Source organism: Actinoallomurus rhizosphaericola (assembly GCF_024055675.1).
Taxonomy (GTDB): domain Bacteria; phylum Actinomycetota; class Actinomycetes; order Streptosporangiales; family Streptosporangiaceae; genus Actinoallomurus; species Actinoallomurus soli.
Window position 1 is genome coordinate 1 of the sequence record NZ_JAMXMW010000024.1, and the last position, 113,761, is coordinate 113,761.

The following is a 113,761-nucleotide window of genomic DNA, read 5'->3' on the forward strand; positions in this document are numbered from 1 at the left end:
GGGGGGGGGGGGGGGGGGGGGGGGGCCCGGCGCCCACGGAACTCCCTTCCGGCATCGACTGATGGCGTCGAACGCGATTTCTTGCCTCTGTCCTCATTCTTTCGCCGCAATTCATCGGTGCACGCCACAAAAAGGTGGGTGTGCGGCGCTTCGCTCTGCTCGGATGTGCACTTTCGGTCGCCGCGACCTTCGCGGCCACGAGCGCGCCCGCCGCCATGGGCGAGCCGTCCGCCCCGGCCGGGGCGGACGGCGGGCGCGCGGCATGGACCACCGAGACGCCGCCTCCGGTAGGTAGCTGAATCATCACCTTTCGTGGCTATCGCGGCGAGGGGAACGCTGGATACCGTCCGCGCATGTCCTTAGAGACCGCCGGCACCTGGCCCGCTCCCGGGCCGTCCGCATGCGACATGGCCCACCGGGTCACTTCGGAGGACGTGGCCGAGATCGCGGCCATCGCCGACCCCGTGCTCCGCAACCTGCGCATCACCCAGGCGTACCACGATCTGTCGATCGGGATGGCGGCGCTGCTGGGACCGGAGAACGTCAGCTGGTGCTGCTTCGGCACCTGGGCCTCGCGCACGGCCGGCCGGTTCATCCGCGGGGAGGGCATCCCGCGGATGGTCCGCCTCATGAAGGCCTTCGCCCAGCGTGTCCCCGCGCGTATCCAGGTGGTCGCTCCCGACCTGGTCTTTCGCGCCGTACGGCAGGTCGGCGACAATGTCGCGATCGGCAACCGCATGGTGTTCGAGGACCTGGGGCTGCTGTACGCCCGGATGATCCAGGAGTACACCGGCGCCACCGACGCCGCCGCCCGAGACCGCGCGCTCGAACGCTGCGTGGCCGCGCTACGCCCCGGGGCGGCCGAACACGGCGGCCAGGACCTGCTCATCGCCGCTGTGCACGGCTATCACGCCGCCATGCGCGCCCGCGACGCCGCCGAGCGCGCCGAGCACATCCTGCTGGCCAATCTGCGGATCGGCCTGCACGAGCAGATCCGCCTGCAGGAGCCCATCGCCCAGGCGCTGGTTCCGGTGCAGGTCTCCCCGTTCACTCCGCCGCCGCTGCGCAGGCGCCTGGTACGGCTGTGGCGGGCCATGGCCACCGCCCACCTGATGGACGTCCGGATGCCCGCCCCCGACTTCCAGCAGACCCGCCGCCTCATCGTTCAGCGCCTGGGGGCCGACGTCGGCCGCGCCGCCCCCGCAGGGATCTTCCCGCCCGACCTGGCCCACCTGTCCAACATCGAGCTCAAGGCATTGCTGTACGACATCGACCGCACGCCCAACGCCGTGCTGGGCAGCGCCGCCGATGACTGGGCCGAACTGGGCAACCGGATGAACTTCGTGGCCGACCTGTTCCGCGTCTGGCAGCAGACCGAGGACCTGTTCCAACCCCCGTTCAGCCGGGACCAGGCCGAGGCGATTCGCGCCGGATCCCTTCCGGCGCCCACCCCACCGCTGTGAACCCGACGTCGAACGCGACGAATTGACGCCCCCGCCCGCCGTACGCCCCTGCCCGCCGTACGCGCCTGGTGGCGGGCACGCCGAGCGGGGCTCAGAAGCGGGCCGGGGCGCCGAGCTCGGCGAGCGCGTGGTCGAGCAGGTCCTCCAGGGCCGGGATGTCGCGGGCGGCGATCGTCCGGTCGGGCTGCTCGGGCAGCAGGTCGAGGACCGTGCGCAGGTCCCAGTACGGATCGTGCCGGTAGCCGCCGGACACCTGGTCGAAGGAGGCCGAGAAGCGGTCGGCGACCGTGATGTCATAGCGGAGGGCGAGCGCGCGGCGCATGTGGGCGATGTCGATGGCCACCGGGCCGTACGACGCGTTGGACCAGTCGACGATGCCGGTCAGGCGGCCGCCGGCCCACAGCGTGTTGTCCGGGTGGTAGTCGCGGTGGATGAAGTGCGCCGCGGCGCCGGGAGTGGGGCCGGCGGCGACGTCCAGCGCGTGCTCCCACAGCGCCGGCCGCCGGGCGTGCCGTGGCGCGAGCCGGATCTCCAGGCGGTTGTACGGGCGGTAGGGCGGCATGGTCGACGCCCCGGCGACCGCGTGGACGGGCAGCAGCGCGGCGGCCAGCTGGATGAGGTACTCGGGCAGCTCCGCGCAGGCGGGGCGGGGCGGGTGGCCCGGCAACCGGCTGATCAGCAGCGCGGGGACGTCGCAGTGCGCGCCGGAGGGGTCGGCGGCGACCAGCGCGGGGGTGGGGATGGCGCACGCGGTGAGCAGGGTCAGCGCCGCGATCTCCAGCTCGGGGGAGAAGTCGATGTCGAGGACGGGCCAGCCGGACGACGCCCAGCGGCGCAGGACCAGGCGATGCACGGTGCCCGAGCGGCTCTCGGCGAGGATCGCATGGTTGACATGGGCCAGCCCGCCGATCATGGGCCGGACCATCTTCACCTCACTGCCGGGCCCCAGGCATTTTTCGATCCAGCGCAGCGTGGCAGCGCTCGGCGGATCGGAGAGCGTGGGGAAGGTCACGGCCTCCATGAAAACGGATTCGGCCGAGGATCGGTAGTGTTTTTGTCGGTAGAAGGCAGACCGAACGGCATGTCATTGCGGGCGCGGCAGGTAAATCGCCGTAAATAGAGCGATAAAATGGAAGTGGCCGCTCTGGGGTGATTTGCGAGCGGCCACCCCCTTAATCCTTGCCGTCGCGGCGCGGCCGCAGCAGCGCCTCCGCCAGCGCCAGCATCGTCTCCTCCAGCGTGACGAGCCGTTTCATCAGGTCCTCATGGACGGTCGTCACCTGCTTGGTCATGTCGTGCTGCGCGCCGACGACCCGCTGGGAGACGTCGTCGTGCACCCCGACCACCTGGCGCAGGAGGTCTTCGCGGAGGATCTCCATGTGCTTGGTCAGGTCGACGCGGGACGCCTCAATGATCTTCGACAGCGTCTCCTCGGTCTCGTCCCGGTCGGGGCGCGCCCGCAGCTCGTCGAGGAGCGGGTCGACCGCCTCGGACAGTCGCTTCTCCAACGCGTCGAACCGGTCGGTGGGGTCGATGAACGGCCGATCGCCGATCGCGGCGACCTTGCGGTGCAGCTCGTTGATCTCCAGTGTCACGGGCAGCCGGGCGATCTGCTGGTCGACGCCCTCGACACGGTCGCACGCCCCGTCCACCTTGGCCTCCAGCGCCGGAAAATGCCCTTCGACCCCACGGATCTTCCCGGACAGGCCCTCCAGGCGGCCGTCGATGCCGTCGAGGCGCCCGCCGACCCCCTCGACCCGGCCGTTGACGGCCTCCAGGCCCTGCTCGACCCGCTCGGCCATGTCGTGCAGTGACTGGTCGACCTTGCCGGCCACCCCGTTGATCTCGTGCTCGAGCTTCTCGGACCGGTGCCCGAGGTCGGCGAGCGTCTTGTCCAGCCGGTTGAACCGGACCGACGCGGCCTCCATCGTGCCGGCGAGCCGGTCGAGCCGCTTGGTCAGGTCGTCCATCTGCTGGGCGGCCTGCAGGGTCGCCTCGGTGATGCTGCGGCTGGAGTCCAGCACGGCCTGGATGCGGGAGAGGCCCTCGTCGACGTTCTCGGCGATGACGCCCACGTCGGCCCACAGGGAGGGCAGCTCGGCGACCGGCTTGACCTTCTCACCCACCGACTCGATGTGCTCGGCCAGCCCTTCCGCCCACTCCGGGGGCTTGCCGCACAGCTCGTCGACCTGCCCGCGGACGGTGTCGAGCTGGGTCGTCAGCCCGGTGAGCTCACGCTCCCGTACCTCGCGGAGCAGCCACTCTATTCCCTCCAGTCGCTGATGAATCTCGTCCAGGAGCTGGCCCGTCGAGCGCTGCTCATAAACATGATCTTGCGCTGCGCGGGCTAGCAATTCTCGCATTCGGTCCGAGACCGGCTGACCCCCTGTCTGCAGGAAGTTGTGATTGGTGTCCACCCGGGTGCTCCTTCGTTTGCCGGTACCGGAAATGGTCGGCGGCGTGGATCGCGAGGAGACACTCTATTGAGCGGACCAAGGTCATCGAGCCGGAGAATAGAAATTTAGGGAAAAGAGATTATGCCCAGCACGGCAAAGCGCCCTTTTCAGACGCGGCGGTGCCGGCCCTCGTACGAGATCCCCGTCGAGGGGCCGCAGACGGCGGTGGCGGTGTGGGGCGTGCCGCGCCAGATCAGGCGGTCGAGTTCGCCGCGTCCGAGGAAGACCCCGCGGCAGCGGGAGCACTCCTCGAACACGATGCCGCCCCGCTGGAAGGTCACCATTCCGGCACCGCACTTCGGGCACCGCAGTACGGCGTCGGCCATCGTCGCCCCCCGTCCTCGCCGCGCCCCGGATCGCGGGCGCCCCTGATCACGCCCCGGCGGGGCCTGCCGGTCGCCAAGAGTAGTCAGCCGGACACGGTCACCACCGTGGTCTTTGCCGGACTCTGGCGTGTCGCCCACACCGCGGGTCGTGCGGGCCGTGCGGTCACCCGACCCCGCGCCGGCTCAGGTGACCATGGTCCGGTCGGCCGGAGCCCCGGGCGGTCGCCCGCGCCCGGGCGGGCTCAAGGGGTGCGGCAGATCAGCGCGGTCGGGGCGTCGCCGACGCGGGTGAGGACGAGGACGCGCGCCTCGGGGCCGTCGGTGCGCAGGTCGCGGCGCAGCCGGTCCACGTCCCCCGCGAAGCCGCGCTTCATGATCGTCAGGGTGCCCGCCTTCTGGGCGCGCAGCGCCGCGCGTACCCGCTTCACGCCGAACGGCAGCACCTCCAGGATCTCGTACGGCCGCGCGAACGGCGTCGCGCGCAGCACGTCCGAGGTGATGTAGGCGATCCGCGGGTCGGCCAGCGCCCCGTCGATCAGGGCCGCGGCCTCGGCGACGAGATGGGCCCGGACCACGGCGCCGTCCGGTTCGTACAGATAGCGGCGCCACCCGGCCACGGGCGGCGGCCCGAGAGCGGGGTCGGCCGCCAGGGTCGCCGGCTCCCGGTCCTGCCGCAGGAGCGTCGCCCGGCGCGGCGTGCCGCCCGCCAGCTCACCGAGCCACAGCGCCGCCTCCTTCACCTCCCCGCCGTCGGAGATCCACTCCGCCTCCGCGCCCGGCGGGACCGCCTCGTGCGGGATCCCCGGCGCGACCTTGACGCAGGCGCCGGGCACCCGGCCGGCGAGGTCCAGGACCGTGCCGAGCGGCGGCAGGTACGCGTCCGGGTCGAACACCCGGCCACGGGACGTACGGCGGCCGGGGTCGGCGAAGACGGCGGCGTACCCGCCGGTGTCCTGCGCGGTGGCGTCGCCGCAGTGGACGTCCGCCAGTTCCGCGACGCCGAAGGCGTGAAGATTGGCCCGCGCGACCTCGGCGGTGAGGGGGTCGAGCTCGACGCCGAGGCCGCCGACGCCCGTACGGGCGCGGGCGAGCAGGTCGCCGCCGATGCCGCAGCCGAGGTCGAGCACCCGGCCCCCGGCCGGGAGCCGGTCGGCGAACCGCCGCGCCCGGTGCCGGGCGACGCTGGCCCGGGTGGCCTGTTCGAGGCCCTGGGGGGTGAAGTACATGCGGTCCGCGTCGGCGCCGAACTTGGCCCGGCCGCGCTCGCGGAGGCGGGCCTGTGTCAGGGCCGCGCCGACGAGGTCGGCTGGATGACGGGCGCGCAGGCGGGAGACCATGGCCGGCAGGGTCCGCTCGTCGGCGCCGGCGACGCCGATCTCGCCGAGCAGCTCCTGGCCTTCGGGGGTGAGAAGCTCTCGGAACGCGGCGGTGTCCACCCGATGACGGTAGTCCCCGGCGGCACTCGGAACGCACCTGACCACCAGCGAAACCCCGCAAACGCCGCATATAACGACAGGTGGGCGGCGCGCGGGGGCCCGTGTTGACGGGTTCCCGGACCCCGGCATAATCTCCAACTGGCACTCTCCCCATGAGAGTGCCAATCAAGCGACAGGTCGGTCTGGCACCCGCGACGGCAGGCCACCGTGGTCGCGTCTCCAACATGCGGCTGGCCGATCTGGTCGGCCGAGGATACGCAATCGAAGGGGAAGGTCAGATCGTGTCGACCGCCACCAAGGTTGTTCTCAAGCCGCTCGAGGACCGCATCGTCGTCCAGCCTCTCGAGGCCGAGCAGACCACCGCGTCGGGTCTTGTCATCCCCGACACGGCCAAGGAGAAGCCCCAGGAGGGCACCGTCCTCGCCGTCGGGCCGGGTCGCTTCGACGACAAGGGCGAGAAGCGCGTCCCGCTCGACGTCAAGGTCGGGGACGTCGTCCTCTACAGCAAGTACGGCGGCACCGAGGTCAAGTACAACAACGAGGAGTACCTCGTTCTGTCGGCCCGCGACGTGCTCGCCGTCGTCGAGAAGTAAGACCCGAACAGATGCGCCGCCCCGGTTCTGCCCAATGAGGGCGGCCGGGGCTGTGCACGTCCACGGACATTCCTACTTGGAGCTTCCCAATGCCGAAGATCCTGGAGTTCGACGAGGGAGCGCGCCGCGCCCTTGAGCGTGGCGTCAACGCCCTCGCGGACGCCGTCAAGGTGACGATCGGCCCCCGTGGCCGCAACGTCGTCATCGACAAGAAGTGGGGCGCCCCCACCATCACGAACGACGGTGTCACCATCGCGCGTGAGGTGGAGCTCGACGACCCGTACGAGAACCTCGGCGCTCAGCTCGCCAAGGAGGTCGCCACCAAGACCAACGACATCGCGGGTGACGGCACCACCACCGCGACGGTCCTGGCCCAGGCGCTCGTCCGCGAGGGGCTGCGCAACGTCGCCGCCGGCGCGTCGCCGATCAGCCTCAAGCGGGGCATCGACGCCGCCGCCGGCCACATCTCCGAGCAGCTGCTCAAGTCGGCCCGCGAGGTCACCGACAAGGAGTCGATCGCGCACGTCGCGACCATCTCCGCCCAGGACGCCAAGATCGGTGAGCTCATCGCCGAGGCTTTCGACAAGGTGGGCAAGGACGGTGTCATCACCGTCGAGGAGGCCCACACGATGGGCCTGGAGCTGGAGTTCACCGAGGGCCTCCAGTTCGACAAGGGCTACCTGTCGCCGTACATGGTGACCGACCCGGAGCGGATGGAGGCGGTCCTCGAGGACGCCTACGTCCTCATCTACGACGGCAAGATCTCCAACGTCACCGAGTTCCTGCCGCTGGCCGAGAAGGTCGCGCAGACCCGTAAGCCGCTGCTGGTCGTCGCCGAGGACGTCGAGGGCGAGGCCCTGGCGCTGCTCGTGCAGAACAAGATCCGCGGCACGTTCGTCAGCGTCGCGGTGAAGGCGCCGGGCTTCGGCGACCGCCGCAAGGCGATGCTGGAGGACATGGCCATCCAGACCGGCGGCCAGGTCGTCACCGAGGCCGTCGGCCTCAAGCTCGACACCGTCGACCTCGACGTGCTGGGCCGCGCCCGGCGGGTGACCGTCACCAAGGACGCCACCACCGTCGTCGACGGCGCGGGCGAGTCGGCCGCGATCGAGGACCGGATCCGCCAGATCCGCCGCGAGATCGAGGGCAGCGACTCCGACTGGGACCGCGAGAAGCTCCAGGAGCGCCTCGCCAAGCTGGCCGGGGGCGTCTGCGTCCTGCGCGTCGGCGCCGCCACCGAGGTGGAGCTGAAGGAGAAGAAGCACCGCCTCGAGGACGCCATCTCCGCCACCCGCGCGGCGATCGAGGAGGGCATCGTCTCCGGCGGCGGCAGCGCGCTGGTGCACGTCGCCAAGGAGGGCTTCGACGCCCTCGGTCTGTCCGGTGACGAGGCCACCGGCGCCGAGGCGGTCCGCCGCGCCCTGGTCGAGCCGCAGCGCTGGATCGCCGAGAACGGCGGCTGGGAAGGCTACGTCGTCGTCGCCAAGGTCGAGACGCTGCCGGTCGGCTCCGGCTTCAACGCCGCCACCGGCGAGTACGGCGACCTGATCGCCCAGGGCGTCATCGACCCGGTCAAGGTGACCCGCTCCGCGGTCAGCAACGCCGCGTCGATCGCCGGCATGCTGCTCACCACCGAGGCCCTCGTCGCCGACAAGCCCGAGGAGGAGCCGGACGCCGCCGCGGGCGGCCACGGCCACGGCCACGGTCACTGATCAGCGACCGGCCGCCGCACGCGGCCGACGGATCACAACGGATGCCCTCGTCACGCGCCTGGCGAGGGCATCCGTCGTTCTCGGGGACGTTCGGTGACAACGATCATGGCGATGGTCACGCTCAGCGATTGCAATCCCGTTGGGATCAGCACTGTGACCATTCCGTTGTCGTCAACGATGCAGACAGGCGCGATCTCGATGGGCATCATGCTTTCGTGACCGAGGGAGCGATCGCCGGGGCCGCGGTTCGGGGTGCTACCGCCGAACTACGGGGGAGAAGACCGGCTAAGGCGGACGACAACGACCTCAGGGAACTCACGAGCCTTGCCGTTCAAGGAGACCCGGAAGCAGTCGAGTCCCTCATCGGGCGGGTCCGCCCGATGGTGGTGCGCTACTGCCGGGCGCGGCTGGGCCGGGTTTCGGGGCAGTACCACATCGCGGACGACGTCGCCCAGGAGGTGTGCATCGCGGTCCTGGGCGCGCTACCGCGCTACCGGGACATGGGGCGGCCCTTCGCGTCCTTCGTCTTCGGCATCGCGTCGCACAAGATCGCCGACGCGCTGCGCAGCGCGATCCGGGCCGCCGTGCCGACCGAGGACCTGCCCGACGGCCCCGACGAGGGCCCGGGCCCCGAGGAGACGGTCGTCCGCTACATCGAGGCCGAGCGTGCGCGGGATCTTCTCGACCGCTTGCCGGATCATCAGAAGGAATTGGTCCTCCTGCGGGTGGTGGCGGGTCTGTCCGCCGAGGAGACCGGTAATGTACTGGGCATGTCAGCCGGGGCCGTACGCGTCGCCCAGCACCGGGCTCTCGCCCGTCTTCGAGCGATGGCGAGTGAGGAGTCGATCGCTTGACCGGTGGGGGTACCGCCACTCCCGAGCCGCTCGACCTCAGTGAGATCACCCGCAGCGGCGATCTGTTCGACGCCTTGGCCGCGCGCCGCGTCTCCACCGATCCGGGTTCAGGATCCGCCGTTCACGACGATCCCGCCGCACGCCTGCTGGCCGCGCTGGTCGCCGACGTCGATGTGGACGCGCCGCCGTTGTCGGCGCCCGCGCCCGCCCGTGTCCCGTGCCCGGCGCCCAAGTCCTCGGGACGCCCCGTCATCCGGGCGTTCGTCACCTTCGGCGCGATCACGGTCATGCTGACGACGGCCGGCGCCGCCGTCGCGGGCGGCGGGGGCGGCGGGCCGAAGCCCCGCACCCCGTCGGCACGCTCCCAGATCACGGAACGCTCCAGGGCCCGTGTTCAGTCGATCGGCCGGAACCTCCCCGGCGGGCCCCGCCCCACGTCGACCCCCACCGGCGGCAAGGCCGACCCCACGCCGAGCGCGTCCCCGTCGAAGGGGCATGGGCCGCACGCTCCGGCCAAGAAGGATCACGTCCCCGCCTTCGTGGGATCTCATCCGTCGTCCCGGCCGTCCGGACCGGGCGGCCCCTCCGGCAGCCCCTCGCCGACCCCGACCCCGAGCCCGTCACCGGGCACGCCGACCGACTCGCCCTCGCCGGTCTCGACCTCCTCGTCGGCCACCCCGCAACCCGAGGGGAGCACCGCCCGTCCGAACCGGCTGCGGCGTCAGAGCACCTCGTCGGACACGAATGCGTCGCGGCGACCCGCCCGCGACACGCGCCGCTGAGACCCCGCATCGATCAGCGGGTTCGCCCAGGTCGGCCGTCCGTCCGCAGAGGTCAGTGGCCCGCGGAGGTCAGCTGGACTGGCCTTCTTCGCTGTCGATGACGCCGTCGACGTAGCCGCGGGCGTACTCCCAGCTGACGTAGTCCTCCGGGGCGGCGGCGATGGCCGGCTCGTGGACCCGGGGCAGCCCCTCGTCGAGCAGGTGACGGAGGTTGCCGTGCAGGAGGTCCCAGTCGATGTGGTGGGCCCGGCCGCAGTCGCCGCAGTCGACGGTCAGGCCCTTGATGCCGAGGGGTTCCAGCAGGGCGCGGAACACCTCCAGGTCGGCGAGGTCGGCCAGCACGTCCTCCCGCTCCGTCGTGCTCAGTGGAGCGGACTCGTCACTCGGGTCCCCGAGCGCGGCCGCCGGGTCCTCGGGATCGTTCGCGAACGGATCGAGCGGAGCGTCATCGTGCACAAACCCACGCTACCCGAGTATGGGCCGCCGATTCGTGCCTTGTCGCCGTGCTTGGCCGGGCGTTCGACAACCCCGACTAGGATGAGAGGAACGCTCCGCTGATCAGGCCCGACGCCGCGACCCCTTCCGGATGATGCCCATGACTTTCGCGCCCGAGCCCGCCAAGTTCGCCCCGCAGGGGCTCACGTACGACGACGTGCTGCTCGTGCCCTCGTACTCCGAACTCGTGCCGGGCGAAGCCGACACGACGACCCGCCTGTCGCGGTCTATCACGCTGCGGATCCCGCTCGTGTCCGCCGCCATGGACACCGTCACCGAGGCGCGGATGGCCGTCGCGATGGCCCGGCAGGGCGGGCTCGGCGTGCTGCACCGCAACCTGCCGATCGACGAGCAGGCCCAGCAGGTCGACCTCGTCAAGCGCTCCGAGGCCGGCATGGTCAACAACCCGGTGACCTGCTCGCCGGACGACACCCTCGCCGACGTCGAGGCGCTGTGCGCCCACTACCGGATCTCCGGCGTCCCGGTCACCGACGCCGACGGCGTGCTCGTCGGCATCGTGACCAACCGCGACATGCGGTTCGAGACCGACGCCACGCGCCCGGTGCGCGAGGTCATGACCCGGATGCCGCTGGTGACGGCGCCGGTCGGGGTCTCCCGGGACGAGGCGTTCGCGCTGCTGCGCGCGAACAAGGTGGAGAAGCTCCCGCTCGTCGACGGCACCGGCCGCCTGCGCGGCCTGATCACGGTCAAGGACTTCACCAAGAGCGAGCAGTATCCCTTCGCCACCAAGGACTCCGACGGGCGGCTCGTGGTCGGCGCGGGCGTCGGCGTCGGCGCGGAGGCCGAGCTGCGCGCGAAGGCGCTGATCGAGGCCGGCGTCGACGCGCTGTTCGTGGACGTCGCGCACGGTCACTCCCGCGGCATGCTCGAGATGGTCGCCAAGCTCAAGGCCAACAGCACCGCCGACGTCATCGCGGGCAACATCGCGACGCGGGCCGGCGCGCAGGCGCTGGTCGACGCCGGAGCGGACGCGGTGAAGGTCGGGGTCGGTCCGGGCTCGATCTGCACGACCCGCGTGGTCGCCGGTGTCGGCGCGCCGCAGGTCACCGCGATCTACGAGGCCGCGCTGGCGTGCCGGGCGGCGGGCGTCCCGGTCATCGGCGACGGCGGCCTGCAGTACTCCGGCGACATCGCCAAGGCGATCGCCGCGGGCGCGGACACGGTGATGCTCGGGTCGCTGCTCGCGGGCTGCGAGGAGAGCCCCGGCGAGCTGATCTTCATCAACGGCAAGCAGTACAAGACCTATCGGGGCATGGGCTCGCTCGGCGCGATGAAGAACCGCGAGCGCGGCGGGTCGTTCAGCAAGGACCGGTACTCCCAGGAGGACGTGGCCGGCGAGGACAAGCTGATCCCCGAGGGCATCGAGGGCCAGGTGCCCTACCGCGGCCCGGTCGCCGCCGTCGCCCACCAGCTGGTCGGCGGCCTGCGGCAGGCGATGTGGTACACCGGCTCGCGCACCATCGGCGACCTGCAGGAGAACGGCATGCTGATGCCGATCACCGGGGCGGGCCTGCGGGAGAGCCACCCGCACGACATCCAGATGACCGTCGAAGCGCCCAACTACCAGGTTCGCTGAGAGTTTCCTCCGGCCGTGGCCCGCTGCGGTCACGGCCGGCTGCATGGAGAGGACGTACATGGCTGAGGTCGAGATCGGGCGGGGCAAGAGCGGCCGCCGGGCGTACGCGCTCGACGAGATCGGCATCGTCCCGTCGCGGCGCACCCGCGACCCGGAGGAGGTGAGCGTCGCCTGGCAGATCGACGCGTACCGCTTCGAGATGCCGCTGGTCGTCGCGCCGATGGACAGCGTGGTCAGCCCGGCCACGGCGATCGCCATCGGGCGCCTCGGCGGCCTGGGCGTGCTCGACCTCGAAGGCCTGTGGACGCGGTACGAGAACCCCGACTCGCTGCTGGCGGAGATCGCCTCGCTCGACGACGCCACGGCGACGCGGCGTCTGCAGGAGCTGTACGCCGAGCCGATCAAGGAGGAGCTGATCGGGCGGCGCATCAAGGAGATCCGGGACGCGGGCGTGACGGTGGCGGCGCGGCTGTCGCCGCAGCGCACGGCGCAGTACCACAAGGCGGTCATCGACGCCGGGGTCGACCTGTTCGTCATCCGCGGCACGACGGTCAGCGCCGAGCACGTCTCCGGGCGGGCCGAGCCGCTGAACCTCAAGCAGTTCATCTACGACCTCGACGTTCCGGTGATCGTCGGCGGCTGCGCGACGTACACCGCGGCGCTGCACCTCATGCGCACGGGCGCGGCCGGGGTCCTCGTCGGGTTCGGCGGCGGCTCGGGTCACACGACTCGTACGGTCCTCGGCGTCGCGGTGCCGATGGCGACGGCCGTCTCCGACGTCGCGGCGGCCCGGCGCGACTACCTCGACGAGTCCGGCGGCCGGTACGTCCACGTGATCGCCGACGGCGGCATGCGTCAGTCCGGCGACATCGCCAAGGCCCTCGCGGTGGGCGCGGACGCGGTGATGGTCGGCTCGCCGTTCGCGCGGTCGACGGAGGCGCCGGGCCGCGGCTACCACTGGGGCAGCGAGGCGCACCACGAGGAGCTGCCGCGCGGCAAGCGCGTGGAGCTGGGGTCGATCGGCACGCTGGAGCAGATCCTGTACGGCCCGTCGAACGTCGCCGACGGCTCGATGAACCTCATCGGCGCGCTGCGGCGTGCCATGGCGACCGCGGGCTACTCGGACCTGAAGGAGTTCCAGCGGGTCCAGGTCGTGGTGGCGCCGCACTGATCCTTTCGCACTGAGGCGTGCCCAAGCTCACATCCGTCCCTTTGACGCAGTGCGTCGGCCGGTAAGTGTTTTGTGACGACCCGGGGTACGGACGTAGCGTGGGCACGCGGACGTCGAGGGAGTACGGCATGGCGGTTGAGGAGTCCGAGAACGACGGGAACCGGTCGCGGCTCGGCCCGGCCGAGCGCGCAGCGGCACTGGACCGGATGGGCGGGGGCGAGGAGTTCGACGTCGTCGTGGTGGGCGGCGGGATCGTCGGCGCGGGCGTGGCCCTGGACGCCGCGACCCGCGGCCTGACCGTCGCCCTCGTCGAGGCGCGTGACTTCGCCGCCGGCACCTCCTCCCGGTCGTCCAAGCTGATCCACGGTGGGCTGCGCTATCTCGAGCAGCGCGACTTCGAGCTGGTCCGCGAGGCGCTCACCGAGCGCGGGCTGCTGCTCGGCCGGATCGCGCCGCACCTCGTACGCCCCGTTCCGTTCCTGTTCCCGATGACCCACCACGTGTGGGAGCGCGCCTACATCGGGGCCGGTGTGGCCCTGTACGACGCGCTGTCCATCTCGATGGGGCAGGACCGCGGGGTGCCGCACCACCGGCACCTGACGCGTACGCAGGCGCTGCGCATCGCCCCGTCGCTGCGCCGTGACGCGTTCGTCGGCGCGATCCAGTACTGGGACGCCCAGGTGGACGACGCCCGCTACGTGATGATGGCGCTGCGCACGGCGGCGGCGTACGGCGCGCAGGTCGCGTCCCGTACGCAGGCCGTCGGCTTCCTGCGCGAGGGCGAGCGCGTGACCGGCGTACGCGTGCGGGACCTGGAGTCGGACCGGCAGCTGGAGGTGCGCGCCAAGCAGGTCGTCAACGCGACCGGGGTGTGGACCGACGACATTCAGGAGCTCGTCGGCGGGCGGGGTCAGATCCACGTCCGCGCGTCCAAGGGCGTGCACCTGGTGGTGCCACGGGACCGCATCCACTCCTCCAGCGGGGTCATCCTGCGCACCGAGAAGTCGGTGCTGTTCGTCATCCCGTGGGGCCGGCACTGGATCATCGGCACCACCGACACGGCCTGGGACCTGAACAAGGACCACCCGGCCGCGTCCAAGGCCGACATCGACTACGTCCTCGAACACGTCAACGCCGTCCTGAACACGCCCCTCACCCACGATGACGTCGAGGGGGTGTACGCCGGGCTGCGCCCGCTGCTGTCGGGTGAGTCGGAGGAGACCTCGAAGCTGTCCCGCGAGCACGTGGTCGCCCACCCCGTGCCGGGTCTGGTCGTGATCGCGGGCGGCAAGTACACCACGTACCGGGTGATGGCCAAGGACGCCGTGGACGCGGTCGCGCACGGGCTGGACGGCAAGGTCCCGGAGTCCTGCACCGACCAGATCGCGTTGGTGGGCGGCAACGGGTTCCAGGCGGTGTGGAACTCCCGCCACCGCCTGGCCGAGTCCTCGGGGCTGCACGTCGCGCGCGTCGAGCACCTGCTGCGGCGCTACGGCACGCTGACCGCGGACCTGCTCGCCCTCATCGAGGAGCGCCCGGACCTCGGCAAGCCGCTCGACGGCGCCGACGACTACCTGCGCGCCGAGGTCGTGTACGCCGCGACCCACGAGGGCGCCCGGCATCTCAACGACGTGCTGACCCGTCGGACGCGCATCGCGATCGAGACGTGGGACCGGGGGATCGGCGCGGCGCGTGAGGCGGCCGAGCTGCTCGCGCCCGAGCTCGGCTGGTCGACGGAGCAGACCGAGCGGGAGATCGAGTACTACCACAAGCGCGTCGAGGCGGAGCGCGACTCCCAGGCGCAGGTGGACGACCAGGACGCGGACGCGACCCGCCGGGGAGCGCCCGACATCGTCCCGATCGCCACTCCGTAGGCGCTGATCCTTCGACGGCCGGAACCGGCCGCGAAGTGTTTCCCTAATACCGGCATATGTCGGCTTTTGTCACTGTGAACTCCTGTAGGGTTCTCGGGCCAATGGGGCTAATGCCCGAAAAATCCGGCTCAAACGGGGGTTCGTGTGGCGAGGTCGCTGACGCGTGCGCTTGCAGTAGTGGGGACCGGCCTGCTGGCCACCGGAGTCGCGGCCCAGGGTGGCGTCGCGTCCGCCGCGTCCCCCGCACACGCGGGCGCCGCCGCCTCCGAACGGGCGGCCGGGTACCACATCGACGCCCAGGCGCTCATCAAGACCGGACTGCTCGATGTTCAGGCCGCCAAGAAGAAAAAGAAGAAGCCGAGCGTACGGCTCGGTCCGATCTTCAACACCCCGACGGGTTCCAAATCCAAGCAGGGCGCGATCGACAGCCAGATCACCCACCTGATCGCCGGTGCGCCCAAGGGCGCGGCCATCTACGTCGCGATGTACCACTTCTATACCAAGAGCCTGGCCACGCAGCTCATCAACGCGAAGAAGCGCAAGGTCAACGTGCGAGTGGTCCTGGATCACGACTCGGCGGGCTCTGCGGCGTACAAGACGCTGAAGAAGTCGCTGGGTTCCAACCGCAAGAAGTCCTCATGGGTGACCCTGTGCGCCAAGGACCGGGGCTGCATCGCCTCGCAGTTCAACCACAACAAGTTCTTCCTCTTCTCCACCACGCTCGGGTCGAAGAACGTCGTGCTGCAGACCTCCGCCAACGCCACGGATGTGGCGCGCGAGCAGCAGTGGAACGACGCGCTGACGCTGAAGAGCGCGAGCGTGTACGCGGCGTACCGGCATTACTTCTACGACCTGGCGAAGCAGCATCACACCGGCAACTACCACCGGATCGTGCATGCCGGGAAGTACCGCGTGGACTTCTTCCCCTGGGCGGCGGACGACCCGATCAGCCAGGATCTGGACAAGGTGTCATGCACCGGCGGCACTCATATCCGGATCGTCATGGGCTTCTTCTTCTGGAAGCCGATCGCGCAGCGCCTCTGGAAGCTCGATGACGAGGGGTGCCGGGTCCAGGTCGTCGTCGGGAGCGTCGGCAAGTCGGCCCTGCGGGAGCTGACGAGGCCCGGCGGCCGGCACGGCGGTCCCGAGGTGAGGTACCTGCCGGAGGGCGGCCAAGCGTACGAGCACTCGAAGTATCTGCTGCTCGACGGCCGTTACCAGGGAAAGAACCAGAAGGTCGTCATCACCGGCAGTGTCAATTACACCAACGTCGCCTTCCACGCCCACGACGAAGCGATGATCACCATCGCCGACGCGGGTCTGGAGAAGAGCTACGTGACGAACTTCGCCACGGTCTTCGGGCGCGGCAAGGCCCTCACGTACGCCGACGCCGGCGCCAAGCTCGCGGCGACCGGCGTCGTGCGGTCCGACAACGCCGACGAATCCGCCGCGGCCGACGACTGACGACGACTTCCCGGGCCGTAGGCGGTCACACCGTCGAGCGCCTACGGCTCGGAGCGCACGTCAGTCTGAAGACGGGCCCAGGAGCAGGCCGACGCCGGAGCCGTACAGCTCGGCCGGCACCCGCTCCGGGTCGAGCAGGTGCTGCAGCGCCAGCCCGAACTCGATCGCCATGGCGAGCGAGGCCCGGTCCTCCGGGGACATCTCCGACCGGCCGCCGGACAGGCCGGCGGCGAGCTCCTCGCGGCGGGCGTGGTACCAGTCGGCGATCCGCCAGCCCGCCGAGAAGTCGCGCATCCCGAACAGCCACAGCTCGACCAGCAGGAGCGCCCGCATCCGGGTCTCCTCGTCCGACAGCCGCTCGGCGTAGTGCCGTCCGACGTCGGCGCAGCGCTCCTCCTGCGGGCGCTCGGAGTCCCGCAGGGCGGGGCAGGCGCCGAGGCCGGGCTCGGCCTGCGTGTAGCGCTCCAGCAGGGCGAGGACCAGGTCCGACTTGCTAGCGAAGTTGGAGTAGACCGCGCCCTTCGTGAGCCCCGCCCGGGAGGCGATCTCGTCGAGTGAGGCGCCGCGGATCCCGCGTTCCGCCCAGAGCTTCTCGGCCGCGTCCAGGAGCGCGGCCCGTGTTTGGGCCCGCCGCTCCTGCCGGGGTGTGCGGCCTTCTTCGTTGCCGGCGGACCGGTCCGGGCCGGAGATCATTCTGCCCCCTCGTCTCGACGGTTCCTCGCCTCCTTCTCCGGAATACACCGTGCGGCGCAATCCGAGCCAGCAAATGCAGAACAAGGTGGCTCCGGAGCGGACCGAAATGGCATTGAGGACGGGCGATGTGGCGCTGACCACGCAAGCGAATGATTACCGGGCAGTAGCCATGAGGAGGACTCACGTCTTAGAGTTCCCTGCATGAAGGCACCCGCAGCGGCCTCGACCGGGGTACCCGTCACCGCTCCCGACCTCCCCGCGGAGGTGGTCGAGCGGCTCACCGCACGCGTCGCCTCCAGCGGCGAGACCGTCCGGATCGCCGCGCCGTTCACCGGCGAGCCGGTCGCCACGCTTCCCGTCTCGACCGGGGCGGACGTCACCGCCGCGTACGAGCGGGCCCGCGCCGCGCAGGAGTCGTGGGCGCGGCTGTCCCCGGCCCGGCGCGCCGAGCCGTTCCTGCGGTTCCACGACGCGATCCTCGACCGGCGCGCGGAGGTCCTCGACCTCGTCCAGCTGGAGACCGGCAAGGCCCGCCGGCACGCCTTCGAGGAGGTCCTCGACGCCGCGGGCTGCACGCTGTACCACGCGCGCCGCGCGCCGGGCCTGCTGCGGCCGCGCCGCCGCCAGGGCATCATGCCCGCCGCGACCCGCGTCATCGAGCTGCGCCACCCCAAGGGCGTCGTCGGGGTCATCTCGCCGTGGAACTACCCCCTCGCGCTCGGCCTGACCGACGCCGTGCCCGCCCTGCTCGCCGGCAACGCGGTCGTGCACAAGCCGGACACCCAGACCGCGCTGTCCACCCTGTGGGCGCTCGACCTGCTCGTCGAGTGCGGACTGCCCGAGGACCTGTGGCAGGTCGTGATCGGCGATCCCGCGCGGATCGGCGACCCGCTGATCGAGGGCGCCGACTACGTCGCCTTCACCGGCTCGACCCGTGGCGGCCGGGTCATCGCCGACAAGGCCGCGGGCCGGCTGATCGGCTACTCGCTCGAACTCGGCGGCAAGAACCCCATGATCGTGCTGGACGACGCCGACGTCGAGCGGGCCGCGCAGGGCGCCATCCGCGCCTGCTTCACCAACGCCGGCCAGCTGTGCATCTCGATCGAACGCCTCTACGTCGACGAGAAGATCTACGACCGGTTCGCCGAGCGCTTCGTCCACCGGGTCAAGAACATGCGGCTGGGCGCCGGGTACGACGCCGACATGGGCTCGCTCACCTCCCAGCGCCAGCTCGACACCGTCACCCGGCACGTGGAGGACGCCGTGGCCAAGGGCGCCCGGCTCCTCGCCGGCGGGCGGCCGCGTCCCGGCGTCGGGCCGTACTTCTTCGAGCCGACCGTCCTGGAGGACGTCACGCCGGAGATGGAGCTGTGCGCGGGCGAGACGTTCGGCCCGGTCGTCGCGCTGTACCCGTTCTCCTCCGACGCCGAGGCCGTACGCCTGGCCAACGGCACGCCGTACGGGCTCAACGCCAGCGTGTGGACCGGCGACGTCGCGCGGGGCCGCAGGCTCGCCGCCCGGATCAAGGCCGGCACCGTCAACATCAACGAGGGGTACGCCTCCGCGTACGGCTCCTACGACGCGCCCATGGGCGGGATGAAGGAGTCCGGGGTGGGCCGCCGGCACGGCGCCGAGGGACTCCTCCGCTACACCGAGGCCCAGACGGTCGCCAGCCAGCACGGGTTCGGCTTCGAACCGATCCTCGGCATGTCCTACGAGACGTACGCCGCCCTGATCACGAACGGTCAGAAACTGCTGAAACGCCTTCGCCTCAGGTAGGAGCGCACGGATGGACTACGACGTCCTGGTCATCGGGTCGGGCTTCGGCGGCAGCGTCACCGCGCTCCGGCTCACCGAGAAGGGGTACCGCGTCGGCGTGCTGGAGGCCGGGCGCCGCTTCGACGACCCCGACGGCGCGCCCGGCCGTCGCCACCAGGACCTGCCGAAGACCTCCTGGCGCACGCGTCGCTACCTCTGGGCGCCCGGCCTCGGCATGACCGGCATCCAGCGCATCCACCTGCTGCGCGGCGAGCGGGGCTCCCGCGTCCTCGTGCTCGCCGGAGCGGGGGTCGGCGGCGGCTCGCTCGTCTACGCGAACACCCTGTACGAGCCGCCGCAGCCGTTCTTCGACGACCCGCAGTGGCGGCACATCACCGACTGGAAGGCCGAGCTCCGGCCGTACTACGACCAGGCCCGGCGGATGCTGGGCGTCCGCACCAACCCGACCATGACCCCGGCCGACCGGGCGATCAAACGGGTCGCCGACCGCATGGGGCGCGGCGACACGTTCCACCTCACCCCGGTGGGCGTGCTGTTCGGCGACAAGCCGGGCGCGCCGGTCGACGACCCGTACTTCGGCGGCGCCGGACCCCGCCGCGTGACCTGCACCGAGTGCGGCTCCTGCATGACCGGCTGCCGCGTCGGCGCCAAGAACATGCTCACCGAGAACTACCTCTACCTCGCCGAGCACGCCGGCGCGAAGGTCATCTCGATGGCGACCGTCACCGCCGTGCGGCCGCGCCCCGGCGGCGGGTACGAGGTCGAGATCACGCGGACCGGACGGCGCGGCGCCCGCTGGCGGCGCACGCTCACCGCCGAACAGGTCGTCCTCTCCGCCGGCACGTACGGCACCCAGCGCCTGCTGCACCGGATGAAGGCCACCGGCGCGCTGCCCCACCTGTCCGACCGCCTCGGCGTACGGACCCGGACCAACTCCGAGGCGATCCTCGGCGTCGAGCGGTTCCGCGCCAGGGGAGAGGACCACTCGCGCGGGCTGGCCATCACCTCGTCGTTCCACCCGGACGAGCACACCCACATCGAGCCCACCCGGTACGGCCCCGGCTCGAACGCCATGGGCGGCCTCCGCTCCCTGCTCATCGACGGCGGCGGGCGCGTGCCCCGCTGGGCCAGGTTCCTCGGGCAGCTGGTCACGCACCCGTGGGACCTCGTGCGCCTGCCCAACCTGCGCAACTGGTCCCGGCGCACGATCATCGCGCTGGTCATGCAGACCAACGACAACTCGATCACCGTCGAGCCCTCGCCGTCCGGCCGCGGGCTGCGCGCCCGCCGCGGCCACGGCGAGCCGAACCCGACCTGGATCCCCCAGGCGCACCGCGCGGTCCGCATGCTGGCCGAGGAGATCGGCGGCTTCCCGGGCGGCACGTGGCTCGACCTGTTCAACATCCCGACGACCGCGCACTTCATCGGCGGCTGCACGATCGGGAACTCGCCCGAGGAGGGCGTCATCGACCCGTACCACCGCGTGTACGGCCACCCGGGCCTGCACGTCGTGGACGGCTCCACCGTCTCGGCCAACCTCGGCGTGAACCCCTCCCTGACCATCACCGCCCAGGCCGAACGCGCCATGGCCTTCTGGCCCAACCGCGGCGAACCGGACTCCCGCCCGGACCTCGGCACGCCCTACACGCGCCTCACCCCCGTGGCCCCGAAGAACCCGGCCGTCCCCGCCGACGCCCCCGCCGCCCTCCACCTCCCCACCACCCCCGCCTGACGACGGCGACGACCGGGGCCGAGCCGTCAGTTCGGATAGTGGTGGATCTCGGCCAGGTGACCCGCCGCGGCGGCGAACTTCGCGTCATCGGTGAGCAGCGGCAGGCCCAGTGCTTCGGCCAGCGCGACGTACATCGCGTCGTAAGCCGTCAGGTTGTGCCGGAGTTCCAGGACACGCGGCTGGAGCGGTTGCATCGGATAGCGGGTGATGCTCAGGTCGGAGTAGTCCATGAGCATCTGCTCGGCACGCTCCACACTGATACGGACCGCGGGCTTGGACGTGATCGTGAAGCCGCGCACGACGCTGGAGACTTCGGCGTCGATGAGGGTGGGCGCGTGTACTCGCCGGGCGAGCCGTCGACGCAAGAGCTCGTCGCCCTCCAGATTGGCCAGTAGCCGGATGATGATCGAACAACCGACGACGAAGGTCATCGGCGACCGTCGTTCATGAACTCGCGTACGTCGTCCAGGCTGTACGTGATCGGCGCGCGGGTCGCGATCCGGTCCATGACCTCTTCGACCGACGGGTTGGCGGCTGCTTCGGTCATGAGGTCACGCAGGTAGGCGGCGAGAGACTGGCCCCGTGACTCCGCTCGCTGCTTCAGCTTGGCGATGACGTCGTCAGGGACGTCACGCACCTGCACTACGGTTCCCATGTTCTTAGCGTAGCCGTTCTGCATGCACGAAGCATGCAAACGTTCGGGGTCTGGGCGCCGACCATATGTGCGGGGGATGCCCAATAAGGATCTTCTCGGTGGGGCGTGCCCGAATGACACCTCTGGGGAAGGTTGCGTACTGCGATGTGATGAGCACGCAGAGTAGCCGACTCTCGATGGAGGTGCATGTAACGATGGCGATTTCGGCCGACATGAACAAGGTGCTGGACCGGGGCTACGAGGACATGGACATGAAGAGGCTGGTCGACGCCCCGGTGGAGGCCCTGGCCGGTGTCAGCGAGAACGACGCGGAGATGCTGAAGAAGGCGTTCGGCATCAAGACGATCGGTGACATGGGCCGCAACAAGTACATGCAGGCCGCCTATGCGATCGTCCGCCTCTCGGAGGCCTGCAAGTAGCCGTCAGCCCTGCCGCTTCGCCGTCGCCGTGGACTCCTGATCGCCCTGAATGCCGTCAACGGCGGCGGCGAAGATCTATCCGAGCAACTCGCGGTGCTCGGCGGGAAGGTGGCGTACGGCCTCCCGCAGGGTGACGCCGGAGATCCGGTCTCGGCGGGGACGGAGCCAGGCGGTGACCCAGTCGGGGTCCCGCTTGGACAGCTCGCGCAGGACCCAGCCGAGCGCCTTGCGGATGAAGAACTCCTGCTCCTCGATGAGCGCGTCCCCGTACTCCGACAGGCGGGTGAGATCGCCCTCACCGAGGCGGATGCCCCGGATCAGGGCGAGGAGCGCGGTGCGCCGGATCCAGAGGTTCTCATCGCCCGACCACAGATCGAGCGTCATGGCCAGCCGCGGGTACCGCCAGAGGAGGGCGCCGACGACCTTGATGGCGAGGACGTCGACGTACGCCCAGGTGTGCGACTCACGGATCATCCGCTCGATGATCGGCAGATCCCTCGCCTTCAGCAGCGCCCAGTTGCGGACCAGGACCTCGACGGCGGTCATCCGGGCCTCGTGGACGGGCTCCTGCCAGAGGTCGCGGGCGAGGGCCAGGGTCTGTTCGCGAGATCTTCCGGCGGCGGCGCGGACGGCGATCTTGCGGATGGCGGGCACGGGCACCCCGAGGTGCAGCAGGTCGCTCTTCAGGTAGCGCTTCTCGCGCTCGGCGCGGGCGGGGTCCCCGAGGGCGCGCAGCTCGGTGACGACGGTGTCGAGAGGGTCCACGCGGTCAGTATGAGCCGCTCGTACGACGGTGGCGGCGTTCGCGCAGGCAGCGGGCCCCTAGACTGGGAACGATCCCGACCTCCCGAAAGGCGTTCTCGGTGTCCGTCGAGTCAGTCGAGCAGTCCTTCGACACGGTCCTCGTTGTCGACTTCGGCGCGCAGTACGCGCAGCTCATCGCCCGTCGCGTGCGCGAGTGCCACGTGTTCAGCGAGATCGTGCCCTCGACCATGCCGGTCGAGGAGATGCTGGCCAAGCGGCCAAAGGCGATCATCTTGTCCGGTGGCCCCGCGTCGGTGTACGAGCCGGGCGCGCCCGCCGTGCCCACCGGCCTGTTCGAGGCCGGCGTGCCCACCCTGGGCATCTGCTACGGGTTCCAGGCGATGGCCAAGGAGCTCGGCGGCACGGTCGCCAACTCCGACATCGCCGAGTACGGCGCGACGCCGCTCACGGTGCTCGACCAGGGCCGGCTCCTGGCGGGGCTGCCCGCGGAGCAGTCGGTGTGGATGTCGCACCGCGTCACGTGCAGCGCCGCCCCGGCCGGCTTCATCGTGACCGCCAGCACCGCCAGCGCGCCGGTCGCCGCGATGGAGGACGCCGCCCGCGGGCTCTACGGCGTGCAGTTCCACCCCGAGGTGATGCACACCGAGCACGGCCTGGAGGTCCTGAAGCACTTCCTGGAGGCGGCGGGCTGCCGGCCGTCCTGGACGATGGTCAACATCGTCGAGGAGTCGATCGAGGCCGTACGCGCCCAGGTCGGCGACAAGCGGGCGATCTGCGGGCTGTCCGGCGGCGTCGACTCCGCCGTGGCCGCCGCGCTCGTGCAGCGGGCCATCGGCTCGCGCCTCACCTGCGTGTTCGTCGACCACGGGTTGCTGCGCAAGGGCGAGGCCGAGCAGGTCGAGAAGGACTTCGTGGCCGCCACCGGGGTCGACCTGAAGGTCGTCGACGCGGCCGACCGGTTCCTCGGGGCTCTTGAGGGCGTCACGGACCCGGAGACCAAGCGCAAGATCATCGGCCGGGAGTTCATCCGGGTCTTCGAGCAGGCGGCCCGCGAGATCGTCGGGGAGCACGGCGAGGCCGTCGAGTTCCTCGTGCAGGGCACGCTCTACCCGGACGTCGTCGAGTCCGGCGGCGGCACCGGCGCGGCCAACATCAAGTCCCACCACAACGTCGGCGGGCTGCCCGAGGATCTCCAGTTCTCGCTGGTCGAGCCGCTGCGCACGCTGTTCAAGGACGAGGTGCGCCGGCTCGGCGAGGAGCTCGGCCTGCCGGCCGAGATCGTGTGGCGGCAGCCGTTCCCCGGCCCCGGCCTGGGCATCCGGATCATCGGCGCCGTGACCCGCGACCGCCTCGAGGTGCTCCGCGAGGCCGACGCGATCGCCCGCGAGGAGCTCACCCGCGCCGGCCTCGACCGCGACATCTGGCAGTTCCCGGTCGTGCTGCTCGCCGACGTCCGCTCGGTCGGGGTGCAGGGCGACGGCCGCACGTACGGCCACCCCGTCGTGCTGCGCCCCGTGACCAGCGAGGACGCCATGACCGCCGACTGGGCGCGGCTGCCGTACGACCTGCTGCAGCGGATCTCCACGCGGATCACGAACGAGGTCGCGGAGGTCAACCGCGTGGTCGTCGACATCACCAGCAAGCCGCCGGGCACCATCGAGTGGGAGTGACGCCCCGGTCGGATCCCCGGCCCGGGAGAGCCGCGCCCGGCGCCTGCCGGCCGGCCGCCGGGCCGCGGCCGGCCGTGGGTCACGCCGGGGTGAGCACGCCCTCGGCGTCGAGGGTGGCGGCGACCCCGTTCACGACGGCGGCGATGCGCAGGCCCTCCTGCACCAGCTCCCGCGAGAAGCCCTGCTCGCGCAGCGTCTTCTCGTGGGAGTCCAGGCAGCGGCCGCAGCCGTTGATCGCCGAGACCGCGAGGCACCACAGCTCGAAGTCGGCCTTCTCGACGCCAGGGTTCCCGATCACGCTCATCCGCAGCTTCGCCGGCAGCGTGGCGTACGTCTCGTCCTCGATCAGGTGGGTCGAGCGGTAGTAGACGTTGTTCATCGCCATGATGGCCGCGGCGGCCTTGGCCGCCTGGAACGCCTCCGCGGACAGGTGCTCGGCGGCGTCCTCCGCCAACGCCGCGATCACCTGCGGGCTGCGGGTCGCCATCGCGCTGGCCAGGACCGCGCCCCACAGCTGCTGCTCCGACAGCTGCGACGTGGACGTCACCGACCCGAGGTTCAGCTTGAGGTCCTTGGCGTACGCCGGAAGGGCGCTCTTCAGGGTGTCGACACCACTCATGTCATCCTCCAAATGCTCCGAAGACGGGCTGACGGGGCTCGCCCCCGCAAGCCCCGTCAAGACGACGGCCGGCCGCTGACGTCGCGGCCGGCCGGCCGGTGGATCAGACGCCCGCCATCAGCTTCTTGGCGTCGAGCGTGGACTCGCCCTTGTTCCAGTTGCAGGGACAGAGCTCGTCGGACTGCAGCGCGTCGAGGACCCGCAGGACCTCCTTGACGTTGCGGCCGACCGAGCCCGCGGTCACCATCGTGAACTGGATCTCGTTGTTCGGGTCGACGATGAAGGTCGCGCGCTGGGCCACGCCCTCGTCGGTGAGGATGCCGAGCTCCGAGGTCAGCTCGCGCTTGACGTCCGACAGCATCGGGAACGGCAGCTCGCGCAGGTCCGGGTGGTCCTTGCGCCAGGCGTGGTGGACGTACTCCGAGTCGATGGACACGCCGAGCACCTGCGCGTCCCGGTCCGCGAAGTCCTCGTTCAGCCGGCCGAACTCCGCGATCTCCGTCGGGCAGACGAAGGTGAAGTCCTTGGGCCAGAAGAACACGACGCGCCACTTGCCGTCGTAGGACTTGTGGTTGATCCGCTCGAACGCGTTCTCCGGGTCGAGCGAGACGCATGCGGTGAGGTCGTACTCCGGGAACTGGTCACCGACCGTGAGCACTCGTAGGCCTCCTTGCCAGACGGGTGTTGGATGACTCCCAGGGTGCCTTAGGTATCGTTGATCTGCGAAATCGGCTCCCCCGAAGGATTTCGATAGGAGATTACTATCAGCCGTCCGACCGTCGCCCAGCTTCGCGCGTTTCTCGCCCTCGCGGAGCACCTGCACTTCCGGGAGGCCGCGGCGGCGCTCCGGTTGAGCCAGCCCGCGCTGTCCGGCGCGGTCGCCGCCCTCGAGGAGACGCTGAACGCCCGCCTGGTCGAGCGGACGACCCGGCGCGTGCTGCTCACCCCCGAGGGCGAGCGCGTCGCCCGCCGCGCCGAGCGGGTCCTGGCCGAGCTCGACGGCCTGGTCGAGGAGGTGTCCGCGCCGCGCCGCCCGTTGAGCGGCCCGCTGAACCTCGGGGTCATCCCCACCGTCGCGCCGTACCTCCTGCCGGTCGTGCTGCCCGGCCTCGCGCGCGACTATCCCGCCCTGCGGCTCGCCGTACGTGAACAGCAGACACGCGACCTGGTGGAGGAGTTGCGGGCCGGCCGGCTCGAGGTCGCGATCCTGGCGCTCCCGGCCGACGAGGGGTTCGCCGAACTCCTGCTGTACGAGGAGGACTTCGTCCTGCTCGCGCCCGAGTCGTACGGGCTCGGCGCCGGTCCGGTGAGCCGGGACGTCGTCCGCGACCTCGACGTGCTGCTGCTGAACGAGGGCCACTGCCTGCGGGACCAGGCCCTGGAGATCTGCCGGGAGGCCGGCGCGAAGCCCGGCGACGCGACGTACGCCACGAGCCTCGCCACGCTGGTGCAGCTGGTGTCCGGCGGGCTCGGCGTGACGCTGGTGCCCGAGTCGGCGCTGCCGGTCGAGACGCGCCGCGGGGAGCGCCTCTCCGTCACCCGGTTCGACGATCCCGCGCCGTACCGCCGGATAGGGATCATCTATCGGCGTACGAGCCCGCGCGCCGACGACTTCGCGTTGCTCGCCGAGGCGATCCGCGCGTCCGTCCACGCCCGCCGCTGGCGAGTCCGGTTGCCCACCGTGACCGCCACAGGCGACCGCTAGCCCATCCATCCCGGCGCCGCCACGGCGGCGGTGCCGGGCGGCTTCGCCGCGAACGGCAGGCGTGAACGAGTGCCGAGGATCCTGTGGGTCAGAGCCGCCGAAATCCTCGGCGGAAGCTCGAGGCGGGGTCAGCGGCGGCGCCGCTTGAGGCGCCAGAACGCCCACACCAGTGCGACACCGGCGGCCACCGGGGCGGCCCGCTTGAGGACGGCCGGGCCGGCCACCTGCAGCAGGTCGATGGGCTCCGCCTCTCGTCGAGCCGGTGCCGCCTGCCGCCCGGCGGGTGCTGCGTCGCGTCCGGCGGGTACTGCCTCTTGGCGGGTCGGTGGCTCGGCGGGTTGGGCGGCCGTCGCCGGCTCTGGGGTGGTCTTCGCCACTTCGGCCACTTCGGCCGCCTCGGCCGAGGACGCGGTGTCGTGCTCCTCCGCAGCCGCGGGGGCGGTCCGGTCGCTGACGGCCTCTTCGGAGGTGGCCGGCCTGGCGACCTCCTCCTCGACCCGGGCTTCCGTGGGCGCGCCGATGCCTGTTTCGGCGGGTGCGCCGGCTCCGGGGCCCTCCGCCTGCTCCGTCTCCTCGGGCCCGGCGGCCAGTTCGGCGGCGAGGTTGTCGGCGAACCGGCCGATCAGCCGCCCGCCGACCTCGGCCAGGATGCCCCGGCCGAACTGCGCGGGCCGGCCGGTGACGTTCAGCTTGGTGTGCACGGTGACGCGCGTCCGGCCGTCGTCCTCGTGCAGCTGTGCCTGGACCGTGGCGGAGGCGGTGCCCGGTCCCCGGGCCTCCTTGCCGGACGCCTCGATCACCACGGTGCGGGCCTCCTCGTCGCGGGAGGCGATGCGGGCCGTGCCCCGGTAGGTCACGGTCATCGCGCCGAGACGCACTTTCAGCCGCCCGGTGAACTCGTCGGTCTCGGCCGCGTCCAGCGTCGCCCCCGGCATGCAGGGCGCGATCCGCTCGACGTCGAGCAGGACCCGCCACGCCTGGTCCACCGGCACCGGAACGGTGAACTCGTGGTCGAGTTCCATGCGCTGCCTCCTCGTGTTCGGCGGTCTGCGGTGACATTACGACCGAGTTCACCGCGTACGCCACTAAAAACGGCGTGATGGTGCGGTCCGTCGCCTCGCCCGCCTCAGGCGCAGTGCGGTGCATACCCGAGGCGGGCGGGGCGACACGGTCGTGTCAGGCGCCCGCGGCGGCCGCGAGGGCACGGGCCGTCAGCACCTGGGCGAGGTGCCGCCGGTACTCCGCCGATCCGTGCAGGTCGCTCGGCGGGCTGGTGCCGTCCGGGGCGTCGTGCGCCGCCGCCTGGAACGCCTCGCGGGACGCCGGCCCGTCGGCGACGGCCGTCTCGACGGCGTAGGCCCGGACGGGCGTCGGGCCCATGTTGGTCAGGCCGATGCGTGCCTCGGCGATCTCACCGTTCACACGCCGGACGAGGCACGCGACGCCGACGATCGCCCACGCCTGCGCCGTACGGTGGAACTTCTCGTAGTGGTGACCCCAGCCGGTGTACGCCTTCGGCAGGCGTACGCCCAGGAGGATCTCGTCCGGCTCCAGCGCCGACGTCAGGTAGTCGGTGAAGAAGTCGCGGACCGGGATCTCCCGCGCCGACGTCACGGCCACGCCGTCCATCGCCAGCACCACGGCGGGCAGGTCACCGGCCGGGTCGGCGTGCGCGAGCGAGCCGCCGAGCGTGCCCCGATGGCGGACCGCCGGGTCGGCGACCGTGGCGGTGGCCGCGGCGAGCAGCGGCGCGTGCGCCTGGACCAGCGGGTCGCGGATCACCTCGTAGTGGGTGGTCATCGCCCCGATGAGCAGGGAGTCCCCCTCGTCGCGCACGCCGCGCAGCTCCGGCAGGCCGGAGACGTCGACGAGGACCTCGGGGTAGGCCAGCCGGAGCCGGAGCAGCGGCATCAGGCTCTGCCCGCCCGCGATGACCTTGCCCTCCTCGTCCGCCTCGCGCAGGGCGGCGACCGCGTCGCTCAGCGAGGACGGCCGTACGTAGTCGAAGGTCGCCGGAATCATGCCGCACCTCCCGCGGAGCCGAGGCCGCCGCCCGCGCCGGGTTCGGGGGAGCCTCCGGGCGGCGCCGAGCCGTGCCGGGCCTCGGTCAGCGCCCGCCAGACCCGTTCGGGCGTGCACGGCATGGGCACGTCGTCGACCCCGTACGGGCGCAGGGCGTCGACGATCGCGTTCACGACCGCCGGCGTCGAGGCGATCGTGCCCGCCTCGCCGACGCCCTTGACGCCCAGTGGGTTCGTGGTCGCCGGGGTCTCCGTTCGGTCGGTCGTGAACGTCGGCAGGTCCGCGGCCGAGGGCACCAGGTAGTCGGCCATCGTGGTCGTCGTCAGGTTCCCGTCGTCGTCGTACACCGCCTCCTCGTACAGCGCCTGCGCGATGCCCTGTGCCAGCCCGCCGTGCACCTGGCCCTCGACGATCAGCGGGTTGACGACCTTCCCGACGTCGTCGACGGCGACGTACGAGCGGAGCCTCACGAACCCGGTCTCGGTGTCGACCTCGGCGGCGCACAGGTGCGTGCCGTGCGGGAACGAGAAGTTCTCCGGGTCGTGGGTGGCCTCGGAGTCCAGGGACGGCTCGAACCCCTCGGGCAGGTCGTGCGCCGCGAACGCGGCCAGCGCCACCTCCTGGAGCGTACGGGCCTGGCCCGGCACGCCCTTCACCGCGAACGACCCGCCGGAGAACTCGATGTCGCCCTCGTCGGCCTCCAGCAGGTGCGCGGCCATCCGACGCGCCTTGTCGATCACCTTGTCGCAGGCGTTGAACAGCGCGACCCCGCCGACGGCGAGGGACCGCGAGCCGTACGTGTCCATGCCCTTCGGCGAGACGCCGGTGTCGCCGTGCAGCACCCGGACGTCCTCGAACGGCACGCCGAGCCGGTCGGCGGCGATCTGCGCCCACGCGGTCTCGTGCCCCTGCCCGTGCGCGGAGGACCCGGTGACGACCTCGACCTTGCCGGACGGCAGCACCCGTACGGAGGCGTGCTCCCAGCCGCCCGCGCCGTACGACAGGGAGCCCAGGACCCGCGACGGCGCCAGCCCGCACATCTCGGTGAACGTCGACACGCCGATGCCCAGCTGGACGGGGTCGCCGCGGTCCCGCCGGTCGGCCTGTTCGGCGCGCAGCTTGTCGTACTCGAACAACCGCAGGGCCTTCTCGGTGGCGGCCTCGTAGTTGCCGGAGTCGTACGTCAGCCCGGCGATCGTGTCGTACGGGAACTCCTCGTGCCGGATCCAGTTGCGCCGGCGCACGTCGAGGGGGTCCAGGCCCAGCTCGTTCGCGAGCTCGTCCATCAGCCGCTCGATGGCGAACGTCGCCTCCGGCCGGCCCGCGCCCCGGTACGCGTCGGTCGGCGTCTTGTTCGTGAACACGCCGGTGCAGGTGAAGGAGTAGGCGTCCATCTTGTAGATGCCGTTGAACATGAACGCGCCGAGCAGCGGGACGCCGGGCGTGACCAGCATGAGGTAGGCGCCCATGTCGGCGAGCAGGTCGACCTTCAGCCCGCGGATCCGGCCGTCGCGGTCGGCGGCGAGCGAGAGCCGCTGGATCTGGTCGCGGCCGTGGTGCACGGCCATGTTCCCCTCGCTGCGGGACTCGGTCCACTTCACCGGGCGGCCGAGACGCCGGGCCAGCAGCAGGCAGACGACCTCCTCGCCGTACACCTGCAGCTTCGAGCCGAACCCGCCGCCGACGTCGGGCGCGACGACCCGCAGCCTGTGCTCGGGGATGCCGGTGACCGTGGCGAGCATCAGCCGCAGGATGTGCGGGATCTGCGTCGCCGACCACAGGGTGTACTCGTCGCCGACCGCCGAGCAGACCACCGCGCGGGGCTCCATCGCGGTCGGGATCAGCCGCTGCTGGACGTACCGGCGCTCGATCACCACGGGCGCGTCCCGGAACGCCGCGTCCAGTTCGCCCGCCTCGAAGACCCAGGTGTAGCTCTTGTTGGTGCCCTTATCGGCGTGGACGAGGTCGGCGCCCTCCTCGACCGCCCGCTCCATGTCGACGACGGCGGGCAGCGGCTCGTAGTCGACGTCGACGGCCTCCAGCGCGTCCACCGCGGCGTACCGGTCCCGGGCCACGACGACGGCCACCGGCTCGCCGACGTAGCGCACCTCGTCGACCGCGATCGGCGGGTGGTCGGGCAGGATCATGTCCTCGGTGACCGGCCACGCGCACGGCAGGCTGCCCTGCTCGTCGGCGAGGTCGGCCCCGGTGAAGACGGCGATCACACCGGGCCGGGCGCGGGCGGCCTCCGCGTCGATCCGGCCGATCCGGGCGTGGCTGATCGGGCTGCGCAGGAACGCGACGTGCAGCAGACCGGGCAGCTGGATGTTGTCGGTCCAGGTGGTGCGCCCGGTGATCAGCCGGGCGTCCTCCGTACGCCGGCGGGCGCGGCCCACCTCCGACTTCGCCTCGGGCGTGCCCGGGGTGACCTGCTCGGCGACGGCCTCCGGGGCGATCTCGCTCACGAGGCCTCCTTCGTCGGAGGAGTGACCATGCGCGCTGTGCCTCCGATTCGCTCCCTCCGCTCGCTCATGAGCGTGCCTCCTCGGTCTGGTCGCTCTGGCGCATGTCGTCCGCGGCCCGGCGGACGGCGCGGACGATGTTCTGGTAGCCGGTGCAGCGGCACAGGTTGCCCTCGAGCCCGGCCCGGATCTCCTCGTCGGAGGGGTCGGCGTTCTCGCGCAGCAGGTCGAGCGAGGCCATGATCATCCCGGGGGTGCAGTAGCCGCACTGCAGGGCGTGCTCCTCGTGGAACGCGCGCTGCATCGGGTGCAGGTTCCGCCCGTCGCCCAGGCCCTCGATGGTGGTGATCTCGTGTCCGTCCGCCTGGACGGCGAGGACGGAGCAGCTCTTGACGCTGAGGCCGTCCATCAGGACGGTGCAGGCGCCGCAGTTCGACGTGTCGCAGCCGATCGGGGTGCCCACCTTGCCCAGCCGGTCGCGAAGATAGTGGGCGAGCAAGAGGCGTGGCTCGACGTCGTCGTCGTATCTCACGTCGTCGACCTCCACCGACACGCGCGGCATACGTTCCTCCCGGGGGTGCGTACTCGGATATCGGGCAGGCCGTGCCCGGGAGGCCGTACGGGCGTGCCGGAGCGGTGCCCCGCAGGAGCCGGAGCGACGGCCCTGCGGGCGTACCGAGACGGCACCCGGCCGCGTACGCGCGATGGAACCGCGGACACCGGCCGCGCGCCGGCTCCCGGTGCACGGAGTGGTGCTCGGGCGTCAGCCCTGGTTGAACTGGTGGTGCGTGTTCACCTTGTGGCCGCGCCGGGCGCCTTCGCGGTGCTTGCGGCGGATCTTGGCGGCAGATCGTCTGGTGCGCTGCGTACGGCTTCGCGACATCGCTTGCTCCAGTGGCAGGAGGCGTTGCGTGTTGTCAACGTAAGCCCGGAATGCCAGGAAGGCCAGAGGCGAAACGAAACCTGGCCATTGGTTGACCCGGCCTCGGCCGTACGGTGAACGCCGGGAACCCGCCCACCGCAGCCGGGGAGCCGCTCACCGCACGGCCGGGGACCCGCTCACCGCACGGCCGGGGACGCGCGGCTCGTCGCCGTGCGGCGTCCTGCCGGACTACTGCACGCTGCGAACGGTTCCGCCGTCGACCCGGAGGGTCGCTCCGCTGATGTAATCGGCCAAGGGGCTCGCGAGGAAGGCGACGGCCGCGGCGATTTCGTCCGGCCGGCCCATGCGCCCGGTGTCGTTGGGCACGAGTTGCTCGCTCGCCGCTCGTTCGATGTCCTCCCAGTCCTCGCCCCAGCCGCGTTCCGGCGCGGTCCGGATGAGCAGGTTCTTCACGGCCTCGACCAGGATCGCTCCCGGGCTGACCACGTTGGAGGTCACGCCGGTGCCCTTCAGCTCACGGGCGAGCGATACCGCGAGGTTGTGGCGTGCGGCCAGGGTGGCGTTGTACTGCGGGTGGGTGTTCATCGGCTGGGTCGCCAGGCCGCCGCCGATCGTGATCACTCGTCCCCAGCCGCGCTCCCGCATCCGGGGCACCAGGCGCTGGATCATCCGGACCCCGGAGATGACGTTCGCCTCGTAGGTCTCGCGCCAGTCCTCGGGAGTCGCGTCCGTCCACGACAGATGCGCATAGGACCCGGCGTTGTTGACCAGGACGTCGATCGGGCCGCCCTCCAGGGCCGCACCGGCCACCGCGTCGGCGCCCGCGTCCGTGGTGAGGTCGCCGATGGCGTACCCGGCCTTGCCACCCGCTTCGACGATCGCCGCGGCGACGGACTTCGCGCGCGTCCCGTCCCGTCCATGCACGACCACCTCGGCGCCCTCCGCGCCGAGCAGCAGGGCCATCGCCTCGCCGAGACCGGAGCTGGATCCGGTGATCAGCGCACGCTTGCCGGACAGTTTCAAATCCATGGGTTCACCCGCTTTTCGCAGAGTCGTGGACATCGGTCCCGCGACCGATGTCTACGACTGTAGACCTCCTACGGAGTACATGTCTACAGGCGTATACAATCGCCCTGTGAACGAGCAGAGGCAGCCGGATCCCACCGGCCCCAAGCGACAGCGCAACGCCGCCGCCACGCGGAACGCGATCCTCGACTCGGCGATCAGGGCGTTCACCCGACACGGCTACGACGGCGTCGGGGTCCGCGAGATCGCCCGCGACGCGGGAGTGACGGCGATGCTGGTCAATCGCTACTTCGGCTCGAAGGAGAAACTCTTCGCCGAGGCCGTCGACGCCTCATTCGCCCCGGCGACCGTGATCTCGGAGGACTCCGCATCCCTTGCGGCGACCCTCGCCCGGCGGCTGGTGGAACGAACGGATCCGGACGCCGAGACCCTCGATCCGTTCCTGCTCCTGCTGCGCTCGGCGCCCAATCCGCGGGCTGCGGAGATCATGAGAGCCGGCACGGAACGACACGCCGGGCACCGCCTCGCCGAGCTCCTCGACGGGCCGGACCCCGAGCGACGCGCGGCACTCGCGAACTCGCTGATCGCCGGATTCTGGCTGATGCGCGCCGTCATTCAGAGCACCGCGCTCACCGAGACCGATCCCGCGGACCTCACGGCTCGCCTCGAACGCGCCTTCGACGCGCTGCTCTCGCCGCCCGGGGCCTGACCGGGTCGACGCCCGCGCGGAATTCGGGTGGATCGGCGAGGAGGATGCGAAGATGCGAAATGGGATCGACGAGCTCTGGCGGGCGGTCGGTCCGGAGGACCGCGAAAGCTACTGATCGCATCCTGCCCGTCGACCGGGTCCTCACCGGCCCGCCGCGTGAGACGTGAGAGGCGCTGACCAGGCTTTCGCCACGAATTTTCCGACAAATTGATCAAAGCGGTGGGATCGTGGTGTTCCGTCACGTTTGAACGGAGGGGGCCGTGACGAGTCTCGAGGAACGCGTCGCCGATGATCCTGGCCCGGTGGTGGCGGACGGGGAGGCTCCCGGCCGCCTGAGCCGTGGCCTGGCGTTCGCCCGTCGGCACCGCGTCATCCTCGCCGTCCTCGCGCCGGCCATCGCGCTCCGCCTGATCACGATGCTCGGCTACCGGGGCGCGATGTGGTTCCCCGACTCGTACGACTACGTCAGCGGGGCGCTGACCCTCACGCCGAACCTCATCCGGCCCAGCGGGTACTCCCTGTTCCTCTGGCTGCTGTCCCCGTTCCACAGCCTGACCCTCGTCGTCCTCGTCCAGCACGCCATGGGCGTCACCGTGGGGGTGCTGGTGTACGCGCTGCTGCGGCACCGGTTCGGACTGCCCGGCTGGGCGGCGTCCGTGGCGGCGGTGCCCGCGCTGTTCGACGCCTTCGGCGTCCAGCTCGAACACCTGATCATGTCCGACACGCTGTTCACCTTCCTGCTGACGCTGGCGGTGACCCTCGCGCTGTGGGACAAGGCGCCGAGCACCCGGCGGCTGGCCGTGGTCTGCCTGCTCGTCGGCCTCGCGACGGTCACCCGCTCGGTGGGCCTCCCGATCCTCGTCCTCACCCTCGCCTGGCTGGCCGTACGCCGGGCGGGGCGCCGCGCCATCGCCGCCGGCCTCGTCGCCGGGCTGCTGCCGGTCGTGCTGTACGCAGGGTGGTTCTCCTCCCGCACGCACCGGTTCGCGCTGACGTACAGCACGGGGATCTTCCTCTACAGCAGGACGATGTCGTTCGCCGACTGCCGCAAGATCAAGCCGCCGGTCGACGAACTGCCGCTGTGCATCAGCACGCCGCCCGCCAAGCGGGAACGGTCGCAGTTCTACATCTGGGGACGCATCTCGCCGTTCCACCGGCTCGGGGAGCGCAAGTTCACCCCCGACGTCGAGGGCCGGGCGGGCGACTTCGCCCAGCGGGCGATCCTGGCCCAGCCCGGCGACTACGCCGAGACCGTGACCTCGGACCTGCTGCGGACGTTCCGGTGGCACCACCCGCCGTTCCCGGACCCCGACACGTACGACTACTACCTCTTCCAAGCCCACCCGCCGCAGCCGTCGGCCACGGCGGCGGCGCGGATGCGCGCGTACGCCCCGGGGCACCTGAACACGCACGTCGTCCGGCCGTACGCCTCGATCATGCAGGTCTACCAGCGTTACTTCTTCGTGCGCGGCGCGATGTTCGGCGTGATCCTGCTGGCGGGGCTGGTCGCGCTGCTGCGCCGCCGCTGGGCGGCGCTGCTGCCGTGGGCGGTGGCGGTGGCCGCCATCGTGGTGCCGCCGACCACCGCCGAGTTCGACTACCGCTACGTCATCCCCGCGCTCCCCGTCGCCTGCGTCGCCGCCGCCCTCGCCTTCCGCCGCGACCCCGCGCTCACCGCGGAGTGATCACCCGCTCCGGGTAATCGCGTCGAGGGCCGCGTGGAGGGCGTCGATCGAGCGCATGAGCTCGTCCGGCGAGGTCATGGCCGTGGGGGAAGGGGCACGGAGACGACCTTCTTGATCAGCTCGACGGCCTTGTCGATCTCCTCCGCGCCGCAGATGGGCTTGTCCCAGCTCCACCACCAGCAGAGGCGCTCGTTCTCGTCCGGCTTGGCCGTGATGATCTCGGCGAGGTGGTTGCTGGTCCCCGGGGCGTGGACGTAGATCCGGGTGGGGCCCTGCTGCTGGGCGTCGAGGCCGGCCTTCTGGCAGGCGATGGTCAGTTTTCCGGCGAGCTCGTGAACGTCGTCGGTCGGATTGATGGTCATGGTCACTCCCTGTCGTCTCCTGACTACAAAGATTGACTCAAACGCCGTACGCTGGGAGCCCCCAATGGCCGGAGCGTGAACGCACAAGAGGCACGCCCCCCGTTCGTGCGGAAGGTGTCACGAAGATGTCGGAGAACCGTATGACCGCGCGGAAGTTCGTCGGCAAGGAGATTCGCCGCGCCCGCGAATCCAAGCAGCTTACCCGCGCCGAGCTGGCCAAGACCTTCCCGGTGTCCGAATCCCTCGTTGCCTCGTGGGAAATTGGACGACTCATCCCGAAACCGGAATACCTGCCTCACCTAACGGACATTCTCGGTCTCCCGGATGTAATCCTGCGTATACTCGACGACCTGGTCAGCAGGGAGGTCGCGCCCGAGTGGCTTGGCAAATGGACGGAAGCGGAGGCTGATTCGTCGGCCCTGCTCGCGTTCGCGCCGCTCGTGGTGCCCGGTCTCCTGCAGACGGAGGACTACGCCCGCGCGGTCCTTCGCCTCGGGAAGCCGGCTCCCCTTGATCTCGAGGGGCAGGTGAGCGCGCGACTGGCGAGACAGAAGGTGCTGACCCGCGAGGACCCTCCGCTCTACCACGCCGTGCTCGACGAAGCGGTGATCTGCCGCCCGGTCGGCGGCCCGAAGGTCATGAGTGATCAATTAATGCGCCTGGTGGAGCTCTCGCAGTGCGATCACGTCATCGTTCAGGTGATCCCGTTCGGCGTGGGGGAACACGCCGGATTCGCCGGTGGCCCGATCGTGCTGGCGAGCATCGACGGTACGGACGTCGCGTACGTCGATAATGCCCTTCGCGGGGACGTGGTAGAAAAAACGGAAGACGTGGCGGCGATCCGGCGGCTCTGGCAGATGCTGAGCGCCAAGGCGCTGCACGAACAGGCATCGATCGAGCTCATCACGAAGGCAGCGAAAGCATGGGAAACCTGAGCTGGCGTAAGTCGGCGCGCAGCACGAACAACGGCGGCGACTGCGTCGAGGTCGCCGTTGTCGAGGAGAGCGGGAAGTGACGTGAGCGGCGCCGGATAGGCGTCGTTTCCCCCGGCGTCCCCCGCCCTTGCTTACCGGAGCCAAGGGCGGGGGATTTCCCATGTCCGGCGGAATCAACGCTTGCGGACCAGGAGGGGCTGATTCACGTCACCGAGGTGGCCGTCAAGGTCGGACAGGGTGGCGTGGGTGAGGCCAAGGCCGTCGTCGGCCAGGTGGGTCCGGCAGTCCATGTGCACCCAATCGCCGTCGGGGTGGCGCAGCAGCGTGGTGGTCATGGTGGGCGGGATGGACAGCCACTCCTGGATGGGCAGCGTCGCCGACAGCCCGTTGGCGGCGTCGGCGACGATCAGCGCGCGGGCCAGGCCGGTGAGCTTCTGGCCTGCGATCAACGGGATGCGCACGCGGGTCCAGACCTCGGCGAGACCGAGCGGCTCGCGGCCGCCGCGAATGAACCGCCACTCGATGGCCTGGCCATAGCCCCAGTCGGGCAGATTGAGCAGCGAGTGCCAGTCGTCCGGGTCCTGGGGGATCGGAGGCGGCGCGACCCGTTCGGTCTTCACCGGGGGAGTCGGGCCCGTCGCGATGTGCCAGGTGCGGGCGGTCACCGCCACTTTGCCGTCGACGATGAGGTGCGCCTCGGTGAGACGGATCTGCCGGCCGGGCCGCAGCGTGGTGACCTCGACGCGGGCCGGGCGGCGGGGGATGGGGCCGAGGAAGTCCACCGAGATCCGTGCCAGGCGCATGCCGGGTCCGACGGCGGCGTCGATGACGTGGGCCAGCAGCGCGGTCGGGGGCCCGCCGTGCTGCGCGGCGCTGTCCCAGGGGCTCTCGGTGGCGCCTGTCGGCTCGTAGACGTCGTCGCCGGCAGGCAGGTAGAAGGCATCGGGCTGATCGCTCATGGACCAATATTCGGACAAAGAACCCTCGGCGCACGCGCCCGGGCACGGTTCGGCCGGCGGAGCCGTACGAAACGCTCGGTGAAAGGCGGGCCCGCCCGGTGCTCTGAGCCGCTTCGGGGCCGTTCGGCTCCGTGATCACCGAGCGTTCGGCACGCGCCCCGCGCTGTGCCGGCACATCCTGCGTCAAATCGGGCACAGGGGTAGGTGGTCGTCTTCTCGGCGTGTCCCGCCGGCGGCCACTTCGTCCCTCCTGCGGGGACGGCCTCCAACACGACGGGCCACCCCCGGAGGGAGGTGAGCGTGCAGCGACGACGACGAGCCACTGCCGGCCCGCGTGCACCGCCGCGGGCGTGAACGGTCACCGCGATCGAGACGACCCGGCCGCCACACTCCAGTGACACGGCGCACCATCGGGCCGAGCCGGAGTCGCCGTTCTGTTCCCCTGAGGCGGTCGCCCCAGCCCCCCTGACTCCGCAGAACCTTTGCTCTGCTCACCCCGGGTGAGCACTGGACCGTACCAGGTGCATACCCGGGGTGAGCAGAGCAAAGATTTCCCGAAGGGGTGGGGTGGGGGGAGGGCCGCGCGGGCCGGCGAGGGGACAGGACCGCCCGGCCCGGAGCCGTTCATCACCAGGATCGAGCCAGAACTCCAGGTCGGATTCCCGCCAGCGGTCGCGGACGAGAGAGGGCAGGCTCGTCCACGGTCGATCATCGCGATGACGTGAGGACGGGGAGCATGCACCAGGTGGCCGAGTTGAAAGTGCTGTACTTCGGGACGCCGGTGGTCCTGATCGGCTCGCGGAACGAGGACGGGTCGCCGAACCTCGCGCCGATGTCGTCCGCCTGGTGGCTGGGCGACCGCTGCATGTTGGGCCTCGGCAACAGCGGCCAGACCACGGCGAACCTGCGCCGGGAACGCGAGTGCGTGCTGAACCTGGTCCCTTCCTCGATGGTCGACGCCGTCGACCGGATCGCGCTGCTCACGGGCGCGCCCGAGATCACGGAGTTCAAGCGGGAACGCGGCTACCGGTCCGAGCGGGACAAGTTCGGAGCGGCCGGGCTCACCGAGCAGCCCGCCGATCTGGTGCGCGCGCCGCGCGTCCAGGAGTGCCCGATCCAGCTGGAGTGCGAGGTCGAGGCGATCCACCCGTTGGAGGGGCCCGACCTGCGGGCGACGGCCTTCCAGGTGCGGGTCCTCCGCGCCCACGTCGAGGACGAGCTGATCATTCCGGGGACGCACTACGTCGATCCGCTGCGGTGGGACCCGCTGATCATGAAGTTCTGCGAGTTCTTCGGCGGCGGGGAGAACATCCACCCCTCACGGCTCGCCGAAGGCTGGAAGATGCCGCACCGGCTCGAACACGCGCTCGGCTGAGACCGGGCCGCCTTCATCGAGGGTTCCGCGGCGGCTCAGAGGATGATGGCTCATCGGTGTGGGCGCTCGGCGACGAAACGCCGGTCTCACCTGGGACGCAGCCGTACGGGCCGCGCGGCGTTTGACGCGGAACGCCGGTGACCTGCACACTTGATGCCATGCCAGCGCGCCGGATGACGACCGCCCACGTGGCCTCTCGCCACGCGGTCGCCGCGCTGTGTCCTTCGTGTTGTTGTCGCTGACCCCGTTCCAGCCGACCGTCAGCCTGCGGCACGCCGCCGCGCCACCGAAGGACTTCCCGGTGAACCTTTCCGTCATCCCGGATCTGACCATGCAGGGCGCCGACAGCCCGTTCTCCACCCGCCCGACCGTCACGGTCGGCCGCCTGGCCGGGCTCGTCCGTGAGCTCGCCGCCAGTCCCGGCGACTGGTGGCACCTCGCCCGCTTCGACGGCGTGCCCGTGCGGCTGCTCGGCGAGGCGGAGGTCTGGCTGTCCGCGTGGCCGCCCGGCCACCGCGCCGCCCCCGTCGCCGACGTGCTGGCGGTGCTCGCAGGGGAACTGTCGGAACGCACGATCACCGATCACGGGGTCGCAGAGCGCGCCGTACGGGCGAACCGGATCCGCGTGTACGGCGCGGGGCATCCGCGTGAGCTCGTGAACCCCGGCCCGGCGTACGCCGTCAGCCTCCACGCGACCGTCTAGACCGGCGTACGCGGCGGTCCGGCCCGGCGCTCGTGATCGGTCGGGTACGCGCCCGTCGACGGGCGTACGCGGCGGCGGTCCGGCGCTCGCGAGCGGCCTTCGCACGGCCGTCCGGTTCACGCGGTCGGCGCGCACGCGACCCTCAGATGAGCGTTCGGTGAACACCGTCTCCGACCCGCTGCAACTCCGATATTCCGCCCTTACGGTCATGTCACATGTCCCGCGTCTTTTCCTGGGTGATGCTGGGGGTGAGCATCGTCGCGATGGGCGCGGCGATGGTGCTCGGCACCTCGGCGGCCGTGCCGTACTTCGGACCGACCTGGCCGTTCCTGACCTTCGGCGGAACCCCGTCCTCGGGGACGGTCACGACCCTGACGTGGATCGCGGCGGTGACCGCGGGCGCCGGAGTGCTGGCCGGGCTGTACGCGCTGCGCGGGGGCGCGTGGGTGAGCCCCCGGCGGCTGCTGATCGCCGGTGCCGTCGTCGCCTGCGTGTACGCGATGCTGCCGCCCGCCGGCTCCGTCGACATGATGAACTACGCGATCTACGGGCGGATCGCCGACCTGGGCCGGGACCCGTACGTCACGACCCCGCTGCGGCTGGCGCACACCGGTGACCCGGTCGGCCTGCTGATGCCCAGCGGCTGGCAGCGGGTTCCCACGGTGTACGGGCCGATCATGACGTTCATCCAGTGGCTCGCCGCGCACTTCGGCGGGAACTCGATGGCGCGGATCATCTTCCTGCTCAAGTGGGCCAACGCGGCCGCGTTCGTCGGCACCGGGGTGATCCTGCACCGGATGACCGGCCCCGACCCGGTACGCCGGCTCCGGGCCTGCCTCCTGTGGACGGCGAACCCGCTGATCCTGTTTTGGATGGTGGGCAGCGGGCACGCGGACGCCTTCGCGGTGTTCTTCCTGGTCGCCGCCCTGTACGCGGCGCGGCGCTCGGCGTTCGCGGGCGGGGTGCTGGGCGGGGCGGCGGTCGCCGTCAAGGCGTCGTTCCTGTTCCCCGCGGTCGGGCTGGTCGTCGCCGCGTGGCTGTCGCCGGCGCGGTTCCGGCGCGCGGCGGCCAGTGCCGTGGGTCTCCTGCTGGTCGCCGGCGGCGGCTACCTGCTCGCCGGGCCGGCCGCGCTGAACTCGCTGAACGCCCGGCTCGGCCGCAAGAAGGACCGGTACCTGCCGGTCCCGGAGTACATCCTGACCCACCACGGCCTGTACACGCTGTGGATGGGGGCGCTCGCGGTCGCGCTGACGGCCTTCCTGTGGTGGCGGTCCGGCCTGCCGTTCGCGCTGTGGCGGCGGCCGTCCGACGAGACGCGGCGGCTTCCGCTCGACGTGCTGCCCGTGGCGGTGCTGGCGTTCGGCACCACCCTGGTCTCGCCGCTGCAGTACCCCTGGTACGACGCCATGCTGCTGCCGATCCTGGCGCTGCTGTCCTACCGCCGCCTGGACTGGATGCTGATCCTCCGGGGCGTCATGCTCGGGGTGTTCACGCTGCCCGGCGTGCGCGTGAACGGCTACCAGCACTTCTACGTGCGCTGGGCCAACCTGGTCTGGCTGATCGTCTTCATCGTCGTCGTGTGGTGGGGGACCCGGCGTACGGGCGCCGAACCGTCCGCCGAGTCCCCGGCCCTGACCTCACCGTCCTCGGTCTCGCCACCGTCGTCCTCGCCGGCCCCGGCCTGACCGCGTCCCGGCGGCCGGTACGGGCGGCTCACTCGGTCCGCAGGCCCTCCGGGTCCATCAGGCGCCGTACGGTCGGGAGGCTGAGCGCCGTCACCAGGAGCACCACGCCGGCGGCGGCACCGCAGATGCCGGTGACGGCCGCCCAGTTGATGGAGACCGGCTTCTCGGAGATCTTCAGCAGGAGCGCGCCGATGCCGGTCCCGGCCGGGACCGCCAGCAGCACGCCCAGCACCATCGGCACGGTGGTCTGCCACAGGACCGACCAGTTGAGGACGGAGCGCCGGGTGCCGAAGGCGACGAGCATCGCCAGCAGGCGGCGCCGTTGCTTCATCTGTTCCAGCACCGTCACCAGCAGGACGGCACCGATCACCAGCAGGGCGGCGATCGCGCCGATGAACAGGCCACGGCGGACCGCGCCGAACCCGTTGTCCTCCTGGGTCCCGGTCAGCATCGTCACATCGGCCATCGGATCGAGGGCCGCCACGGCGTTGCGCATCCGCTCCACGGCGTCCCCGTCGGCGGTGTTCACCCGTACGAGCATGGTGACGTGCGCCGTCCGGAGGATGCGGGGGTCGACGGCGGAGGGAGTCGCGAAGACACCCTCCTCGGTCTCGCCGAGGGGGTCGGTCCGCTGCTCCGCCGGGCGCGCGGACTTGGGGATCCGCCACGACGGGCCGTGGCCTCCACCGGTGTCCTCGTCGGGGTCGACCCGGACGGTCTCGCCCGGCCGTGGGGCGGGTTTCCCGAGACCGGCGATGAAGACGTCACCGTCGGCGCAGCGGCCGATCCGGATCGCCTCCCGGAGAGCGGCACAGTCGGCGACGGTCAGCGTCACCGAGGAGTCGTCCTTCTTCGTGCCCGGGAGGAGCAGGCTCGTGGTGGCCTTGGCCAGGGCCCCGCGTACGCCGGGCGCGGAGCCCAGCCGCGCGGCGGCCCCGGCGGCGCGCGTGCCGTCGACGGCCCCGCGGAAGGTCACCTGAGCCTGCGCGCGCGAGGTGTCCTGGCCGGTCTCCTGCACGTAGTCGCCGCGCACGCCGGTGAACATCGTCTGCAGCGCGATCGCTCCCGCGACCGCGACGACGATGCCGCTGACGGCGCGCACGGAGGTTCCGCCGTCCAGTTGCAGCCGGCGTACGGCGAGCTGCCAGGACAGCCCACCGCCGCTCCCGAGCCGGCCGACGACCGCCTCGACGATCCACGGCAGCAGGGTCGCGATGCCGATGAGCAGCAGCGCCACCCCCGCCGCGACCTGGTACTCGTTGAAGCTTCCCAGCCGCTGAACCCCGCGGAGCAGCGGATACAGCAGGGCCAGGCCGATGACGGGGACGATCGGGCGCCACCAGAGCCGGCGCCGGGTACGAGTCGCGCTGCGGACGACACCGAGCGGCTCGATCATCACCTTTCGCAGGGAGAAGAGGGTGACGAGCACCGACGAGACGGGAACGGCCACTGCGATCAGCACCGCGGGCTGGAGCGCGGGCCGGACGTCGGCGGTGAAGAAGCCGACGCCGAACACCGTGACCTGCTCGACGAACACCCGTACGACCAGGAACATCAGCGCGCCGACCAGCAGCCCGAACACCGAGGCCAGCAGCGCCTCCGCCGCGGCGAAGCGCCGCGCCATGCGCTGGTCGGCGCCCATCAGGCGCAGCGCGGCGAGCCTGCGGTCGCTGGATTCGCCGCCGAAGCGCATGGCCGTGCCGATGAACACCGCGACCGGCAGCAGCAGGACGACGAAGGCGATCACCACGAGCAGCACCAGCACCGGGCCGAGACCCTCGCCGGGGGAGCGGCTGCCGAACGACGTGACGCGCACGACGAGGCCCGATCGCAACGTGAGCCGGTCGCTGCCGGCGTAGTAGGCGTACTCCTGCGCGCCTCCGAGGCCGGCGTGGCCGATCCTGCCGACGACGCGGTAGCCGAGACGCGGCCGCAGCAACGCGCCCTCGCGCGAGGACAGCAGGTCCGCCAGCGCCGGTGACACCACCATCTCGCCCGGATTCGGGAACGCCGCCACCCCGGGCGGGAGCGGTGCCCGCGGCCCCTCCGGCCTGAGGACCCGGCCTCTGATCGACTGGCCGTAGAAGTCGGTGTCCTGCACACCGATGAGGAGCGAGCGGTCCGAAGGCGTCGACGTCCCCGCCGTCCCGTAGTCGCGCGCCGCGGTCCGCTCGCCACGTGCGTGGAGCATCGTCGGCATCGAAGCGGCGACCAGGAGCATCATCACGCCGAGCCCGACGCCGACCGCGGTCATCGCGATCCTGCTCCACCCGGGGCGTCCGCCCGCGAACGCCAGCCGGGCACCGAGCGCGAGGTCGCCGGACCACCGCGCGTACCAGGGGCGCGCCGCCGGCCGCGAACGCGCGGAGGGCGCGCCGCGGTGCGGACCCGCGGACGGCGCGCCGCGGTGCGGACGGCTCACGAGGGCTCGCCCTCCCGCGTCCGGCCGTCGCGGACGACGACCTCGCGGTCCGAGTACGCGGCGACCCTCGCGTCGTGGGTCACCAGCAGGACGGCGGTGCCCATCCGCCGGGCGGACGTGGTGAGCAGGTCCATCACCTTCTCGCCGTTCAGCGAGTCGAGCGCGCCCGTCGGCTCGTCCGCGAAGATCACGCTGGGGTCGGCCGCCAGCGCTCGGGCCACCGCGACCCGCTGGCCCTGGCCGCCGGAGATCTCGCCGGGCCGTTTGGCGGCGACGTCGGCCACCTCCAGCGCCTCCAGCCATTCCGCGGCCTTCGCCTCGGCGGCGCGCTGCCGGGCGCCGCCGAGGCGCAGCGCCAGCGCGACGTTCTCCAGGCATGACAACTCCGGTACGAGCTGCCCGAACTGGAAGATGAACCCGAACTCCGTGCGGCGGAGCGCGCTGCGGTCCGCGTCGGACATGGTCGTCAGGTCGTCGTTCCGGTAGACGATGCGCCCCGAGTCCGGTCGCACGATGCCGGCCATGCAGTGCATCAGCGTGGACTTCCCGGATCCGGACGGGCCCATGAGGGCCACCACCTCGCCGGCCCGGATCTGCAGCGAGGCGCCGTCCAGCGCCCTGCTCGGACCGAACGCCTTGTGCAGGTCGACGCCGTACAGCAGCGGCGGGGCGTCGGCCGGGCCGCCGGTCATCGGCGCCTCCGAGAAGAGCGCGTGGCTCACCGGCGCACCTCCTTCGCGAGCTCGCCGAGCCGCGCGGCGGTGAGCTCCAGCCAGCGCAGGTCCGCCTCGAGGTGGAAGAGGGCGTGATCACAGATGAGCTTGTCGGCGAGGTCCCCCTCCTGCTTGCGGCGGGTGAGCTCGCGCATGAGGCGCAGGTGCTCCGTCCGCTGGGCGTCGAGGACCTCGGCGGCGGCGCGGCCGGTCAGCAGGGCCAGCACCACCTTGGTGTACAGGGTGCTCTGCAGGTACGGCTCGGGCTTCTCCGGCTGCGCGAGCCAGTGTTCGACGTCGGTGACGCCGGCGTCGGTGATGGTGTAGCACTTGCGCTCGGGTCCGCCGCCCGGCTCGACGCTCTCCACCTCCACGAGCCCGTTCTTCAGCAGCCGGGCGAGGGTGGCGTAGACCTGCCCGTAGTGCAGGGGCCGGTCCCGTCCGAACCGTTCGTCGTACGCGCGCTTGAGGTCGTAGCCGTACCGCGGGCCCGACTCCAGGAGGCCGAGCAGAGTCTGTGCGACTGACATGACCCCGACTATACACATCAGCTATACGTGACGTGTATAGCTCATCGGTGCGGAGGCGGGCCAACTGCCGGCCTCGGTGAGCAGGGCGGAGGCGAGCCGGGCGGTCTGGTCGGCGATCGTGCGCGGGGGCAGGGGCCGGTCGTTCTCCAGCCACCAGGTGATGGCCTGGACGAACATCGCCGCCATCAACGTCGGCACCAGGCCGACCGCGGGCGGGCGGGTCGAGGAGGCGGGCGCCTCGGGCACGTGCCGGCCGGCCATGTCGGCCAGCGTGGCGCGCATCCGGTCGGCGAACCACGGGCTGCCCTTCTTGCCGAGCAGGGCGCCGTAGAGCCGGTGGTATTCGGAGATGTGCTCGAAGAAGGAGGCCCAGCGCTCCTCCACGGGCCGCTGCTCGTCGGACATCGTCCCGATGAGCGCGGCGATGGCCTCATCGAAGATCTGCTCAACCAGGTCGTACTTGTCGCGGTAGTTCCGGTAGAACGCGGCCCGGCTGACCATGGCCCGTTCGGTGAGCTCACCGACCGTGAGCCGGTCGAAGCCGCGGTCCTCGATGAGCTCGATGAGCGCCGTGCGCAGCAGCGTGCGGGTGCGCCGCACGCGCAGGTTCTCGGCTTGCTGCGGCAATCTGTGCTCCTTGTCTCGACCGGGACATCACGGCGGGAATGATCCTTGCCGTCGCCCTCGGTGCGCCACAACACTTGATCACGGGCAGGATGCCCGGATCGAGACATGGTGTCTCAGTCGGTAGGCACCGTCAACGCCGGAAGGAAGCCATCGGATGCGCGTAGTTCGCGTGCGTGAATTCGGACCACCGCAGGTCATGCGGATCGAGGAGGCCGAGCCGCCGCGCCCCGCCGCCGGGCAGGCGGTGGTGGCCGTGGAGATGGCCGGGGCGATCTACGCCGAGACCATCGTCCGCTCAGGGCGCTACCCCATGCCGCTGCCGTACGAGCCGGGCATCGAGGTCGGCGGGCGGGTCGTCGAGGTCGGACCGGACGTCGATCCGTCGCTGCTGGGGCGGCGGGTGGTGGCCACCACCGTCGGCAACACCGGCGGCTACGCCGAGCTGGCTCTGGCCGAGGTCGACGGCGTTTACCCGGTGCCGGACGGGCTACCGCTGGAGCGCGCGATCCCGGTGTTCCAGGCCGGCGCCGTCGGCATCGGCATCCTGTCGGCCATGCGGGTACAGGCCGGTGAGACCGTCCTGATCACGGCGGCGGCCGGACGCGTGGGGTCGCTGCTGGTGCAGTTGGCCAAGGCCGCCGGCGCCCACGTCATCGGGGCCGCGAGCAGCCCGGGCAAACTCGCCGTGGTGGCCGACCTCGGTGCCGACGTCACCGTCGACTACAGCACGCCCGACTGGGTGGACCAGGTCCGTGAGGCGACCGGCGGACGCGGCGCCGAGGTCGTCCTCGACGCGATCGGCGGCGCCATCGGCGAACAGGCGCTCCAGGCCGCCGCGGACGGCGGGGGCCGCATCGGTGTGTACGGCTTCGCCTCCGGCACCTGGCTCCCGCTGGACGTCCACCAGATCGTGCGACGCGGCCTGTCGGTGACCGGACCGCTGGGCATTGCCTTCGCCAGGCCGACGGCCGACCAGCGCGCCGACGCCCTGCAGGCGCTCGACGCGGCCGCGGCCGGCGACCTGGTTCCGCGCGTCCACGCGATCCATCCGCTGGAGCAGGCGTGCGACGCCCACACCGACCTGGAACAACGCCGCACCATCGGCGCCGTCCTCCTCACGCCGTGACCCCGGCCGCCCGCGGACGGACCCGAACCCCCGGTCAGTGTGCGGGCGGCCGATCCGCGCCGACCGCCGCGCACGGCGGTCAGCGGACGCGCGGATCGCGGCGCCGGGCGCGGAAGATCCCGCGGAACACGAGCATGACCCCCAGCGCGACGGCGACGCCGGGGACCACCCAGACGGGGGGACGGCCCCCGAGATAGCACACGGCGACCCCCAGGAACACCACCGCCGCGATCAGTGAGGACGGGTCGAACCTATGCCGGAACACGCGTGACCTCCAGGTCCCCGACCGTGCCCCGCAGGCGCAGCGCGATGACCGGCGCCGCGCCCGCCGGGCGCACCTCCGGGTCGAGCACGCGCCGCACCTTCGCCCGCGGGCCGCTGGTGATCTGCCGGTCCACGGTGATGTCGCCGAGGAACGACTGCGCGTCCAGCTCGACCCGTGCCGTGGCGGGCAGCCTGACCATGAGCACGCCGAGCGTCACGGTCGCGGTGACGCGGACCCGCTGCCCGGGGGCCAGCGGCACCGTGGTCAGGTCGACCGTTCCCTCCCCGACGAGGACCTTGTGGGACTGCTCGGCGTTCGACACGTCGGCGGGTCGCCAGGTCGTGGCGTGCGTTCTTCGCGCGACGGCCGGATCGCCGGCGATCGAGCTCGATGCGAGTGCCAGAGACATGATCGCTCCAACGAAGATCAGCTTGCGGTCCCGGCCGAACCAGGAGCCGATGAGAAGACCGGCCGACACCACGACGAGTGCGCCGGCGATGATGATCTGGAGGCGGCCGAGGTCCGGTCGCCGATCTCCGGCGGCGTACAGCACGCCCGCCACCAGGACCGCGGTCACCAGAGTGCACGCCGTCAGGTACGACCGACGCCGACGCGGAACGACGGACGAGGGCCATGGCGGCGAGGGGGGAGGCGGATCCGTCTCGAGCGGTTCTGTTCCGAGCGGTTCCGCGCGCGCCAGACGAGCAAGATCGATCATACCGTCAGGCGCCTGATAGGGCGGGCCCGGGGCGACCGGGGGAGTCCACGACGACAGCGGACGGCCCCGCGCGGCCTCCGGCAGGCCACGCGCCAGTCCCACGAGATCGACGCCGCGGGAGCGCGCGACCACCAGGGCCAGCGCGAAGACGACGAACGCCGCGAGCGCGTCCGGGGAGCCCCAGTCGCCCGCGGCCGCGAACACCGCCGAGGCGCCCAGGGCCGCGCCGAGCAGCGTCAGCGCGCCGTCGCCGTCGAACAGCCGCCGGGCCCACCGCTCGATCTTCGAGGGACCGCCGTCGGGCGCGCCCATCAGCAGGAACGCGAAGACGTACAGGAGGACGCCGACCCCGGTCGTGAGGACGAGCAGCGCGAAGCCCACGCGGAACACCACCGGGTCGATCCGGGTGTACCGCGCCAGACCGGCGCACACTCCCGTGATGAGCCGGCCCTCCTGAGCCCGGGTGAGCCGCCGCGACGGCGCCGCGCTGTCCTCGGTCATGGGCCTATCGTCGCGAACGCCGCTCCCGATTACCATCCGGGACACCCCTGACCCTCCCCTGAGCATCTCGGGGTCGGCCCAGGGACAGCCCCGATGCGATCAGAGGCGGGAACATGTGACCATCGGCGTGTGCCCGAGAACCCTGGTGAGGCCGCCGACGCTCCTCCGCGCCTCGAACGACGCGCCGACGGCCGGATCGCCGCCGGCGTCTGCCGTGGCCTGGCCGACCACCTCGGGATCGACCTCGTCATCGTCCGCGTGGCGTTCGCCGTGCTCATCGGCGCCGGCGTGGGCGTCATCGCCTACGTGGCGCTGTGGCTGCTCGTCCCGCAGCGGTCCGACGTCCGGCCGCGGCGCGACTGGACGCAGCTGTTCGCGTACGGCGTGCTCATCGGCGTGCTGTCGGCGTTCACGCTCACCTCGGTCACCGAGCGCCGGGCGCTGTGGCCCCTGGTGGCGGGCGGTGTCGGCGTCGGCATCATCTGGCAGCAGGCCGACCCCGAGCACCGGCGGCGCTGGGTCCGCAACACCCGCTCCCTGTGGATGCGCAGCGTCGTCGGCGCGGCCCTCGTCATCGCGGGGCTCGCCGCGTTCCTGCTGCAGAACATCCAGCACGTCGGGCAGGTTCTGCTGGGTTCCACGATCGTCCTCGCCGGGGTCGGCGTCATCGTCACGCCCTACCTGCTGCGCATGTGGCACGACCTGGACGACGAGCGCCGGGAGCGGATCCGATCACAAGAGAGGGCCGAAGTGGCCGCACACGTACACGACTCGGTGCTGCACACGCTCACGCTGATCCAGCGCAACGCGCACGACCCGAAGGAGGTCCAGCGGCTGGCGCGTGCCCAGGAGCGGGATCTGCGCGCCTGGCTGTACCAGCCGAAGGCCGACGCCGAGCAGGCGCTCGCCCCCGCCGTACGGAAGATCTCCGCCGAGGTGGAGGATCACCACGGCGTCCCGATCGAGGTCGTGTGCGTCGGCGACTGCCCGCTCGACGAGCGGCTCGGCGCGATGCTGCAGGCCGCCCGCGAGGCCATGGTCAACGCCGCGAAGTACGGCGGCGGGGCGAACGGTGAGACGCCCTCCGTCTCGGTCTACGCCGAGGTGGACGGCGACGAGGTCATGATCTTCGTACGGGACCGGGGCCGGGGCTTCGACCTCGACGCCGTACCGGTGGACCGCATGGGCGTCCGGGAGTCCATCATCGGACGGATGGAGCGCAACGGCGGCAAGGCGGAGATCCGTACGGCTCCGGGCGAGGGAACCGAAGTGAGACTGGAGTTGAAGCGCTCATGACGCGTGTGGTGCTGGTCGACGATCATCAGATGTTCCGCAGCGGCGTGAAGGCCGAGCTGGGCGACTCGGTGGAGATCGTCGGGGAGGCGGGCGACGTGGACGAGGCCGTCGAGGTCATCGCGGCCACGCGGCCCGACGTGGTGCTGCTCGACGTCCACCTGCCGGGCGGTGGAGGCGTCGAGGTGCTGCGCCGGGTGCTCGGCGCCGCGCGTACCGGCCCCGCCGAGGGCGCGACCGCGGACCAGGCGGCGCCGACGCGCTTCCTGGCCCTGTCGGTGTCCGACGCGGCCGAGGACGTCATCGGCGTGATCCGCGGTGGCGCCCGCGGCTACGTCACCAAGACGATCTCCGGCCCGGAGCTGACGAGCGCGATCGGCCGGGTGGCCGAGGGCGACGCCGTCTTCTCACCCCGCCTGGCGGGATTCGTGCTGGACGCGTTCGCCGCGACCGACGCGCCGTCCATCGACCCGGAGCTGGACCAGCTCACCCAGCGCGAGCGCGAGGTGCTCCGGCTGATCGCCCGCGGCTACGCCTACAAGGAGATCGCCAAGGAGCTGTTCATCTCGGTGAAGACCGTCGAGACGCACGTGTCGTCGGTGCTCCGCAAGCTCCAGCTCTCCAACCGTCATGAGCTGTCCCGCTGGGCCGCCGCCCGCCGCCTCGTCTGACGGCGACCCGGCCTGGATCGGCGGCGACCCCGCCTGGATCGGCGGTGACCCCGCCTGGATCGGCGGTGACCCCGCCTGGATCGGCGGTGACCCCGCCTGGATCGGCGGCGGGCCTTGCGCCGGGCCGGGACCGCCGGGTGGTGTCGCCGCCGGCGCGCCGATGGTCACGACGCTTGCCGGAGCCGATGCCGGTAGCGCAGGGGCGCCTCGCCCACCTCGCGTTTGAAGGCGGTGCTGAAGGCGCTCTCCGAGGTGTAGCCCAGCTGTGCGGCGAGTGCCCCGATCCGGACGTCGTCGTCGCGCAGCGCCCGCTGGGCCAGCAGCATCCGCCAGGAGTTGAGGTAGGTCAGCGGGGGGACGCCCGCCACGGAGCGGAAGCGCACGGCGAACGACGTCCGTGACATCGCCGCCGCACGGGCCAGCTCCTCCAGACTCCAGGACCGCCCGGGTTCGCCGTGCATGAGGGTCAGTGCGGGACGCAGCCGGTCATCGGTCAGCGCCCGCAGCCATCCCGGCGGCGGCTCGGCCTGGCCGAGGTACGCCCGGAGCACCTCCAGGAGGAACAGCTGGGCGTGCTGGCGTATCGCGAAGGCGGCGCCCATCCGCTCGCCCGTCACCTCCTCGACCAGCCGGTCGACGCACGCGCGCAGGGCGGGCGCGGCGGAATCGGACGCCCGGATGACCGCCACGGGCGGCAGCGCCTGCGTCAACAGCGCCGCACCGGCCGGGTTGAGCTCGACGTGGCCACCGAGGATGACGTCGTCGACGGCGAAGTCCGCGTCGCCGACGCGCAGGGCGTAATCCCCCGGCTCGGGCGTGAACTCCACGGGCGGACCGTCACCGGCGCCGCCCTCGACACGCAGCCACGAGCGGCCGGTCAGGACCGCGACGTCGCCGGCCTCCATCTCGATCGGGGCATCGAGCCCGTCGGTCGACAGCCGGCACCGGCCGCGAACCAGCACCGACAGCTTCAGCGGGCTCGTGATGGCGGACCGCGTCACCCAGGGGCCGCGCACCGCGAACGCGCCGGAGATCTGGCCGCGAACCTCGATGAGGTCGAACACCTCGGACAGATGGTCGATGACCATGGCTGAACTCTCGCGAAGAAATTTCGTCCTGTCAAGCATTCTCCGTTCAGCCGGACGAACGCAGACTGGAGCCATAGCCGGCACCCGAGAAGGAGCACCCCATGGAGTACAACAACGATCCCGCGAAGGACCCGTCGACGTATGCATGTACCTGAAGTCACGGGGCGAAGATCTTCGCCAGATCGTGGACCACCTCGGCGACATCGAGCGCACCGTTCCGGGACTCGCGGGGCGCCTGGACGCCGGCCGGATCGCCGCCGTCGGTCACTCGGCCGGCGGTCACACGGTCGGCCTGATCTCGGGCCAGACCATCACCGACGCCGCCGACGGGTCGACGGTGGGAGCCGTCGACGAACGGTTCGGCGCCCGTGTCATGATCGCCGCGCCCGGTCGCGGTGAGGACTTGAACGGCCCGGCGGCGCAGCCCTACGCGGCGCTCACCAGCACCGAATTCGACGGCATGACGCCGAAGGTCCTCATCGTCGTCGGAGAGAGGGACTGGAACCCCTTCTTCTCCGACCGGAAGGACTGGCGAAGCGATCCCTACACCGCGGCTCCCGCGCCGAAGACCCGGCTGGAGATCTTCGACGCGGAGCATGGGCTGGGCGGTATCTCGACCTTCGACGCGGCCGAGACCACCGACGAGAACCCCGACCGTGTCGCTGCCGTACGAGCGCTCATCTGGGCTTATCTGCGGAGCGAGCTCTACCCCGAGGATCCGGCCTGGGCGCGGGCCACCGCGGTGCTCGCCGGGAGTACGGCACCGATCGGACGCGTCGAGTCGAAGTAGACCCTGCGCGCACGCGACGGCACCGCGAGGACCGACGATGATGGTGGCGTTCTGCCCGCCGGGCTCCTCGGCCGGGCAGAACACGGCCCTCGGGGTCGGATCCGGTCACGTGGTCCTAGACGGTGACCTCGCGCAGCTCACCGGACTCCACGTCGAAGACGAACCCGCGCACGGAGTCCTTGTGCGGGACGAACGGGTTGGCCGTGATCCGCGCGATCGACTGGCGCACGTCCTCGTCCACGTCGGTGAACGACTCGACCGCCCAGTCCGGCCTGAGACCGGTGTCGGCGAACAGCTGCTCGCGGAATCCGTCGTCGGTGATGCCCTGCATCCCGCAGGAGGTGTGGTGGATCAGCACGATCTCGCGGGTGCCGAGCATCCGCTGGCTGATCGACACCGAGCGGATCACGTCCGGGGTGACCACGCCGCCGGCGTTGCGGATGATGTGCGCGTCGCCGATCTCCAGGCCGAGCAGGCCGAACATGTCGAGGCGGGCGTCCATGCACGCCACGATCGTCACGTGCCGCGTCGGCGCCGCCGACATGCCTTCGGCGTCGAAGCCCTCGCGGTAGCGCCGGGCGTTCTCCAGCAGTTCATCGGTGACGGACATGCGTGACGGCTCCCCTCTCGAAAATGGATCACTCCATTCCATCACGAAGCCGGTTTCCGGAATCCTCCGCCCCTCGATGCCGCCGGGGGAGGTCAGCGGCGGATCATGGGGACGTGGGGGATGCCGTCCTCGACGTACTCGGGCCCGTCGACGGCGAAGCCGTACTTCGCGTAGAAGCCCGCGACCCGCGTCTGCGCGTCGAGCCGCACCGTACGGTCGCCGACGACCTCCAGCGCGGCCTCCATGAGCCGCCCCGCCAGTCCGGCCCCGCGCGCGTGCGGCGCCGTCACGACCCGCCCGATCCGCGCCCCGTCGGGGTCCTCCAGCACGCGCAGGTACGCCTCCGGGGCCCCCGAGTCGCCGGACAGCCACACGTGCCGGGTGCCGGGCTCGGTGTCCCGCCCGTCCAGCTCCGGGTACGGGCACTCCTGCTCGACGACGAAGACGTCCACGCGGAGCCTCAGCAACGCGTAGAGCGTGCCGGCGTCCAGCTCCGCGAAGGCCGCGACCTGCGGTTTCCTGTCACCCATGACCCAGGATCCTAGGACCTAGGAGCGTTCACAGCAGGGCGGCGAGGAGGCGGTCCTGGAAGGCCGCCACGTCGCTCGCGACGGCGACCTTCACGACCGGGCGGTCGCCCTCGTCGGCGTAGGAGCGGCGGTCCCACAGCGTCGCGCCGCGGGTCCGCTCGCCGCGCAGCTCCACGCGTACGGGCCGCTCGGCGTACTCACCGAGCGACGGGTCGACGGCCAGCATCGCGGCCAGCGCGTCGTGGATGACCGCGCCGCGCATGCCGAGGGAGGGCGAGTAGGCGGTGGCGTAGAACTCCAGGATCCGGGCGGCGAACCGGGCGAGGTCGGAGTCCGCCCCGGCCAGGCGGTCCAGCCATGCCCCGTCCACCGCGGTCGGGTGGGTGGCGTCGAGCGGCACGAGCGTGACCGGCCAGCCCGCGCTCAGCACGAGCTCGGCGGCCTCCGGGTCGTGCCAGATGTTGGCCTCGGCGTGGCTGGTGACGTTCCCCTGGTGGTCGAACGCCCCGCCCATGATCACCACCTCGCGGAACATCGTCGGCAGCGACGGCTCCAGCAGCAGCGCGATGGCGAGGTTCGTGAGGGGGCCGACGGCCACCAGCGTCAGCTCGCCGGGTCGTTCCCGGCCCAGCCGGATGATCTGCTCCGGCGCGGTCGTCTCGACCGGGCGGCCGGCCGGCTCGGGCAGGTACGTGTCGCCCAGCCCGTCGGCGCCGTGCCAGTCGGGTGCGTAGTCCACGTCCTGGGCCATGGGGCGGACGGCGCCCACGGCGACGGGCACGTCCGGCAGGCCGGCGTGTTCGAGGACGCGGAGGGTGTTGAGCGCGCCGACCTCGGGGGCGACGTTGCCGTGCACGGTGCCGACGGCGACGAGCTCCGCCTCCCCGGCCTTCACGAGCTTCGCCAGGTACAGCAGGGTGATCGCGTCGTCGATGCCGGTGTCGCAGTCGAGCAGGATCTTCGGTGCCAACGTCGTCCGTCTCTCTTCGTTCAGGGTGGGGCTATTCGGCCGGGACGACCTGGAACACCTCGGCCAGGCGGCCCTCGGGCAGGCCGCCGCCGCGGGCGTTCGCGCCCATCCAGCCGCGCAGCATCTGCTCCAGGTCGTCGCGGTGGGAGACCTGGCTGACGTGCGCGCGCAGCGCCGCGAGCTTGCGGTCGAAGACGTCGGTCACGTCGACGTACTGGTTCAGGGACGGGCCGCCGGTCATCCAGATCTCCCGGGCGGTCCATGCCTCCAGTCCCTCGGCGCGCAGCTCCGGGAACGCGTACGGGTTGCGGGCGTCGGGGTAGACGGCGTCGAACGCCGCCGAGCCGACCGCCCGGTGGTCCGGGTGCCCGGCGTAGATGCGGTCGTAGTTGCGCTCGGGGCTGGGGATGACGACCCGGTCGGGACGGACCTGCCGGATCACCCGGGCGATGTCGCGGCGCAGGTCGAGGGTCGGCTCGACGCGCCCGTCCGGGTAGCCGAGGAAGCGCAGGTCGGTGACGCCGACGCACTTGGCGGCCGCCGTCTGCTCCGCCCGGCGCAGCGGGCCCATCTCCTCGCGCGGGACGTCGTCGTCGAAACCGCCCGCGTCGCCGTCGGTGACGAGGAGGTAGGAGACCTCGATGCCGGCCTCGACCCAGGTCGCGACCGTGCCGGCACAGGAGAAGTCGATGTCGTCGGGGTGGGCCATCACCACGAGAGCGCGCTGAACGTCGTCGATCACGGTCGTCATCATAGGAAATGTGCTCCTTTAACCCCTCAATCAGCCACAACTCTGGCGCCGGAGGGGGCGATGCGGGTATCCCGGACCCATGAAGAAACTGATCGGTGACGTCGACGACGTCGTCCTCGACACCCTGCGCGGCATGGCGGCCGCGCATCCGTCGCTGCGGGTCGACCTGGACCAGCGCATCATCGTCCGGGCCGACGCCCCTCGTACGGGCAAGGTCGGGCTGATCTCCGGCGGCGGCTCCGGGCACGAGCCGCTGCACGGGGGCTTCGTCGGGTACGGCATGCTCGACGCCGCCTGCCCCGGCGAGGTGTTCACCTCACCGGTGCCCGACCAGATCCTCGCCGCGACGACCGCGGCGTCCGGCGGCGCCGGGGTCGTGCACATCGTGAAGAACTACACCGGTGACGTCCTGAACTTCCAGCTGGCCGCCGAGCTGGCCGAGGACGAGGACATCGAGGTCGTACCCGTCGTGATCGACGACGACGTGGCCGTCCAGGACAGCACGTTCACCGCCGGGCGGCGCGGGACCGGCGCCACCCTCTTCGCCGAGAAGACCGCCGGCGCGCTGGCCGAGGCGGGCGGGTCGCTGCAGGACGTCGCCGCCGTCGCCCGCGAGGTCAACGAGCGGACCCGCTCCTTCGGCGTCGCGCTCACCGCCTGCACCGTCCCGGCCGCCGGACGGCCGACGTTCGAGCTCGGCGCGGACGAGATGGAGCTCGGCATCGGCATCCACGGCGAGCCCGGCCGCGAGCGTACGAAACTGCGCCCCGCCCCGGAGATCGTCGACGTGGCGCTGTCGGCGATCGACGAGGACATGTCCCTGTCCGGGTCCGAGGTCCTCGTCCTGGTGAACGGCATGGGCGGCACCCCGCTGATGGAGCTGTACGTCGCGTACGCCGCCGTCGCCGAATGGCTCGGCGGACACGGTGTCACGGTGGCGCGCTCGCTCGTCGGCAACTACGTGACCAGCCTGGAGATGGCGGGCGTGATGATCTCGGTCCTGCGCCTCACGCCGCAGCTCACCGAGCTGTGGGACGCCCCGGTGGAGACGCCCGGCCTGCGGTGGGGCCGCTGATGGACACCCGCCGCTGGATCGAACGCTTCGCCGAACTCGTCGCGGCCGACGCCGACCGCCTGACCCGCCTCGACGCCGCGATCGGGGACGGTGACCACGGCGCCAACCTGAACCGCGGCCTGCGGGCGGCCGTCGAGGCCCTCGGGCCGGACCTGCCGCCCGGCAAGGTCCTCATGACCGCCGGCCGGGCCCTCGTGTCCAAGACCGGCGGCGCGTCCGGCCCGCTGTACGGCGGCGCGCTGCGCCGGGCGGGCAAGGCCCTCGGCGACGCCGCCGACGCGGACGCCACCGTGCTGGCCACCGCCCTGCGCGCGGCGCTCGACGCCGTCCAGGAGCTGGGCAAGGCCGTCGAAGGGGACAAGACGATGGTCGACGCCCTCACGCCCGCGGTCGCGGCGTACGAGGCCGCGGCCGGCGACGGACCGGCCGCCGCCGCGCGGGCCGCCCTGGACGCCGCGGAGAAGGGCGCGGAGGCGACCGTGCCGCTGCAGGCGCGCAAGGGCCGTGCCAGCTACCTCGGCCCGCGCAGCGTCGGCCACCTGGACCCCGGGGCCGCCTCGACCGTCCTGCTGTTCCGCGCCCTCGCCGGGGGGACGGCGGCCCGCGCCTCGCCTTCGGAGCGCCGGCGGCTTGCGCCTGACGTGGCGTCAGGACCTACCGTCCCGGTCATGACGCCAGATGTCACCGCCGGCCGAGCGCTGTCGGTGGGGGAGCTCGCCCGGACCACCGGGCTGACCGTACGGACCCTCCACCACTACGACCGGCTCGGCCTGCTGTCGCCCGCCCGGGACCGGGCCGGGCGGCGGTGCTACGGCCCCGCCGAGGTCCGCCGCCTGCACCGCATCCTCGCCCTGCGCGGGTTCGGGCTGTCCCTGGCCGAGATCGGGGACGTCCTGGACGGCGCGGGAGCCGACCTGCGGGACCTGCTGCGCCGCCAGCTGGAGCAGACCGAGGAGCGGATCGCGGCGGCGCAGCGGCTCCGCCGCACGCTGCTGGCGGTCATCGACGCGTCGGCCCGGAACGGCGAGGGGGTCGGCCCGTCGGCCGATGAACTCGTCGAACTCATCGAGGTGATGGTGACGATGGACCGTAAGTTCACCCGCGAGGAGTTCGAGCAGATGAACCGGCGGCGGCAGGAGGCGATGGCCCGGCTGAGCCCGGAGGAGGTCGAGGAGCTGCAGCGCAGGCGCGCCGAGATGGCGTCCCGCCTCAGCCCCGAAGAGCTGGAGGAGATGCGCCGGCGGCGGCAGCGCCTCCTCCCCGACGGCGTCGACACCGCCGATGAGGCGTGACGCGGGGGTTGCGCCTGACGCGACGTCAGGATCTACCGTCCCGCACATGACGCCAGACGCGGATGCGAGCCGGACGCTGTCGGTGGGGGAGCTGGCCCGGGCGACCGGGCTGACGGTACGGGCGCTGCACCACTACGACCGGCTCGGCCTGCTGTCACCCGCCCGGGACGGGGCCGGGCGGCGGTGCTACGGCCCGGCGGAGGTGCGCCGTCTGCACCGGATCCTCGCGCTGCGTGGGTTCGGGCTGTCCCTGGCCGAGATCGGGGACGTGCTGGACGGCCGCGGGACCGACCTGCGGGAGCTGCTGCGCCGGCAACTGGAGCAGACGGAGCAGCGGATCGCGGCGGCGCAGCGGCTGCGCGGCGCGCTGCTGGCGGTCATCGACGCCTCGGCCGACGGCGGCGAGGGCGCCGGGCCGTCGGTCGACGAACTCGTCGATCTCGTGCCGACCCGGCCCGCCGCGGGCCCGGCCGGTCGCGGGCAGGGTCAGGTCACATGCATCAGATGCCCCGGAATGCGGCACCATCTGGTGCATGAGCACCGTGGGAATCGTGCTGGTCTCGCACAGCAGGGCCCTCGCCGAGGGAGCCGCCGAACTCGCCGCGCAGCTGGGTGTCGGGGAGGTCGCCGTACGGCCCGCCGGGGGTGACGGCGAGGGCGGCCTGGGCACGAGCATCGACCTCGTGGAGCAGGCCGTACGGGAGGCCGACGGCGGCGCCGGCGTCGTACTGATCGCCGACCTCGGCTCCTCCGTCCTGACCGCCCGTACGTACCTGGAGGAGCTGGAGGACTCCCGCGCCGGCCGCCCCGGCGAGCCCGAGACGAACGTCGTGCTCGCCGACGCGCCGTTCGTCGAGGGCGCCGTCGCGGCCGCCTCGGCCTCGGCCTGCGGCGGGGACGTGGCCGCCGTCGTACGGGCCGCCAACGAGGCGTACGGCTTCCGCAAGACCTGAGAGCGGGGCGCGGCTGTCGGCGACACCCAATACCCTTCATTGAGTGTCGACGCTCGTAAGCCACCCTCTTCTCGACGGCCTCAACGACGCCCAGCGCGCGGCGGTCGCCCACCAGGGCGGTCCGCTGCTGATCGTCGCGGGGGCGGGCTCGGGCAAGACCCGGGTCCTCACCCACCGGATCGCCTACCTGCTCGCGGAGCGGGGCGCGCAGCCCGGCGAGATCCTCGCGATCACGTTCACGAACAAGGCCGCCGGGGAGATGAAGGAGCGAGTCGAGGCGCTCGTGGGGTCGCGCTCGCGGGCGATGTGGGTGATGACGTTCCACTCCGCGTGCGTGCGCATCCTGCGCCGTGAGGCGAAGCGGCTCGGCTTCCCGTCGGGCTTCTCGATCTACGACCAGGCCGACTCGCAGCGGCTGATGGCGCTGGTCTGCCGTGAGCTGGACCTGGACGCCAAGCGCTACCCGCCGCGCAGCTTCTCCGCCCAGGTCTCCAACCTCAAGAACGAGCTCATCGACTACGAGACCTTCCGCGACCAGGCGTCGACGCACATGGAGAAGACCCTCGCCGAGGCGTACGCGACCTACCAGGCGCGGCTGCGGCAGGCCGGCGCGATGGACTTCGACGACCTGATCATGACGACGGTCAACCTGCTGCAGGCGTTCCCCGACGTCGCCGAGCACTACCGGCGGCGGTTCCGGCACGTCCTCGTCGACGAGTACCAGGACACCAACCACGCCCAGTACGTCCTGGTCCGCGAGCTGGTCGGGCAGGCCGGCGGCGACGACGACGTCCCGCCCGCCGAGCTGTGCGTGGTCGGCGACGCCGACCAGTCGATCTACGCCTTCCGCGGCGCGACGATCCGCAACATCCTGGAGTTCGAGCGCGACTATCCTGACGCGGCCGTCATCCTCCTGGAGCAGAACTACCGCTCCACGCAGACGATCCTGTCGGCGGCCAACGCGGTCATCGAGCGCAACGCCGACCGCAAGCCCAAGCGCCTGTGGTCCGACCAGGGCGAGGGGCCGAAGGTCAGCGGGTACGTCGCCGACAACGAGCACGACGAGGCGGCGTTCGTCGCCCAGGAGATCGACCGGCTCAGCGACGAGGAGGACGTCGCGCCCGGCGACGTGGCGGTCTTCTACCGCACCAACGCCCAGTCGCGTGTGTTCGAAGAGGTCTTCATCCGGGTCGGCCTGCCGTACAAGGTCGTCGGCGGCGTCCGGTTCTACGAGCGCAAGGAGATCCGCGACCTGCTCGCCTACCTCCGGGTGCTCGCCAACCCCGAGGACACCGTCAGCCTGCGCCGCATCCTCAACGTTCCCAAGCGGGGGATCGGCGACCGCGCCGAGGCCTGCGTGGAGGCCCTCGCCGGCCGCGAGCGCGTCTCGTTCTGGCAGGCGCTGCGCCGCGCCGATGAGGCGCCGGGCATCGCCACCCGCTCGCTGAACCAGATCAAGGACTTCGTCGCGCTGCTCGAAGAGCTGCAGGAGATGGTCGAGACCGCGACGCCGGCCGAGCTGATCGAGGCGATCCTGACCCGGAGCGGCTACCTCGCGGAGCTGGAGGCCTCCCGCGACCCGCAGGACGAGACCCGCATCGAGAACCTCCGCGAGCTGGAGTCCGTGGCGACCGAGTTCGAGGAGCGCCTCGCCGCCGGTGTCGTCCCGCCCGCGGCCGACGGGGAGGAGGCGGAGGCTCCGGCGCCCGCCGGCGCTGAGGGGCGGCTCGTGGAGTTCCTGGAGCAGGTCGCCCTGGTGGCCGACGCCGACCAGATCCCCGGCGGCGAGGCGGGTGTCGTGCCGCCCAGCGACCGCGGCCACGAGGGCGTCGTCACGCTGATGACCCTGCACACGGCCAAGGGCCTGGAGTTCCCCGTCGTGTTCCTCACCGGCATGGAGGACGGGGTCTTCCCGCACCTGCGTTCGCTCGGCGACGCCAAGCAGCTGGAGGAGGAGCGGCGGCTCGCCTACGTCGGCATCACCCGCGCCCGGCAGCGGCTCTACGTCTCGCGCGCGACGATGCGCAGCTCCTGGGGCGCCCCCTCGTACAACCCGCCGTCGCGGTTCCTCGGCGAGATCCCCGACAGGCTCGTCGAGTGGAAGGGCGGCGGCCAGGGCGCGCAGGCGACTCCGGCGATGGCGTCGCTGTCGCAGCGGCCCGGCGTGCGCTCGCCGGGCAACCGCCCGGTGCCCGCGCTGTCCCCCGGTGAGCGGGTCGTCCATGACTCGTTCGGCCTCGGCACGGTCGTCTCGGTCGACGGGGCCGGGGAGAAGGCCGCCGCGACGGTCGACTTCGGCGGCGACTACGGCGTCAAGCGCTTCGTCCTCCGCTACGCGCCGATCGAGAAGCTCTAGCCTCCGGTCGCGTACGTAGCGGAGCCGAAAATGGTTGCACGGCCGATATGGCCGGATGCGGGCGTCGACATGAGGCGCGCGGACCGTCATGATGCACGTGGGAGCACCTGCGGCCCGTTGGGAGGAAAATGGGGCGGTTCGCGCGGCGTCTCCTCGTCGCGGTCGTGTCCGCACTGAGCACGACCGTAATCACGTCGTCGGTTCTCGCGTCGTCCGCCGCGGCCTCTCCGGGCCGCGCGGTCACCCCGCCGGCCGGCGTCTACCACATCCCCGCCTATCGCCCGGCGCCGGCGACGCAGCGGCTGGTGGTCTGCAAGCCCGGCGGTCACTACACCGGCCTGGCGCAGCAGCTCGCGCCCGAGTGCGCCTATCACGACGTCCAGGCGGCCGTCGACGCCGTGCGGCAGCGCGGCACCACGATCTACGTCCTCCCCGGGACGTACCGCGAGCAGCCGAGTCTGGCCGCTCCGTCCGGGGCCTGTCGCGCGCTCGCCGGCGCGAGCACCCTGACGTACGAGCAGGAGCGCGCCTGCCCCCACCTGCGCAGCCTGATCAGCGTCTTCGGCCTGGGCGACCTGCAGATCGAGGGCGTCGGCGACGGGGTCGTCGTCGAGGGGGACAAGCCGATCGGCGTCCGCGCCGACCGCGCCGACGGCTTCTACCTCCGGGGCGTCACGGTCCGCGGTTTCAAGGAGGACGGCGTGGCCGTCGTCGAGACCGACGGGTTCGTCCTCGACCGGGTCACCGCCCGGGACGACGGCCGGGACGGCCTCGCGGCGTACGGCACCGACCACGGTGTGATCGCCGACTGCGAGGCGACCGGCAACGGCGACGCGGGCATCGCCACGGCCTCCGCCTCCGACCAGCGCGGCAACCGGCTGTCCGTGGAGATCCGCGACTGCCGTTCCCACGGCAACCTGATCGGCTACTCCGGGACGGCCGGTGACTCGGTGTACGTCCACGACAACGAGTTCTCCGGCAACGCCACGGGCGCGGTGCTCGACAGCAGCGTGCAGGCGGTCGGCATGCCGCAGAACCACGCGATGTTCGTGGCGAACCGCGTGTTCGGCAACAACGCCGATCCGTACCGCGACTGCGGGTCGCACTGCCCGGCGCGCGCCGTGCCGGTCGGCACCGGCATGCTCCTGGCGGGCGGCGACGAGAACACCTACGCGAGCAACTTCGTCTACGACAACTGGCGCTACGGCATCGCCCAGTACTGGATTCCGGCGAGCCGTCGCGGCGAGACCGACCCCGCCAAGCAACGGGACACCTCGCACGGCAACCGCTACGTCGGCAACCTGATGGGCGTCACGCCGTTCGGGGCGTCGGCGCCGAACGGCGTCGACTTCTGGTGGGACGAGCAGGGCGACCGCAACTGCTGGCAGAACAACGCCTCGTCCTGGGGCCGGCCGCGCAGCGACCCGGCGGCCCTGCCCGACTGCGACCACCCGTCCTCCGGAGGGCCGTACGCCCAGCAGGGCAACCCCGCCAAGACGGCGGTCGTGACCGCCTGCGCCGCCTACGCCCCCGGCCGCCCGCAGCCCGCCCGCTGCGGCTGGCTCACCGCCCCGTCCAAGCCCGCGTCCTGACCGCCCCGGAACGGTCAGGGCCGCTCGGCGGCGGCCCGGCGTGCTACGACTAGTGTGCGAGGCAGCTCACGCATCCCGGTAGGAGGCAGTAATGGCGGGTCCGATCCGCGTCGTCATCGCCAAGCCCGGTCTCGACGGCCATGATCGCGGCGCGAAGGTCGTCGCCCGCGCGCTGCGCGACGCCGGCATGGAGGTCATCTACACGGGGCTGCACCAGACCCCCGAGCAGATCGTCGAGGCGGCGCTGCAGGAGGACGCCGACGGCATCGGGCTGTCCATCCTGTCCGGCGCGCACATGACGCTCTGCGCCAAGGTCGTCGAGCTGCTGAAGGACCGCGACGCCCTCGACATCACGGTCTTCGTCGGCGGCATCATCCCGGACGCCGACATCCCCGAGCTGGAGAAGCTCGGCGTCGCGAGGATCTTCACACCCGGCGCGACGACCCAGGAGATCGTCGAGTGGGTCCGGGCCAACGTCGGCGGCGAGGACTGACCCTCAGCCCGGAGGGACGGGCAGCGGCGTGCGCTCGGCGCTGAGGGCCAGCACCACCAGGGCCGACGTCCAGCCGAGCGGGGCGACCCCGGCCTGACGGCCTTGGTCGTCGACCTTCTCCGGGAACGACCCGAGCGTCGAGCGGTGCGCGATGAGCCAGTCGAGCCAGTCGTGCTCGCCGAACCTGTCGCCGATCGCCGCCGCCTCCAGCGCGAACAGACCGGTCTCCGGGGTCCACGCGGCGCCGGCGCCGTACTTCTCGCCGGGCACCGCGCCGCCGCCCGGCAGCCGCAGCCGGTCCCGGATCCGCGCGACGGCGGACAGCACGCCGGGCTCGGGGTTCGCGAACGGCGGTGCCAGGAAGGCGACCGAGGCGTCCACGGCGCCGCCCGGGATCGGCGAACGCGGATAGCCGTACGGGCCGAAGTGCCGCTCGACGGCCGCGGCCAGCCGGTCGGCGGCCCGTTTCCAGCGCTGCGCCGCCCCGGCGTCGCCGCGGTCCGCCGCCAGGGCCGCGGCGGCCCGCAGGCCGGCCAGCATGGGCGCGCAGACGCCGAGCGTCGGCGCGTGCGGCGCCTGCTCCCGCGCCGGGCTGCGCTCCCAGTAGTCCGGCGACGGCGGCGGCAGGCCGTCGCCGCGCAGGACGGTCGCGGACCGGTCGGCGGCCCGGCGGATCATCGGCCACAGCGTGTCCAGGTCGACCGCGTGGGGGTCCTTCGCGCGCAGGAACCAGGTCGCCCACAGCACCCAGCCGAGGCTGTCGAGCTGCACCTCGCGGCCGTCGGCGACAGCGGCGCCGTCGGGCAGGTAGCGCGCGGCCCACAGGCCCGTCGGCGCCTGGGCGCGGGCGAGGAAGTACAGCACCCGCTGCGCGTCGCCGCCGTGGCCGGTCGCGGCGAACGCCGCCACGGTGAACGCGGCGTCGCGCGGCCACACGTAGTTCCACGCGCCGTACCAGGAGGCGGTCGAGGCGCCGTTCGGCAGGGTCAGCATGCGCAGGTCGAGCAGGGCGCGGGCGGCCGCGTCGCGATCCTCGCGGGTGGCGCCGGGAACCGCGCCGGCGGCCAGCCACGCCTGGTCGGAGCGGATCGCGTCGGCCACCCGGGGATCGTCGCGGTGCACGGCCACCGGCTCGTCCGCGCCGAACGGGATGAGCTGCGCCCGGCCGTCGGGCAGCATCAGGACGGAGCTGCCCGGGGCGAACGACGCGCCGGCCGCGTCCTCCGGCGTGATCGGCACCCGCGCGAACGGCCAGCCCCCGTTGCCGAGCAGGCCGGGGCTGCGCCACGGGGCGTCACCGGGCCGCGGCAGCGCGGCGGCGCAGGTGGCGCTGAGCGAGGCCACGAGGAGCAGCAGGGCGACGCGGCGAACGCTCCGTGCCGTCTTCCGCGTCACCGCCGCACCTCCCGTACCGTCTCGCGCCCGACCTCGGGCTCCCGCCGTCGATGACGTTCCAGTACATCAAACGGCGCAGGGCACTTCGACGACATCGGCTGCTTACCCGGCCGTCATTCGCGCGACGCGTCGCATGCGGACCCACCGGCCCGCGCCGCGTCGTGGAAGGACTAGGCTGCCTGGTCGGAGCGGACCGCTTGGACGCGGTCGTTATCTGTCGATCCCGTTAAGGACGGACCCCCGTGGACCTGTTCGAACATCAGGCGAAGGAGCTCTTCGCGGAGTACGGCGTCCCGGTCCCCACCGGCAAGATCGCCACGACGCCGGAGGAGGCCCGCGCGATCGCCGAGGAGTTCGCCGCGGCCGGCACCTCGCGCGTCGTCGTCAAGGCGCAGGTGAAGACCGGCGGCCGTGGCAAGGCCGGTGGCGTGAAGGTCGCCGACTCACCCGCCGACGCCGAGGAGAAGGCGCGGCAGATCCTCGGCATGGACATCAAGGGCCACACGGTCCACAAGGTCCTCGTCGAAGAGGCCAGCGCCATCGCCCAGGAGTACTACTTCTCGTTCCTGCTCGACCGCGCGAACCGGACGTTCCTGTCCATCTGCTCGGTCGAGGGCGGCATGGAGATCGAGGAGGTCGCGGCGAACAACCCGGACGCGGTGGCCCAGATTCCGATCTCCGCCCTGGCCGGCGTCGACCGGGCCAAGGCCCGCGAGATCGCGACCGCCGGCCGGCTGCCCGCCGAGGCCCTGGACGGCGCCGCCGAGCTGATCGAGCGCCTCTGGGCCGTCTTCGTCGACGAGGACGCCCTTCTCGTCGAGGTCAACCCGCTGATCCTCACGCAGGACGGCCGGGTCGTCGCCCTCGACGGCAAGGTCACCCTCGACGACAACGCCTCCTTCCGCCAGGCCGAGCACGAGGCCCTGGTGGACAAGGCCGCCGCCGACCCGCTCGAGGCCAAGGCCAAGGAGAAGGACCTCAACTACGTCAAGCTCGACGGTTCGGTCGGCATCATCGGCAACGGCGCGGGCCTGGTCATGTCCACGCTCGACGTCGTCGCGTACGCCGGCGAGCAGTACGGCGGCCAGCGGCCGGCCAACTTCCTCGACATCGGCGGTGGCGCCTCGGCCGAGGTCATGGCCAACGGCATGGAGATCGTGCTGGGCGACCCCGACGTCAAGAGCGTCTTCATCAACGTGTTCGGCGGCATCACCTCCGGTGACGCCGTCGCGAACGGCATCGTCCAGGCCGTCAAGCTGCTGGGCGACCGCGGCGAGACCGTCGACCGGCCGATCGTGGTCCGGCTCGACGGCAACAACGCCGAGGAGGGCCGGCGCATCCTCAACGAGGCCGCGATCCCGGTCATTCAGCAGGTAGAGACGATGGACGAAGCGGCGCGCCGTGCCGCCGAGCTGGCCGCGCAGGGGGCATGAGATGGCGATCTGGCTGACCGAGAACAGCAAGGTCATCGTCCAGGGGATGACCGGCGGTGAGGGCTCCAAGCACACCGCCCGCATGCTGCGCGCCGGCACGAACGTCGTCGGCGGCGTCAACGCCCGCAAGGCCGGGCAGACCGTCACGCACGAGGGCCGGGACCTCCCGGTGTTCGGCACCGTCGCCGAGGCGATGGAGCAGACCGGCGCCGACGTGTCGGTGGTCTTCGTGCCGCCGAAGTTCACCAAGGACGCCGTCGTCGAGGCCATCGACGCGGAGATCCCGCTGTGCGTCGTGATCACCGAGGGCATCCCGGTGCACGACAGCACCTGGTTCTGGAAGCACGCGGTCGAGAAGGGCGGCAAGACCCGCATCATCGGGCCGAACTGCCCCGGCATCGCCTCGCCGGGCAAGTCCAACGCCGGCATCATCCCGGCCGACATCACCAGCCCCGGCCGCATCGGCCTGGTCAGCAAGTCGGGCACGCTGACCTACCAGATGATGTACGAGCTGCGCGACATCGGCTTCTCCACCTGCGTCGGCATCGGTGGCGACCCGGTCATCGGCACCACGCACATCGACGCCCTGGAGGCGTTCCAGGCCGACCCCGAGACCGACGCGATCGTGATGATCGGTGAGATCGGCGGTGACGCCGAGGAGCGCGCCGCGGCGTACATCGAGCAGCACGTCACCAAGCCGGTCGTCGGGTACGTCGCGGGCTTCACCGCCCCCGAGGGCAAGACGATGGGCCACGCCGGCGCGATCGTCTCCGGCTCCTCCGGCACCGCCCAGGCCAAGAAGGAGGCCCTGGAGAAGGTCGGCGTCCGGGTCGGCAAGACCCCCAGCGAGACCGCCCGCCTCATGCGCGAGATCATGTCCGCCTGATTCCGCGGGGCAGCCTTCGAAGACGCCCGGCCGGGGCCTCCCGGACCGGGCGTCTTCGCGTTCGATGGCGCCGGGGAACGTTTCGCGCGTCCTGCGACGCCCGGGCCGCCGCGTGAAGAGTCGCCGAACCTCATCACGCAGCGGATAGAGGCTTTGACTGCCTTGTGACAACCGCGACGTCAGCGGGTACTCTGCGATCACTCCTGCTGGCCGGGCCTGGCCACTTCTGCGCCCGTCGACCCGTCTTCGGCGGGGAGCCGGCGGGATCCTTTATTGCCTCCCAGCACCTTCCGGAGGACCAGTGGCCACCTGGACGAAAAGCAGCTACTCCTCGAACGGGGGCGACTGCGTAGAAGTCGCTGTCGTCCGCGACCGAGGAGATGAGACCACCTCATAGATCGCGACCTGTCGAAGCCCCGCCGGCTCCCGGCGGGGCTTCTCGCATGTTCGCCCGGCACGGCGTGTCGCCCGGTATGGGGCGACACGCCGGGCGGGTGCGCGGATTCGCCGGTTCCGCGCTGCCAGCATGGGGAGGCCCGGCGCGAATGAGGAGTGGTGAGCGACCGATGACCACGACGGACCACGACGACGCGGACCTCGAGGAGACCGGCCCGTCGCCCGTGGCCGAGACCGTGACGCGCCCCCTCGCCGTCACCGGCATCGTGGCGGCGGTCTGGGCGGCGGGCATCGGCCTGACCGTGCTGACGACGATCACGCTGCTCGGCTGGATCGCCGCGCCGCGCGGCGCGCTCGGCACCGGCCTGCCGGGCGTCTTCCGCACGGCGGTCGGGTTCTGGCTGATGGCGCACCACGCGGGGTTCACGGTGCCGCGCGGCCGGGTCGGGCTGCTGCCGCTCGGGCTGATGATCCTGCCGGGCGCGCTGCTGTTCCGCGCCGGCGGCTGGATCGCGCGGACCGGCCGGGTGCGGGGCCGGTACCGGATCGGCGTCACGCACGCCGCGTTCGCGCTGGCGATCCCGTACGCGGTGCTGTCCGGACTGCTCGCGCTCGTGGCGAGCTCGTCGGCCATCCGGCCGTCGGCGTGGCAGGCGCTGCTGCTGTGCTTCCTGCTGGCCATGTTCGCCGGAGGTCTCGGGGCGGCGCGGACGCTGGTGTCCACGACCAACCGCGCGCCCTGGGTCGCGATGCTGGGGCTGCTGCCCCGGCGGGCCCGTTCGGTGGCCGCCGGGGTCACCGGCGCGACGGTCGTCCTGCTCGGCTTCGGCGTGCTGATCTTCCTGGCGTCCCTGCTGTTCCACCTGTCCGAGGCCGAGAACCTCTACGACGTGCTCAAGCCGGGCGTCGTCGGCGGGATCCTGGTGGTGCTGATCGGGCTGGTGTACCTGCCGAACGCCGCGCTGTGGGCCGTCGCGTACGCCGTGGGGCCGGGGTTCGCGGTCGGCGCGGGAACGAGCGTGTCGCCGTCCGGGGTGTTCGTCGGCATGATCCCGGCGTTCCCGCCGTTCGCCGCGCTGCCGGAGCCGGGCCCGGCGCCGGCCGTGTCGCTGCTCGCGCTGGCCGTGCCGTTCGTCGCCGGAGCCGTCGGCGGCGTCTTCACGATCCGGTACCAGCCGACGGAGGCGACCGAGGCGGCGCCGCTGTGGGGGTTCGTGTCCGGCGTGGCGACGGGCGGTGTGATCGCCTTCCTCGCCGCGCTGTCCGGCGGCCCGCTCGGCGGTGGGCGGATGGCCGTGATGGGGCCCTCCGCGTGGCAGACCGGGCTGCTGGCCGCGCTGGAGGTCGGCGTGTCGGCGGCGATCGCCGCCTGGATCGCCAACTGGCGGCTGTCACGTCGCCTGCGCTCCCGTCCGGAGCCCCTGGACGACGAGGAGCCGGACACGGAGGAGCTCGAGTTCGAGGATCCGGACCCGGTGCTGGCCACCGTCGACGAGCCGCTGCCCGAGGGCGTCATCCCGATCGGGGAGTGGACCGGCTCGCGGACCGGGCTGCGGCCGCGCGGGCAGGACGGGCCCGGCGGGGCCGCACCGATCAGGAGGCGTCCCCCGCGCGACCGGGGCTGACCCGCCGCCGGTCAGTACCAGGAGGGGTGCTGCCGCAGCGAGTCCTTCGGCAGGTGCAGCCGGCGCTCGATGCGCGGCAGCCACTGGTCCTGGCAGGTCTTCTTGTCATCGAACGTGAGGGCCGACTCACGGCACTTGACGTAGCCGTTGAAGTCGTCCCACATCACCGCGTACAGCCCGATCTGGGAGAGGCACACGACCAGCCCGATCGTGCCCATCACCACTCCCGCGACCGCGCCGGGCGCGGGGGCGAGGACCCGCCGGGCCCGCTTACGGGAGCGCACGCCCGTCACGACCGCCGCGATGGACAGCACGAGCCCGGCGGGGAGGAACAGGACCGTCAGGACGAGCCCGGCGATGCCGAGAAGGCGTGCGCGAGGACCGCCGCGCTCGGGCGCGGTGGGCGGCAGGGGCGGACGGGGTGCTTCGGGGAGCTGCGTCTGCGGCCCGGCCTGGCCGGGGCCTGGCGCGTCACTCACTGATCCTCCTGGTGTCGGCTGAACCGAGCCGAGCGGCGGCCGATAGGCTGATACGGCCCGCCCACCAGTCATTCCTGGGGAGAAATGGTGTCCGCCCGGCTCGTCGTCCTCGTCTCCGGTGCGGGGACCAATCTACAAGCGCTGCTCGACGCGTGTGTCGATCCAGCTTATGGCGCGCGGGTCACTGCCGTGGGCGCCGACCGTGACGACATCGAGGGGCTGCGCCGCGCCGAACGCGCCGGCGTGCCGACCTTCGTCGTCCGCGTGAAGGACCACCCGAACCGGGACGCGTGGGACGCGGCCCTGACCGACGCCGTCGCCGCGTACGCCCCTGACCTGGTCGTCTCCGCGGGCTTCATGAAGATCCTCGGCAAGCGGTTCCTCGACCGCTTCGGCGGCCGGGTGATCAACACGCATCCCGCGCTGCTGCCGGCCTTCCCCGGCACCCACGGGCCGCGCGAGGCACTGGAATACGGCGTCAAGGTGACCGGCTGCACGGCCCACTTCGTGGACGCCGGCGTCGACACCGGACCCATCGTCGCCCAGGAGACCGTGCCGGTCCTGGACGACGATGACGAGGACTCGCTGCACGAGCGGATCAAGGCGGTCGAACGCCCGCTGCTCGTGGGCACCGTGGGCCGTCTGGTCCGCGAGGGATGGACCATCGAGAACAGGAGAGTGAGGATCGGGTGACCCGTATCGCGATCAAGCGGGCGCTGATCAGCGTCTACGACAAGACCGGACTCGAAGGGCTCGCCAGGGGCCTGCACGAGGCCGGTGTAGAGATCGTCTCCACCGGGTCGACGGCCGCGCGCATCGCCGAGGCGGGCGTCCCGGTCATGAAGGTCGAGAAGCTCACCGGCTTCCCCGAGTGCCTCGACGGCCGGGTCAAGACCCTGCACCCGAAGGTGCACGCGGGGCTCCTGGCCGACCGCCGGAACCCGGACCACGTCCAGCAGCTGGAGGACCTGCACGTCGAGCCGTTCGACCTGCTGATCTCCAACCTGTACCCGTTCCGGGAGACCGTCGCCTCCGGCGCCGCCCCGGACGAGATCGTCGAGCAGATCGACATCGGCGGCCCGGCGATGGTGCGCGCCGCCGCCAAGAACCACCAGACCGTGGCCGTCGTCGTCGACCCGGCGGCGTACGACCAGGTCCTGGAGGCCGTACGCCGCGGCGGCTTCGAACTCGCGGAGCGCAAGCGGCTCGCGGCCCAGGCCTACGCCCACACCGCCGCGTACGACGTCGCGGTGGCGTCGTGGTTCGCGAGCGCGTACGCCCCGGACACCGACACCCGCTGGCCGGACGTCATCGGCGCGGTCCGCACCCGCAAGAGCGTCCTGCGCTACGGGGAGAACCCCCACCAGGAGGCGGCGCTCTACACCGACGGCGAGGGCGGCCTGGCCGGAGCCGAGCAGCTGCACGGCAAGGAGATGTCCTACAACAACTACGTCGACGCCGACGCGGCCCGCCGCGCCGCGTACGACTTCACCGAGCCGTGCGTCGCGATCATCAAGCACGCCAACCCGTGCGGCATCGCGATCGGCGCGGACATCGCCGAGGCGCACCGCAAGGCGTACGCCTGCGACCCGGTGTCGGCGTACGGCGGCGTGATCGCGACCAACCGGCCGGTTTCGGCCGAGATGGCGCGCCAGCTCGCCGACATCTTCACCGAGGTGATCGTCGCTCCGGGCTTCGAGGACGAGGCCCTGGAGCTCCTCACGGCCAAGAAGAAGAACCTCCGGCTGCTCGTCTGCCCGGAGGGCCCGGCCGCCCAGGTGGACACCCGCCAGATCGACGGCGGGCTGCTCAGCCAGACGCGGGACCGGATCGACGCCGCCGGTGACGACCCGGCGAACTGGCAGCTCAAGACCGGTGACCCGGTCGACGCGGCCACCCTGCGCGACCTGGCGTTCGCGTGGCGCGCCTGCCGCTCGGTCAAGTCGAACGCCATCCTGCTCGCCGCCGACGGCGCCACCGTCGGGGTCGGCATGGGACAGGTCAACCGGGTCGACTCGGCCCGCCTCGCGGTGTCCCGGGCGGGGGACCGCGCCGCCGGATCCGTGGGTGCCTCGGACGCCTTCTTTCCCTTCCCCGACGGCCTTCAGGTGCTCGCGGACTCCGGAGTGCGGGTTATTGTCGAACCCGGCGGTTCGATTCATGACGACGAGGTGATCGAAGCGGCCGCCAAGGCCGGCGTCACCCTCTACTTCACGGGGGTCCGGCACTTCTTCCACTGACCCCATCGGGTCGCCGGGGCCCCGTGCCCCGGCGACCGAATCCCCCCAGGGAGATCCCGTGGCGAACGGATTCCTCGAGTTCGGCGTGCAAACGATCATTCGCAGCGCGACGCTCACCGACCAGGTCCGCCCCCTGATCGGCCTCATCGCCGCCGTGCTGGCCGCCGTCCTCGCGGGATCCGCGAGCTGGCACCTGACGGACCGCCTCGTCGCCTGGCGTCAGCGCGCCGACCAGGACGAGCTGTAATCTTCCTCGGGTCGATCGGGCTCCCGCTCTCCCCGCCTGAGAGGATGAGACGGTGACCGCACGAATTCTCGACGGCAAGGCCACCGCGGCGGCGATCCGCGCGGAACTGAAGCAGCGCGTCGACGCGCTGCGCGAGCAGGGCATCGTCCCCGGACTGGGCACCGTGCTCGTCGGCGACGATCCGGGCAGCCAGGCGTACGTCGCCGGCAAGCACCGCGACTGCGCCGAGGTGGGGATCGCCAGCATCCGGCGCGACCTGCCCGCGACCGCCACCCAGGCGGAGGTCGAGGCGGCCGTGGACGAGCTCAACGCCGACCCGACCTGCACCGGCTACATCGTCCAGCTGCCGCTGCCCAAGGGCCTGGACGAGCAGCGGGTCCTCGAGCGCATCGACCCGGCCAAGGACGCCGACGGCCTCCACCCGGTCAACCTCGGACGCCTGGTGCTGATGCAGCCCGGCGCGCTGCCGTGCACGCCGCGCGGCATCGTCGAGCTGCTGCGCCGCCACGACGTGCCGATCCGGGGCGCCGACGTCACCGTCGTCGGACGGGGCATCACGGTGGGCCGGGCGCTCGGCCTGCTGCTCACCCGCCGCTCCGAGAACGCCACCGTCACCACCTGCCACACCGGCACCAAGGACCTCGCCGCGCACACCCGCGAGGCCGACATCGTCGTCGTCGCCGCCGGTGTTCCGGGTCTGCTCACCGCGGACATGGTCAAGCCCGGCGCGACCGTGCTCGACGTCGGCATCACGCGCACCGACGACGGCCTCGTCGGCGACGTCCACCCCGGCGTCCGCGAGGTCGCCGGCTGGGTCGCGCCCATGCCCGGCGGCGTCGGCCCGATGACCCGCGCGATGCTCCTGGCGAACGTCGTCGAGGCGGCGGAGAAGGCCTCGGCCTGAGCCGTGCACCGGCCGGGCGCCGCCCGGCCGGAAGGCCGCACAACGCCGAGCCGCCGAGGGCCATGCGTTCCCGTCGCTGCGCAGGCGGCCGATCCGCGCCGTCGGACCCGCGCCGTCAGCTGGCGCGTCGTCCCGGTGCGGTCGGCTGGCCGGGCGTCATCGGCTGGCGCGGCTGCGGCGGCGTGCCCGGCCGGGCGCCGTCGGGGCGGCGTGCGGGCTCGGGAGGACGGCCGCCCTGGGGCGGGACGTGCACGGGCGGCAGCGGGCGGACCAGCCCGAGCGCGATCACCTCGTTGGCCAGCCGGGTGCGCCGGTTCGCGCCCTCCGGGATGCGGAACTTCTGGTACAGCCGCAGCAGGTGCTGCTTGACCGCCGCCTCGGTCACCACCAGGTCGGTGGCGATCTCCCGGGCCGTCGCGGGGGCGACGAACGCCTCGTCGGACAGGGCGGGACGGCACAGCGACGTCAGCACGTCGATCTCGCGGCGGGTGAGCTCCGGGGCGACGGCACGGCGCAACTCGACGTCCGGGTCGACGTCCTCGCGCGGGATGCCGCCCATCCGGCAGCGCGCGGCGCCGAAGCTGACCACATCGCCGTCCTCGAGCACGCGCCGGGCGATCGGCCGGCCGTTCACCCGCGTGCCGTTGCGCGACAGGCCGAGATCCACGACGTAGACGTACGGACCGCGGCGGACAAGCTCGGCGTGCAAGCGGGACACGCTGGGATCGTCGAGCCGTATGTCGACGCCCCGGCCTCGTCCGATCGTCGTGACCTCGGAGCGCAGTGGTAGTACCGTGCCGGTTTCTTCGATCCGTATGTACGGGCCCTCCACAGCGGTCCCTCCAGTAGTTAGCGACCCCTGTCTGCCTGGTTACCCGGACCGGCCATGGTCACACCCGCCTACCGGTGGGTAGGGCCGAGTACACCGGAGATTACGGGACATTCGAGCCTCCGGGAAGGGTCCCGAAGGTGGGCGGGCCACGCGCGGGCGGCTGCCAAGATAGGGGTCATGTCGGAGCAGTACGGGCCACCGGAGTCCTACGACGCGTCCCTGGGGGACGTTCCCGCCGCGGCGCAACCCGCGCCCGGACCGAAGACGCCGCCGTCCCCGCGGCGCGGGGAGCGCGCACCGGCCCGCGCGGCGGTGCCGCGATGGCTGGGTCAGTTGCCGTACGTCTTCGTCCTCTGTGGTGTCGCCGCCGGCCTGGCCGTGGTCGCGACCAACCACTTCCGGCGGGGCAGCATGCTCATCGCCGCCTCCGTTTTCATCGGCGCGCTCGCCCGGCTGGTCCTCCCGGAGAGCCAGACCGGCATGCTCGCGGTACGCCGCCGGTGGGTGGACGTGCTGCTCATGACGGCCGCCGCGGTCGGCGTCACGCTCGTCGCATTCGTCGCGAAGGGGCAGTGAACCGCACAGGCGCGACCTCTTTGCCCGGCCCCTGGACGAGCAGTGGGATGATGCAGGCTGCAGGTAAGGAGCCCGTCGCGATACTGGAAAATGTGCCCCAGGTCACTCATGCTGATCGGAATGTTGTCCCCCATCGCGGTCGCTGCACGTCACGGGGTGTCTTCCCGGGCCGGGGTGCCGTCGCATCCCTGCTCGCCGGGCACCTGGGGCTCCGCGAAACCCGTCTGGTCGATACGAAACGTGAGGGATCGACTGAGACCTGCTGAGGGCGGCCGACCCCGCCCGTCTGTCTCGAACTGAGAGTTGCTGACGAATGTTGTTGAGCGTGAAGCGGAGCACCCGGTGACTGATTCGACCATCATCTACACGCACACGGACGAGGCACCCGCCCTGGCGACGTATTCGTTCCTGCCTGTGATCCAGGCATACGCCTCGACCGCCGGCGTCACCGTGGAGACCCGTGACATCTCCCTGGCCGGGCGCATCATCGCCGCCTTCCCGGAGTACCTCACGGAGGACCAGCGCATCCCGGACGCGCTCGCCGAACTCGGCGAGCTGGTCGAGACCCCCGGCGCGAACGTCATCAAGCTGCCGAACATCTCGGCCTCGATCCCGCAGCTGAAGGCCGCGATCACCGAGCTGCGGGAGCAGGGCTACGCGCTGCCGGACTACCCGGACGACCCGAAGACCGAAGAGCAGCGTGACGTACGCGCCCGGTACGACCGGATCAAGGGCAGCGCGGTCAACCCGGTGCTGCGTCAGGGCAACTCCGACCGCCGGGCCCCCGCGTCGGTCAAGAACTACGCCAAGACCCACCCGCACCGCATGGGCGCCTGGACGCCGGAGTCGAGGACGAACGTCGCGCACATGACGGCCGACGACTTCCGCTCCACCGAGAAGTCCGCGGTGATCGCCGAGGCGGGCTCGCTGCGGATCGAGCTCGCGGGCGACGACGGCTCCACCACCGTCCTGCGCGAGTCGGTACCCGTCCTGGCGGGCGAGGTCGTCGACGCGTCCGTCATGCGCGTCGCGGCGCTGCGGGAGTTCCTCACCGCTCAGGTCGCGCGCGCCAAGGCCGAGGGCGTCCTGTTCTCGGTGCACCTGAAGGCCACGATGATGAAGGTCTCCGACCCGATCATCTTCGGCCACGTGGTCCGCGCCTTCTTCCCGGAGACGTTCGCCAAGTACGGCGAGGCGTTCGCGGCGGCCGGCCTCACGCCGAACGACGGCCTCGGCGGACTCTTCCGCGGCCTGGAGTCGCTGCCGGACGGCGAGGAGATCAAGGCGTCCTTCGACGCCGAGCTCGCCGCGGGCCCGGCCCTCGCGATGGTCGACTCGGACCGGGGGATCACCAACCTGCACGTCCCCAGCGACGTCATCGTGGACGCCTCGATGCCCGCGATGATCCGCACCTCCGGCCACATGTGGGGCCCGGACGGCCAGGAACACGACACGCTCGCCGTCATCCCGGACAGCAGTTACGCCGGTGTCTACCAGGTCGTCATCGACGACTGCCGGGCGAACGGCGCCTTCGACCCGTCGACGATGGGCTCGGTTCCGAACGTCGGCCTGATGGCGCAGCAGGCCGAGGAGTACGGCAGCCACGACAAGACCTTCGAGATCCCGACCACCGGTACGGTGCGGGTCCTCGACGAGGCCGGCGACGTCGTCCTCGAGCAGACGGTGGGCGCGGGCGACATCTTCCGCATGTGCCAGACCAAGGACGCCGCGATCAAGGACTGGGTGAAGCTCGCCGTCACCCGCGCCCGCGCGACCGGCGACCCGGCCGTGTTCTGGCTCGACCGGGACCGCGCGCACGACGCCTCCCTGATCGCCAAGGTCGAGCGGTACCTGCCCGAGCACGACACCACGGGCCTGCAGATCGAGATCAAGTCCCCGGTCGAGGCGACCGCCTTCTCCCTGGAGCGGATCCGCCGCGGCGAGAACACCATCTCCGTCACCGGCAACGTGCTGCGGGACTACCTGACCGACCTGTTCCCGATCCTGGAGCTGGGCACCAGCGCCAAGATGCTGTCGGTCGTGCCGCTCATCAACGGGGGCGGCCTGTTCGAGACGGGCGCCGGCGGCTCGGCGCCCAAGCACGTCCAGCAGCTCGTCAAGGAGAACTACCTGCGCTGGGACAGCCTCGGCGAGTTCCTCGCGCTCGCGGTCAGCTTCGAGCAGCTCGCGCAGACGACGGGCAACGCCCGCGCCCAGGTCCTCGCCGACACCCTCGACCGGGCCACGGAGACCTTCCTCAACGAGGACAAGTCCCCGACCCGCCGCCTGGGCGGCATCGACAACCGCGGCAGCCACTTCTACCTGGCCCTGTACTGGGCGCAGGAGCTGGCCAAGCAGACCGACGACACCGACCTGGCCAAGGCCTTCGTCCCGCTCGCCGAGACGCTGACCTCGCAGGAGAGCAAGATCGTCGACGAACTGCTCGCGGTTCAGGGCTCCCCGGCCGACATCGGCGGCTACTACAACCCCGACCCGGCCAAGGCCGCCGCCGTCATGCGCCCGTCGGCGACCTTCAACGAGGCCCTCGCGACGCTCGCCACGCCGTCCGCGTAAGGCCCCGGTGCCACCCGCGTGACGCCCACACCGGCGTCGCGCGCCCGCACCCAGGCCTGATCCCTCTCACCCCACGAAGGCCGTTCGCCACCCCGGCGGGCGGCCTTCGCCGTTATCGCGCAGGCACATCAAACGCAGAGTAAGGTTATGGTTGCCTAAAGTCACTGCATTTGGCGACTGGAGGTTGCACTCCTAGTGCAGACAAAGGTCTGCCCCGGGCGCGCGCCTTTCGGCGGGAGCGGATCCGGGGCTTATGGCACTGAGCTTACATCATCACTCCAGGTGCGTGGGAGATTACTCGGTTTCTGGGTGGGTCTCTTCGCCCGGCACTACGAGCACGTGTTCTGGTACAGCGGGCTGCGGGCGGCCGTGCCCGGATACCGAGCTCACCGGCGGGATCCTTTGTACCGCGAGCTCGATCGGCTCCGCACTCTTCGCAACCGGATCGCCCATCACAGGCCGATCTACCATCGCCACCTCGAGGCGGATTACGCGTCTGTGCTGCGGGTGCTCGGGTATCTCGGGAGCGACCTGGAGATGATGGTGGCGAAGCACAGTCGGGTGCCCGAGGTGTTGGCGCGGGGGCCGCGATAGGCGGTGCGGGCGGGGAACCGGGCGCGCGATAGCCTGGCCGCTGGAATATCTCGACGACGAGAGACCCGATCGGAGCTCCGCTCGGCGCTCGACACGGGCCTCGTACCAGCTGGAGACCACGATGACTCGCACTCCCGTCAATGTGACCGTCACCGGAGCGGCCGGCCAGATCGGCTACGCCCTGCTCTTCCGCATCGCCTCGGGGCAGCTGCTCGGCGCCGACGTACCCGTGCGCCTGCGCCTGCTGGAGATCCCGCAGGCCGTCAAGGCCGCCGAGGGCACCGCGATGGAGCTCGACGACGCCGCCTTCCCGCTGCTCGCGGGCATCGACGTCACCGACGACCTGAAGAAGGCCTTCGACGGGACCAACGTCGCGCTCCTGGTCGGCGCCCGCCCGCGTACGAAGGGCATGGAGCGCGGTGACCTCCTCGAGGCCAACGGCGGCATCTTCAAGCCGCAGGGCGAGGCGATCAACTCCGGCGCCGCCGACGACGTACGGGTCCTCGTGGTCGGCAACCCGGCCAACACCAACGCGCTGATCGCCAAGTCGCACGCGCCGGACGTCCCGGCCGACCGCTTCACCGCGATGACCCGCCTCGACCACAACCGCGCCATCGCGCAGCTGTCCAAGAAGGTCCAGGCGCCGGTCTCGGACATCAAGAAGATCGCCATCTGGGGCAACCACTCCGCGACGCAGTACCCCGACATCTTCCACGCCGAGATCGCCGGCCGGAACGCCGCCGAGGCCGTGAACGACGAGGCCTGGCTGCGCGAGACCTTCATCCCGACGGTCGCCAAGCGTGGCGCCGCCATCATCGAGGCCCGCGGCGCGTCCTCGGCGGCCTCGGCGGCCAGTGCGGCCATCGACCACGTCCACACCTGGGTCAACGGCACCGCCGAGGGCGACTGGACCTCCATGGCCGTCGTCTCCGACGGCTCCTACGGCGTGCCGGAGGGCCTGATCTCGTCCTTCCCGGTGGTGTGCAAGGACGGCAAGTGGGAGATCGTCCAGGGCCTGGAGATCAACGACTTCTCGCGCGAGCGCATCGACGCCTCGGTGCGCGAGCTGGAGGAGGAGCGCGACGCCGTCCGCAACCTCGGCCTGATCTGATCCCACGCCGTCGCTTCCCTGCGTGATCGAGTTGATGCGGAGCGTGACTTCTGTGACCCTTGCGTCCAGAGTCACCTCTTCGAGCACCATCACCATCCCGGCCGGCAGCGGCCGTATCCCCGTGCAAGTCCGTCTGGGTGGGCGTGCAGACGGAAACAAGGGAGCTTGGTGGAGACTCACCGCAGCCAGCGGTCGCCCTTCGGTTCATTTCAACCCCCCACCGAGGAGGCGGTAACACCGTGGGAATCATCGAGACCACGCAGGAACGGGTACGCGCGCTGGAGAGCCGCATGAACGATCACGATGCCGGTCACGTCCGGATCGAGCGGCGGCTCGACCGGCTGACGGCCGACATGGCGGAGGTCAAGAGCGACGTCGCCGTCCTCAAGACCGACGTCGCCGTCCTCAAGACGGATGTGTCGAAGCTCCAGACCGACATGGCGCAGGTCAAGGTCCGCGTCGAGGTCATTCCGGAGCTGATGGCCGGGCAGGTCGAGCTGCGGGAGATGGTCGCGAAGCTGCTCGCGCGGTCCGAGGCGGACCACCGCTCCTGACGCGGTCCCACCGAACGGCGGTGAAGGCCGCCGGGTCCCTGGGCGGGATCCGGCGGCCTTCCGCGTCAGTGCCTCAGGCGACCCGGCGGGCGCGCCAGGTCAGGTAGGCGGCGGTGAGCAGCGGGCCCGCGATCGCGATGATGAGGAACGGGGCGCCGAGCCAGCCGGGCAGGGCGGTGCCCGTGCACTGGCCGCCGCCGTGCCGGTGCCCGGCCGTGTCGTCCACGTACACGCACTCGCGGGTCGGGGCGAAGGCGACGAGCGCCACGGCCACGGCCAGCCCGCCGGGCCAGACCAGCAGGCCGGCCAGCTTGTCGCGCATCGACCAGCGGGACGAGCCGAGGAGCATCACCGCCCCGATCAGCCAGCCGACCACCGGGAGGAGCACCCCTCCGACGAGGAGTAGGAACACCGTTATCGCCTCATACCGCCGCATGCCCCCAAGGATGGCGGTGCGAGCGATCCCGGCGCGTCAGGACACGCGGTGCGCCCCGGCGGAGGGAACGGCGTCGATGAACCGGGGCGCCTCCCAGCCGCGGTCGGCGTACGCCTCGGTGACCGCCGTGCGCACCCGCTGTTCATGCTTCGACGGGACCAGCGCGATCACCGAGCCGCCGAAGCCCCCGCCGACCATCCGCGCCCCGCGCGCGCCCGCGCGTACGGCCTCCTCGACCGCCACGTCCGCCTCCGGCCAGGAGACCTCGAACTGGTCGCGCAGGGACAGGTGCGAGGCGGTCAGCAGCGCGCCGACCTCGGCGACGGCACCGGCGCGCAGCAGGCCCACGGCCGCCTGGACCCGGTGGTCGTCGGTGACGACGTGCTGGGTGCGGCGGCGCAGGACCGGGTCGTCGAGGGCCCGCAGCGCGGCGGCCAGGTCCTCGACGTCGCGCAGCGCCGGGACGCCGAGCAGCTGGGCGGCCTTCTCGCAGGCGGCACGGCGGGCGGCGTACCCGCCGTCGACGAGTTCGTGCTCGGCGCGCGTGTCGATGACCAGGAGGGACAGGCCGGTGAGGTCGAGCGGGACCTGGGCGGACAGCCCGCTGCGGCAGTCGAGCAGGAGGGCGTGATCCTCGGTGCACAGCAGCGAGGCGGACTGGTCCATGATGCCGCACGGCATTCCGACGAAGTCGTTTTCGGCGCGCTGGGCGATGCGGGCCAGTTCCGGCCGCGGCACCTCGATCCCGTACAGGTCGCACAGGGCCAGCGCGACGGCGCACTCGAGCGCCGCCGACGACGACAGGCCGGCGCCCTGGGGCAGGTCGGAGTCGATGAGCACGGACGCTCCGCCGACGTCGTACCCGGCCGTCCGGAGCGCCCAGGCCACCCCGGCGGCGTACGCGGCCCAGCCGGTGACCCGGCCGGGCTCGGCGTCGGTGACGCGTACGGCGTCCGGCGACTGCAGGGAGCGGAGTTCGAGGGCGCCGTCGTCGCGGCGGGCGGCCGTGACCGTGACGCCCTGGGCCAAGGCGAACGGCAGGACGAAGCCGTCGTTGTAGTCGGTGTGCTCGCCGATGAGGTTGACGCGGCCAGGGGCGCGCCAGGCACCTTCCGGCTCACGCCCGTAGCAGTCGCGGAAATCCATGATCACCATGCCTATCGTGTGGCCAGTGATCCTAGTCGCAGCCCACCGGGAAGAGGCCAGCCCGGTTCGTGCGGCGGGGCACGACGCGGTGGTCCGGTCGTCGCCGGGCACGGCCCGTACGGCCGGCGCGTTGATCCTTGCGAGAGGACGTCGCCGATCCGTGGAGTTCCCATGAAGCAGCGTTCGTCGCGCCGGAGTCTTCTCGGCGCCGTCCTGGCCCTTGGACTGTGCGCCTGCGGCTGTTCCGGGGGCTCCGGCGATCCGGCCGGTGGCGGGCCGATCACGTGGGCGAGTTTCAAGGAGCCGACCGGCACGCTCCGGAAGATCGTCGACGGCTGGAACTCCTCGCATCCCGGCGCGAAGGTCACCCTGGTCGACCTGCCGGAGGCGGCGGACGCCCAGCGCCGGCAGCTCGTCCAGAACGCCCAGATCAGGTCCACGGCGTTCGACGTCGTCACGCTGGACGCCGTCTGGACCGCCGAGTTCGCCGCGAACCGGTGGGTCGAGCCGCTCACCGGCCTGGACACCGGAGGGTTCCTCGCCCCGTCGCTCCGGACCGGGCAGTACCGCGGGAGGCTGTACGCCGCCCCCTGGCTCACCGGCGCCGGGCTGTTGTACTACCGCACCGACCTGCTGGCCAAGGCCGGCGTCTCCCGGCCGCCGCGGACCTGGCAGGAGCTCACCGACGACTGCGCCAAGGTGCGCAGGTCCGTGGACATCGGGTGCTACGCCGGGCAGTACGACGAGTACGAGGGCCTCACCGTCAACGTCACCGAGGCGATCGACAGCGCGGGCGGGCGCGTCCTGGACGCCTCCGGGCGGCCCGCGCTGAACACCCCGGAGGCCCTCGCCGGCCTGCGCTTCCTGACGGACGGCCTGCAGCGTGGCCTGATCCCCAAGGCCGCCCTGACGTACCAGGAGGAGAACGGCCGGCGCGCCTTCGAAGCCGGCGATCTGCTGTTCCACCGCAACTGGGGCTACGTCTACGCCCTCGCCGGCAGGACCGACGGTTCGAGCCGGGTCGCGGGCAGGTTCGCGGTCGCGCCGCTGCCCGGGCGCACCGGCCCCGGCGTCTCCACCCTCGGCGGGAACAACGTCGCGATCTCCGCGTACTCGAAGCACAAGAGGACGGCGCTGGAGTTCATCCGGTACGTCACCGGGGTCGAGGCCGAGAGGACCTTCGGGCTGGGCAGCGCCTACCCGATGTCCCGCGCCGCCCTGTACTCCGACCCCGCGATGGTGAAGGCGCAGCCGTACCTGCCGACGCTCGCCGTCTCCATCCGGAACGCCGTGCCGCGGCCGGAGGCCGTCCGCTACGGCGACGTCACGACCGCGATCCAGGAGGCGGCCTATACGGCCCTCCGGGGGCGGATCAGCCCCGAAGGGGCGCTGGCCCGTCTCCAGGCCGAGCTCGGCCCGCTGACCGCCGGGTGAGGGCGCTCCAGGGCGGCGTGCCGTCCGGCCCACCGCCGCGGGCGTCCCGAGCGGCCCCGCGGCGGCGTGCCTCGTGACCCGCCGCCGCGGAACGCCCGATCGTCTACCGGCGCGCGAACGCCCAGGCGTCCGTCACCATCGCCCGCAGGTCGCGTTCGGGCTTCCAGCCGAGCCGGTCGGAGATCTTGGCGGACGAGGCGATCAGCACGGCGGGGTCGCCGGGCCGCCGGGGGCTCTCCACCGCCGGGATCTCCTGCCCGGTGACCTCGCGGCACACGTCGATCACCTCGCGGACCGAGTAGCCCGATCCGCTGCCCAGGTTGAAGATCTCGTGCTCGCCCGGGGCGCAGGCGTCGAGGGCGAGCAGGTGCGCCTCGGCCAGGTCGACGACGTGGATGTAGTCGCGGACGCAGGTGCCGTCCTGGGTCGGATAGTCGGTGCCGAAGACCGCGACGGACTCGCGCTCGCCGAGCGGCACCTTGAGCACGTTCGGGATGATGTGCGTCTCGACCGTGTGCCGCTCGCCGTAGCGCCCGTACGCGCCCGCGACGTTGAAGTAGCGCAGGCTGACCGCGCCGAGGCCGTACATCCGGGCGTACTCGGCGAGCGTCGTGTCGATCGCCAGCTTCGAGGCGCCGTACGGGTTGGTGGGACGGGTCGGGTCGGTCTCCAGGATCGGCGTCCGCTCGGGCTCACCGTACGTCGCGGCGGTGGAGGAGAACACGATGCGCGGCGTCCCGTGGGTCCGCATCGCGTCGAGCAGGGCCAGCGACTCGCCGAGGTTCTTGTCCCAGTAGAGGCCGGGCTTCTCCACCGACTCGCCGACGAGGGACTTGGCCGCGAAGTGGAGCACGCCGTCGAATCCGGCGGCCAGCGTCTCGTGGGCCGCCTCCCGGAGGGTGCCCCGGACCAGCCGCGCGCCGTCCGCCACCGCGTCGGCGTGCCCGGTCGAGCAGTCGTCCAGCACGACGACCTCGTGCCCCGCCTCCAGCAGCCGGGCCGAGACGACGCTGCCGATGTAGCCGGCGCCCCCCGTGACGAGAAGTTTCATCGGACCTCCAACAGGCATGAACGGGTACGCTTTCAGCTCTAGTCTTCCGAACAACCCACCTGGACATGGACGACCCACATAGTCTTAGGCGTTTCTCATGAGAGAAACGCTGGTGAGCGCCGCGATCGTCCTCGCGCTCATTCTTGTCGAGGCCCTCTTCGTGGCCTCCGAGATCGCTCTTGTGTCGCTGCGCGACAGTCAGGTCCGCCGCATGGGCGAGACCGGCCGGCGCGGCACCGCGGTGGCGAGGCTCGTCAGCGACCCCAACCGCTTCCTCGCGGTGGTGCAGATCGGTGTCACGCTGACCGCGCTGCTGTCCTCCGCGTACGGCGCGATCACGCTGTCCGAGACCGCCAAGAAGGCCCTGATCCGCGAAGGCATGTCGGAGGGGCTGGCCGGGTTCATCGGCGTCGTCGGCGTCACCCTGATCATCTCCTACGTCACGCTGGTGGTCGGCGAGCTCGCGCCCAAGCGGCTCGGCCTGCAGCGGGCCGAGGGCACCGCGCTGATGGTGGCGCCGTTCCTCGACCGGATGGCGAAGGTGTCGCGGCCGGTCATCTGGCTGCTGTCGAAGTCGACCAACCTGATCGTGCGGCTGCTCGGCGGTGATCCGGAGACCTCCCGCGAGGCCATCACCGCCGAGGAGATCCGCTCGCTGGTGGCCGGCACGACGGAGATCGCCCCGGACGAGCGGAACCTCATCGAGGAGGTCTTCGACGCCGGGGAGCGGCAGCTGCGCGAGGTGCTGGTGCCGCGCACGGAGGTGGAGTTCCTCGACGCCTCGACGCCGCTGGCCAAGGCCGCCCGCACGACGACCGGCAGCCCGCACTCCCGCTACCCGGTCTACCGCGACTCCCACGACGACGTCATCGGGTTCGTGCACGTGCGCGACCTGCTGGATCCGCAGCTCGCGGGCCGGTCCACGCCGGTCGGCGAGCTGGTCAGGCCGGTCCTGTACCTCCCGGCCAGCAAGCGGGTCCTGGCCGCGCTGTCGGAGATGCGGCGCGAGGGTCACCACCTGGCGATCGTCGTCGACGAGTACGGCGGGACGGCGGGGATCGTCACCCTCGAGGACCTGGTCGAGGAGCTCATCGGGGAGATCCGGGACGAGTACGACGTCGAGGACGCCCACGCCCGCCGGCTGCACGGCGGGGCGCTGGAGGTCGACGGGCTGCTCAACCTCGACGCGTTCGCCGACGAGACCGGCCTGGAGCTGCCCGAAGGGCCGTACGAGACCGTCGCGGGTTATCTGATGGCCGTTCTCGGGCACCTGCCCCAGGTGGGGGAGAGTGCCGAGGTGAACGGCCATCGCCTCACCGTCAGCGAGGTGGACGGCCGGCGCGTGTCGCGGGTCCGCCTCAGTCCGCCGCCGACCCCACCGGCCGACGCCGACGAAGCCTGAGAGAATCCAGCTATGCCCATCGAGCCCAGCCCGTCCGCCCCGCGCCCGCGGGTCCTGTCCGGCATCCAGCCGACCGCCGACTCCTTCCACCTCGGCAACTACCTCGGCGCGCTCCGTCAGTGGGTCACCATGCAGGACACCCACGACGCGTTCTACTTCATCGCCGATCTGCACGCGATCACGGTGGAGACCGACCCGGAGACGTTGCGGCGGCGCACGCGGGTGGCGGCCGCGCAGCTGTTCGCGATCGGGCTGGACCCGGAGCGGAGCACGCTCTTCGTGCAGAGCCAGGTGCCGGAGCACGCGGAGCTGCAGTGGGTGATGTCCTGCATCACCGGGTTCGGCGAGGCCGGCCGGATGACGCAGTTCAAGGACAAGTCGGCCAAGCAGGGCGCGTCGGGCACCTCGGTGGGCCTGTTCACGTACCCGGTCCTGCAGGCCGCCGACATCCTGCTCTACCAGGCGGACCAGGTGCCGGTCGGCGAGGACCAGCGGCAGCACCTGGAGCTGACCCGGACGCTCGCGCAGCGGTTCAACCACCGGTTCGGCGAGACCTTCGTCGTCCCCGAGGCGTACATCCTGAAGGCCGCCGCGAAGATCACCGACCTGCAGGAGCCGACGGCGAAGATGAGCAAGTCCTCGTCCTCGCCTCAGGGCATCGTCGACCTGCTGGACGAGCCGGGCCCGCTGCGCAAGAAGATCATGCGGGCGGTCACGGACACCGGCACCGAGATCAAGGCCGACGAGGAGAACAAGCCGGGCATCACCAACCTCCTGCGGATCCACTCCGCGCTGTCCGGCACCTCCATCGAGGACCTCGAGCGCCACTTCGAGGGCCAGGGCTACGGCACGCTCAAGAAGGAGCTCGCCCAGATCGTCCTGGACACCTTCGAGCCGATCCGGGAGCGGACCGGCAAGCTGCTGGCCGACGAGGCCCAGCTGGACCGGATGCTCGCGGTCGGCGCCGACCGGGCCCGCGAGGTGGCCCGCGAGACGATGGAGACGGTCCGCGACCGGGTGGGGTTCCTGGGCCGTGCCTGACGCCGAGGAGCGAACGATCGGAGTGGCCGTCGCCGTTCCCGATCCGTACGGTCCCGAGCTGCAGAGCCGCCGCGCCTCGTTCGGCGATCCGCTCGCCTCGTCGATCCCGGCGCACATCACGCTCGTCCCGCCGACGCGGGTGCCGGCCCCGATGATCGAGGACATCGACCGGCATCTGCGTGGCGTGGCGCTGCGCGAACGCCCGTTCCACATCCACCTGCGGGGGACCGGCACGTTCCGCCCGGTCTCACCGGTCGTGTTCGTCGCGCTGGCCGAGGGCATCGGCGACTGCGAGCGCCTCGAGTACGAGGTCCGCCGCGGCCCGCTCGCGGTCGAGCGCGCCTTCCCGTACCACCCGCACGTGACCGTCGCCCACCACCTCCCGGACGACCTGCTCGATCAGGCGTTCAAGGAACTCGCCGCGTACGAGGCGGAGTTCCCCGTGGACGGCTTCTCGCTGTACGAGCACGGGCTGGACGGCGTGTGGCGGCCCCGGTGGCACTTCCCGTTCGGCGGCCGCGCATACCGTTCATGATTGCTTACTCCGGGTGAATCTTCTCGCCGGGCCGGGGTAGTCCCCCACCATGGCGCCGGTGATCAGTGGGGTGCAGCGGGGGGTCTCCTCCGTCGAGGAGCATTTCAAGGCCTTCCTGCGCGGGCTGCGGGCCCGCTGGAGGTGGTTCGACCACCTGGGCCGCGCCTACGACCGCTACCAGCGGTTCCGCGGCGACCGGATGGCCGCCGCCCTGACCTTCTACGGCTTCCTGTCCTTCTTCCCGCTGGTCGCCCTGGCGTTCGCGGTGATGGGGTACGCCGTGGCGATCAGCCCCGGCGCCCGCGACTACGTCACCAAGGCGATCTACCAGCTCCTGCCCGGCCTCGCCGACAAGCTCCCGGTCCAGCAGATCGCCGACGCCAAGGCCGGGGCCGGCGTGATCGCGCTGCTCGGTCTGGCCTGGAGCGGCCTGGGCTGGGTCGGCGTCTGGCGCGAGTCCCTGCGCACCATGTGGAAGGGCGACCCGGACTACGACGCCAACCCGGTGATCAAGAAGCTCTCGGACCTGGCCGTCCTGGTCGTCCTGGGCCTGACGCTGCTCGCGTCCGTCGCGCTGTCGGGCCTGGCCACCTCCGCCACCCACGCCGTCCTGCACCGGACCGGGCTGACCGACGTGCCGGGCGCCGGCACGGTGCTGCGGCTGGTGGCGATCGGCGTCGCCATCGCGGCGAACATCTTGATCTTCCTGGTGCTGTTCGCCCGCCTCTCGGGCACCCGCGCGCCCTGGCGGCGGCTGCTGCGCGGCTGCCTGTTCGGCGCCGTGGGCTTCGAGGCGCTGAAGCTGCTCGGCACGTTCCTCATCGGGCACGTCATGCGCAATCCGCTGTACGCGTCGTTCGCGGTGATCGTCGGGCTGCTCATCTGGATCAACGTGGTGTCGCGGTTCATCCTGTTCACCGCGGCGTGGACCGCCACCCGCCGGGTGGTGCTGAACGTGGACGAGGAACCACCGGCCCAGCCGCAGAAGGCCTGAATCACTCGACTCACCTCAGATCAGGACGACGCCTCCTCGTCGCCGGCCTGACGGTCGGTGCCAACGGCGCCCTCGCCGTCACGCCCGGTGCCGTCGCCGTCGGGCCCGGCGTCCTCGTCGTCCCGGCCGCGCCGCACCGGGTTCGGGGCGGTCTCCTGGGCGGACGGGCCGTTCGCGCCGGAGGACGACGGGGCGCCCGCGACCTTGACATCTCCCGGGTGCCGCAGCCCGGAGGCTCCGCCGGGCCCGTCCGCCGTCCCGGACGCGGCGCCGGACGGCGGCCCTTCCGGGTCGAAGGCGCGGACGTTGTGACCGCCGGCGGGCGATGGCGCGGCCGCGGCGAGCGCCGCCCGCCGCCGGCGGCGCAGGCCGATCCCGAGCCCGGTGACGATCGCCAGCAGGACCAGGCCGCCGCCGCCCGCCGCGCCCAGCTTGGCCCAGTCGGGGCCGTCGGCCGGGGAGACGCGGACCGCGAGGGGCTTCTTCGTCGTCGCCGGCGCCGGAGGCCTCTTCGGCTGCGGCGGCGGGATCGGGTCGACGAGGGTCCCGACCGCGCCCGCCTTCGCGCGCTCGGCGAAGCCCCAGTCGAGCAGGGAGCGGGCGTCGTCCCAGAAGTCGGACTGGGCGTGCATCAGCGCGATGATGATGGTGTGGCCGTCGCGGGTGGCGGCGCCGACGAAGCTACCGAGCGCGTGGCTGGTCCAGCCGTTCTTCCCGCCGATCATCCCCTTGTAGGGCCTGCTGCCGATCAGCAGGTGGTCGTGCGTGCCGATCTCGTAGCCGCCGGTCTTCTCGCCCTTCTCACGCTCCTTCTTGTCCGGCGGGGCCGGCCAGTGGTACAGCGTCGCGCCGACGTACTTGCGGAAGTCGGGCAGCTTCAGGCCCTGCTTCATGATCAGTGCGAGGTCGTACGCGGAGCTGTGCTGCTGGGCGAGCGTGAGCGGCGGGTCGTCGTCGAGGCCGTTGGGCGTACGGGCGACCGTGTCGAGGGCCTGGATGCGGTGGGCCTCGGCGTTCATCTGGTCGAGGGACGGCTGGAGCCCGCCGTTCGCCTCGCACAGGGCGATGGCGGTGTCGTTGCCCGACTGCATCAGCAGGCCGTGGAACAGGTCGCGCACGGTGTAGGTCCACTTGGTGTCCATGCCGACCGCCGACCCGGACGCGTTGACCGCGTTCGGTGAGGGCTTCATCTTCTTGGCCGGGTCCAGGCGCGGAATGAGCGTGATCGCCGTGAGCGTCTTCAGCGTGCTGGCCGGCCGGTATTCACCGTGCGGGTCCTTCGCCGCCAGGATCCGCCCGGTCTCCAGGTCGGCGATGACGTACGAGGACGCCTGAATGTGGGGCGGCGCGGACACCCCCGCCGAGTGGTCCCAGATGTAACCGTGCCCGCTCAGCTCGGGCCCGCCGACGACCGTGTCGGCTCGGGCCGGCACGGCGAACAGCGCCGGCGCGACAACACCAGAAAGAGTGATGCAAGCGATCAAAGTTCGCATGGCGGCCCAACGGTAGACGGCGGTACGGGAGCGACACAGCGGGTGTACCCCCAATAATGCGGCCTGCGGGAGTCCGCTCGCTGTTTTGAGACGCCTTGCCGGATTTGAAAAGTTCGGGTGGCTGATGCTGGCCAAGAATTGGGGCGGTGATCCCGCCCGATCTACCGGATTCCCTGCCATCCACGGAAGGACGTCCGAGGTGTGAAGTAGGCCACCTTGTGGCCGCCAGGTAACGGGGAGACGATCGGTCGTACGATCGCACCAGGGCGACGGTGAGTCGCGCAGCCCGCGCCGCCGAGAGCGTTTCCTCAGGTCGGCGGCCTTGATTGGAAAGGTGATGGACGGTATGCGTTCGGAGTCAGGGCTGCCGATCGAACCCGTCTACGGGCCCGGGGCGCTGGAGGGGTTCGACGCCGCGGAGCGCCTGGGCGAGCCGGGCGCGTTCCCGTTCACGCGCGGGGTCTACCCCACGATGTACACCCGGCGGCCGTGGACGATGCGGCAGTACGCCGGGTTCGGCACCGCCGCCGAGTCGAACCGGCGCTACCACCAGCTGATCGAGGCCGGCACCGCGGGCCTGTCGGTGGCGTTCGACCTGCCCACCCAGATGGGGTACGACTCCGACGCGGATCTCGCCCGCGGTGAGGTCGGCAAGGTCGGCGTCGCGATCGACTCGATCGAGGACATGCGGGTGCTGTTCGACGGCATCCCGCTGGGCGAGGTCTCGACGTCCATGACGATCAACGCGCCGGCGGCCGTGCTCCTGCTCCTCTACCAGCTCGTCGCCGAGGAGCAGGGCGTCTCCGCCGACCGCCTCACCGGGACGATCCAGAACGACATCCTCAAGGAGTACATCGCGCGGGGCACCTACATCTTCCCGCCGAAGCCCAGCCTGCGGCTCGTCGCCGACACGTTCCGGTACTGCCGGACCGAGATCCCCAAGTGGAACACGATCTCGATCTCCGGCTACCACATGGCCGAGGCCGGGGCCACGCCCGTACAGGAGATCGCGTTCACCCTCGCCAACGCCAAGGAGTACGTCCGGGCGGCCGTCGAGTCGGGCCTGGACGTCGACGCGTTCGCCCCGCGCCTGTCGTTCTTCTTCGTCGCCCGCACCACGCTGCTGGAGGAGGTCGCGAAGTTCCGCGCGGCCCGCCGGATCTGGGCGCACATCATGCGCGACGAGTTCGGCGCGAAGAACCCCAAGTCCCAGATGCTGCGGTTCCACACCCAGACCGCAGGCGTCCAGCTCACCGCCCAGCAGCCCGAGGTCAACCTCGTCCGCGTCGCGATCCAGGCGCTCGGCGCGGTCATGGGCGGCACGCAGTCGCTGCACACCAACTCCTACGACGAGGCGATCGCGCTGCCCACCGAGAAGGCCGCGCGCCTCGCGCTGCGCACCCAGCAGGTCATCGCGAACGAGTCCGACCTGACCCGCACGGTGGACCCGTTCGCCGGGTCGTACGCCGTCGAGTCGATGACCGACGACATCGAGGAGGCCGCCCGCGCCCTCATCGACCAGGTCGAGGAGCTGGGCGGCGCGGTGAACGCCATCGAGAAGGGCTTCCAGAAGGCCGAGATCGAGCGGTCGGCCTACCGCACGGCGCTGGAGATCGACGGCGGGGAGCGGGTCGTGGTCGGCGTCAACAAGTTCCGTACCGAGGACGAGGAGCCGTACGAGCCGCTGCGCGTCGACCCGGCCATCGGCGAGGCCCAGGCCGAGCGGCTCGCGCGGCTGCGCGCCGAGCGGGACAACGACGAGGTCCGCCGGCGCCTCGACGATCTGCGTCACCTCGCGGAGAAGGAAGGTGAGCAGGCGTCCGCCGGCGACGTCTCGGCGGGGGACGGCAACCTGCTGTACCCCCTCAAGGAGGCGCTGCGGGCCCGGGCCACGGTCGGCGAGGTCTGCGACGCGCTGCGCGACGTCTGGGGCGTCTACGTCCCCGCCGACGCGTACTGACCGTTCACACCGAACGTTCAGCGCCACCACCCCCCAGGAGCAGAGGATGCACGCGATGAGCGACGAGTGGCGGGCGAACATCGACGCCCTGGAACAGACGGCCCATTCCATGATCGCGCTGGGCGGGGAGCTCGACGCGGCGGACTGGGCTCGGCCGACCGAGTGCCCGGGCTGGTCGGTTCAGGACCAGTACGCGCATATCCTGGGGATCGAGCGCTGGCTGCTCGGCGAGGCTCCCGACGGTGAGCCGCGTACGGTGGCCAACACCGCCCTCGACGTGGAGGCCTTCCGCTCCTGGCCGCCGGACAAGGTCGTCGGCGAGCTGCGCGGGGTGATCGAGCGGCGTGTCGCGTCGCTGCGATCCGGCGCCGTGGACCTGGCCCAGGTCGTCACCACGCCCTTCGGCCGGGACATGCCGTACGGCGACTTCATGGCGCATCGGGCGTTCGACGTGTGGATGCACGAGCAGGACGTACGCCGCGCGACGGGGCGTCCGGGCAACCTCGACGGTCCCGCCGCCGAGGTGAGCGCGCGGATCCTCGGGGGTCTGCTGCCGCTCATCGTCGGCAAGCGGGCGCGGCCCGAGCCGGGCCAGTCGGTGGTGGTCGAGACCCCGGGGCGCTGCTGGTGCGTCGAGATGGGCGCCGACCGCCGGGGCCGCCTCGCCGAGGAGCCGCGGGAGCCGACCGTACGGTTGCGCATGGGCTGGGAGACGTTCTTCCGGCTCGGCGGCGGCCGCGTGGACCCGGCGGACGCCGAGGTGCAGATCACCGGAGACGGTGACCTGGCCGGGCGGGTGCTCGCGGGCATGGCCGTAACGCCCTGAGCGGACGTCCGGACCGGTGACGCATGATCCTTCTGGTCATTACTGAGGATTGCTCATAGCCGGATCGGATGGTGCCGGTCGCCCGGGGGGTGCCCCAGAAGAGTCAACCGTGCATCGTGGGGCAAAGACCTCCCGAGACGGCAGGCGGTCGGCGGCATGATGGGCATCGGATCGGGGCGGTTTCGGTGCTCACCCTCGGCACCTGACGTGCTGGCCGAATTACGCCACACGGGCGGCGTTAACCTGCAAGGATTGAGGGACGGAGGTTGGCCGTGGCCATCGCGTTCAACGCCTCACGGGGTGCCACGCTCGGCATCGAGTGGGAGCTTCAGCTCGTCGACGACCAGACGCGGCGCCTCCGCCAGGACGCCGGACAGGTGCTGGGGGCGCTGCCCGGGCTCAGCGAGGCCGAGCGCAACCCCAAGATCCGCCATGAGCTCATGGAGTCGACCGTGGAGATCGTCACAGACGTGTGCCACACGGTCTCCGAGGCGCGCGCCGACCTGGCCGCCACGATCGCCGAGCTCCGTTCCGTCGCCGAGCCGCGGGGCATCGGACTCGCCTGCACCGGCACGCATCCGATCAGCGACTGGCGGGACGCGGAGCTCGCGCCGATCCAGCGCTACGCCGAGCTCGTCGAGCAGTACCAGTGGCTCGCCCGGCGCATCCAGACGTACGGCGTGCACGTTCACGTCGGCATCCGCTCCGGCGACAAGGCCATTCCGATCGTCAACGCCCTGTCCGCCTACCTGCCGCACTTCCTCGCGCTCACCGCATCGAGCCCCTACTGGTGCGGCCACGACACGGGCCTGGCCTCCAGCCGGGCGATCGTCTTCGGTTCGCTGCCCACCGCGGGGCCGCCGCACCTGCTCGCGAACTGGGCGGAGTTCGAGGCGTACATGGAGACGCTGCTGCGCGCCCAGGCGATCAGAAGCATCAAAGAGGTCTGGTGGGACATCCGGCCGCACCCGGATTTCGGAACGATCGAAATTCGGATGTTCGATGGCATTCCAACCCTTCGCGAGGTCGGAATGGCCGCGGCACTCTGTCAATCCCTCGTCGAACTCTTCGATCACCAGCTTGATCGCGGCTACACTTTGCCCAGCCCAGCCGCATGGGTCGTACGCGACAACAAATGGCGCGCGACCCGTTACGGCCTGGACGCCATCGTGATCACCGACGATCAGGGAACCACCGCTCCGCTCCGCGACGAGCTCTACGAACTGGTCCGGGAGCTGGAGCCGATAGCGGACCGGCTCGGCTGCGCCGAAGATCTGAAGGTGCTCTCCGACGTCCTCGACCAGGGCGCTTCGTATGAGCGGCAACGCGCCATCGTCGCCGATGGCGGCAGCCTTGAGGACGTCGTTACCGCGGCTCTCACGGAATGCCGGGAGGACCGGTTCGTCAATCCACGGGAGGTGACACATGCGGGGGCCTGAACTCCCCGGTAATGAGCCAGCGGGAGGAGGGCTGAGACCGCAACTCGACTCGTTCCTCGCCGAGAACGAGAACGATCTCATTGCCTTCCGCCGGGATCTGCACATGCATCCGGAGCTCGGCTTCGCCGAACACCGCACGACGGCTCGCCTGATCGAGGCGCTCACCGCCGCCGGGCTGCGGCCGAAGCGGCTGCCCAAGGGCACCGGCGTGGTGTGCGAGGTCGGCAACGGAGACGGGCCGGTCGTCGGCCTGCGCGCGGACATCGACGCCCTTCCGCTGACCGACGAGAAGGACGTCCCCTACCGCTCCACGGTGCCGGGCGTCTGCCACGCGTGCGGCCACGACGTGCACACGACCATCCTGCTCGGGGTCGGCCGGTTCTTCGCGCGGCAGGCCGCCGCCGGCCTGATCCCCGGCAAGGTGCGGCTGATCTTCCAGCCGGCCGAGGAGACGCCGGGCGGCGCCCTGGACGTCCTGGCCGCCGGTGGCATCGCCGGAGTCGACCGCGTCTTCGCCCTGCACTGCGACCCCCGCCTGGAGGTCGGGCGGCTCGGCCTGCGCGTCGGCCCGATCACCGCGGCCTGCGACAAGGTGAACGTCCGGGTCGCCGGTCCGGGCGGCCACACCGCGCGCCCCCACCTGACCGCCGACCTGGTGTACGCCCTGGCCAAGATCGTCACGGAGCTGCCGGCCGCGCTGTCCCGGCGCGTCGACCCGCGCTCCAGCCTGAGCCTCGTGTGGGGCCGGGTGTCGGCCGGTTCGGTGGCCAACGCGATCCCCGACGACGGCATCGCCCAGGGCACCGTGCGCTGCCTCGACGACGAGGCGTGGCACTCCGCGCCCGAGCTGATGAAGACCCTGCTCGACTCGGTGGCCAGCGCGTACGACGTGAAGGCCGAGCTGGACTACGTCCGCGGCGTGCCCCCGACCGTCAACGAGCGGACGAGCGTCGAGATGTTCCGCACCGCCGTCGAAGCGGTGATCGGCGAGGACGGCGCGGCGGGCACTCCGCAGAGCCTCGGCGGTGAGGACTTCGGCTGGTACCTCGAGTCGATCCCCGGCGCGCTGGCCCGGCTCGGCGTCGCGGCCCCCGGCATGGCCGGAGCGTACGACCTGCACCGCGGCACCTTCGACGTGGACGAGCGGAGCATCGGCGTCGGCGTCCGGATCATGGTCGCCACCGCCCTGACCGCCCTGTGGGAGGACCGGCGCGCGGGCGCCGCCGAACCCATCGGAGAGCCCGCCGCCTGACGAACACGCCCGGGTCGGCCCCGACGACTCTCGGTCGCCGCCCGGGCGCTCCACTGCACGTGTGGTGGTCTGACCTGTGACGACGCGCTTTCGCCTTGATAACGGACGCGTTGCGACACGGTAGCTTTGGCGCGTTCCGCCGCCGGCTCCGACTATCGTCCGAGAGATTCGTGCCAAGAGCACATTTCGGGCGGGGTCTAATTGGAGGAGCTACCTTGCGCCGTGCAGTGAAGATGACCGCCGTCGCGGCGAGCGCGGTGCTTGCACTCAGCGCCGCGGGTTGCGGCGGCAAGAAGGCCAGCACCGGTGGCGGTGGCGGCGGTGACGGCAAGAAGATCGTCAAGGTCGGTCTCGCGTACGACGTGGGCGGCCGTGGCGACAAGTCGTTCAACGACGCCGCGTACGCCGGCCTGCAGAAGGTCCAGAGCGACCTGAAGCTCGACGTCAAGGACATCGAGGCCAAGGAAGGCGAGAGCGACAACGACAAGATCCAGCGGCTGCAGCTGCTGGCCCAGTCGGGGTACAACCCGGTCATCGCCGTCGGCTTCGCGTACGCGGGCGCGCTGGGCAAGGTCGCGCCGAAGTTCCCGAACACCAAGTTCGCCATCATCGACGACAACTCGGTCCAGCAGCCGAACGTCGCGGATCTGCTGTTCGCCGAGAACGAGGGCTCCTACCTCGTGGGCGCGGCGGCGGCCAAGAAGTCCAAGACCGGTCACATCGGCTTCATCGGCGGCGTGGCGACCCCGCTGATCAAGAAGTTCGAGCTCGGGTACGTCGCGGGCGCCAAGAAGGTCAACCCGAACATCAAGGTCGACAGCAAGTACATCTCCCAGCCGCCGGACTTCGGTGGCTTCAAGGACCCGGCCAAGGGCAAGACGATCGCCCAGGGCATGTACGACCAGGGCGCCGACGTCGTCTACACGGCGGCGGGCCTGTCCGGCACCGGCTCGCTGCAGGCGGCCGCGGCGGCCAAGAAGTGGTTCATCGGCGTCGACTCCGACCAGTACCTGACGGCGTCCGCCGACGAGAAGCCGTACGTGCTGACCTCGATGCTCAAGCGCGTGGACAACGCGGTGTTCAACTTCGTCAAGGGCGTCGGCGCGGGCCAGTTCACCAAGGGCGACCAGCGGTTCACCCTCAAGAACGACGGCGTCGACTACTCCAAGTCGAACCCGACGGCGCTGGGCGACCTGCCGTCGACCCTCGATGACCTGAAGCAGCAGATCATCTCCGGAAAGATCACGCCGCCCGAGAAGTGACGGCGGTAAGGGCTCGGGCCCGGGTGGACGGCTTCGGCCTCCCTCCCGGGCCCACTGGCGCGGGAGCAGGTCATGTCCACGACTAGGCCGGCGGTCGAGCTGCACGGCATCACCAAGCGCTTCCCCGGCGTCGTGGCCAACCACGACATCGACATCACGGTCGCGGCCGGCACGGTCCACGCGATCGTCGGGGAGAACGGCGCGGGCAAGTCCACCCTGATGAAGATCCTCTACGGCATGCAACGGCCGGACGAGGGGACGATCAAGGTCAACGGCGAGGTCGCCGACCTTCATTCGCCGTCCGACGCGATCACGCGCGGCATCGGCATGGTGCACCAGCACTTCATGCTCGCCGACAACCTCACCGTGCTGGAGAACGTCGTCCTCGGCGCCGAGAAGCTGCACGGCATCGGCGGCGGGGCGCGGCGCCGCATCCGGGAGATCTCCGATCAGTACGGGCTCGGCGTCGAGCCGGACCGGCTGGTCGAGGAGCTCGGTGTCGGCGCCCGCCAGCGCGTCGAGATCCTGAAGGTCCTCTACCGCGGCGCGCGGATCCTCATCCTCGACGAGCCCACCGCGGTCCTCGTCCCGCAGGAGGTCGACGAGCTCTTCGCCAACCTCCAGGAGCTCAAGCGCGAGGGCCTCACCGTCATCTTCATCTCGCACAAGCTCGACGAGGTCCTGAAGGTCGCCGACGCGATCACCGTGATCCGCCGGGGCACGACCGTGGCCTCCGCCGATCCGAAGGAGGTCTCCGCCCGGCAGCTCGCCGAGCTCATGGTCGGCAGCGAACTCCCGGTCCCGGAGCTGCGCGAGTCGACGGTCACCGAGGTCCCGGTGCTGACCCTCGAGGACGTGACCGTCCGGGACGCCACGGGCCGCGCCGTCGTCGACGGCGTGTCCCTGACCATCCACGAGGGCGAGATCCTCGGCATCGCCGGGGTCGAGGGCAACGGCCAGGCCGAGCTCGTCGAAGCGATCATGGGCATGCTGCCCGTCGAGTCCGGCTCCGTACGGCTCGGCGGCGAGGACCTGGCCGGCCGGTCGACCCGGCGCCGCCGGGAGATGGGCGTCGGGTTCATCCCCGAGGACCGGCACCGGCACGGCCTGCTGCTGGAGTCCCCGCTGTGGGAGAACCGCGTCCTCGGCCACCAGACCCGGTCCCCGAACGTCAAGGGCATCCTCATCGACCGCGCCGGCGCCCGCCGGGACACCGAGCGGATCGTCGAGGAGTACGACGTGCGGACCCCCGGCATCGACGTCAGCGCGTCCTCGCTGTCCGGCGGCAACCAGCAGAAGCTGATCGTCGGCCGGGAGATGTCCGGGAACCCGAAGCTGCTGATCGCCGCGCACCCCACCCGCGGGGTCGACGTCGGCGCCCAGTCGGCGATCTGGGACCATCTGCGACGGGCGCGGGCCGAGGGCCTGGCGGTGCTGCTCATCTCCGCCGACCTCGACGAGCTGATCGGCATGTCGGACACCCTGCGGGTGATCCTGCGCGGCCGGCTGGTCGGGGAGGCCGACCCCGCGACCATCACTCCGGACGAACTCGGCTCCCTGATGACCGGCGCCGCAGAGGGGAGCGTGGCATGATCTCCAACCTGCTCGCGAAGTCGTATGCGCGGACCGTGATCGCGGCCCTCGTCGCGCTCGTCTTCGCGATCGTCGTGACCTCGATCGTGCTGTCGGTGAGCGGGTTCAACCCGCCGTCGACGTTCCAGGCGATGTTCGACTTCGGCAAGGAGCCCGACAGCGTCGTCAACACGGTGAACCGCGCGGCGGCGTACTACCTGTCCGCGCTCGCGGTCGCGATCGGGTTCCGGATGAACCTGTTCAACATCGGCGTCGACGGGCAGTACCGCCTCGCGGCCATGCTCGCCGCCGCGGCGGGCGGCGCGTGGGCGCTGCCGGCCGGGCTGCGCCAGATCGTGATCATCCTGGTGGCGGTCGTCGTCGGCGGCGCGTGGGCGGGCATCGCGGCGATCCTCAAGGTGACCCGCGGCGTCAGCGAGGTCATCTCGACCATCATGCTGAACTTCATCGGCACCGGCGTGATCGCGTTCCTGCTCAGCCCGAACCGGCTCGCGGCCAAGGTCGCCGGCAGCAACAACATCGGCACCAAGCCCATCGGCTCGTCCGGCCGGGTACCGGGCATCTCCTACCCGGGCAGCGACCTGAAGATCTACGGCCTGGTCCTGCTCGCGGTGCTGGCCGGCGCCGCGTTCTGGTTCGTGATCAACCGCACGCGGTTCGGCTTCGATCTGCGGGCCACCGGCCTGTCGCAGAGCGCGGCGGTCGCGAGCGGCGTGGACGCCAAGCGCATGGTCGTCATCGCGATGGTCCTGTCCGGCGCGGTCGCCGGTCTCGTCGGCATGCCGCAGCTGCTCGGCGGGTCGTACTCCTACTCGCTGGACTTCCCGACCGGCATCGGCTTCACCGGCATCGGCATCGCGCTGCTCGGCCGGAACAACCCGGTCGGCATCGCCTTCGCGTCGCTGCTCTGGGCGTTCCTGGACCAGTCGTCGCAGATCCTCGAGTTCAACGACATCCCGAAGGAGATCGTCGCCATCACCCAGGCGGCGGTGCTGCTGTCGGTGGTCGTGGTCTACGAGATCGTCAACCGGGTGGGCCGGCGCATGGACCAGCGGCGCGTCGCCGCGGAGCTCGGAGAGGCGGCGGCGTGAGGAACTTCGACAGTCCGGCGTACGGCTCGGAGCAGGCAGGCAGGGAGGGCGCATGATCGACCAGGAGGTCCGTACGCCGGCGCCGCGGACCGGCGGGGTGCGCGCGTTCCGCGGCCGGCGGGCGCTGACCATCGGCCTGGGCGCCTTCGCCGCCCTCATCCTGCTGCGGCTCATCACCGGCGAGAGCGACATCACCTCCAGCGGGACCATGAGCGCGACGCTCGGCCTCGCCGTGCCGATCGGGATGGCCGCGATGGGCGGCCTGTGGTCCGAACGCTCCGGCGTCGTCAACATCGGCCTCGAGGGCATGATGGTGTTCGGCACCTGGGGCGCCGCCTTCGGGGCCTACTTCGGCGGAAATCCCTGGCTGGGGCTCCTCGCCGGGGTGATCGCCGGAGCGCTCGGCGGCCTGCTGCACGCCGTCGCCACCGTGTCGTTCGGCGTGGACCACATCGTCTCCGGCGTCGCGATCAACATTCTGGCGCCGGGCGTCGCGCGCTACCTGTCGGACCTGTTCTTCACGCACGAGACCGGCGGCGGCGCGACCCAGTCGCCGCAGCTGCCGGACTTCCCGACGTGGAGCGTGCCCGGCGTCGGCGGCCCGCTCGGCGACCTTGAGAAGCACCACTGGATCCTGATCTCCGACCTCGCCGGGCTGGTCCGCGGCCTGCTGACGAACCTGTCCCCGGTGACCCTCATCGCCGCCGCGCTCATCCCGATCTCGTTCCTCCTGCTGTGGCGTACGGCGTTCGGCCTGCGGCTGCGGTCGTGCGGCGAGAACCCCCTCGCGGCCGAGTCGCTGGGCGTGAAGGTCTACACGATGAAGTACGCCGCGGTGGTCATCTCCGGGGCGTTCGCCGGGGTCGGGGGTACGTTCCTGGCCATGGTGGCGTCCTCCAACTACCAGGAGGGCCAGGTCAACGGGCGCGGTTTCATCGGCCTCGCCGCGATGATCTTCGGCAACTGGCGTCCGGGCGGCGTCGCGGCGGGCGCGGGCCTGTTCGGCTACACCGACGCGCTGCAACTGCGCGGCGGCGCGGGCGCGGTCCACGCCATGCTGCTCCTGCTCGGCGCCGGCCTGCTGGCCCTCGCGGTCTGGCACGCGTACCGGCGCCGGATGGTCACGGCCGTCGTCTCGGCGGTCGTGGCGGTCGGGCTGCTCGCCTGGTTCTTCCTGACCGACGAGCTGCCCAAGGAGATCGTCACCTACAGCCCGCACATCACGACGCTGCTCGTGCTGGCGTTCGCGGCGCAGCGACTGCGCATGCCGGCCGCCGACGGGCTGACCTACCGACGCGGAGGAGGACACTGATGGCCGACATCGACTGGGACGCACTCCGGGCGGCCGCCCGCGCGGTGATGGAGAAGGCGTACGTCCCGTACTCCAACTTCCCGGTGGGCGCCGCCGGCCTGACCGACGGCGGGCGGATCATCGCCGGCTGCAACGTGGAGAACGCCTCGTACGGCGTCGGCCTGTGCGCCGAGTGCGGGCTGGTCTCGGCGCTGCACGGTACGGGCGGCGGCGGCCGGCTGGTCGCCGTGGCCGTCGTGGACCGGCACGGCGCTCCGCTGATGCCCTGCGGTCGCTGCCGTCAGTTGCTGTGGGAGCATGGCGGTCCCGACATGCTGCTGGAGACCGTCAGCGGCATCCGGCCGATGCGCGAGGTGCTGCCCGACGCGTTCGGCCCCGACGATCTGGAGAGCCGAGCGTGATCTTCGACGCCGTCGACGTCATCCGTACGAAGCGGGACCGTGGAGAGCTGTCCGACGAGCAGATCGACTGGACGATCGGCGCGTACACCGAGGGCGTCATCGCCGACGAGCAGATGTCCGCCCTCGCCATGGCGATCCTGCTGAACGGCATGACCCGGCGCGAGGTCGCCCGGTGGACCGACGCGATGCTGCGCTCCGGCGAGCGGATGGACTGGTCCGCGCTGAGCCGCCCGACGACGGACAAGCACTCCACCGGCGGGGTCGGGGACAAGATCACGCTGCCGCTGGCGCCGACCGTGGCCGCCTGCGGCGCCGCCGTTCCGCAGCTGTCCGGCCGTGGCCTCGGCCACACCGGCGGCACGCTCGACAAGCTGGAGTCGATTCCGGGCTGGCGCGCGTCGCTGTCGAACGAGGAGATGCTGGCCGTCCTCGACTCGGCGGGCGCGGTGGTGTGCGCGGCCGGCTCCGGCCTCGCGCCCGCCGACCGCAAGCTGTACGCCCTGCGCGACGTCACCGGCACGGTCGAGTCGATCCCGCTGATCGCCAGCTCGATCATGTCGAAGAAGATCGCGGAGGGCACCGGCGCGCTGGTGCTGGACGTCAAGGCGGGGTCCGGCGCGTTCATGAAGAGCGTCGTGCACGCCCGCGAGCTGGCCCGCACGATGGTCGACATCGGCACCGACCACGGCGTGAAGACGGTCGCGCTGCTGACCGCGATGGACACCCCGCTCGGCCGTACGGTCGGCAACGCGCTGGAGGTCGACGAGTCCGTCGAGGTCCTGGCCGGCGGCGGTCCGGAGGACGTCGTCGAGCTGACGGTCGCCTTGGCCCGCGAGATGCTCGCCGCGGCGGGCCTGGAGGGCGCCAAGGACCCGGCTGACGCGCTGCGGGACGGCTCGGCGATGGACGTCTGGCGGACCATGATCTCCGCGCAGGGCGGCGACCCGGACGCCCCGCTCCCGGTCGCCAAGGAGACCCACGAGGTCCTGGCGACGGAGTCCGGCGTGCTCTCCCGGCTCGACGCCTACGGCGTCGGCGTCGCGGCGTGGCGTCTCGGCGCCGGCCGGGCGCGCAAGGAGGACCCGGTGGCGCACGCCGCGGGCATCGTCCTGCACGCCAAGCCCGGCGACATCGTGCGCGCGGGCCAGCCGCTGATGACGCTGCACGCCGACGACCCGGCGCGCTTCGAGCGCGCGCTGGACGCCCTGGACGGCACGGTCGAGATCGGCGAGATCGAGGACGCCCGCCGGCCGCTCATCCTCGAGCGGATCGCCTGACCGCCCCCCGCGAACGCCGCCGTACGGCCTCCCGGAGCCTCGCCGGGGGTCGTACGGTGCTGTCGGTCGCGGACGGCCGGTAATGTGCGTGGGGTGACGAACCGTCCTGTGCTCGACGACATCCGGCGGGCTCCCAAGGTGCTCCTCCACGACCACCTCGACGGCGGGCTCCGGCCGGAGACCATCGTCGACCTCGCCCGCGACACCGGCTACGACGCGCTGCCCACCACCGACCCGGCGGAGCTGCGCACCTGGTTCGCCGAGGCGTCCGACTCCGGCTCGCTGGAGCGCTACCTCGAGACGTTCGACCACACGGTCGGCGTCATGCAGACCGCCGACGCGCTCGCCCGGGTCGCGTACGAGTGCGCTGAGGACCTGGCCAAGGACGGCGTCGTCTACGCGGAGGTCCGCTACGCGCCCGAGCAGCACACCCGCCAGGGCCTGACGCTCGACCAGGTCGTCCAGGCGGTGCTGCGGGGGTTCGCGGAGGGCGGCCGCGACCACGGCATCCGGGTCGGCACGCTGCTCACCGCGATGCGCCACCAGGCCCGCAGCATGGAGATCGCCGAGCTGGCCGTCCGCTACCGCGACGAGGGCGTCGTCGGCTTCGACATCGCCGGCGCCGAGGCGGGCTACCCGCCCACCCGGCACCTCGACGCCTTCGAGTACCTCCAGCGGGAGAACGCCCACTTCACCATCCACGCCGGCGAGGCGTTCGGCCTGCCGTCGATCTGGCAGGCCATCCAGTGGTGCGGCGCCGACCGGCTCGGCCACGGTGTGCGCATCATCGACGACATCGGCGAGCGCGAGGCCGGGAGCCCCCGGCTCGGGCGCCTCGCCGCGTACGTCCGGGACAAGCGCATCCCGCTGGAGATGTGCCCCAGCTCCAACGTCCAGACCGGCGCCGCCAAGTCCATCGCCGAGCACCCCATCGGGCTGCTCCGCCGCCTCTACTTCCGGGTCACCGTGAACACCGACAACCGGCTGATGAGCGGCACGACGCTGTCGGAGGAGTTCGCCAAGCTCGTCGAGGCGTTCGACTACGGCTGGGACGACCTGCAGTGGTTCACGGTCAACGCCATGAAGTCGGCCTTCCTCGGCTTCGACGAGCGGCTCGAACTGATCAACGGCGTCATCAAGCCGGGGTTCGCGCAGCTGAAGTGGCGATCGCGCCCGTGACCGCCGCCGTGTTCCCCAAGACCCCGCCCGGCGCCAAGGTGTTCCGGCCGACGGCCGCCCGCTTCTTCGGCTGGGCCTGGATGGTCTTCGCCGCGGCCAACCTCGTCGACCTGATCTGGCGAGGCCGCGACGCCGCCTCCCTGGTCGCCGCGACGGTCATGCTGCTCGGCTGCGGCGTCGCGTACGTCGCCGCGCTGCGGCCCCGGATCGTCGCCGACGAGGAGGGCGTCCGCCTGCACAACCTCATCCGCGACGTCGAGGTGCCCTGGCGCGGGGTGGAGCGGGTCGAGGGCGGCGACGCCGTGTACGTCCACGCGGACGGCCGCCGGTTCCGCGCCTTCGTGCTGCAGATCTCCCCGCGGAACCGCGCGCGGTTCGAGGCGAAGGCCCGCCGCCAGGAGCGGAAGCTGCCCGACCACGTCGCGGACTACGTCCAGGGACGCACCCACACCGACTTCGCGGTCGAGCAGCTTCGCGAGCTGGCCGGGCAGCGCTCCCGGTGGAAGAAGGACGGCGGGGCCGAGCCGACGGTGACGTGGGCCTGGCCCGCCATCGTCGCCGTGGCCGTCCCGGCGGCCGCCTTCCTCGTCGCCCTCGTCATCGCCCTCCTCTGACCGCGTCACCCGAGCGGCGGCTCGACGCCGAGCGCGTCGGGAACCGCCACCGTCCGCAGCCTCCGGCCCGGCTTGATCCCGGCGGGCCGACGGGCGCGAACTCGCCCGCCGGGAAGTGTCATACCGCGACGAAGCGCCGGGGCCCGCCGGCGGTGATGATGCGGCCGAAGCGCATGCCGGGGAAGTGCGCGGCGGCCAGCAGATCGCCGGTCTCGGCGGCCTGGTCGGCGATGCGGTTGCGCGCCGCGGAGGCCGCAGCCGGGTCGACGTCCCAGATGACCTGCCAGTCGCGTTCGGAGAACTGGACGACGGAGTGGACGACGTCGCCCAGCAGCAGCGCGCGCTCCCCGCGGGAGGAGAGGGCGTAGACGGTGGTGCCGGGGGTGTGGCCAGGAGTGTGCAGGGCGTCCAGGCCGGGGGCGATCGTGTGGTCCGTGTCGAAGAGCTCGAGCCGGTCGTCGAGTGGGGTGAGCTTGTCGATGGCGCTCTGCTGCGGGGCCTCGCCGGTGACGAAGTGCTGCCAGTCGGCGCGATGGGCGCGATAGGTCGCGCGGGGGAAGACCGGCCGTCCGTGGTGGGTGGCCCAGCCGATGTGGTCGAAGTGCAGGTGGGTGAAGACCACGTCGGTCACGTCGGCGGGGGCGATGCCGTGCGCGGCGAGCGACTCTAGGAGCGAGCCGCCTCGGTAGCGGCCGTCGTCGAACGCGCCGACGCCGCTGTCGACCAGCACGGTGCGCTCCCCGGTGCGCACCAGGAAGCCGCCCAGCGGCAGATCCAGCGTCCCGTCCGAGGCGCGGTGGTGGTCGTGGCAGGCCCAGGGGTCGTCCACGCCCGGACGGGTGAGGATGTCGGCGGCGATCTCGGTCCCCACCCCGTCCATGACCGCCAGGACCTCGATGTCGCCGATCTTCACGCGTGCCCCCTCCGCTCCGGGCCGAACGGTTGTTCGACTGATCATCGGGCTGCAACCATCCGCGCGAGTCGGCGATTCCCGCCACCCGCCCTGCTCTGACCCGGTCACCCGTGCGGCGGGTCAGCGCGTCACCGCCTCCACCGCGGGGGTCCGGAGCGCGCGCCGGGCGGCGCCGAGACCCGTCCCGAGGGTGAGGACCGCCGCGACGGCGACGACCCCCAGGTAGGTGCCCGCGCCGACGTCCGGCAGCGCGTGTCCCGTCCGGGCGATGCTGTAGGGCACGATCGTGAACAGCCCGGCGACCGCCCCGGACACGACACCGAGCAGCGTCAGGATGACGCCCTCCACCGCCACCGTCTGCAGGACCTGACCCGGCGTGATCCCGGCGAGCCGTTGCCGCGCGAACTCGCCGCGCCGGTAGGTCATCGCCGCGACCAGGGTGTTGATCAGCATGATCGCTGAGAACACCACGAGCATCCCGATGACCGTGAAGTTCAACGTCTCGACGGTCTTGTCGTCGGCCGTCACGACCGCCCCGGACGCGGCGGTGGCCGCGTTCTCGATCCACTGCATGTAGAGGGTGCCGGTGGCGATCCCCGTGAACAGGATGATCGGCATCAGCGTCGTCGCGAGGCGGCCGGACCGCCGCCGCACGTACTGCACCGTCAGGTAGGCGGGGACTCCGGCCACCCGCTCCAGCGGGCGGGCGAGCGCGGCCGTCACCCGGCCGATCAGGGCCGGGCCCGCCAGCGCCAGGCCGATGGAGACCCAGATGGAGGTCTGCCCCGCCGTCTGCATCGCGTCGATGCCCTTGCCGCGCATCGCGGTCGCGGTGGTGACGGCCAGGCTCGCGCCCAGGACGAGGAAGACCACCGCGGCGGCCTTTCGCCTGCGGCCCATCCGGGCGTCGCCCGCGGCGGCGTTCCGGATCGACTCGGCCGCCGTCGGACGTACGGCGCCCCGTACGGTGATGACCGCCGCGATGATCGCGGCCGTGAAGGTCACGCCCAGCCCGATGCCGAGCGCGTACGCGCCGAAGGCGTAGTCGACGCCGTCCGCGACGCGCCCGGTCGAGATCAGCAGCGACAGCAGAGCCCGGCCGGCGGCGGCCGCCGGCAGGATCGCCGTCAGCCCGGCGGCCAGCGCGACGACGGCGGTCTCACTGACGATCATCCGGCCGATCTGCATCGGCGTGGCGCCGACCTGCTTCAGCAGTGCCATCTCGGGTCCGCGCTGCCGCACCACCAGGGTCAGCGTGGAGATGACCGAGAAGACCACCATGATGAGCCCCCAGCCGCCGACGACGACGGCCATGGTGATGAGCGACCTCCTACTGTCGGAGGGCACTCCGTTGCCCACGGCGGTGTCCACCAGCGAGGCGAAGGCCATCACCATCGCGGCCCCGAAGACCATGGAGACGAAGGTCGCGGCGAACCCGCCGGCGCGGCGCCGCAGAGAGCGAAGGGCCAGCGCGAACATCCTCATGCCTCCGCTCTGTCACGCGGTGCGGTCCGGTCGCCCAGACGCGTCATCCGCTCCGCCACGGCCTCGGCCGTCGGCCGGTCGAGTTCGCCGGCGAGGCGGCCGTCCGCCAGGAACAGGACCGAGTCCGCGTACGAGGCGGCGACCGGGTCGTGGGTCACCATCACCACGGTCTGGCCGTGCTCGTGCACCGCCCGCATCAGGAGGCTCAGCACCTCGCGCGCGCTGCGCGTGTCGAGCGCGCCGGTCGGCTCGTCGGCGAAGATCACCGATGGGTTCGTCACCAGGGCCCGTGCGATGGCGACCCGCTGCTGCTGGCCGCCGGACAGCTCCGCCGGCAGGTGCCGCAGCCGGTCACCGAGCCCCACCTTCGCCAGGATGTCGCGGGCGTACCGGCCGTCCGCCTTCCGGCCGGTCAGCCGCAGCGGGAGTGTCGCGTTCTGCAGTACGTCGAGGGTGGGGAGCAGGTTGAACTGCTGAAAGATGAAACCGATCCGCCGCCTGCGGAACTTCGTCAGCTCGGTCTCGGAGCCGCCGCTCATCTCGGCACCGTCGACGAAGACCTTCCCGCCCGTCGGCCGGTCCAGCCCCGCCGCGCACTGCAGCAGGGTGCTCTTGCCGGAGCCGGACGGGCCCATGACGGCCGTGAAGGTTCCCTTCCGCAGGCTCAGTGAGACTCCGTCCAGCGCGGTGACCTGCGCGCCGTCCGTGCCGTAGACCTTCCGTACCGAGACGAGCCGCAGCGCCTCGGAACCGCTCGCGGGGAGCGTGACCTGTCCGTTCATGACCTCGCCTTTCAAGCGCCGTCGCGCGCCGTACGAAGACGAACCTAGGGATGGCCGGAGGACTTCTCGATGGGCTTGACCACCCAGAGCGGGTGTACCTGGCGACACCGTCGGTTGCGGGGCGGTGCGATCTCGCAGGAGCCCGCGCCGCGTCCGTCGGCGGCGGCCGATGCGTACATCAACTGGGAGGATCGTCCTATGACCGACACGAAGACCGTAGACGAGACCCCGGCGGCGAGGGCCGCCCGCTTCCGCGCGGAGGCCGCCGCACGGGGGATTCCGGCCGCCGAGGTGGAGGCGTACATACGCACCGCCCGCCCGGCGGTCTACCTCGCCGAGGACGGCCCCGGGCCGGTGGTGGCACTGACCGGTGGGAACCCGCCCCTGCCGGAGGGCGCCCCCGCGCCGGCGGCCGCGTTCGTCGCGGCCGTCGACTGCGCGGCCCTGCCGCCCGGGGCGACGGATCTGCCGCTGCCCACCGAAGGCCGGCTGCTGTTCTTCGCCGACCCCGATCCGGGCAGCGGGGCGGTGGTCGCCGACGCTGTACGGTACATACCGGCCGGGACGCCGTCGGCGGAGCGACCGGCCGACCCGGAGGACGGGCCGGGCACCTACCGCCGGGCGCGGCTGGACTTCTGCTTCCACCAGTGGTCGTGGCCGTGGCGCGACGAGGACGACGACGAGGAGTCGCAGCGGGCAGCCGAGCTGGAGTCCGCCTGGTCGCACGTGGTCGGCTGGCGCCCTCACTGGCGCTTCCAGATCGGCGGTGAGCCGGTCCTCTTCAACGAGGACCCGGTTGAGGCGGCCCGGGACGAAGTGCCCGTCGCGGACGGCGACGAGTGGACGCTGCTGGCCACCTGGCGTGGTGAGGACGACTGCGAGGAACTGGAGGCGGGCCTCTTCCACTGGGTGATCCGCCGCGCCGACCTGGCCGCTCTCCGCTTCGACCGGCTGTACGTGTTCGTCGACGCCTTCTGACCGCCGAGGCATCCGGCACCCGGCCTCGTGCTTTCGCGGGATGGGACGTCCAAGGGCTGATCAAGATTAGGCCGCGAGATCACCGCGTGGCCTACCTTCTCGTTCCATCGCTCCCCATGGGCCGCTTCCCGCGCCGCGTCCGTCGGCGGCGGTCGATGCGTACATCGGTTCTCATCATGTGTACATTTGTACGCATGGCACCCATCGCACCGCCGCCGTCGGACTCTCCCGAGGGAGGCACCGGGGAGGCGACCGAGGACGGCCGTTCTCCGGCCGGCCCGCGCGGCGCGCGCCGGGCGCGCCGGTACGACCCGGACCGCAGGACGCGGATCCTGGACGCCGCTCTCGACGTCATCGCCGAGCACGGGACGGCCGGGGCGACGCACCGGCACATCGCCGCGCGCGCCGACGTGCCGCTGGGGTCGGTGACCTACCACTTCGCGAGCCTGGCCGACCTTCTGGCGCAGGCGTTCGCCCGGCACGTCGAGCTGCAGTCCGCGCGGTTCGCGGAGCTGTTCGAGGGCGTGGAGACGCGCGAACGGTTCGTCGAGGTGCTGGTCGAGCTCGTCCACGGCGGCCCCGCCCGCCACCGCAGCGCCGTCCTCGGCTTCGAGCTCCACCTCGCCGCGCTCCGCAACCCCGACCTGCGCGTCCTGACGCAGAACTGGACGAGCGACAGCCGGGCCGTGCTCGCCCGCTTCACCGGCCCGGAGACCGCGGCACGCCTGGACGCCCTGCTGGAGGGCATGATCATGCATGCCCTGCTGGCCGCGGCGCCGGAACCGCGCGAGGCGGCGCGGGCCGCGATCGTCCAGACTCTCGGCCCGGCCGACCAGGGAGAAGCCCATGTCTCATAGGACACCTCTGATCTCCGTCACCGACGCGGAGCTGAACGACCTCCGGTCACGCCTCCTCGGCACCCGCTGGCCGGTCGCCTGGCCCGGGGCCGGGTGGGAGGTCGGCGCCGACGTCGGCGCGTTGCGGCGTCTCGTCGCGTACTGGGCCTCCGGCTACGACTGGCGCGCGCACGAGGCCGCCATCAACGCCCTCCCGTCCCACTTCGCGGACATCGACGGCGCACCGGTCCACTATCTGCGCTTCGACGGTGAACACCCCGACGCGCTGCCGATCGTCCTGACCCACGGGTGGCCCAGCTCCTTCCTCGAGCTGGCCGGTCTCGCCGACCGGCTGGCCGCGCCGTCGCGTCACGGGGGAGACGCCGCCGACGCGTTCACCGTGATCATCCCTTCGCTGCCCGGATTCGCCTTCTCGCCGCAGCGGCCCTCGCTCACGGATCCGCCGCAGACCCACGAGCTCTGGCACCGGCTCATGCACGACGAACTCGGCTTCGAACGCTACGCCGCCCACGGAGGCGACCTGGGCGCCGGAGTCAGCTCACGTCTCGGCGAGGCCCATCCCGAGGCGGTGGTCGGCATCCACCTGCTGGCGGTCGCCTCTCCGGTCGCCTACGACGCCTCCAGCCTCAGCGTGGAGGAACAGGCGTACCTGGAGTCCGTGGCGGCCTGGAGCGCGGAGGAGGGCGCCTATCAGCACCAGCAGAGCACCCGTCCCCTCACCCTGAGCTACGGGCTCACCGACTCCCCGGCCGGGCTGCTCGCCTGGATCGTCGAGAAGTACCGCGCGTGGAGCGACTGCGGAGGCGACCTGTCGTCGGGGTTCGGCGACGACTTCATCCTGACCCAGGCATCGCTCTACTGGTTCACCCAGACCATCTCGACCTCGTTCCGGCCCTACTACGAGTACGCCAGGGGCCTGACCCGGCGCGTGGAGCGGGTGGACGTCCCCACGGCCGTCGCGCTGTTCCCCGCCGATCTCAGCCGGCCGCCCCGCAGCTGGGCCGAGCGCACCTACAACGTCACCCGATTCACCCACATGCCCCGCGGCGGCCATTTCCCCGCCATCGAGGAACCGGAGCTGCTGGCCCACGACATCACCGAGTTCTTCCGCGCCCATCGGCGACATCGGTGAGCCCGAGCGGCCGCCACCAGGATCAGTTCCCGACGCGGCGCCCCGCACTCGCCGGCGCGACGGCGAGCGACATCAAGAGCGAGAGCTCCATGGGCCACGAGGAGTGAGCCGACGGCCCACCCGCGGCCACCGACCGGCCGGCGGCCCGTCCCCACAACGCGAACGACCCCGAACCTGAAGGTCCGGGGTCGTTTCAATGCCCTGGGACATCACGAGAGCGGACGACGGGATTCGAACCCGCGACCCTCACCTTGGCAAGGTGATGCTCTACCAACTGAGCCACGTCCGCGTGACTCCCCAAGAATACCGGATCTCGGGACTAGACGAGTCCCGCGTCGTGGGCGAGCAGGGCGACCTGCACCCGATTGTTGAGCTCCAGCTTGGCGAGCAGCCGGGAGACGTGGGCCTTCACGGTCGCGACGCTCATGTACAGCTCGGAGCCGATCTCGGCGTTCGACTTGCCCTGCCCGATGGCGACGACGACCTCGCGCTCGCGGTCGCTGAGGCGAGCGAGGCGCTCCTGCGCGGGGTTGGGCCGCGTGTGGGCCACATGCGCGATCAGGCGGCGGGTGACGCTGGGGGACAGGATCGGCTCGCCCGCGGCGACGCGCCGGATCGCGTCGATGATCTCGCCGGGCGGCGTGTCCTTGAGGAGGAACCCGGCGGCCCCGGCCCGCAGGGCGCGCAGCACGTGCTCGTCCGCGTCGAACGTCGTCAGGATGACGACCTCCGGGGGTCCCCGCCGGGCACGCAGGGCCTCGGTCGCGGCGAGGCCGTCCATCCGGGGCATCCGGATGTCCATGAGGACGACGTCCGGCGAGTGCTGGGCGACCAGCGCGGCGACCTCGGCGCCGTCGCCCGCCTCCGCGACGATCCGTAGATCGTCGGCTCCGGCCAGCATCATCGACAGGCCCGCACGGACCAATGCGTCATCGTCGACGATCAGCACGCGAATGGTCACGTGGAACACACTAACGGCGCGCGCCGATCAACGATGTGTTCCGCCCGAACAGGTCGGTCCGGCGGACCACCACCGCTCAACGTCGACCGGCACCGCCGATCAGGACCGGTACCGCCGGTCAATGCCTGATCAGGTCCGGCGCCACCGATGAAGGTCAACCGGCACCGCCGCTCAAGGCGGGCCGGCCATCGCCGGTCAGGACGGGACGGCACCGTTCGACGCGCCCGCCGGCGTGGTCTCGCCGCGCCAGGGCAGCGACGCGCGGACGCGGAACTCCCCCTCTGGGGTGGGGCCGTGTTCGAGCCGCCCGCCGGACAGCAGGGCGCGCTCGGCGAGCCCGATCAGCCCGGTGCCCGAGCCCGGGATCCCTGACGCGGCGTTGACCAGTGGGTTGCGCACCTCGACGGTGAGGTCGGCGCCCGCCGACCCGTCGACGACGACGGTCACGGTGGCGTTCGGAGCGTGCTTGCGGGCGTTCGTCAGGGCCTCCTGCACGGTGCGGTAGGCGCTGCGCCCGAGCGCGGTCGGGATCGCGTCGGCGTCGCGCAGCCGGTTCTCGTAGGTCACGGTCATGCCCGCCCGCCGCGACTCGTCGATGAGCGTGGGCAGGTCGCCGAGGTTCGGCTGGGGGCGCTCGGGCGTGTCCCCGGACGCGTCATCACGGAGCACGCCGATCACCTCGCGCAGGTCCTGGAGCGCCTGGTGGGCGCTCGCCCGGATCACGCCCGCGGCCTTGGCGATCTCGTCCGGGGGAGCGTCGGGACGGAACTCCAGCGCTCCCGCGTGCACGCTGAGCAGCGAGATGCGGTGGGCGAGGACGTCATGCATCTCCCGGGCGATGCGCGCGCGTTCCTGATGCCGGGCCTGCACGACACGGAGCTGCTGCTCGGCCTCCGCCCGCAACGCCCGCTCGCGCAGGGACAGGATGAGCTGCCGCCGCGCGCGGACGAACATCCCCGATGCGACGATGGCCGCGACGACCATGACGTTCCATATGATCCCGACCCAGAACGATTCCCTGGGGTCCGGGAACAGGGCCGCGTAGATCGCGCCGGTGGCCAGGTGGACCGCTGCGACCAGGACGACCGTACGGAAGTGTCGGTGCACGGACACCGTGAACAGCGCGATGCAGGCCGCGCCGGAGGTGGTCACGGAGATCGTGCTCAGCACGCCCAGGACGACCGCGAGCTCCACGGGACGGCGCCGGCGCGCCCACAGGGCGAGGCAGCCGAGCGCGCCGATCATCACGTCGAGCAGCCGCGGCGGGTGGTGGGGCGGGTGAGTCCCTTGGGACGTCGCGACCAGCATGAGGCACCCGAAGAGCACCGCCAGGACGAAGCCGGCGATGTCGACCGCCCAGTCGCGGGCCGATCGGGGGACCCGGTCCGTCGGGTCGGGGGCCGCGAGCAGGGCGGGGAGGAGGGACGGGTGGTCGGGGCGGGACACCGCCATACCGCTCATGGTCGTCAACGGTAGATCCCCGCGCGGCGGACCGGCATCGGCCGAAAGTCGACGCCGCCGTGACCTCGGGTCGAAACGACCGGTCCGTACGGTCACGCCGCCGGGACCGTCACGCCGTCGGGTATGGCCACGCCCGACGGCATGGTCACGCCCGACGGGACCGTCACGCCCGGCGGCTCGGCCATGCCGTTGAGCTCGGTCGTGCCGCTGAGCTCGGTCACGGGGGCGGCACGGTCACGTCGACGGTAGCGTCACGCCCGGCGGTGTGGTCCCGCCGGGCGTCGGCGGCCTACGCGAGGGTCAGAGCCCGATGACCGCGGCCAGGTCGTGGCGGAGCGCGGAGAGCGCGGCCTCGGCGGTCGTACGGGCCTCGGCGACGGAGCCGGTCACCGGCTGGACGACCTCCAGATAGCACTTGAGCTTGGGCTCGGTCCCGGACGGGCGGACGACGACGCGCCCGCCCTCCGACAGCCGGAAGCGCAGGCCGTCGGTCGGCGGGAGGCCGCCCGCCCCGGCCGCCAGGTCGTCCACGTCCGTCACCGTACGGCCGCCGAGCCGGTCCGGCGGCGTCGTGCGCAGCCGGGCCATCGCGTCCGTGATCAAGGACAGGTCGGCCACCCGTACGGACAGTTGCGCGGTGGCGTGCAGGCCGTACCGGCGCGCCTGGTCGTCGAGGAGGTCGAGGAGCGTACGGCCCTCGGCCTTCGCCTCGGCGGCCAGCGCGGCGACGGTCAGCGCCGCGCCGATGCCGTCCTTGTCGCGCACGGGGACGCCGTCGTCGCCGCCGACGCAGTAGCCGAGCGCCTCCTCGTACCCGTAGACGAGCCGGTCGCGGTCGGTGCCCGCCTTCATGATCCACTTGAATCCGGTCAGCGACTCGGCGTACCGGACGCCGTGCGCGGCCGCGATCTTCCCGAGCAGCGAGGACGACACGATCGTCGTGACGACGAGCCGGTCGGGTCCGCTCGTGTGCCGCAGGACGTGCTCGGCGAGCAGCCCGCCGACCTCGTCCCCGGTCAGCATCCGCCCGCCCACGGCCACCGCGCAGCGGTCGGCGTCCGGGTCGTTGGCGATCACCAGGTCGTGGTCCTTGCCCAGGTCGAGGGCCAGGTCCATCGCGCCGGGCTCCTCCGGGTTGGGGAACGCGACGGTGGGGAAGTCCGGGTCGGGCCGGGCCTGCTCGGCGACGACGTTGGGCGCCTGGAACCCGCTCCAGGCGAACGCGCGGGCCAGCACGTCCCCGCCCACGCCGTGCAGCGGGGTGTAGGCGGCCGAGACGTCCCGCGCGGCGCCGAGCGGCAGCCGCGCCAGCGCGTGCAGGTAGGCGTCCACGATGCCGTCGTCGAGGAGGTTCCACTCCACGCCGCGCGGCAGTTCGTCGACCCGCCCGACGGCGTCGATCGCCCGGGAGATCTCCGCGTCCAGCGGCGGGATGATCTGGGCGCCGTCGCCCCAGTAAACCTTGTAGCCGTTGTCCCGCGGCGGGTTGTGGCTGGCGGTGACCATGACGCCGGCGTCGGCGCCGAGGAAGCGGACGGCGTACGCGAGGACCGGCGTCGGCAGCGGCCGCGGCATCAGGTGCACCGTGACGCCAGCCCCGGCGAGCACGGCGGCGGAGTCCTCGGCGAACACGTCGGACTTGTGCCGCGCGTCATATCCGATCACGACGGAGGCGCCGTTGCCGGGCCGGTCGAACCGCTCCGTCGCGTCCTCGGAGGTCAGCACGGCGGCGAGGCCGGCGGCGGCCCGCATGACCGTCACGCGGTTCATGCGGTTCGGGCCGGCTCCGAGCTCGCCGCGCAGGCCCGCCGTGCCGAACTCCAGCTTCGCCCCGAACCGCGCGGCCAGCGCCGTCTCGTCGCCGAGCAGGGCCCGCAGTTCCTCGCGGGTCTCGGGGTCGGGGTCCTGGGCCAGCCACTCCTCGGCCCGCCGCCGGTATCCGTCGCTCACGTGTCCGTCCATTCCGGCCTCAGAGGGCCCGCAGGGCCTTGCCGAGGAGCGCGCCCATGCGTTCGGCGGCGGCCCGTCCGGCGGCCAGCACCTCCTGGTGGTCCAGCGGCTCGCCGGTCAGGCCGGCGGCGATGTTCGTCACCAGGGAGATGCCCAGGACGTCGGCGCCGCCCTCGCGGGCGGCGATCGTCTCCAGGACGGTGGACATGCCGACCAGGTCCGCGCCCATCGTGCGCAGCATGCGGATCTCGGCCGGCGTCTCGTACGACGGGCCGGGCAGCGCGGCGTAGACGCCCTCGGCGAGGGTCGGGTCGATGTCCTTGACGAGGGACCGCAGGGCGGGGGAGTACGCCTCGGTCATGTCGACGAAGGTCGGGCCGGAGATCGGGTTGTGGCCGGTGAGGTTCAGGTGGTCGCTGATCAGCACCGGGTCGCCGACCTTCTGCCACTCCGGGCGGGTGCCGCCCGCGGCATTGGTGAGCACGACCGTCCCGACCCCGGCGGCCAGCGCCGTACGGATGCCGTGGACGACCGGCCGTACGCCCCGTCCCTCGTACAGGTGGGTGCGGCCGAGGAAGACGAGCGCCCGCTTGGCTCCGACCTCGATGACGCGGACCGTGCCCGCGTGGCCCGGCACTCCCGGCTCGGCGAACCCGGGCAGCTCGGTGACGGGGATCTCGTCGGCGGGCGCGCCGAGCGCGTTCGCCGCCGGCACCCAGCCGGACCCCATCACGAGGGCGACGTCGAAGGAGTCGGCGGTCAGGCGTCGCTTCAGCGCGTCGGCCGCGGATCGGGCCAGTTCGTAGGCGTCATTGCTCACAAGCGGACAGACTACCCACGACGTACGCGCTGATCAGTCGCCGAGTGACTTGCACGGGCGGGTGCGCAGATCCTTGACGTAGTCGTCCGGCGCGCCCGCCCGCTCGGCGGCGTCGGCGAGGATGCCGAGGTACCGCGCCGACGGCAGGCCGCCCTCGTAGGCGTCGAGGACGTAGAGCCAGGCGAGGACGTCGCCGTCGAGGGTGGCGATCCGGACCCGGATCTTCCGGTAGACGCCGAGGGCCGCCCCCTCCCACTCGTCCAGGGCCTGCTCGTCCAGCTCGGGGACGTCGTAGAGCACGACGAAGACGTGCTCGTCGGCGTCCTCGACCACCGTGGCGAGGGCGCCTTCGAAGCCGACGTTCTCACCGCCGAAGGTCAGCCGCCAGCCCTGGAGCCAGCCGGTC

General features: G+C 71.7%; 110 protein-coding genes and 1 tRNA gene (1 of these 111 cut by a window edge). 64 read left to right on the plus strand and 47 right to left on the minus strand.

The genetic code is table 11. The features are described 5' to 3' along the window. The first annotated feature begins 353 nt into the window (after positions 1-353). Positions 354-1,463, plus strand: coding sequence for a hypothetical protein (locus tag NE234_RS37665; RefSeq protein WP_252785748.1), 1,110 nt, complete (start codon positions 354-356; stop codon positions 1,461-1,463). Between the two features lie 91 nt (positions 1,464-1,554). On the opposite strand, the gene NE234_RS37670 is transcribed toward NE234_RS37665, so the two are convergent. From NE234_RS37670 to NE234_RS37685, 4 genes are all read right to left on the minus strand, one after another. Further along, the gene (locus tag NE234_RS37670; RefSeq protein WP_406567117.1) at positions 1,555-2,484 is read right to left on the minus strand and encodes an aminoglycoside phosphotransferase family protein; all 930 of its coding nucleotides are present in this window, start codon (positions 2,482-2,484) and stop codon (positions 1,555-1,557) included. Positions 2,485-2,635: 151 nt separating this feature from the next. Beyond that, positions 2,636-3,826, minus strand: coding sequence for a coiled-coil domain-containing protein (locus NE234_RS37675; RefSeq protein ID WP_252785750.1), 1,191 nt, complete (start codon positions 3,824-3,826; stop codon positions 2,636-2,638). A gap of 200 nt (positions 3,827-4,026) precedes the next feature. Continuing rightward, the gene (locus tag NE234_RS37680; protein WP_252785751.1) at positions 4,027-4,245 is read right to left on the minus strand and encodes a TFIIB-type zinc ribbon-containing protein; all 219 of its coding nucleotides are present in this window, start codon (positions 4,243-4,245) and stop codon (positions 4,027-4,029) included. A 242-nt stretch (positions 4,246-4,487) separates the two neighbouring features. Further along, positions 4,488-5,681 carry a class I SAM-dependent methyltransferase gene (locus NE234_RS37685; protein ID WP_252785752.1) on the minus strand — a complete coding sequence of 398 codons (1,194 nt, stop codon included), beginning with the start codon at positions 5,679-5,681 and terminating at the stop codon, positions 4,488-4,490. 281 nt (positions 5,682-5,962) lie between these two features. On the opposite strand from NE234_RS37685, the gene groES reads away from it, so the two are divergent. Beyond that, complete coding sequence (gene groES / locus NE234_RS37690) at positions 5,963-6,274, plus strand: co-chaperone GroES (protein WP_425542373.1); 312 nt, start codon at positions 5,963-5,965, stop codon at positions 6,272-6,274. 89 nt (positions 6,275-6,363) lie between these two features. Then, entirely contained in the window at positions 6,364-7,986 is a 1,623-nt protein-coding gene (groL, locus tag NE234_RS37695; RefSeq protein ID WP_252785753.1) for a chaperonin GroEL, read from the plus strand. A 50-nt stretch (positions 7,987-8,036) separates the two neighbouring features. On the opposite strand, the gene NE234_RS37700 is transcribed toward groL, so the two are convergent. Then, positions 8,037-8,192: a hypothetical protein gene (locus NE234_RS37700; protein WP_252785754.1), complete on the minus strand. Its 156-nt coding sequence runs from the start codon at positions 8,190-8,192 to the stop codon at positions 8,037-8,039. 9 nt (positions 8,193-8,201) lie between these two features. On the opposite strand from NE234_RS37700, the gene NE234_RS37705 reads away from it, so the two are divergent. Next, positions 8,202-8,840: a sigma-70 family RNA polymerase sigma factor gene (locus NE234_RS37705; protein ID WP_406567118.1), complete on the plus strand. Its 639-nt coding sequence runs from the start codon at positions 8,202-8,204 to the stop codon at positions 8,838-8,840. Beyond that, positions 8,837-9,622: a hypothetical protein gene (locus tag NE234_RS37710; RefSeq protein ID WP_252785755.1), complete on the plus strand. Its 786-nt coding sequence runs from the start codon at positions 8,837-8,839 to the stop codon at positions 9,620-9,622. Before NE234_RS37705 ends, NE234_RS37710 begins: the two co-directional genes overlap by 4 nt. A 69-nt stretch (positions 9,623-9,691) precedes the next feature. Here the strand turns inward: NE234_RS37710 and NE234_RS37715 are convergent, their stop codons facing one another. Next, positions 9,692-10,078 (minus strand): DUF5319 domain-containing protein, encoded by a 387-nt coding sequence (locus NE234_RS37715; RefSeq protein ID WP_252785756.1) that lies wholly within the window; start codon positions 10,076-10,078, stop codon positions 9,692-9,694. A gap of 139 nt (positions 10,079-10,217) precedes the next feature. On the opposite strand from NE234_RS37715, the gene guaB reads away from it, so the two are divergent. The 4 genes from guaB to NE234_RS37735 all read left to right on the plus strand — a co-directional run bounded on the left by guaB (position 10,218) and on the right by NE234_RS37735 (position 16,223). Next, the gene (gene guaB, locus NE234_RS37720; protein WP_252785757.1) at positions 10,218-11,714 is read left to right on the plus strand and encodes an IMP dehydrogenase; all 1,497 of its coding nucleotides are present in this window, start codon (positions 10,218-10,220) and stop codon (positions 11,712-11,714) included. A 58-nt stretch (positions 11,715-11,772) separates the two neighbouring features. Next, complete coding sequence (locus NE234_RS37725; protein ID WP_252785758.1) at positions 11,773-12,885, plus strand: GuaB3 family IMP dehydrogenase-related protein; 1,113 nt, start codon at positions 11,773-11,775, stop codon at positions 12,883-12,885. A gap of 128 nt (positions 12,886-13,013) precedes the next feature. Next, positions 13,014-14,759: a glycerol-3-phosphate dehydrogenase gene (glpD, locus tag NE234_RS37730; protein ID WP_252785759.1), complete on the plus strand. Its 1,746-nt coding sequence runs from the start codon at positions 13,014-13,016 to the stop codon at positions 14,757-14,759. Positions 14,760-14,936: 177 nt separating this feature from the next. Next, the gene (locus NE234_RS37735) at positions 14,937-16,223 is read left to right on the plus strand and encodes a phospholipase D-like domain-containing protein (RefSeq protein WP_252785760.1); all 1,287 of its coding nucleotides are present in this window, start codon (positions 14,937-14,939) and stop codon (positions 16,221-16,223) included. A gap of 60 nt (positions 16,224-16,283) precedes the next feature. Here the strand turns inward: NE234_RS37735 and NE234_RS37740 are convergent, their stop codons facing one another. Then, complete coding sequence (locus tag NE234_RS37740) at positions 16,284-16,916, minus strand: TetR/AcrR family transcriptional regulator (RefSeq protein WP_252785761.1); 633 nt, start codon at positions 16,914-16,916, stop codon at positions 16,284-16,286. Between the two features lie 201 nt (positions 16,917-17,117). On the opposite strand from NE234_RS37740, the gene NE234_RS37745 reads away from it, so the two are divergent. Beyond that, on the plus strand, positions 17,118-18,695 hold the full coding sequence (locus NE234_RS37745) for a succinic semialdehyde dehydrogenase (protein ID WP_252785762.1): 1,578 nt from the start codon (positions 17,118-17,120) through the stop codon (positions 18,693-18,695). 10 nt (positions 18,696-18,705) lie between these two features. Further along, entirely contained in the window at positions 18,706-20,427 is a 1,722-nt protein-coding gene (locus NE234_RS37750) for a GMC oxidoreductase (protein ID WP_252785763.1), read from the plus strand. 26 nt (positions 20,428-20,453) lie between these two features. On the opposite strand, the gene NE234_RS37755 is transcribed toward NE234_RS37750, so the two are convergent. Next, positions 20,454-20,858: a type II toxin-antitoxin system VapC family toxin gene (locus NE234_RS37755; protein WP_252785764.1), complete on the minus strand. Its 405-nt coding sequence runs from the start codon at positions 20,856-20,858 to the stop codon at positions 20,454-20,456. Then, the gene (locus tag NE234_RS37760) at positions 20,855-21,082 is read right to left on the minus strand and encodes a FitA-like ribbon-helix-helix domain-containing protein (RefSeq protein WP_252785765.1); all 228 of its coding nucleotides are present in this window, start codon (positions 21,080-21,082) and stop codon (positions 20,855-20,857) included. Before NE234_RS37760 ends, NE234_RS37755 begins: the two co-directional genes overlap by 4 nt. Positions 21,083-21,276: 194 nt before the next feature. Between NE234_RS37760 and NE234_RS37765 the strand changes: the two genes are divergently transcribed. Then, positions 21,277-21,501 carry a hypothetical protein gene (locus NE234_RS37765; RefSeq protein WP_252785766.1) on the plus strand — a complete coding sequence of 75 codons (225 nt, stop codon included), beginning with the start codon at positions 21,277-21,279 and terminating at the stop codon, positions 21,499-21,501. A 75-nt stretch (positions 21,502-21,576) separates the two neighbouring features. Here NE234_RS37765 and NE234_RS37770 read toward each other — a convergent pair whose 3' ends face one another. Then, positions 21,577-22,266 (minus strand): DNA alkylation repair protein, encoded by a 690-nt coding sequence (locus NE234_RS37770; protein WP_252785767.1) that lies wholly within the window; start codon positions 22,264-22,266, stop codon positions 21,577-21,579. Between the two features lie 98 nt (positions 22,267-22,364). On the opposite strand from NE234_RS37770, the gene guaA reads away from it, so the two are divergent. Beyond that, on the plus strand, positions 22,365-23,936 hold the full coding sequence (guaA, locus tag NE234_RS37775; protein ID WP_252785768.1) for a glutamine-hydrolyzing GMP synthase: 1,572 nt from the start codon (positions 22,365-22,367) through the stop codon (positions 23,934-23,936). Positions 23,937-24,015: 79 nt separating this feature from the next. Here the strand turns inward: guaA and NE234_RS37780 are convergent, their stop codons facing one another. Both NE234_RS37780 and NE234_RS37785 read right to left on the minus strand, forming a co-directional pair. Beyond that, the gene (locus NE234_RS37780; protein ID WP_252785769.1) at positions 24,016-24,555 is read right to left on the minus strand and encodes a carboxymuconolactone decarboxylase family protein; all 540 of its coding nucleotides are present in this window, start codon (positions 24,553-24,555) and stop codon (positions 24,016-24,018) included. Positions 24,556-24,658: 103 nt separating this feature from the next. Then, the gene (locus NE234_RS37785) at positions 24,659-25,213 is read right to left on the minus strand and encodes a peroxiredoxin (RefSeq protein ID WP_252785770.1); all 555 of its coding nucleotides are present in this window, start codon (positions 25,211-25,213) and stop codon (positions 24,659-24,661) included. Positions 25,214-25,318: 105 nt separating this feature from the next. Between NE234_RS37785 and NE234_RS37790 the strand changes: the two genes are divergently transcribed. Further along, a complete protein-coding gene (locus NE234_RS37790) occupies positions 25,319-26,260 on the plus strand; it encodes a hydrogen peroxide-inducible genes activator (protein ID WP_308206979.1) in 942 nt (313 codons plus the stop codon). Positions 26,261-26,388: 128 nt separating this feature from the next. Here the strand turns inward: NE234_RS37790 and NE234_RS37795 are convergent, their stop codons facing one another. From NE234_RS37795 to NE234_RS37815, 5 genes are all read right to left on the minus strand, one after another. Then, positions 26,389-27,282, minus strand: a complete 894-nt coding sequence (locus tag NE234_RS37795) for an SRPBCC family protein (RefSeq protein WP_252785771.1) — start codon at positions 27,280-27,282, stop codon at positions 26,389-26,391. 154 nt (positions 27,283-27,436) lie between these two features. After that, entirely contained in the window at positions 27,437-28,282 is an 846-nt protein-coding gene (locus tag NE234_RS37800) for an FAD binding domain-containing protein (RefSeq protein WP_252785772.1), read from the minus strand. Further along, entirely contained in the window at positions 28,279-30,678 is a 2,400-nt protein-coding gene (locus NE234_RS37805; protein WP_406567122.1) for a xanthine dehydrogenase family protein molybdopterin-binding subunit, read from the minus strand. Before NE234_RS37805 ends, NE234_RS37800 begins: the two co-directional genes overlap by 4 nt. 133 nt (positions 30,679-30,811) lie before the next feature. Beyond that, positions 30,812-31,306 (minus strand): (2Fe-2S)-binding protein, encoded by a 495-nt coding sequence (locus NE234_RS37810; protein ID WP_252785773.1) that lies wholly within the window; start codon positions 31,304-31,306, stop codon positions 30,812-30,814. Positions 31,307-31,855: 549 nt separating this feature from the next. Next, positions 31,856-32,656 (minus strand): SDR family NAD(P)-dependent oxidoreductase, encoded by an 801-nt coding sequence (locus tag NE234_RS37815; protein WP_252785774.1) that lies wholly within the window; start codon positions 32,654-32,656, stop codon positions 31,856-31,858. Positions 32,657-32,762: 106 nt separating this feature from the next. Here NE234_RS37815 and NE234_RS37820 point away from each other — a divergent pair, with 106 nt between their 5' ends. Then, entirely contained in the window at positions 32,763-33,362 is a 600-nt protein-coding gene (locus tag NE234_RS37820) for a TetR/AcrR family transcriptional regulator (protein ID WP_252785775.1), read from the plus strand. A gap of 260 nt (positions 33,363-33,622) precedes the next feature. Next, positions 33,623-35,047 (plus strand): hypothetical protein, encoded by a 1,425-nt coding sequence (locus tag NE234_RS37825; protein ID WP_252785776.1) that lies wholly within the window; start codon positions 33,623-33,625, stop codon positions 35,045-35,047. A gap of 74 nt (positions 35,048-35,121) precedes the next feature. Here NE234_RS37825 and NE234_RS37830 read toward each other — a convergent pair whose 3' ends face one another. Beyond that, a complete protein-coding gene (locus NE234_RS37830; RefSeq protein WP_252785777.1) occupies positions 35,122-35,409 on the minus strand; it encodes a hypothetical protein in 288 nt (95 codons plus the stop codon). 125 nt (positions 35,410-35,534) lie between these two features. Between NE234_RS37830 and NE234_RS37835 the strand changes: the two genes are divergently transcribed. Both NE234_RS37835 and NE234_RS37840 read left to right on the plus strand, forming a co-directional pair. Next, positions 35,535-36,344, plus strand: a complete 810-nt coding sequence (locus NE234_RS37835; RefSeq protein ID WP_252785778.1) for a helix-turn-helix domain-containing protein — start codon at positions 35,535-35,537, stop codon at positions 36,342-36,344. Further along, positions 36,332-36,424 (plus strand): DUF397 domain-containing protein, encoded by a 93-nt coding sequence (locus NE234_RS37840; protein WP_252785779.1) that lies wholly within the window; start codon positions 36,332-36,334, stop codon positions 36,422-36,424. Before NE234_RS37835 ends, NE234_RS37840 begins: the two co-directional genes overlap by 13 nt. A gap of 93 nt (positions 36,425-36,517) precedes the next feature. On the opposite strand, the gene NE234_RS37845 is transcribed toward NE234_RS37840, so the two are convergent. Next, entirely contained in the window at positions 36,518-37,303 is a 786-nt protein-coding gene (locus NE234_RS37845; RefSeq protein ID WP_252785780.1) for a thioesterase family protein, read from the minus strand. 736 nt (positions 37,304-38,039) lie between these two features. On the opposite strand from NE234_RS37845, the gene NE234_RS37850 reads away from it, so the two are divergent. The 3 genes from NE234_RS37850 to NE234_RS37860 all read left to right on the plus strand — a co-directional run bounded on the left by NE234_RS37850 (position 38,040) and on the right by NE234_RS37860 (position 41,066). Further along, the gene (locus NE234_RS37850) at positions 38,040-38,678 is read left to right on the plus strand and encodes a flavin reductase family protein (RefSeq protein ID WP_406567119.1); all 639 of its coding nucleotides are present in this window, start codon (positions 38,040-38,042) and stop codon (positions 38,676-38,678) included. A gap of 217 nt (positions 38,679-38,895) precedes the next feature. Further along, on the plus strand, positions 38,896-39,381 hold the full coding sequence (locus NE234_RS37855) for a cupin domain-containing protein (RefSeq protein WP_252785782.1): 486 nt from the start codon (positions 38,896-38,898) through the stop codon (positions 39,379-39,381). Between the two features lie 215 nt (positions 39,382-39,596). After that, on the plus strand, positions 39,597-41,066 hold the full coding sequence (locus tag NE234_RS37860; protein WP_252785783.1) for a hypothetical protein: 1,470 nt from the start codon (positions 39,597-39,599) through the stop codon (positions 41,064-41,066). A gap of 28 nt (positions 41,067-41,094) precedes the next feature. Here NE234_RS37860 and NE234_RS37865 read toward each other — a convergent pair whose 3' ends face one another. The 4 genes from NE234_RS37865 to NE234_RS37880 are packed head-to-tail and all read right to left on the minus strand — an operon-like array spanning position 41,095 to position 45,358. After that, positions 41,095-43,488 (minus strand): ABC transporter permease, encoded by a 2,394-nt coding sequence (locus NE234_RS37865; RefSeq protein WP_252785784.1) that lies wholly within the window; start codon positions 43,486-43,488, stop codon positions 41,095-41,097. Further along, positions 43,485-44,180, minus strand: coding sequence for an ABC transporter ATP-binding protein (locus tag NE234_RS37870; RefSeq protein ID WP_252785895.1), 696 nt, complete (start codon positions 44,178-44,180; stop codon positions 43,485-43,487). Before NE234_RS37870 ends, NE234_RS37865 begins: the two co-directional genes overlap by 4 nt. Before the next feature lie 26 nt (positions 44,181-44,206). Next, positions 44,207-44,731 (minus strand): PadR family transcriptional regulator, encoded by a 525-nt coding sequence (locus tag NE234_RS37875; RefSeq protein ID WP_252785785.1) that lies wholly within the window; start codon positions 44,729-44,731, stop codon positions 44,207-44,209. Positions 44,732-44,752: 21 nt separating this feature from the next. After that, positions 44,753-45,358: a TetR/AcrR family transcriptional regulator gene (locus NE234_RS37880; RefSeq protein WP_252785786.1), complete on the minus strand. Its 606-nt coding sequence runs from the start codon at positions 45,356-45,358 to the stop codon at positions 44,753-44,755. 154 nt (positions 45,359-45,512) lie between these two features. Here NE234_RS37880 and NE234_RS37885 point away from each other — a divergent pair, with 154 nt between their 5' ends. Beyond that, positions 45,513-46,484, plus strand: a complete 972-nt coding sequence (locus NE234_RS37885) for a zinc-binding dehydrogenase (protein WP_252785787.1) — start codon at positions 45,513-45,515, stop codon at positions 46,482-46,484. 79 nt (positions 46,485-46,563) lie between these two features. Here the strand turns inward: NE234_RS37885 and NE234_RS37890 are convergent, their stop codons facing one another. Continuing rightward, positions 46,564-46,749 carry a hypothetical protein gene (locus NE234_RS37890; protein ID WP_252785788.1) on the minus strand — a complete coding sequence of 62 codons (186 nt, stop codon included), beginning with the start codon at positions 46,747-46,749 and terminating at the stop codon, positions 46,564-46,566. Then, positions 46,736-47,968: a PspC domain-containing protein gene (locus NE234_RS37895; protein WP_252785789.1), complete on the minus strand. Its 1,233-nt coding sequence runs from the start codon at positions 47,966-47,968 to the stop codon at positions 46,736-46,738. The genes NE234_RS37890 and NE234_RS37895 overlap by 14 nt, the downstream gene beginning before the upstream one ends. Before the next feature lie 129 nt (positions 47,969-48,097). Here NE234_RS37895 and NE234_RS37900 point away from each other — a divergent pair, with 129 nt between their 5' ends. Continuing rightward, complete coding sequence (locus tag NE234_RS37900; RefSeq protein WP_252785790.1) at positions 48,098-49,264, plus strand: ATP-binding protein; 1,167 nt, start codon at positions 48,098-48,100, stop codon at positions 49,262-49,264. After that, complete coding sequence (locus NE234_RS37905; RefSeq protein WP_252785791.1) at positions 49,261-49,932, plus strand: LuxR C-terminal-related transcriptional regulator; 672 nt, start codon at positions 49,261-49,263, stop codon at positions 49,930-49,932. The genes NE234_RS37900 and NE234_RS37905 overlap by 4 nt, the downstream gene beginning before the upstream one ends. A gap of 164 nt (positions 49,933-50,096) precedes the next feature. Here the strand turns inward: NE234_RS37905 and NE234_RS37910 are convergent, their stop codons facing one another. Next, positions 50,097-51,020 (minus strand): AraC family transcriptional regulator, encoded by a 924-nt coding sequence (locus tag NE234_RS37910; protein WP_252785792.1) that lies wholly within the window; start codon positions 51,018-51,020, stop codon positions 50,097-50,099. Between the two features lie 145 nt (positions 51,021-51,165). Between NE234_RS37910 and NE234_RS37915 the strand changes: the two genes are divergently transcribed. Beyond that, a complete protein-coding gene (locus tag NE234_RS37915) occupies positions 51,166-51,810 on the plus strand; it encodes an alpha/beta hydrolase family protein (protein ID WP_252785793.1) in 645 nt (214 codons plus the stop codon). 115 nt (positions 51,811-51,925) lie between these two features. Here NE234_RS37915 and NE234_RS37920 read toward each other — a convergent pair whose 3' ends face one another. The 4 genes from NE234_RS37920 to NE234_RS37935 form a co-directional block, all read right to left on the minus strand. Further along, entirely contained in the window at positions 51,926-52,420 is a 495-nt protein-coding gene (locus tag NE234_RS37920; RefSeq protein ID WP_252785794.1) for a beta-class carbonic anhydrase, read from the minus strand. Between the two features lie 92 nt (positions 52,421-52,512). Further along, entirely contained in the window at positions 52,513-52,950 is a 438-nt protein-coding gene (locus NE234_RS37925; protein WP_252785795.1) for a GNAT family N-acetyltransferase, read from the minus strand. A gap of 28 nt (positions 52,951-52,978) precedes the next feature. Further along, a complete protein-coding gene (locus NE234_RS37930; protein ID WP_252785796.1) occupies positions 52,979-53,920 on the minus strand; it encodes a nucleoside hydrolase in 942 nt (313 codons plus the stop codon). 31 nt (positions 53,921-53,951) lie between these two features. Next, positions 53,952-54,662, minus strand: a complete 711-nt coding sequence (locus NE234_RS37935) for a PIG-L deacetylase family protein (RefSeq protein ID WP_252785797.1) — start codon at positions 54,660-54,662, stop codon at positions 53,952-53,954. A gap of 88 nt (positions 54,663-54,750) precedes the next feature. Between NE234_RS37935 and dhaK the strand changes: the two genes are divergently transcribed. From dhaK to NE234_RS37970, 7 genes are all read left to right on the plus strand, one after another. Then, the gene (dhaK, locus tag NE234_RS37940; protein ID WP_252785798.1) at positions 54,751-55,746 is read left to right on the plus strand and encodes a dihydroxyacetone kinase subunit DhaK; all 996 of its coding nucleotides are present in this window, start codon (positions 54,751-54,753) and stop codon (positions 55,744-55,746) included. After that, entirely contained in the window at positions 55,746-57,038 is a 1,293-nt protein-coding gene (dhaL, locus tag NE234_RS37945; RefSeq protein WP_252785799.1) for a dihydroxyacetone kinase subunit DhaL, read from the plus strand. Before dhaK ends, dhaL begins: the two co-directional genes overlap by 1 nt. A gap of 46 nt (positions 57,039-57,084) precedes the next feature. Next, on the plus strand, positions 57,085-57,687 hold the full coding sequence (locus tag NE234_RS37950) for a MerR family transcriptional regulator (protein WP_252785800.1): 603 nt from the start codon (positions 57,085-57,087) through the stop codon (positions 57,685-57,687). Further along, positions 57,572-57,991 (plus strand): dihydroxyacetone kinase phosphoryl donor subunit DhaM, encoded by a 420-nt coding sequence (gene dhaM, locus NE234_RS37955; RefSeq protein ID WP_252785801.1) that lies wholly within the window; start codon positions 57,572-57,574, stop codon positions 57,989-57,991. The genes NE234_RS37950 and dhaM overlap by 116 nt, the downstream gene beginning before the upstream one ends. A gap of 43 nt (positions 57,992-58,034) precedes the next feature. Further along, entirely contained in the window at positions 58,035-60,347 is a 2,313-nt protein-coding gene (pcrA, locus tag NE234_RS37960) for a DNA helicase PcrA (protein WP_252785802.1), read from the plus strand. A 128-nt stretch (positions 60,348-60,475) separates the two neighbouring features. Then, a complete protein-coding gene (locus NE234_RS37965; protein WP_252785803.1) occupies positions 60,476-61,939 on the plus strand; it encodes a right-handed parallel beta-helix repeat-containing protein in 1,464 nt (487 codons plus the stop codon). Positions 61,940-62,030: 91 nt separating this feature from the next. Continuing rightward, positions 62,031-62,432: a cobalamin B12-binding domain-containing protein gene (locus NE234_RS37970; protein WP_252785804.1), complete on the plus strand. Its 402-nt coding sequence runs from the start codon at positions 62,031-62,033 to the stop codon at positions 62,430-62,432. 3 nt (positions 62,433-62,435) lie between these two features. Here NE234_RS37970 and NE234_RS37975 read toward each other — a convergent pair whose 3' ends face one another. Next, on the minus strand, positions 62,436-63,827 hold the full coding sequence (locus tag NE234_RS37975; RefSeq protein ID WP_252785805.1) for a glycoside hydrolase family 15 protein: 1,392 nt from the start codon (positions 63,825-63,827) through the stop codon (positions 62,436-62,438). A gap of 242 nt (positions 63,828-64,069) precedes the next feature. On the opposite strand from NE234_RS37975, the gene sucC reads away from it, so the two are divergent. The 4 genes from sucC to NE234_RS37990 all read left to right on the plus strand — a co-directional run bounded on the left by sucC (position 64,070) and on the right by NE234_RS37990 (position 68,167). Further along, a complete protein-coding gene (gene sucC / locus NE234_RS37980) occupies positions 64,070-65,260 on the plus strand; it encodes an ADP-forming succinate--CoA ligase subunit beta (protein WP_252785806.1) in 1,191 nt (396 codons plus the stop codon). A 1-nt stretch (position 65,261) separates the two neighbouring features. Then, positions 65,262-66,146 carry a succinate--CoA ligase subunit alpha gene (gene sucD, locus NE234_RS37985; protein ID WP_252785807.1) on the plus strand — a complete coding sequence of 295 codons (885 nt, stop codon included), beginning with the start codon at positions 65,262-65,264 and terminating at the stop codon, positions 66,144-66,146. A 301-nt stretch (positions 66,147-66,447) separates the two neighbouring features. Then, a complete protein-coding gene (locus tag NE234_RS46175) occupies positions 66,448-66,543 on the plus strand; it encodes a DUF397 domain-containing protein (protein ID WP_406567120.1) in 96 nt (31 codons plus the stop codon). Between the two features lie 169 nt (positions 66,544-66,712). Next, positions 66,713-68,167, plus strand: a complete 1,455-nt coding sequence (locus NE234_RS37990; protein WP_252785808.1) for a cell division protein PerM — start codon at positions 66,713-66,715, stop codon at positions 68,165-68,167. An 11-nt stretch (positions 68,168-68,178) separates the two neighbouring features. Here the strand turns inward: NE234_RS37990 and NE234_RS37995 are convergent, their stop codons facing one another. Continuing rightward, positions 68,179-68,646, minus strand: coding sequence for a DUF4190 domain-containing protein (locus NE234_RS37995; RefSeq protein WP_252785809.1), 468 nt, complete (start codon positions 68,644-68,646; stop codon positions 68,179-68,181). An 84-nt stretch (positions 68,647-68,730) separates the two neighbouring features. Between NE234_RS37995 and purN the strand changes: the two genes are divergently transcribed. The 4 genes from purN to NE234_RS38015 are packed head-to-tail and all read left to right on the plus strand — an operon-like array spanning position 68,731 to position 72,037. Then, positions 68,731-69,339 carry a phosphoribosylglycinamide formyltransferase gene (gene purN, locus NE234_RS38000; protein ID WP_252785810.1) on the plus strand — a complete coding sequence of 203 codons (609 nt, stop codon included), beginning with the start codon at positions 68,731-68,733 and terminating at the stop codon, positions 69,337-69,339. Further along, positions 69,336-70,886: a bifunctional phosphoribosylaminoimidazolecarboxamide formyltransferase/IMP cyclohydrolase gene (purH, locus tag NE234_RS38005; RefSeq protein ID WP_252785811.1), complete on the plus strand. Its 1,551-nt coding sequence runs from the start codon at positions 69,336-69,338 to the stop codon at positions 70,884-70,886. The genes purN and purH overlap by 4 nt, the downstream gene beginning before the upstream one ends. Positions 70,887-70,944: 58 nt before the next feature. Continuing rightward, positions 70,945-71,133 carry a hypothetical protein gene (locus tag NE234_RS38010; RefSeq protein ID WP_252785812.1) on the plus strand — a complete coding sequence of 63 codons (189 nt, stop codon included), beginning with the start codon at positions 70,945-70,947 and terminating at the stop codon, positions 71,131-71,133. A gap of 52 nt (positions 71,134-71,185) precedes the next feature. After that, positions 71,186-72,037, plus strand: coding sequence for a bifunctional methylenetetrahydrofolate dehydrogenase/methenyltetrahydrofolate cyclohydrolase (locus NE234_RS38015; RefSeq protein WP_252785813.1), 852 nt, complete (start codon positions 71,186-71,188; stop codon positions 72,035-72,037). 115 nt (positions 72,038-72,152) lie between these two features. Here the strand turns inward: NE234_RS38015 and NE234_RS38020 are convergent, their stop codons facing one another. Then, a complete protein-coding gene (locus tag NE234_RS38020; protein WP_252785814.1) occupies positions 72,153-72,869 on the minus strand; it encodes an FHA domain-containing protein in 717 nt (238 codons plus the stop codon). Positions 72,870-73,046: 177 nt separating this feature from the next. Here NE234_RS38020 and NE234_RS38025 point away from each other — a divergent pair, with 177 nt between their 5' ends. The 4 genes from NE234_RS38025 to NE234_RS38040 all read left to right on the plus strand — a co-directional run bounded on the left by NE234_RS38025 (position 73,047) and on the right by NE234_RS38040 (position 78,278). Beyond that, positions 73,047-73,445: a DUF3017 domain-containing protein gene (locus tag NE234_RS38025; RefSeq protein WP_252785815.1), complete on the plus strand. Its 399-nt coding sequence runs from the start codon at positions 73,047-73,049 to the stop codon at positions 73,443-73,445. A gap of 342 nt (positions 73,446-73,787) precedes the next feature. Further along, positions 73,788-76,019, plus strand: a complete 2,232-nt coding sequence (locus NE234_RS38030) for an NADP-dependent isocitrate dehydrogenase (RefSeq protein WP_252785816.1) — start codon at positions 73,788-73,790, stop codon at positions 76,017-76,019. Positions 76,020-76,734: 715 nt separating this feature from the next. Continuing rightward, positions 76,735-77,724, plus strand: coding sequence for a malate dehydrogenase (locus NE234_RS38035; protein ID WP_252785817.1), 990 nt, complete (start codon positions 76,735-76,737; stop codon positions 77,722-77,724). A gap of 239 nt (positions 77,725-77,963) precedes the next feature. Beyond that, a complete protein-coding gene (locus tag NE234_RS38040) occupies positions 77,964-78,278 on the plus strand; it encodes a hypothetical protein (RefSeq protein WP_252785818.1) in 315 nt (104 codons plus the stop codon). A 73-nt stretch (positions 78,279-78,351) separates the two neighbouring features. On the opposite strand, the gene NE234_RS38045 is transcribed toward NE234_RS38040, so the two are convergent. Together NE234_RS38045 and galK are read right to left on the minus strand one after the other, a co-directional pair. Continuing rightward, on the minus strand, positions 78,352-78,714 hold the full coding sequence (locus tag NE234_RS38045) for a hypothetical protein (protein WP_252785819.1): 363 nt from the start codon (positions 78,712-78,714) through the stop codon (positions 78,352-78,354). A gap of 36 nt (positions 78,715-78,750) precedes the next feature. After that, the gene (gene galK / locus NE234_RS38050; RefSeq protein ID WP_252785820.1) at positions 78,751-79,869 is read right to left on the minus strand and encodes a galactokinase; all 1,119 of its coding nucleotides are present in this window, start codon (positions 79,867-79,869) and stop codon (positions 78,751-78,753) included. Positions 79,870-80,031: 162 nt separating this feature from the next. Between galK and NE234_RS38055 the strand changes: the two genes are divergently transcribed. Beyond that, positions 80,032-81,294, plus strand: coding sequence for an ABC transporter substrate-binding protein (locus tag NE234_RS38055; RefSeq protein ID WP_252785821.1), 1,263 nt, complete (start codon positions 80,032-80,034; stop codon positions 81,292-81,294). A gap of 103 nt (positions 81,295-81,397) precedes the next feature. On the opposite strand, the gene galE is transcribed toward NE234_RS38055, so the two are convergent. Further along, a complete protein-coding gene (galE, locus tag NE234_RS38060) occupies positions 81,398-82,345 on the minus strand; it encodes a UDP-glucose 4-epimerase GalE (protein WP_252785822.1) in 948 nt (315 codons plus the stop codon). Between the two features lie 97 nt (positions 82,346-82,442). On the opposite strand from galE, the gene NE234_RS38065 reads away from it, so the two are divergent. From NE234_RS38065 to NE234_RS38080, 4 genes are read left to right on the plus strand one after another with little or no spacing between them, the layout of a single operon-like run. Further along, positions 82,443-83,747 carry a hemolysin family protein gene (locus NE234_RS38065; RefSeq protein WP_252785823.1) on the plus strand — a complete coding sequence of 435 codons (1,305 nt, stop codon included), beginning with the start codon at positions 82,443-82,445 and terminating at the stop codon, positions 83,745-83,747. A 12-nt stretch (positions 83,748-83,759) separates the two neighbouring features. Continuing rightward, positions 83,760-84,788, plus strand: a complete 1,029-nt coding sequence (gene trpS, locus NE234_RS38070; protein ID WP_252785824.1) for a tryptophan--tRNA ligase — start codon at positions 83,760-83,762, stop codon at positions 84,786-84,788. Then, entirely contained in the window at positions 84,781-85,323 is a 543-nt protein-coding gene (locus NE234_RS38075) for a 2'-5' RNA ligase family protein (protein WP_252785825.1), read from the plus strand. The genes trpS and NE234_RS38075 overlap by 8 nt, the downstream gene beginning before the upstream one ends. Positions 85,324-85,381: 58 nt before the next feature. Continuing rightward, a complete protein-coding gene (locus tag NE234_RS38080; protein ID WP_252785826.1) occupies positions 85,382-86,317 on the plus strand; it encodes a YihY/virulence factor BrkB family protein in 936 nt (311 codons plus the stop codon). 20 nt (positions 86,318-86,337) lie between these two features. Here the strand turns inward: NE234_RS38080 and NE234_RS38085 are convergent, their stop codons facing one another. Beyond that, positions 86,338-87,810 carry a D-alanyl-D-alanine carboxypeptidase family protein gene (locus NE234_RS38085; protein WP_252785827.1) on the minus strand — a complete coding sequence of 491 codons (1,473 nt, stop codon included), beginning with the start codon at positions 87,808-87,810 and terminating at the stop codon, positions 86,338-86,340. Between the two features lie 346 nt (positions 87,811-88,156). Here NE234_RS38085 and NE234_RS38090 point away from each other — a divergent pair, with 346 nt between their 5' ends. From NE234_RS38090 to NE234_RS38145, 12 genes are all read left to right on the plus strand, one after another. Next, entirely contained in the window at positions 88,157-89,770 is a 1,614-nt protein-coding gene (locus NE234_RS38090; protein ID WP_252785828.1) for an acyl-CoA mutase large subunit family protein, read from the plus strand. A gap of 55 nt (positions 89,771-89,825) precedes the next feature. Continuing rightward, a complete protein-coding gene (locus tag NE234_RS38095; protein ID WP_252785829.1) occupies positions 89,826-90,596 on the plus strand; it encodes a maleylpyruvate isomerase family mycothiol-dependent enzyme in 771 nt (256 codons plus the stop codon). A 272-nt stretch (positions 90,597-90,868) separates the two neighbouring features. After that, positions 90,869-92,035 (plus strand): glutamate--cysteine ligase, encoded by a 1,167-nt coding sequence (locus NE234_RS38100; protein ID WP_252785830.1) that lies wholly within the window; start codon positions 90,869-90,871, stop codon positions 92,033-92,035. Next, positions 92,022-93,287: an amidohydrolase gene (locus NE234_RS38105; protein ID WP_252785831.1), complete on the plus strand. Its 1,266-nt coding sequence runs from the start codon at positions 92,022-92,024 to the stop codon at positions 93,285-93,287. The genes NE234_RS38100 and NE234_RS38105 overlap by 14 nt, the downstream gene beginning before the upstream one ends. A gap of 215 nt (positions 93,288-93,502) precedes the next feature. Further along, a complete protein-coding gene (locus NE234_RS38110) occupies positions 93,503-94,549 on the plus strand; it encodes a BMP family lipoprotein (RefSeq protein WP_252785832.1) in 1,047 nt (348 codons plus the stop codon). 72 nt (positions 94,550-94,621) lie between these two features. Further along, entirely contained in the window at positions 94,622-96,142 is a 1,521-nt protein-coding gene (locus NE234_RS38115) for an ABC transporter ATP-binding protein (protein ID WP_252785833.1), read from the plus strand. Then, positions 96,139-97,233 (plus strand): ABC transporter permease, encoded by a 1,095-nt coding sequence (locus tag NE234_RS38120; protein WP_252785834.1) that lies wholly within the window; start codon positions 96,139-96,141, stop codon positions 97,231-97,233. The genes NE234_RS38115 and NE234_RS38120 overlap by 4 nt, the downstream gene beginning before the upstream one ends. Before the next feature lie 52 nt (positions 97,234-97,285). Further along, positions 97,286-98,545, plus strand: a complete 1,260-nt coding sequence (locus tag NE234_RS38125) for an ABC transporter permease (protein WP_252785835.1) — start codon at positions 97,286-97,288, stop codon at positions 98,543-98,545. After that, on the plus strand, positions 98,545-98,946 hold the full coding sequence (locus NE234_RS38130) for a cytidine deaminase (RefSeq protein WP_252785836.1): 402 nt from the start codon (positions 98,545-98,547) through the stop codon (positions 98,944-98,946). The genes NE234_RS38125 and NE234_RS38130 overlap by 1 nt, the downstream gene beginning before the upstream one ends. Next, the gene (locus NE234_RS38135; protein WP_252785837.1) at positions 98,943-100,223 is read left to right on the plus strand and encodes a thymidine phosphorylase; all 1,281 of its coding nucleotides are present in this window, start codon (positions 98,943-98,945) and stop codon (positions 100,221-100,223) included. Before NE234_RS38130 ends, NE234_RS38135 begins: the two co-directional genes overlap by 4 nt. Before the next feature lie 93 nt (positions 100,224-100,316). Continuing rightward, complete coding sequence (locus NE234_RS38140; RefSeq protein WP_252785838.1) at positions 100,317-101,402, plus strand: adenosine deaminase; 1,086 nt, start codon at positions 100,317-100,319, stop codon at positions 101,400-101,402. Continuing rightward, positions 101,399-102,016: a PH domain-containing protein gene (locus tag NE234_RS38145; RefSeq protein WP_252785839.1), complete on the plus strand. Its 618-nt coding sequence runs from the start codon at positions 101,399-101,401 to the stop codon at positions 102,014-102,016. The genes NE234_RS38140 and NE234_RS38145 overlap by 4 nt, the downstream gene beginning before the upstream one ends. 118 nt (positions 102,017-102,134) lie before the next feature. Here the strand turns inward: NE234_RS38145 and NE234_RS38150 are convergent, their stop codons facing one another. The 3 genes from NE234_RS38150 to NE234_RS38160 all read right to left on the minus strand — a co-directional run bounded on the left by NE234_RS38150 (position 102,135) and on the right by NE234_RS38160 (position 105,196). Beyond that, positions 102,135-102,929, minus strand: a complete 795-nt coding sequence (locus NE234_RS38150) for an MBL fold metallo-hydrolase (RefSeq protein WP_252785840.1) — start codon at positions 102,927-102,929, stop codon at positions 102,135-102,137. Positions 102,930-103,049: 120 nt separating this feature from the next. Beyond that, entirely contained in the window at positions 103,050-104,414 is a 1,365-nt protein-coding gene (locus NE234_RS38155) for an FtsX-like permease family protein (protein ID WP_252785841.1), read from the minus strand. Next, complete coding sequence (locus NE234_RS38160) at positions 104,411-105,196, minus strand: ABC transporter ATP-binding protein (RefSeq protein WP_252785842.1); 786 nt, start codon at positions 105,194-105,196, stop codon at positions 104,411-104,413. The genes NE234_RS38155 and NE234_RS38160 overlap by 4 nt, the downstream gene beginning before the upstream one ends. 198 nt (positions 105,197-105,394) lie before the next feature. Between NE234_RS38160 and NE234_RS38165 the strand changes: the two genes are divergently transcribed. From NE234_RS38165 to NE234_RS38175, 3 genes are all read left to right on the plus strand, one after another. Next, positions 105,395-106,174 (plus strand): DUF1963 domain-containing protein, encoded by a 780-nt coding sequence (locus NE234_RS38165; RefSeq protein WP_252785843.1) that lies wholly within the window; start codon positions 105,395-105,397, stop codon positions 106,172-106,174. Between the two features lie 194 nt (positions 106,175-106,368). Further along, positions 106,369-107,031, plus strand: a complete 663-nt coding sequence (locus NE234_RS38170) for a TetR/AcrR family transcriptional regulator (protein ID WP_252785844.1) — start codon at positions 106,369-106,371, stop codon at positions 107,029-107,031. After that, entirely contained in the window at positions 107,021-108,163 is a 1,143-nt protein-coding gene (locus NE234_RS38175; protein WP_252785845.1) for an epoxide hydrolase family protein, read from the plus strand. The genes NE234_RS38170 and NE234_RS38175 overlap by 11 nt, the downstream gene beginning before the upstream one ends. A gap of 216 nt (positions 108,164-108,379) precedes the next feature. Here NE234_RS38175 and NE234_RS38180 read toward each other — a convergent pair. From NE234_RS38180 to NE234_RS38205, 7 genes are all read right to left on the minus strand, one after another. After that, a tRNA-Gly gene (locus NE234_RS38180) sits at positions 108,380-108,452 on the minus strand. Between the two features lie 30 nt (positions 108,453-108,482). Continuing rightward, positions 108,483-109,124, minus strand: a complete 642-nt coding sequence (locus NE234_RS38185; RefSeq protein WP_308206976.1) for a response regulator transcription factor — start codon at positions 109,122-109,124, stop codon at positions 108,483-108,485. A 195-nt stretch (positions 109,125-109,319) separates the two neighbouring features. After that, positions 109,320-110,585 (minus strand): histidine kinase, encoded by a 1,266-nt coding sequence (locus NE234_RS38190; RefSeq protein ID WP_252785846.1) that lies wholly within the window; start codon positions 110,583-110,585, stop codon positions 109,320-109,322. A gap of 92 nt (positions 110,586-110,677) precedes the next feature. After that, a complete protein-coding gene (locus tag NE234_RS44840) occupies positions 110,678-110,806 on the minus strand; it encodes a hypothetical protein (protein WP_256530089.1) in 129 nt (42 codons plus the stop codon). Positions 110,807-110,885: 79 nt separating this feature from the next. Next, a complete protein-coding gene (locus tag NE234_RS38195) occupies positions 110,886-112,547 on the minus strand; it encodes a phospho-sugar mutase (protein ID WP_406567121.1) in 1,662 nt (553 codons plus the stop codon). Positions 112,548-112,554: 7 nt separating this feature from the next. Continuing rightward, positions 112,555-113,355, minus strand: a complete 801-nt coding sequence (locus NE234_RS38200) for a purine-nucleoside phosphorylase (RefSeq protein ID WP_252785848.1) — start codon at positions 113,353-113,355, stop codon at positions 112,555-112,557. Positions 113,356-113,388: 33 nt separating this feature from the next. Beyond that, positions 113,389-113,761, minus strand: the 3' portion of a protein-coding gene (locus NE234_RS38205; RefSeq protein WP_252785849.1) for a gamma-glutamylcyclotransferase. It continues 80 nt past the right edge of the window; only the last 373 of its 453 coding nucleotides appear in the window; the start codon falls outside the window, past its right edge; the stop codon is at positions 113,389-113,391.

Excerpts from the sequence above, each read along its gene's own strand:
- NE234_RS37665 (WP_252785748.1), top strand. The coding sequence starts at position 354 with ATGTCCTTAGAGACCGCCGGCACCTGGCCCGCTCCCGGGCCGTCCGCA.
- NE234_RS37670 (WP_406567117.1), bottom strand. The coding sequence starts at position 2,484 with ATGGAGGCCGTGACCTTCCCCACGCTCTCCGATCCGCCGAGCGCTGCC.
- NE234_RS37675 (WP_252785750.1), bottom strand. The coding sequence starts at position 3,826 with ATGCGAGAATTGCTAGCCCGCGCAGCGCAAGATCATGTTTATGAGCAG.
- NE234_RS37680 (WP_252785751.1), bottom strand. The coding sequence starts at position 4,245 with ATGGCCGACGCCGTACTGCGGTGCCCGAAGTGCGGTGCCGGAATGGTG.
- groL (WP_252785753.1), top strand. The coding sequence starts at position 6,364 with ATGCCGAAGATCCTGGAGTTCGACGAGGGAGCGCGCCGCGCCCTTGAG.
- NE234_RS37700 (WP_252785754.1), bottom strand. The coding sequence starts at position 8,192 with ATGCCCATCGAGATCGCGCCTGTCTGCATCGTTGACGACAACGGAATG.
- guaB (WP_252785757.1), top strand. The coding sequence starts at position 10,218 with ATGACTTTCGCGCCCGAGCCCGCCAAGTTCGCCCCGCAGGGGCTCACG.
- NE234_RS37725 (WP_252785758.1), top strand. The coding sequence starts at position 11,773 with ATGGCTGAGGTCGAGATCGGGCGGGGCAAGAGCGGCCGCCGGGCGTAC.
- glpD (WP_252785759.1), top strand. The coding sequence starts at position 13,014 with ATGGCGGTTGAGGAGTCCGAGAACGACGGGAACCGGTCGCGGCTCGGC.
- NE234_RS37740 (WP_252785761.1), bottom strand. The coding sequence starts at position 16,916 with ATGATCTCCGGCCCGGACCGGTCCGCCGGCAACGAAGAAGGCCGCACA.
- NE234_RS37745 (WP_252785762.1), top strand. The coding sequence starts at position 17,118 with ATGAAGGCACCCGCAGCGGCCTCGACCGGGGTACCCGTCACCGCTCCC.
- NE234_RS37750 (WP_252785763.1), top strand. The coding sequence starts at position 18,706 with ATGGACTACGACGTCCTGGTCATCGGGTCGGGCTTCGGCGGCAGCGTC.
- NE234_RS37755 (WP_252785764.1), bottom strand. The coding sequence starts at position 20,858 with ATGACCTTCGTCGTCGGTTGTTCGATCATCATCCGGCTACTGGCCAAT.
- NE234_RS37760 (WP_252785765.1), bottom strand. The coding sequence starts at position 21,082 with ATGGGAACCGTAGTGCAGGTGCGTGACGTCCCTGACGACGTCATCGCC.
- NE234_RS37765 (WP_252785766.1), top strand. The coding sequence starts at position 21,277 with ATGGCGATTTCGGCCGACATGAACAAGGTGCTGGACCGGGGCTACGAG.
- NE234_RS37780 (WP_252785769.1), bottom strand. The coding sequence starts at position 24,555 with ATGAGTGGTGTCGACACCCTGAAGAGCGCCCTTCCGGCGTACGCCAAG.
- NE234_RS37795 (WP_252785771.1), bottom strand. The coding sequence starts at position 27,282 with ATGGAACTCGACCACGAGTTCACCGTTCCGGTGCCGGTGGACCAGGCG.
- NE234_RS37800 (WP_252785772.1), bottom strand. The coding sequence starts at position 28,282 with ATGATTCCGGCGACCTTCGACTACGTACGGCCGTCCTCGCTGAGCGAC.
- NE234_RS37810 (WP_252785773.1), bottom strand. The coding sequence starts at position 31,306 with ATGCCGCGCGTGTCGGTGGAGGTCGACGACGTGAGATACGACGACGAC.
- NE234_RS37815 (WP_252785774.1), bottom strand. The coding sequence starts at position 32,656 with ATGGATTTGAAACTGTCCGGCAAGCGTGCGCTGATCACCGGATCCAGC.
- NE234_RS37830 (WP_252785777.1), bottom strand. The coding sequence starts at position 35,409 with ATGACCATCAATCCGACCGACGACGTTCACGAGCTCGCCGGAAAACTG.
- NE234_RS37835 (WP_252785778.1), top strand. The coding sequence starts at position 35,535 with ATGTCGGAGAACCGTATGACCGCGCGGAAGTTCGTCGGCAAGGAGATT.
- NE234_RS37840 (WP_252785779.1), top strand. The coding sequence starts at position 36,332 with ATGGGAAACCTGAGCTGGCGTAAGTCGGCGCGCAGCACGAACAACGGC.
- NE234_RS37845 (WP_252785780.1), bottom strand. The coding sequence starts at position 37,303 with ATGAGCGATCAGCCCGATGCCTTCTACCTGCCTGCCGGCGACGACGTC.
- NE234_RS37850 (WP_406567119.1), top strand. The coding sequence starts at position 38,040 with ATGCACCAGGTGGCCGAGTTGAAAGTGCTGTACTTCGGGACGCCGGTG.
- NE234_RS37860 (WP_252785783.1), top strand. The coding sequence starts at position 39,597 with ATGTCCCGCGTCTTTTCCTGGGTGATGCTGGGGGTGAGCATCGTCGCG.
- NE234_RS37870 (WP_252785895.1), bottom strand. The coding sequence starts at position 44,180 with ATGACCGGCGGCCCGGCCGACGCCCCGCCGCTGCTGTACGGCGTCGAC.
- NE234_RS37875 (WP_252785785.1), bottom strand. The coding sequence starts at position 44,731 with ATGTCAGTCGCACAGACTCTGCTCGGCCTCCTGGAGTCGGGCCCGCGG.
- NE234_RS37885 (WP_252785787.1), top strand. The coding sequence starts at position 45,513 with ATGCGCGTAGTTCGCGTGCGTGAATTCGGACCACCGCAGGTCATGCGG.
- NE234_RS37895 (WP_252785789.1), bottom strand. The coding sequence starts at position 47,968 with ATGACCGAGGACAGCGCGGCGCCGTCGCGGCGGCTCACCCGGGCTCAG.
- NE234_RS37905 (WP_252785791.1), top strand. The coding sequence starts at position 49,261 with ATGACGCGTGTGGTGCTGGTCGACGATCATCAGATGTTCCGCAGCGGC.
- NE234_RS37910 (WP_252785792.1), bottom strand. The coding sequence starts at position 51,020 with ATGGTCATCGACCATCTGTCCGAGGTGTTCGACCTCATCGAGGTTCGC.
- NE234_RS37915 (WP_252785793.1), top strand. The coding sequence starts at position 51,166 with ATGTACCTGAAGTCACGGGGCGAAGATCTTCGCCAGATCGTGGACCAC.
- NE234_RS37920 (WP_252785794.1), bottom strand. The coding sequence starts at position 52,420 with ATGTCCGTCACCGATGAACTGCTGGAGAACGCCCGGCGCTACCGCGAG.
- NE234_RS37925 (WP_252785795.1), bottom strand. The coding sequence starts at position 52,950 with ATGGGTGACAGGAAACCGCAGGTCGCGGCCTTCGCGGAGCTGGACGCC.
- dhaK (WP_252785798.1), top strand. The coding sequence starts at position 54,751 with ATGAAGAAACTGATCGGTGACGTCGACGACGTCGTCCTCGACACCCTG.
- dhaL (WP_252785799.1), top strand. The coding sequence starts at position 55,746 with ATGGACACCCGCCGCTGGATCGAACGCTTCGCCGAACTCGTCGCGGCC.
- NE234_RS37950 (WP_252785800.1), top strand. The coding sequence starts at position 57,085 with ATGACGCCAGACGCGGATGCGAGCCGGACGCTGTCGGTGGGGGAGCTG.
- dhaM (WP_252785801.1), top strand. The coding sequence starts at position 57,572 with ATGAGCACCGTGGGAATCGTGCTGGTCTCGCACAGCAGGGCCCTCGCC.
- NE234_RS37965 (WP_252785803.1), top strand. The coding sequence starts at position 60,476 with ATGGGGCGGTTCGCGCGGCGTCTCCTCGTCGCGGTCGTGTCCGCACTG.
- NE234_RS37970 (WP_252785804.1), top strand. The coding sequence starts at position 62,031 with ATGGCGGGTCCGATCCGCGTCGTCATCGCCAAGCCCGGTCTCGACGGC.
- sucD (WP_252785807.1), top strand. The coding sequence starts at position 65,262 with ATGGCGATCTGGCTGACCGAGAACAGCAAGGTCATCGTCCAGGGGATG.
- NE234_RS37990 (WP_252785808.1), top strand. The coding sequence starts at position 66,713 with ATGACCACGACGGACCACGACGACGCGGACCTCGAGGAGACCGGCCCG.
- purN (WP_252785810.1), top strand. The coding sequence starts at position 68,731 with ATGGTGTCCGCCCGGCTCGTCGTCCTCGTCTCCGGTGCGGGGACCAAT.
- NE234_RS38025 (WP_252785815.1), top strand. The coding sequence starts at position 73,047 with ATGTCGGAGCAGTACGGGCCACCGGAGTCCTACGACGCGTCCCTGGGG.
- NE234_RS38035 (WP_252785817.1), top strand. The coding sequence starts at position 76,735 with ATGACTCGCACTCCCGTCAATGTGACCGTCACCGGAGCGGCCGGCCAG.
- NE234_RS38045 (WP_252785819.1), bottom strand. The coding sequence starts at position 78,714 with ATGCGGCGGTATGAGGCGATAACGGTGTTCCTACTCCTCGTCGGAGGG.
- galK (WP_252785820.1), bottom strand. The coding sequence starts at position 79,869 with ATGGTGATCATGGATTTCCGCGACTGCTACGGGCGTGAGCCGGAAGGT.
- NE234_RS38055 (WP_252785821.1), top strand. The coding sequence starts at position 80,032 with ATGAAGCAGCGTTCGTCGCGCCGGAGTCTTCTCGGCGCCGTCCTGGCC.
- galE (WP_252785822.1), bottom strand. The coding sequence starts at position 82,345 with ATGAAACTTCTCGTCACGGGGGGCGCCGGCTACATCGGCAGCGTCGTC.
- NE234_RS38065 (WP_252785823.1), top strand. The coding sequence starts at position 82,443 with ATGAGAGAAACGCTGGTGAGCGCCGCGATCGTCCTCGCGCTCATTCTT.
- trpS (WP_252785824.1), top strand. The coding sequence starts at position 83,760 with ATGCCCATCGAGCCCAGCCCGTCCGCCCCGCGCCCGCGGGTCCTGTCC.
- NE234_RS38085 (WP_252785827.1), bottom strand. The coding sequence starts at position 87,810 with ATGCGAACTTTGATCGCTTGCATCACTCTTTCTGGTGTTGTCGCGCCG.
- NE234_RS38090 (WP_252785828.1), top strand. The coding sequence starts at position 88,157 with ATGCGTTCGGAGTCAGGGCTGCCGATCGAACCCGTCTACGGGCCCGGG.
- NE234_RS38095 (WP_252785829.1), top strand. The coding sequence starts at position 89,826 with ATGAGCGACGAGTGGCGGGCGAACATCGACGCCCTGGAACAGACGGCC.
- NE234_RS38105 (WP_252785831.1), top strand. The coding sequence starts at position 92,022 with ATGCGGGGGCCTGAACTCCCCGGTAATGAGCCAGCGGGAGGAGGGCTG.
- NE234_RS38115 (WP_252785833.1), top strand. The coding sequence starts at position 94,622 with ATGTCCACGACTAGGCCGGCGGTCGAGCTGCACGGCATCACCAAGCGC.
- NE234_RS38120 (WP_252785834.1), top strand. The coding sequence starts at position 96,139 with ATGATCTCCAACCTGCTCGCGAAGTCGTATGCGCGGACCGTGATCGCG.
- NE234_RS38125 (WP_252785835.1), top strand. The coding sequence starts at position 97,286 with ATGATCGACCAGGAGGTCCGTACGCCGGCGCCGCGGACCGGCGGGGTG.
- NE234_RS38130 (WP_252785836.1), top strand. The coding sequence starts at position 98,545 with ATGGCCGACATCGACTGGGACGCACTCCGGGCGGCCGCCCGCGCGGTG.
- NE234_RS38155 (WP_252785841.1), bottom strand. The coding sequence starts at position 104,414 with ATGAGGATGTTCGCGCTGGCCCTTCGCTCTCTGCGGCGCCGCGCCGGC.
- NE234_RS38160 (WP_252785842.1), bottom strand. The coding sequence starts at position 105,196 with ATGAACGGACAGGTCACGCTCCCCGCGAGCGGTTCCGAGGCGCTGCGG.
- NE234_RS38165 (WP_252785843.1), top strand. The coding sequence starts at position 105,395 with ATGACCGACACGAAGACCGTAGACGAGACCCCGGCGGCGAGGGCCGCC.
- NE234_RS38170 (WP_252785844.1), top strand. The coding sequence starts at position 106,369 with ATGGCACCCATCGCACCGCCGCCGTCGGACTCTCCCGAGGGAGGCACC.
- NE234_RS38175 (WP_252785845.1), top strand. The coding sequence starts at position 107,021 with ATGTCTCATAGGACACCTCTGATCTCCGTCACCGACGCGGAGCTGAAC.
- NE234_RS38190 (WP_252785846.1), bottom strand. The coding sequence starts at position 110,585 with ATGAGCGGTATGGCGGTGTCCCGCCCCGACCACCCGTCCCTCCTCCCC.
- NE234_RS38195 (WP_406567121.1), bottom strand. The coding sequence starts at position 112,547 with ATGGACGGACACGTGAGCGACGGATACCGGCGGCGGGCCGAGGAGTGG.